Origin of the sequence: Streptomyces sp. NPDC008092 (assembly GCF_042957285.1) — a bacterium.
Lineage (GTDB): Bacteria > Actinomycetota > Actinomycetes > Streptomycetales > Streptomycetaceae > Streptomyces.
The window spans coordinates 113174-224866 of sequence record NZ_JBIBHY010000011.1 but is presented as its reverse complement, the minus strand read 5'-3'; the positions used below and the strand labels follow the sequence as shown (position 1 = coordinate 224866).

Below are 111693 nucleotides of genomic sequence, written 5' to 3'. Positions count from 1 at the left end.
CGGCTGGTAAGGCCACCGGTTCTCTCCGGCGGCGCGGCTGCCCGACAACACCACCCAGCGTAGACACCCCGACCCGATCGGGCCTCGGTGCTTCGCCGACAGTCGGCCTGCGGCAGGATGGATGCCACCTGGTACGTACGCGTCACTCACGCTCGTACTGAAGACAACCGCTGGAGACGCCCGGTGAGTTCCCCAGATCCGCAGGTTCGCGCAGCGCGAAACCACTCAACCCCTCCCGCCGTGCGCGGGCCCGTCGTCGCCGTGACCGGCGCCGCGACCGGGGTCGGCGCGCTGCTCACCGAGCGGCTGGCCGCGTCCGGGGAGATCAAGCAGGTCATCGCCATCGACGAGCGGCGCGGGGAGTGCGCGGACGCCCAGTGGCACATCCTCGACGTTCGGGATCCGGCCATCGCGGACAAGCTGCGCGGGGCCGACGTGGTGGTGCACCTCGCGCTCGACCTGGATCTGGAGACCGATTCGGCCGCCCGTACGGCCTACAACGTGCGGGGGACGCAGACCGTGCTGACCGCGGCGGCCGCGGCCGGGGTGCACCGCGTGGTGCTGTGCACCTCCGCGATGGTCTACGGCGCGCTGCCGGACAACGAGCTGCCGTTGTCGGAGGACGCGGAGTTGCGCGCCACCGCGGAGGCCACCGGCGTGGGCGACCTGCTGGAGATCGAGCGGCTCGCGCGCCGGGCGCCCCGCGCGCATCCGGGGCTCAACGTCACCGTCGTGCGCCCCGCGGTGCTCGTCGGTGGCACCGACACCGCGCTGACCAGGTATTTCGAGTCGCCTCGGCTGCTTGTCGTCGCGGGGTCGCGGCCTGCCTGGCAGTTCTGCCACGTCGAGGATCTGTGCAGTGCGCTGGAGTACGCCGTCCTGGAGAAGGTCGACGGGGAACTCGCCGTCGGGTGCGACGGGTGGCTGGAGCAGGAGGAGGTCGAAGAGCTCAGCGGGACGCGGCGGATGGAGCTGCCGTCGGCGGTGGCGCTGGGGGCGGCGGCCCGGCTGCACCGGATCGGGCTGACGCCGTCGCCGGCCGGGGATCTCGCGTACACGATGTATCCGTGGGTGGTGAGCGGGAGCCGGCTGCATGACGCCGGGTGGCGGCCGGGGTGGACGAACGAGGAGGTGCTGGCCGAGTTGCTGGAGGAGGTGGCCGGGCGGCACACGGTTGTGGGGCGGCGGCTGGGGCGCAAGGACGCGACGGCGGCGGGGGCCGCGGGGGCGACGGTGGCGTTGCTGGGAGCGGCGGCTGTGGTGCGGCGGGCGCGGAAGGCTCGGCGGCGGATCTGAGGGCGGGTTCTTCGCCCCCGCCGCCCCTGCCCGTCCCGTCCTTCCAGGGGGTGGGCCCCCTTCGACCGCCCGGAGCGGGGGCTGCCGCCCCGGTACCCCCGCTTCGGCCTGGACGGCCTCGTCCTCAAACGCCGGACGGGCTGGATCGTGGTGCCGTGGTGCCGTGGTGTCGGACGGGCTGGAGGGCGGGGGTGTGGGGTCGGACGGGCCGGAAGGACCGGCAGCACGCTGTAGGAGTCTCCAAAGCCGTACGCGCGTGTGCCTGGCGATAGCGGTATTCCGTGTGGTCGTGGGCTTGCGGCACGATGGGGGTATGACTGCTGTGAGTGATCATCCTGGGGAGCGGGGCGCTGACGATCCCGTGAAGCTGATCGGGATTCGGGAGAGTGCGCTCTCCGTGGACGAGGTCTTCGCGGCGGTGGGGGACGACGCGGCCGGCGGGATCGCGCTGTTCGTGGGGATGGTGCGGAACCACGACGGGGGCGCCGACGTGGACGCGCTCGGGTATTCGTGTCATCCCAGTGCCGAGGCCGAGATGCGGCGGATCGCCGAGAAGGTCGTCGCCGAGTACCCGGTGCGGGCGCTGGCCGCCGTGCATCGGGTGGGGGACCTGCGGGTGGGTGATCTCGCCGTGGTCGTCGGTGTGTCGTGTCCGCATCGGGGGGACGCCTTCGAAGCTTGTCGAAAGCTGATCGACGACCTCAAGCACGAGGTGCCCATCTGGAAGCACCAGAAGTTCTCGGATGGGACGGAGGAATGGGTCGGGGCCTGTTGAAGGGTGCCCGTCCGGCCTCCGCTTGCGTAACCGTACCCCTCGCGTGAGCGTTGTCAGTGCTGGTGACTAATCTGCTGATCAGTCAGTCGCGGACGCTCATGGGGTTGGGAGGTCAGCATGGCGGCGCTCGTCTGGTTGCTGATTCCGCTTGTGGCGGCGGTCGGTGCCGGTCTGTGGGGCAGCTGGGCCAACCGGACCAGGAGGGCGCGCAGCGACGGGCCGGAACTCGACGGGTACGCGCGCTTCCGCGAGGCCATGGAGAAGTCCCGCTCGGGCAGCTGAGGTCAGCCGGGGCCCCTGTGACGGGTGGCCCTGACGGTGCGCTGACAGACCCGTCCCGTACTGTCGTCGCATGCCACGCCGCACCGCGACGATGCTCGCCTCCACCCTGATGCTGATCGCACTCCTGTGCGCCGGAGTGCTCATCAACGTGCCGTACTCGGAGATGTCCCCCGGCCCGACCGTGAACACGCTCGGGGACCACGACGGCGAGCCGGTGCTGCAGATCTCCGGCCACAAGACCTACGCGACCTCCGGGCATCTGAACATGACCACGGTGAGGGTCACGAGTGCCGACTACAAGATGAACCTCGTCGAGGCCGTCTACGGGTGGCTCTCGCACGACAGCAAGGTCGTGCCGCACGACACGCTCTACCCGGACGGCAAGACGGAGCAGCAGTCCACCCAGGAGAACGCCGAGGAGTTCAGCCAGTCCCAGGAGAGCGCCAAGGTCGCCGCGCTGAAGGAACTGGGCGTCCCGGTGAAGTCCTGGGTGATCGTCTCCACGGTCCTCAAGGGCTCGCCGGCCGAGGGCAGGCTGCACGCCGGTGACGTGATCAAGGCGGTCGACGGCACGGCGGTCAAGCAGCCGGCCGATGTCGCCACGCTGGTGACCAAGCACAAGCCCGGCGAGGACGTGGTCTTCACCGTCGTGCCGGCCAAGGAGCAGGCCGCCGCCGAGAAGGCGAACAAGACGGCCACCACGACCGAGAAGGTCACCGTCACCACGACCACCTCCGACGACAGCGGCGAGAAGCGCGCGATCGTCGGGATCTCCGCCGGGACGGATCACACGTTCCCGTTCTCCATCGACATCAAGCTCGCCGACGTCGGCGGACCGAGCGCGGGGCTGATGTTCTCGCTCGGGATCTACGACAAGCTCACCCCGGGCAGCCTCACCGGAGGCAAGTTCGTCGCCGGCACCGGCACGATCGACGACGACGGCACGGTCGGCCCGATCGGCGGCATCTCGATGAAGACCATCGGCGCGCGCAGCAAGGGCGCCCAGTACTTCCTGACCCCGGCCGACAACTGCGCCGAGGCCGCCAAGGACACCCCGGGCGGGCTCACCCTCGTCAAGGTGAAGACCATCGAGGACGCCCTCGGCGCCCTCAAGGACATCCGCAGCGGGGACACCGGCGCCCTGCCGAAGTGCACCGCCAAGGGCTGAGAAGGCCTGCAGGCAGCCGGGGGCGCCCCTCCTGACGAGGGGCGCCCCCGGTGCCGTCCGGCGGACCGGCGACCGGCTCAGTCCTCGAACGTCGCCTTCAGCGCGTCCGCCAGGCCCGGGACCAGGTCGGGGCCGGTGAGCACCTCCGTCGGCGAGTCCTTCTCGCGCAGCCGTACCGCCGAGTCGCGGCTGCCGTCGCGCAGCACCGCGACCGTCATCCGGACCTCCTGGCGCTCGGGGTGGCTCGCCACCCACTTGGCCAGCTTCGCCTCGCTCAGCCCCTCGGGGACCTGGGACTCGGCGGACGGCGGCAGCATCAGCCGCTCCACGGTGAGCGCGCAGCCGACCACCGCGTCCGGCCAGGCGATGGTGCCCAGGAACTCGTCCAGCGCCTTGTCCGTTGGCACTTCGTCCTGCTCGATCGGGGTGAGACCGGTGGTCGTGGACTCGTCCTCCAGACCGAGCTGGGCGGCGAGAGCCGGTTCCTGGGCGCGCAGCCGTGCGGTGTCGACGAGGGCGAAGAGGCGAGCGGGCTGGTCCCAGCCGAGGCCGGAGGAGTACTCGTCGATCTCGAGTACGGCCCGGGTGAGCGGGTTCGCTGCCATGGGAGTGTTGGACATGGTCACAATCCTGCCTCGTTCATGGCCGGAATCGGGAACCGAGTAAGCCGTGAGTAAGTTGCATAGGTGTGGCGCCGCGATCACGGGGGGCCACGTCGGGCCCGTGAACAAGACGGCCTGACGCAACAACAACGGATCAACAGCGGATCAAACAGCGAACTTCGAGGTGCGCACCTTGGCTTTCCAGATGCCGGACCGCGGCGGAGGCCCGACGGGGCCACGGATCAGAGCGACCGGACGTCCGTCCAGGCGGGTCCGGACCCTGCTCCTGACACTGGGCGTCCTTGCCGTGCTCGGCATGGCGTTCACCATGTTCGCGGGCTTCTGGACGGACTGGCTCTGGTACCGGTCGGTGCACTACTCGTCGGTGTTCACCACCACCCTGTGGACCAAGATCGGGCTGTTCTCCGTCTTCGGTCTGCTGATGGCGGCCGCGGTGGGCTTCAACATCTGGCTGGCGCACCGGCTGCGCCCCCCGCTGAGCGCCATGTCCATGGAGCAGCAGAGCCTCGACCGCTACCGGATGGGCATCGCGCCGTACAAGAAGTGGCTGCTGCTCGCGGTCACCGCGCTGGTCGGGCTGATCGCCGGCGCGTCCGCGGCCGGACAGTGGCGCACCTGGCTGATGTGGGTCAACGGCGTGCCCTTCCACCAGAAGGACCCGCAGTTCCACCTCGACGTCTCCTTCTACGCCTTCGACCTGCCCTGGTACCGCTTCCTGCTGGGCTTCGGCTTCGCCACCGCGATCCTCTCGCTGGTCGCCGCGGCGCTCACCCACTACCTGTACGGCGGGCTGCGCGTCACCAGCCCGGGCGCGCGCGCCACCGGTGCGGCGACCGGCCACCTCTCGGTGCTGCTCGGCCTCTTCGTCGCCCTCAAGGCGGTCGCCTACTGGCTCGACCGGTACGGACTGGCCGTCAAGTCCAGCGACTTCAAGGCCACCGGCAACTGGACCGGCCTGAGATACGTCGACGCGAACGCGTATCTGCCCGCCAAGACGATCCTGTTCTGCATCGCCGTCATCTGCGCGCTGCTGTTCTTCGCCACCCTGTGGCGGCGCACCTGGCAGCTGCCCGTCATCGGCTTCGGCCTGATGGTCCTCTCGGCGATCCTCATCGGCGGCCTCTACCCGGCGATCGTCCAGAAGTTCCAGGTCCAGCCCAACGAGCAGGCGAAGGAAGCCCCGTACGTCCAGAAGAACCTCAAGGCGACCCGCGAGGCGTACGGCATCGACGACACCAAGGTGACCGAGTACAAGGGCACGAGCACGACCACGGACAAGACCAAGCTCCGGGCGGACGTCGACGCCACGGCGAGCATCCGGATCATGGACCCGAACATCGTCTCGCCCACGTTCCAGCAGCTCCAGCAGATGCGGAACTACTACGCGTTCCCGACCAATCTGGACGTGGACCGCTACAGCAAGGACGGCAAGGTCCAGGACACCGTCATCGGGCTGCGCGAGCTGAACCTGGCCGGCATCCCCAAGAACAACTGGATCAACGACCACTTCCGCTACACCCACGGCTACGGTGTGGTCGCCGCCAAGGGCACCGAGGCCGACGACCAGGGTCAGCCCGTCTTCACCGAGTCCGACCTGCCGTCCACGGGCGATCTGGGCACGTACCAGCAGCGCATCTACTACGGCGAGAAGACGAACACGTACTCGATCGTCGGCGGTCCCCAGCAGGAGATCGACTACTCCGACGACAACGGTGAGAAGCTCACCAGCTACGCGGGCAAGAGCGGGGTCAGTCTCTCCAGCCCGATCAACCGCGCCGCCTACGCGGTGGCGTTCAACGAGCCGCAGATCCTGTACTCGGGCGCGATCGGCAAGGGCTCGCGGATCCTCTACAACCGCACGCCCAAGGAGCGGGTCGAGGCGGTCGCCCCCTGGCTGACCATCGACGGCGACGCGTACCCGGCGGTCGTGAAGGGCCGGATCCAGTGGATCGTCGACGCCTACACGACGTCGAACGGCTATCCCTACGCATCCCGTACGACCCTCGGTGACACCACCGCCGACTCGCTGACCGCGACCAACAACTCGCGCGCGGTGGTGGCCCAGCAGAACCAGGTCAACTACATCCGCAACTCGGTGAAGGCGACCGTCGACGCGTACACCGGCGAGGTCAAGCTCTACCAGTGGGACACCGAGGACCCGGTGCTGAAGACCTGGATGAAGGCCTTCCCGGGCACGGTGCAGCCCAAGAGCGCCATCTCGCAGGACCTGATGGACCATCTCCGGTACCCGCAGGACCTGTTCAAGGTGCAGCGCGAACTGCTCACCCGCTACCACGTGACGGACGCCCAGACGTTCCTGACCGGCAGCGAGGTGTGGCAGGTGCCCGACGACCCGACCAACAAGTCGGGCGACGCGGTGCCGCCGTACTACCTGAGCATGAAGATGCCGGACCAGAGCGCGCAGACGTTCTCGCTGTCGACCACGTTCACGCCCAACGGCCGGGACAACCTCAGCGCGTTCATGTCGGTCGACTCCGAGGCCGGTTCGAAGGACTACGGCAAGATCAGAATCCTGAAACTGCCGACCAGTACGACCGTCGACGGGCCCAAACAGGTCCAGAGCAAGTTCAACTCCGAACAGGAGATCGCGGCCGCCATCAAGCTCCTCAAGGGCGGCGACTCCGAGGTGGAGTACGGCAATCTGCTGACCGTGCCACTGGACGGGGGCCTGCTGTACGCGGAGCCGGTCTACGTCCGCGGTGCCGGGGTCAAGTACCCACTGCTGCGCAAGGTGTTGGTCACCTACGAGGGCAAGACCGTCTTCGAGAACACCCTCGACGAAGCGCTCAACAAGGTGTTCGGCACGGAGGGTTCCGATACGGGGTCCTCGGACACCGGGACGACCTCGCCACCGACGTCGTCCGGCAACCCCACCGTCCAGGCGGCGCTGGACGACGCCCAGAAGGCCTTCGACGCGGGCCAGGAGGCCCTGAAGAAGGGCGACTGGACGGCGTACGGCAAGGCGCAGGACGAGCTGCAGGACGCGCTGAAGCGGGCCGAGGAGGCGCAGTCCAAGGCGGGCAAGACCGGCGGCGCGACGGCGAGCAGCAGCCCGAGTCCGAGCCCGAGCGCGACGGCGGGTTCGGGCGCCGGCAGCAGTCCGAGTCCCGGCGTGAGCGCCAGTCCGAGCGGCTGACCGCCGACCTGTGATCAAGCCCGGCCCGCGCCGTGATACGGTTTCCACACAACGGCGCGGGGTGGAGCAGCTCGGTAGCTCGCTGGGCTCATAACCCAGAGGTCGCAGGTTCAAATCCTGTCCCCGCTACTGAAGTCGAAGGCCCGGATCCTCATGGGATCCGGGCCTTCGCGCGTGCGCGCAGACGGCCCCCGGACGGCCGTCCGGACGGCTGCCGGTGTCCGGACGGGCGGCGAACGCATGTACCGATGGCCCGGGTCGCCGTGCCGCTGTGGGGAGTTGGCGGAGATGTGTTTGACTTGTCGTTCTGTGGGCATGTCGACAAAACGCTGAAGTGACCTCACGGTCTGCGGTATACGTGGTGTACCCAGGTTGCAGGTGGTGCGACGATGAACGTTATGGGGGACAAGGCAACTCTGTTCGAGACAGGGCGATTTGTGCAGCCTTCGGGCGAGGAGCCGACCCGCGACGAGGCCGCCGAGGCCGCTGAGGAGGCACGTCACCGGCTCCAGGCCGAGGCCGGTGACGTCGAGTCGATGAGTGTGCTCGGCGCCATGCTGCTGCGCCGTGGCGACCTCGACGGAGCCGAGCCGCGGCTGCGCGCGGCCACCGCCGCCGGCGACCGGGCCGCCGCCAACAACCTCGGCGTCCTGCTGCACCAGCGCGGCTACCCCGAGGAGGCCGCCGGCTGGTGGCGGATCGCCGCCGTAGCCGGGTCCGCGGCCGCCGCCCACGCGCTGGGCCGCCACCACCGCGAGCGCGGCGACGAACCCGCCGCCGAGTACTGGCTCCGCCAGTCCGCCGAACAGGGCCACGCGCTCGGCGCCTACGCGCTGGCCGACCTGCTGGAGCACCGGGGGGACGCGGACGCCGGCCCGTGGATGCGGGCCGCCGCCGAGCGCGGGCACCGGGAGGCGGCGTACCGGCTGGCGCGCGCGCTCGACCGCAGAGCGGCCGGGGGCGAGGGCGAGACCGGGGCCGACGACGGTGCCGACACGGAGAGCGGGACCGCGGAGACCGACGAGGCCGAGCAGTGGTACCGGCAGGCCGCCGCCCGCGGCCACCGGCGGGCCGCGCTGCACCTCGGCGCCATCCTGGAGCGCCGCGGCGAACTCAAGGAGGCCGGGCGCTGGTACCTGACCTCGGCCAAGGACGGCGAGGCCCGGGCCGCCTGCGCGCTCGGCTTCCTGCTGCGCGACGCCGGGGACACCGAGAGTGCCGCCGTGTGGTGGCTGCGGGCGGCCCAGGACGGTGACGGCAACGCGGCGAACGCGCTCGGCGCACTGCACGCCGAGCGGGGCGAGACGCAGACCGCCGAGCGCTGGTACCGGGCGGCGATGGACGCGGGCGACGACAACGGGGCGTACAACCTCGCGCTGCTCTGCGCCGAGCAGGGGCGGACCGCGCAGGCCGAGCAGTGGTACCGGCGGGCCGCGTACGCCGGGCACCGCGAGGCCGCGAACGCGCTCGCCGTCCTGCTGCTCCAGGTCGGCGACACGAGCGGCGCCGAGCCGTGGTTCTCCAAGGCCGCGGAGGCGGGCAGCGTGGACGCCGCGTTCAACCTCGGGATCCTCTACGCCGGGCGCGGCGAGGAGCGGGTCGCGCTGCGCTGCTACGAGCGGGCGGCCGCCGCCGGGCACACGGAGGCGGCCCTGCAGGTCGGCATCGCCCGGCTCCGCGAGGGCGACGAGGCGGCCGCCGAGCGCCATCTGCGGTGCGCGGCGGGCGGCGGCAGCGCCGAGGCCGCCTACCGGCTCGCCGCCGTCCTCGACGCGCGCCGGCCGGCGGTGTCCGAGCACGAACTCGGGGAGTCGTCCCTGAACGTGAAGACCGAGTGCGAGGAGTGGTACGAGCGGGCCGCCACGCAGGGGCACCGGCGGGCCCAGGTGCGGGTCGGGATGCTGGCCGCCGGGCGCGGGGACGTGGTGGAGGCGGCGCGCTGGTACCGCACGGCCGCCGAGGCCGGGTCGCGCAACGGCGCGTTCAACCTCGGGCTGCTGCTGGCCCGGGAGGGCAGCGAGCCGGAGGCGGCCGTGTGGTGGGAGCGGGCCGCGGACGCGGGGCACGGGCGGGCGGCGTTGCGGCTCGCCCTGGTCTACGCGCGTCGTGGCGAGCTGGCGGTGGGACAGCAGTGGGCCGACCGGGCGGTGGCGCTGGGTCCCGCGGAGGTGACCGAGCGGGCGGGGCGGCTCCGCGACGCCCTGCGGGAGGAGCTGTCGGCGTAGGCCGGAGCGTTTCCCCAGGTCAGGGCGGCTGAGGGGTATTGATTTGCCTCCGCCCGCGTCCCTCACGTAATGTTCTGTTCATCGACGCGGGGTGGAGCAGCTCGGTAGCTCGCTGGGCTCATAACCCAGAGGTCGCAGGTTCAAATCCTGTCCCCGCTACTGAAGGCCCAGGGCCGGAATCCGGAAACGGATTCCGGCCCTGGGTGTTTTGCCGGGCCGGTACCTGCACTTGCCGGGTCGGCGCACGACGAAGGCCCCGGCGCTCATCAAGAGTGCCGGGGCCTTCGGGAACGTTCGTCAGACGGCCGCCGCGCAGTCCGGGCACAGCCCGCGGTACGTCACCTCGACGTCGGAGATCGTGAAGCCGAACCGCTCCGAGGTGGGGAGGTCGGCCATCGGGTTGCCGGTCGGGTGGACGTCGCGGATCGAGCCGCAGCGGGCGCAGACCAGGTGATGGTGCGGCCGGTGCGCGTTCGGGTCGTACCGCTTGGCGCGCTTGTCGGTCGAGACCTCAAGGACCTCGCCGAGCGAGACCAGCTCACCCAGCGTGTTGTAGACGGTCGCCCGGGAGATCTCGGGCAGCTTGGTCACCGCCCTGGCGTGCACCTCGTCGGCCGTCAGATGGACGTGCTCGCCGTCGAGTACCTCGGCCACGACGCGTCGCTGCGCGGTCATCCGCCATCCGCGTCCACGCAGCCGTTCCAGAAGGTCACTCATGGCATTCAGCCTAACAGCAGGGCCCCCTTTTTCCGAACAGGTGTGACTTTGGAACCTTGCTTGACTTGGACTAAGTCCAATGTAGGATCGAGTTCGGGACTAGCAAAGCGATAGGAATGGTGCGAAATGGCGCAGGAGACGCAGGGCGCAGGACGGGACGCGGGTGTGACGCACGGGCCGCTGACCACGGAGGCGGGGGCGCCGGTGGCCGACAACCAGAACAGCGAGACCGCGGGCATCGGCGGTCCGGTCCTGGTCCAGGACCAGCTCCTGCTGGAGAAGCTCGCCCACTTCAACCGTGAGCGCATCCCGGAGCGTGTGGTGCACGCGCGCGGTGCCGGCGCCTACGGCACCTTCACGGTGACCGCCGACGTCACGCCGTACACGCGAGCCGCCTTCCTCTCCGAGGTCGGCAGGCGGACCGAGACCTTCCTGCGCTTCTCGACCGTGGCCGGCAACCTCGGGTCCGCCGACGCCGTACGCGACCCGCGCGGCTGGGCGCTGAAGTTCTACACCGAGGAGGGCAACTACGACCTCGTCGGCAACAACACCCCGGTGTTCTTCATCAAGGACGCCATCAAGTTCCCCGACTTCATCCACACCCAGAAGCGCGACCCGTACACGGGCAGCCAGGAGGCGGACAACGTCTGGGACTTCTGGGGGCTCAGCCCCGAGGCCACGCACCAGGTGACCTGGCTGTTCGGCGACCGCGGCATCCCGGCGTCGTACCGCCACATGAACGGCTACGGCTCGCACACCTACCAGTGGAACAACGCGGCCGGCGAGGTCTTCTGGGTCAAGTACCACTTCAAGACCGACCAGGGGATCAGGAACCTCACGCAGGCGGAGGCGGACCTGCTCGCCGGCGCGGACCCGGACTCGCACCAGCGCGACCTGCGCGAGGCCATCGAACGCGGGGACTTCCCCACCTGGACCGTGCAGGTGCAGATCATGCCGGCGGCGGACGCGGCGGCCTACCGCTTCAACCCGTTCGACCTCACCAAGGTGTGGCCGCACGCGGACTACCCGCCGATCGAGATCGGCCGGCTGGAGCTGAACCGCAACCCGCAGAACGTCTTCGCCGAGGTCGAGCAGTCGATCTTCTCCCCGGCGCACTTCGTGCCCGGCATCGGCCCGTCCCCCGACAAGATGCTGCAGGGCCGCCTCTTCGCCTACGGCGACGCGCACCGCTACCGCGTCGGCGTCAACGCCGACCACCTGCCGGTCAACCGCCCGCACGCCGCCGAGGCGCGCACCTACTCCCGTGACGGCTTCCTGTACGACGGCCGGCACGGCGGCGCCAAGAACTACGAGCCGAACAGCTTCGGCGGACCGGCGCAGACCGACCGCCCGCTGTGGCAGGCGTACGACGGTCTCGCCGGCGGCACCGGCAACCACCCCGCCCCCGTCCACGCCGAGGACGACGACTTCGTGCAGGCCGGGAATCTCTACCGCCTGATGTCCGCGGACGAGCAGGAGCGGCTGATCGAGAACCTGGCCGGCTTCATCGCCAGGGTGTCGCGCGACGACATCGCCGAGCGCGCGATCGGCAACTTCCGTCGGGCCGACGCAGACTTCGGCAAGCGGCTGGACGCCGCGGTACAGGCCCTGCGCCCCCTTCGCGCCTGAACCGGCGCCGCTCTCGCGGACGTGGCTGCTCGCCGTGGGGGTTCCTCGATCGACGGTTGCGGTCCGGGGCGGCACCTGCGCGGGTGTTGCCCGTGAGGCGCCGCCTCGATCATGCGGAGACGGGCTGCCGGGCCGGGGCCCAGCAGCGGATGATGTCGCGGACCGAGACGATGCCGGCCGGTTCGCCGCCGTCCAGGACGATCAGATGGCGGAAGCCGCCGTGGGCCATCGCCCGGGCCGCCTCCTCCAGCGTCCAGGTCGGGGTGGCGAACACGACGTCGTTGGTGGTGTGGGCGTGGATGGGCTCCGTGTCGGGGTTCTGGCCGAGGCCCACGGAGTTGAGGATGTCGCGTTCGGTGAGGATCCCGATACCGCCGGCGTCCGGATCGTGGACGATCGCCGCGCCCACGCGGCGCGCGGACATCAGGGCGGCTGCCTGGCGGAGCGTGTGGGCGGGGCCGACGGTGAGAACCACGGTGCTCATGGCGTCACGGACGAGCATGGAAGGTGCCACCTCCTAGGGAACCACCGGGATAGTTCGGCGATTCACAAATGCACAAGTGGGGGTGCTCTCAGGGTGGCAGGTAAAGCGGGGGTCAACAAGAGGGTGCGCGTAGCCAATTGAGGGCGCACGCGCTCATATGTGATGTGGGTCGTGCGTCCGTCTGGGCCCGTTGTGCCCCAGAGGACCGTTTCAGTAACGCTGGGTGAGGTACGACAGCAGCTCGTCGTGGAGGTGGCCGTTGGACGCCGCCGCGTTGCCGCTGTGCGGGCCCGGACGGCCGTCGAGGCCGGTGAAGGTGCCGCCGGCCTCCGTCACCACGATCGCGTTGGCCGCCATGTCCCACAGGGACAGCTCCGGCTCGGCGCAGATGTCGACGGATCCCTCGGCGACCATCATGTAGGGCCAGAAGTCGCCGTACGCGCGCGTGCGCCACACCTCGCGGGTGAGGTCCAGGAAACTGTTCAGCTGCCCGCGCTCCTCCCAGCCGCTGAGCGAGGAGTACGCGAAGGAGGCGTCGGCCAGCTTCGAGACCCGCGAGACGCGGAGGCGGCTGGCCGAGGACAGGCTGCGGCCGGTGAAGGCGCCGTGGCCCTTCGCGGCCCACCAGCGCCGGCCGAGCGCGGGGGCGGAGACCAGGCCGACGACCGGCTGGTAGCCGCCCTCGGCCGCCTCCGTCAGCGAGATCAGGGTCGCCCAGACCGGGACCCCGCGGACGTAGTTCTTGGTGCCGTCGATCGGGTCGATCACCCAGCGGCGCGGGCCGGTGCCCTCGATGCCGTACTCCTCGCCGAGGATCGCGTCCCGCGGCCGGGCGCGCTGCAGCTGGCCGCGGATCAGTTCCTCGGCGGCCTTGTCCGCCTCGCTCACCGGGGTCATGTCCGGCTTGGTCTCGACCTTGAGGTCGAGCGCCTTGAAGCGGTCCATGGTCACGGCGTCGGCCGCGTCCGCGAGCACATGGGCGAGACGCAGGTCATCAAGGTAGTCCGGCATGTGCGAACGGTATCCGCCGGGGTGGGCGCGGGGCTACCAGGGGAGGCCGGGTGATGCCGGCAAGTGATCGGGCGGTGACCTTCGTTGGCGTCCGGTACGCCGGCGGCGCGCCCGCGCGTGTTGGCCGAAGGGCGCCCCCCGGTGCCTTCGCGAACCCTTGACAGTCGATTCGTGCGCGTCAAATCTGGGCGCAGAGTCGCTCGCCCCAGGGAGGCGATGATGCCTGCAGCCCGGGAATCCCTTCTGGACGCCGCCTACGCGGCGCTCGCGCGCCGGCCGTGGGCTGCCGTGCGGATGGTCGACGTGGCGGCGGCGGCCGGGGTGTCCCGGCAGACGCTGTACAACGAGTTCGGCAGCAAGGAAGGCCTGGCGAGGGCGCTGGTGCGCAGGGAGGCCGACGGGTATCTCGCCGGGGTGGAACGGGCCTTGGGGAGCCATGCCGAGATGCGGGAGCGCCTGACGGCGACGGCCGAGTGGATGGCGGTGGCGGCCCGGGACAGCGTGCTGGTGCGGGCGATGCTCACGGGGTGCTGGAGCGAGCGGCTGCCGTCACCGACGCTGTCCGCGGTGCCGTCGTCCTCGGCGGTGCCGGCGCAGCGCAGGGCGGACGGGCCGCTGCCTTCTCCCGGGGACTTCGTGCAGATCGTGCGGGACCGGGCGGTGGCGGTGCTCTCCGGGGCGGGGGCCGGGAAGGGGAACGGTGAGCTGGCCCGGTCGTGCGAGCTGGTGGTGCGGCTCGCGCTGTCGTGCGTCGCGGCGCCACCCGGGGAGGGCGGGGTGGCCGAGCTGGTGCGCGGGGCGCTTCATCGGCAGCCGGTGTGAGGGCGGCCGGGGTGGTGCGGGTCGTGGGTCGGCCGCGGGTGGGTGGGGGGCTTGTCGCGCAGTTCCTCCCCCAGCCTTCGGCCGGGGGTACCTCCAGCGCCCCTCAAGGTGGGCTGTTGTGCCGTGGGCTGCGAAGTGCTGCTGGTCGCGCCCGCGCGGCGGAGCCGCATGTCGGATGCAGCCCCGCGCCCCTACGGGGCGCTTCAGTGAGCGGAGCCTGAAAGCTGGAGACCGATCACGCCCGCGATCACCAGGCTGATGGAGATGATCTTCAGGGTGGAGACCAGGTCGCCCAGGAAGACCATGCCGTAGATCGCCGTGCCCGCCGCGCCGATGCCGGTCCAGACCGCGTAGGCCGGGCCCACGTCCAGTTTCTTCAGGGACAGGGTCAGCAGGCCGAAGCTGCCCAGGGCGAAGGAGGCGAAGGCTATCGTCGGCCATAGTCGGGTGAAGCCGTGGGAGAGCTTGAGGCACACGGCGAAACCGGTCTCCAGGATCCCGGCCACGATCACCAGCAGCCACGCCATGTGCTGTCCTCCCGTATGTCCAGCTCGGTGCGATTATGCACTTACCGAACTCCGGTCATGACAAACACCCCGGTGGTCAGTCGCCTTCCTTGCGGTCCCGGGTGGCCAGCAGCCGGCGCAGCGAGTAGAGGCGCGCCGGGTCCGCGTGGCCCTCGGCGACCCACTCGTCCAGCGCGCAGTCCGGCTCGTCGTGGCTGCACGCGCGCGGGCAGTTCACGGTGCCGGGCTCCAGGTCGGGGAAGGCGTGGATCACCCGGGACGGGTCGATGTGCGCCAGGCCGAAGGAGCGGACGCCCGGCGTGTCGATGACCCAGCCCTCGTCGTCGGAGAGCGGGAGCGCCAGGGCCGACGTCGTGGTGTGGCGGCCGCGGCCGGTCACCGCGTTGACGTGACCGGTCGTACGGCGGCGGTCCTCCGGGACCAGCGCGTTCACCAGCGTGGTCTTGCCGACGCCCGAGTGGCCGACGAACGCCGTGATCTTGCCGTCGAGATGGTCCCTGACCCGGCCGGCGGCTTCCCCCGCCGCCAGCTCCTCGCGGCTCGTGACCACGTACGGGATCTCCAGGTCGCCGTACAGCTCCAGGAGCTTGTCCGGCGGGGCCAGGTCCGACTTGGTCAGGACCAGGAGGGGTGTGAGACCGCCGTCGTAGGCCGCCACCAGGCAGCGGTCGATCAGGCGGGGGCGGGGCTCGGGGTCGGCCAGGGCGGTGACGATCGCCAGCTGGTCGGCGTTGGCGACGACCACCCGCTCGAACGGGTCGTCGTCGTCCGCGGTACGGCGCAGCAGGGACGTACGCTCCTCGATGCGCACGATCCGGGCCAGGGTGTCCTTCTTGCCCGACAGATCGCCGACCAGGGCCACCCGGTCGCCGACCACCGCGGCCTTGCGGCCCAGCTCGCGGGCCTTCATCGCGAGGATCGTCCGGTCCTCGACCAGGCAGGTCAGCCGGCCCCGGTCGACGGTGAGGACCATCCCCTCGGCGGCGTCCTCGTGCTTGGGGCGGATGTTGGTCCGCGGCCGGTTGCCCTTGCGGTTGGGGCGGGCGCGGATGTCGTCCTCGTCGGTGTGCTTGCCGTAGCGGCGCATGTCGTACGCCCCTACGCCCCGTCGCTCCCGAGCATCCCGGTCCACAGGTCGGGGAAGTCCGGCAGGGTCTTCGCCGTCGTCGCCACGTTCTCGATCTGCACGTCGGCCACGGCCAGGCCGATGATCGCACCGGCTGTCGCCATGCGGTGGTCCTCGTATGTGTGGAAGACGCCGCCGCGCAGCCGGCGCGGGCGGATGCGCAGGCCGTCGGAGGTCTCGGTGACGTCGCCGCCGAGCCCGTTGATCTCCTTGGTGAGCGCGGCCAGCCGGTCCGTCTCGTGCAGCCGCAGGTGGGCGACCCCCCGCAGAGTGGAGGGGGTGTCCGCGAGGGCGGCGACCGCCGCGATGCCGGGGGTCAGCTCGCCGACGTCACCCAGGTCGACATCGATGCCGTGGATCCGGCCGGAGCCGGTGAACTCCAGGCCGTACTCGGTCAGTTCGCAGGAACCGCCCATCTCGGTGAAGATCTCGCGCAACCGGTCGCCCGGCTGGGTCGTCCGGGACGGCCAGTCCGGGATCACGACCCTGCCGCCCGTCACCAGGGCCGCGGCGAGGAAGGGCTGGGCGTTCGACAGGTCCGGCTCGACGGTCAGGTCGCGGCCCAGCAGGGCGCCGGGCGTGACCCGCCAGACGTTCGGCTCGCCGCCCGACTCGGGGGTGTCCACCTGGGCGCCGACCGCGCGCAGCATGTCGACGGTCATCCGGATGTGCGGGAGGGAGGGGAGGCTGCGGCCGGTGTGGCGGACCTCCACGCCCTGGTTGAAGCGCGGGCCGGAGAGCAGCAGGGCCGACACGAACTGGGAGGAGGACGAGGCGTCGATGGACACCGTGCCGCCGTCCAGGGCGCCGCTGCCGTGGACGGTGAGGGGGAGCGCGCCGCGGCCGTCGTCGTCGATGCGGGCGCCGAGGACGCGCAGGGCGTCGATCACGCCGTGCAGGGGGCGCTCGTACGAACGGGGGTCGCCGTCGAAGCGGATGTCGCCGGCGGCGAGGGTGGCGACGGGCGGGAGGAAGCGCATCACCGTGCCGGCGTTGCCGACGTCGACGGTGGCGGGGCCGCGGAGTCCTGCGGGGAGCACGCGCCAGGCCTCGCCGGAGCCGTCGGGGCCGACGCCCTCGTCGATGCCGACGCCCATCGCGCGCAGGGCGCCGGCCATCAGCAGGGTGTCGCGGGAGCGGAGGGGGCGGCGCAGCCAGCCGGGTTCGGAGGCGAGGGCGGCGAGGACGAGAGCGCGGTTGGTGACCGACTTGGACCCCGGCACGTGAACCGTCGCGTCGACGGCTCCGCGCGCGTGCGGGGCGGGCCAGAGGGCGGTTGGTGCGGTGGGGTTTGCGGCCATGGGGTCACTTTAGTGGCAGGGGGCGAGGACGGCCGGTGGGCGGGCGTCCGGGGGGTGGGTGCGGCGCCGCTTCGCGGTTGGGCCGGTGGTCTGGTGCGGCGCCGTGGGGGCTGGTCGCGCAGTTCCCCGCGCCCCTGGGTTGGCTGCCGTGCGGTCGGTCGGGAGGTGCTGCTCACATCCCCAGCAGCCAGCGACCCCCGCCGATCAGTGAGCACAGGGACACCGTGTGGAAGAGGAACAGCCATACGCCCGCCGGGAGATGGGTCAGCCTCGACAGCTGGTCGGCGTCCGAGTCGCCCGCGCCGCCGCGGGAGCGCTTCGCCTGGAGTTCGAAGGCCGGGCGGACTCCGCCGAGGAGGAGGAACCACACCACGGCGTAGGCGAACGCCGCCTGTACCTGGGGGCCCGCCAGCCAGGACACCAGCAGGAAGGCGCCGCCGGCCAGGAACACCGTCAGGACGCCGTACGCGTTGCGGATCATCACCAGCATCGCGACGAGCAGGGCCGTGGCGAGCCACAGCAGCAGGGTGATGCGGCCGGCGCCGAGGAGGGCCGCGCCGCCGAGGCCCAGCAGCGGGGGAGCGGTGTAGCCGGTCGCCGCCGTGAGGATCATGCCGATGCCGTGCGGCTTGCCCCGGCTGAGGGTGAGGCCGCTGGTGTCGGAGTGCAGCCGGATGCCGGTGAGCTGGCGGCCGGTGAGCAGGGCGGTCAGGCCGTGGCCGCCCTCGTGGGCGATCGTGATGGCGTTGCGGGATATCCGCCACAGGTTGTGCGGGACGACCACCGCGAGCGCGGCGGCCAGGGTCGCGAGCACCACCCACAGGTCGGGATCGGACTGGGTGCCCGTCAGACGGTCCCAGAGGTCGGGCAGCGCGAGGGCGGCGGTGCTGTCCATGGTGCGGTGATTACTCCCTCTGGTCAGGTGGAGTCTGGCAGTGTTGCACGTATGTGCGGACGGTATGCATCCAGTCGTGGGCCCGAGGATCTCGCAGGAGTCTTTGAAATAGAGAAGTGGGAGCCCGAGGAGACCCTGGAGCCCGACTACAACGTGGCTCCGACCAAGGAGGTCTACGCCGTCCTCGACCGTCCGGTGAAAGACGCCGACGACCGCCGTCCGGTTCGCCAGCTGCGCAAGCTGAAGTGGGGGCTGGTGCCCTCCTGGGCCAAGACGCCCGAGGGTGCTGCCCGGATGATCAACGCGCGCGCGGAGACCGTGCACGAGAAGCCGTCGTACCGCCGCGCCTTCGCCGCCCGCCGCTGCATCCTGCCCGCCGACGGCTACTACGAGTGGGTCACCGCCAAGGACGAACGGGACCTGGAGGTCGAGGGGAAGAAGAAGCGGCCGCGCAAGCAGCCGTACTTCGTGCTGCCCGCCGACGGCTCGGTGTTCGCGATGGCGGGGCTGTACGAGTTCTGGCGGGACCGGACGCTGCCCGACGAGCACCCGCTGGCCTGGTGGGTGACGTGCTCGGTGATCACCACGGAGGCGGAGACCTCGCCGCTGGCCGTGGGCCCCGCCGAAGGGCCGCGGTCGCTGCACGACATCCACCCCCGGATGCCGCTCATGCTCACCCCGGACCGCTGGGACGCCTGGCTCGACCCGGCCCGGACGGACGTCGAGGACCTGCGCTCGCTGCTCGCCCCGCCGCCCGAGGGCCTGATGCGGGCCTACCCGGTCTCCACGGCGGTCAGCAACGTCCGCAACAACAGCCCGGAGCTGCTGAAGGAGCTGGAGGGCCCCGAGGAGGGCACGCTCTTCTAGCCTTCTCCCGTGACCACAGCGAAGATCGTCGGTACGGACGCGGGGGACGCCCGCATCACCTGGCACGAGGCGGAGAAGGCGCGGCTGGTGCTCGCCGTGAGCCACGGGGCGGGCGGGGGCATCGAGGCGCGGGACCTGCGGGCGATCGCCGGGGTCCTGCCGGAGCACGGCGTGACCGTCGCGCTCGTCGAGCAGCCCTGGCGGGTCGCCGGGAAGAAGGTCGCGCCCGCGCCGAAGACGCTGGACGTGGGCTGGCGGGGGCTGTGGCCCGCGCTGGCGGCGCCGGGGCTGCCGGTGGTGTCCGGCGGGCGCAGCGCAGGGGCCCGGGTCGCCTGCCGTACGGCGACGGAGCTGGGCGCCGCCGCCGTGCTCGCGCTCAGCTTCCCGCTGCACCCGCCGGGGAAGCCGGAGAAGTCGCGGGCCGGGGAGCTGCTGGGGACCGGGGTGCCCACGCTCGTCGTGCAGGGCGGCAACGACCCGTTCGGGAGGCCGGCCGAGTTCCCGGAGGGGGAGTACCGACTCGTCGAGGTGCCGGGTGCCGATCACGGCTTCGCGGTGCCCAAACGGGCGGAGATCGGGCAGGAAAGGGCAGTGACCATCATCACGGACGCGGTCGTCGCATGGACCGCGTCCCTCGGGTGACGCCCGGGAATGTTGCGCGACGGACCACTGTTGAGGCGGACAGAAGTGCTGGGACACCAGCGCCGACGCCGAAGGAGAGGAAGTCCGCCGCATGGGTTCGACCATCTGCCCGAGCCGTGACAGCCGCGTTGACCTGGACTGGTCGGTGCTGCACGCGGCCAAGACCGCTCCTATTCGAGCGGCGGCAGGCACGGGTCGTGTTCTATCCTCCGAGACGAGTGGGATCGGTTTCGGTCCTGCCCGGCATCTTGAGGAGGTGGGTCCGGTCACCGGTACCGACGCAGGGACCGACAACGGCCAGGCGGAGCTGCCCGAGGGCCAGGGCGTCAGCGCGGAGTCGACGTCGGAGCGGACCGCGCGCTTCGAGCGGGACGCGCTCGAATACCTCGACCAGATGTATTCGGCCGCGCTGCGCATGACGCGCAACCCGGCCGACGCCGAGGACCTGGTGCAGGAGACCTACGCCAAGGCGTACGCGTCCTTCCACCAGTTCCGTGAGGGCACCAACCTCAAGGCCTGGCTGTATCGCATTCTCACGAACACCTTCATCAACTCGTACCGCAAGAAGCAGCGCGAGCCCCAGCGCTCCGCGGCCGAGGAGATCGAGGACTGGCAGCTCGCCCGCGCCGAGTCGCACATGTCGACGGGCTTGCGCTCCGCGGAGTCGCAGGCGCTCGACCACCTGCCCGACTCGGACGTGAAGGAAGCGCTGCAGGCGATCCCCGAGGAATTCCGCATCGCCGTCTACCTCGCCGACGTAGAGGGCTTTGCGTACAAGGAGATCGCGGACATCATGGGGACACCCATCGGTACGGTGATGTCCCGGCTGCACCGGGGCCGCCGCCAACTCCGCGGCATGCTGGAGGACTACGCGCGTGAGCGCGGGCTCGTCCCGGCCGGCGCCGGAGAGTCGAACGAAGCGAAAGGCTCGGGCTCATGAGCTGCGGAGAGCCGCACGAGACGGACTGCAGTGAGGTACTCGATCATCTGTACGAGTTCCTCGACAGTGAGATGCCGGACGTCGATCGCGTCAAGTTCAAGCAGCACTTCGACGAGTGCTCCCCCTGCCTGGAGAAGTACGGGCTGGAAGAGGCCGTGAAGAAGCTGGTCAAGCGGTGCTGCGGGCATGACGACGTGCCCACCGACCTGCGGGCCAAGGTGCTCGGGCGGCTGGACCTGATCCGCTCGGGACAGGCCGTCCCGGAACACGACGTCGCGGTTGCCCGGGCCGCTCAGCCCGCACCGGTCACACCGGAGAGCTGACCGCGCCGGCGCCGTCCGCCGGCGCCGCCGAACGGTTCCCGCCCCGGTGTCCCGTCACCCGAACGTGCTAATCCTCCGGTCATAAGCCCCCGGCCCCTCCGGCTCCCGCCCTAGGCTCCGGAGCCTGGACAGGCATGGTCGGGGGAGGGCGAGATGGAGGCGGTCCCGGTACGGGTACGCGCGTACGTGACGTGCGTCGCCCTCGCCGCCCTGCTCTGTCTGCTGCCACTGCCCGCCCTGCGTACGCCCTGGTGGGCCGTCGCGCTCCTCGCCGCGCTGTACGCGGTCTGCGAGCACGTCGTACGGCGCCGTCTCGGCGGCACCTTCTACCCGGTCCTGCTCGCCGGTGCCTTCCTGCTGCCACCGCCGGCCGCCGCGCTGGTACCGCTGCCGGGTGCGCTGCTCTCGCGCGCGGAGCAACGCCCGCAGGCGCTGCGCCGGACCTGGCGGGCCGCCGAGCTGGCACTCGCCGTGTGGGGCGCGGGACGGGTGCACTGGGCGCTGGGCGGGCGGGACTCGGTGGTGGGCTGCGACTTCCCGTACGCGCTGCTGCCCTGCGCCGCGGCCGTGCTGGCGTTCTGCGCGGTTCTCGCGCTGCTGGACGGCGGGATCCTCGCGGTCGCGGAGCGGGTACCGGTACGCCGGGCCTGGCGCGGTCTGCTCTCCCGCTCCCTCGCCCCGGTCGGGGTGCACGGGCTGGCCGGGCTGATGATGGCCGTGCTCTGGCGCAGCCCCTACGGTCCCGTCGCCGCGCTGCTCGTCCTGCTGCCGATGTGCGTGTCCTGGTGGGTGTTCGCCCAGTACCACCGGGAGCGCGCCGCCCACCAGGCCACCATCCGCGCACTCGTCCAGGCCGTCGACATCAAGGACGGGTACACCCGCGGCCACAGCGAGCGGGTCGGACAGGCCTCCGTGATGATCGCCCGCGAACTGGGCATGGACGACGACCGGGTGGAGGTGCTCCGCTTCGCCGGCATCCTCCACGACGTGGGGAAGCTCGGCGTCCCCACCCGGCTGCTCCGCAAGAACGGGCCGCTCACCCCGGAGGAACGGCGGATCATCGAACTGCACCCCGAGTACGGCCACGAGATGGTGCGCGGGATCTCCTTCCTCGGGGAGGCCCGCGCGGCGATCCTCCACCACCACGAGCGCATCGACGGCAGCGGCTACCCCTACGGACTGACGGGCGGCCAGATCCCGGAGTCCGCCCGGGTGGTGGCCGTCGCCGACGCCTTCGACGCGATGACGTCGACCCGCTCCTACAGCCGGGCCCGGCCGGTGGCGGCCGCCGTGGCGGAGTTACGGCGGTGCGCGGGACGGCACTTCGACGCGGGGATCGTCGACGCCCTGGCGCGAGCGCTGGCCAGACACGGCTGGCACCCGGCGGTCACCGCCGACGTCCACCCGACCGACCCCGCCGACCCCGCGGATCCGGGCGACCCCGCTGATCCGTCCGGCCGGGCCGTCGTCGGTCCGCCCGGCGGTGACCGCCAAAGCGTCGGGCGAGGTGCCCCGTGACGTCCGGGGCCCCGGCGTTCGCCCCGGGACCCGCGGGCAGTACCACCGGCAGCGGCGCCGGCACCGGTTTCGCCGGTCCGGCCGCGGCCGCTCGCTCCCGCCGCCCCGCCGCGCTCGGGTGCATCCGTCTCGCCGCCCTGCTCCTCGCCCTCGGCTGTCTCGCCGGCACCCTCTGGGAAGGCCTCGACGACCGCGGCATCGCCCTCGCCTTCGGCGTCCTCGTCGGCATCGGGGAGTGGGCCCGGTGGACCGGCGCCGAGGTGCGGGAGGCCGCCCCGCTGGGGGCCGCCGGCGGGCTCGCCTACGCCCTGCTCGGCGCCGACGCCGGGGCCGTCACCCACGACGGGGCGCTCCAGGTCGTCACCGTCGTCTGCGCGGCCTCGCTGCTCGGGAACGTCCCGCACATAGCCGGCGGGCGGCGGCCCACCCTCGACCACCTCACCCGCCGCGTCCTCACCGTCGGCTTCGCCGCCGTCTGCTTCCAACCCCTCTACAGCAGGGGCGCGTTGAAGCACTGGGACGGACCGGCGTACGCGCTGCTGCTCGTCGCGCTCCTCGTGCTCACCGCGCTGTGCGACGCCGTGCTCGCCGCCGCGCAGGCCCATGCGCGGACCGGCTGGCCGTTCGCACCGCTGCTGCGGGACGAGCTGCGCGGGCTGCTCGGCATCGGGTCCGCCGTCTGCGCCACCGGGGCGGTGATGGCACTGGCCGTCGCCGTCGTCGGGCTGTGGGCGCTGCCCGTGTTCTGCCTGCCCCTCCTCCTTACCCAGCTGTCCCTGCGCCGGTACGCGGCCGTCCGCGCCACCTACCGGCAGACCATCGCCTCCCTCGCCCGCGCCACCGAGATAGCGGGGTACACCCCGGCCGGGCACGCCCGCCGGGTCGCCACCCTGAGCCAGGCCGTCGGACGGGACCTGGGACTGTCCGGGGCGGAGCTCACCGTGCTGGAGTACGCGGCGCTCATGCACGACATCGGCCAGCTCAGCCTCGTCGACCCGGTGCCCGCCGGAGCCACCGCCGCGCTGCCCGCCGCGGAGCAGCGCCGGATAGCGCTGCTCGGCGGAGCCGTCGTACGGCAGACCGGGGTGGACGCGGCGGTCGCCGTGGTCGTGGAGCGGCAGGCCGACCCGTACCGGGAGCAGCCGGTCGCCGCGCGGATCGTGCGGGCCGTCAACGCGTACGAGGAGAAGGCCCGGGATTCCGGGCCCGGCGGGCCGCTGACGGCACTGGAGGAGTTACGGCTGGCGACCGCCGGGGACTACGCTCCGGAGGTTGTGGAGGCCCTGGCCCGCGTGCTCTCCAGAGACTGTCTGACCTTGCGCGCGGCTGGGTAACCCATGGGTAATGAGCGGCCCTCCCGTCGTACGTGGTTGGATGCGAGGGAGAGGGTGATGTCCGGGGGCACAAGCCAGCCCACTGTGCGGAACTGGAACTGGCAGGCGGGAATCGTGAGGATCTTCGGCAAGGGACGGCACCGGCCCTCCGCCTCCTGGCGGCAGGCCACCGACCGCGCGTTCACGCTGATCGGTGACGGCCGGTACGAGGACGCGGGCGAGCTGCTGACGCGCGCCGCCGACCTGGAACCCTGGCTGTCGGAGTCCTGGTTCAACCTCGCCCTGCTGCACAAGTTCCGGCACGACTGGGAGCAGGCCCGCGCGGCCGGGCTGCGGGCGGTGGCCCTGCTCGACCGGGAGACCGGGGCGCCCGACTGGTGGAACGTGGGCATCGCCGCGACCGCGCTGCAGGACTGGCCGCTGGCCCGGCGGGCCTGGCAGGCGTACGGGCTGCGGGTGCCGGGAGGCGCCACCGCGTCCGGTGAGCCGGACGGCATGGACCTGGGCAGCGCCGCCGTACGGCTGTCCCCGGAGGGGGAGGCCGAGGTGGTGTGGGGGCGGCGCCTTGACCCCGCCCGGATCGAGGTGCAGTCCATTCCGCTTCCCTCGTCCGGGCGGCGCTGGGGCGAGGTCGTCCTCCACGACGGGGTGCCGCACGGCGAGCGGACCACGGCGACCGGGCACGCGTACCCCGTCTTCGACGAGATCGAGCTGTGGGCGCCGTCGCCGGTGCCGACCTGGGTGGTGCTGCTGGAGGCGGCGACCGAGGCGGACCGGGACGCGCTGGAGCAGCTGGCGGGGGACGCCGGGTTCGCGGCGGAGGACTGGTCCTCCTCCGTGCGGTTGCTGTGCCGGATGTGTTCCGAGTCGCGGATGCCGTCGGACGAGGGCGACGGGGTGCACCTGGATCCCCACGACCACAGTGAGCCGGGGCATCCGGGGCCGCTCGGGCACCGGACGGACGGGCAGCTGTGGGTGCCGGAGCGGGAGTGCGGGATCGCCGCGCCGGCCTCGCTGGTGAGGGGGCTGCTGGACGGGTGGGTCGCGGACAGCCCTGACTCCCGGGATTGGCGGGATCTGGAAGAGGTCTGCTGAGGCCGGTGGATCACTGCGGGTGCGTCGTGGTTGCTCGCGCAGTTCCCCGCGCCCCTGAAAGACAGGTCGGTCCCCGTACCCTGTATCAGCAACATCACCCTTGTTTTACCTAGGAAGGCTTACGTCGGTCATGGCCCAGCAGGACACCGATCAGCAGCACGCGGGCGTGCTCCCCGTGGACGACGAGGGGTTCGTCGTCGACACCGAGGGGACCGAGGAGCGCGAGAACGCCTGGCGTGAGCGGGGGACCTCGCGGCCCATCACCGTCGTAGGGAACCCGGTGCTGCACAAGGAGTGCAAGGACGTCACCGAGTTCGGGGCGGAGCTGGACCAGCTCGTCGCCGACATGTTCGCGAGCCAGCGGACCGCCGAGGGCGTCGGCCTCGCCGCCAACCAGATCGGCGTCGACCTGAAGGTCTTCGTCTACGACTGCCAGGACGACGAGGGCGCCCGGCACGTCGGTGTGGTGTGCAACCCGAAGCTGGTCGACCTGCCTGCCGACAAGCGGCGGCTGGACGACAGCAACGAGGGCTGCCTGTCGGTGCCGACCGCCTACGCCCCGCTCGCCCGGCCCGACTACGCCGAGGTCACCGGGCAGGACGAGAAGGGCAACCCGGTCAAGGTGCGCGGCACCGGCTACTTCGCTCGGTGTTTGCAGCACGAGACGGACCACCTGTACGGCTACCTCTACATCGACCGGCTCTCCAAGCGCGAGCGCAAGGACGCGCTGCGGCAGATGGCCGAGAACGAGCCTCGCTACCCCGTGGTCGCCAACGACTGATACCCAGGGAACGCTGCAGGACAGTTGTGACGCCTGGTCGGCCTGCTCCGACCAGGCGTTCGTCATGTTCGGTCAGACTCGCTCGCCTGTGCGTCGTACATTCGATCCTTTGTGCACCCCTAGCGAACCTTAATCAGTCACACAAGGGGAGATTCTCGGCACTGTGGGGTAGTGAGTGAAGCAAATCCGTTCCCAGACCGGTCAGTTGTGGTGCTGAATGGGAACTGCGGGGATACGCAACGGCGCACGCCCGGCACAGCGGGAGGGGCGTGCGCACCTGGCTCGGCTGAGAGGGGTTTGTTCGTGCACGCTTTCCCACGCAGCACCACATCGACGCCGACGGCGGTCGCGGTTCCACCGCAACTCGCCCTCCCGGTGATCGAGGCCGAGTTTCCCCGGCAACTGCATCCGTATTGGCCACAGCTACAGGAGAAGACCCGCCTCTGGCTGCTGGAAAAGCGGCTGATGCCGGCGGACAAGGTGCAGGAATATGCCGACGGTCTTTGCTACACCGACCTCATGGCGGGGTACTACCTGGGCGCGTCCGACGAGGTCATCCAGGCGATATGCGACTACAGCGCCTGGTTCTTCGTCTGGGACGACCGGCACGACCGCGACGTCGTGCACCGCAGGTCGGCCGACTGGCGACGGCTGCGGTTCCGGCTGCACGCGGCCCTCGACGCGCCCCTGCACCATCTGCACCATCCGGACACCCTGGTCGCGGGGTTCGCGGACAGCATCGCGCGGCTGTACACGTTCCTGCCGGGGACCTGGAACCACCGGTTCGCCCGGCACTTCCACGAGGTGATCGAGGCGTACGACCGCGAGTTCCGCAACCGCACCTCGGGACAGGTTCCCGGGGTCGAGGAATACCTGGCCCTGCGGCGCCTCACCTTCGCCCACTGGATATGGACGGACCTGCTGGAGCCGAGCGCCGGGACCGAACTCCCGGACGCCGTACGGAAAAACCCGGCGTACCGCCGGCCGGCGCTGCTCAGCCAGGAATTCGCCGCCTGGTACAACGACCTCTGCTCGCTGCCGAAGGAAATAGCGGGCGACGAGGTGCACAATCTCGGAATCAGTCTCGTCACCCACGAGGGAATGAGCCTGGAGCAGGCGGTCGAAGAAGTCAGGCGGCGCGTCGAGGAATGCATCAGCGAATTCCTGGTCGCCGAACGGGACGCACTGCGGTTCGCCGACCGGCTCGACGACGGCACCGTACGCGGAAAGGAAATCGGCGCGGCCGTCACGGCCTGCGTCGGCAATATGCGGAACTGGTTCAGTTCCGTCTACTGGTTCCACCACGAATCCGGCCGTTACATGGTCGACAGCTGGGACGACCGGTCCACGCCCCCGTACGTCAACAACGAAGCGGCAGGTGAGAAATGACCGTCGAGTCCGTGAAGCCCGCGACCGCGGAGGCTTCCGAACACGCTGAACTGCGCGAACCGCCCCTGGCCGGCGGCGGTGTGCCGGTGCTCGGGCACGGCTGGCGGCTGGTCCGCGACCCGCTGGCCTTCATGGCGCGGCTGCGCGCCCACGGCGACGTGGTCCGCCTCAGGCTCGGCCCCAAGGAGGTGTACGCCGTCACCACCCCGGCGCTCACCGGCGCCCTCGCCCTGAACCCCGACTTCGTCATCGCGGGGCCGCTGTGGGAGTCCCTGGAGGGACTGCTCGGCAAGGAGGGCGTCGCCACCGCCAACGGCCCCCGCCACCGGCGCCAGCGCCGCACCATCCAGCCCGCGTTCAGCCTCTCCGCGATCCCCGCCTACGGGCCGGTCATGGAGGAGGAGGCGCATGCGCTGACCGAGCGCTGGCAGCCCGGCTCGACCGTCGACTGCACCTCGGAGTCCTTCCGGGTCGCCGTCCGCATCGCCGCCCGCTGCCTGCTGCGCGGCGAGTACATGGACGAGCGGGCCGAGCGGCTCAGCGTCGACCTCGCGAGCGTCTTCCGCGGTATGTACCGGCGGATGGTCGTACCACTCGGCCCGCTGTACCGGCTGCCGCTGCCGGCCAACCGCGAATTCAACCGGGCGCTGGCCGATTTGCATCTCCTGGTCGACGAGATCGTCGCCGAGCGCCGGGCATCTGGTCAAAAGCCGGACGATTTGCTGACGGCATTGCTGGCGGCGAAGGACGAGAATGGCGAGCCCATCGGGGAACAGGAGATCCACGACCAGGTGGTCGCGATACTCACCCCCGGCAGCGAAACGGTCGCCTCCACGATCATGTGGCTGCTCCAGGTCCTCGCCGAACACCCGGAACACGCCGAGAAGGTGCGGACCGAGGTCGAATCCGTGACGGGCGGTCAGCCGGTCGGTTTTGAGCACGTGCGCCGTCTCACGCACACCAACAATGTCGTCGTCGAGGCGATGCGTTTGCGGCCGGCCGTATGGATATTGACGCGGCGGGCCAAGGCCGACACCGAGCTCGGCGGCTATCGCATTCCGGCCGGGGCCGACATCGTCTACAGCCCGTACGCCGTCCAGCGCGACCCGCACTCGTACCCCGGGCACCTCGACTTCGACCCGGACCGCTGGCTGCCGGAGCGGGCCGGGGACGTGCCCAAGTACGCCATGAGCCCCTTCAGCGTCGGCAACCGCAAGTGCCCCAGCGACCACTTCTCCATGACCCAGCTCAGCCTGATCACGGCGGCGCTGTGCGCCAGGTACCGCTTCGAACAGGCCGCCGGGTCGAACGACACCACCCGGGTGGGCATCACCCTGCGCCCGCACCGGCTGCTGCTCACACCCGTGCCCTGGTGACCTGCCGACCGGCGGGCCACGCCTGATACCGGCGCGCGCTCAGGCGGCCTCCGGGCCCCGGAACGCGCGCCGGTAGGCGTTCGGCGTCGTACCCAGCGACCTGACGAACTGGTGCCGCAGCGCGGCCGCCGTGCCGAAGCCGGTGCGGCCCGCGATGGCGTCCATCGTCTCGTCGGTCCCCTCCAGCAACTCCTGTGCCAGCAGCACCCGTTGCCGCAGGATCCAGCGGTACGGCGTGGTGCCGGTCTCCTGCTGGAAGCGGCGGGCGAAGGTGCGCGGGGCCATCAGGGCGCGGGCGGCCAGCTGCTCGACGGTGACCTCCTGGTCGAGGTGCTCCGTCATCCAGGCCAGCACCCCGCCGACCGTGTCGCAGGGGCCTTCCGGCAGCGGCCGCTCGATGTACTGGGCCTGGCCGCCGTCCCGGTGCGGGGGCACCACCATCCGCCGGGCGATCTTCGTGGCGACCTCCGGGCCCTGCTCCTTGCGCACGATGTGCAGACAGGCGTCGATGCCGGCCGCGGTGCCCGCCGAGGTGAACACCGGGTCCTCGTCGACGTAGAGCACGTCCGGCTCGACCCGGGTGCGCGGGTACCGGCGGGCCAGCAGGTCCGCGTGCCGCCAGTGCACGGCACAGCGGCGCCCGTCCAGCAGTCCGGCCGCGCCGAGCACGAAGACGCCGGAGCAGACGCTGAGCACCCTGGCCCCCCGGTCCACCGCCCGGCGAAGGGCGGCGAGCAACTCGGGGGGATACTCCCGGGCGACGTTGGCGTCCGAGGCCGGCACCGCGATCAGATCGGCCTCGTCGAGGCGGTCCAGGCCGTACGGGGTGGAGACCGTGAGGCCGGGCACATGGGTGGCGAGCGCCGGCCCCTCCGCCGAGACCACCGCGAAGTCGTACACCGGCAGCCCCTCGTCGGAGCGGTCGAGGCCGAAGACCTCGCAGACGACTCCGAGCTCGAAGGGGTGCACACCGTCGAGGAGCACCGCGGCCACGTTCTTCAGCATGCTGCCAGTGTGCCTCGCCGCTGGCAGTAATTCGAGGGTGTGTGGCAGTGCTGCCACTCACGGTAAGGAGTCTGCGGCGAGACAGTAGTGTCCATGAACGGAAACCAGCTCGAAGGTCTCGTCGGAATGGTCCTGGTCCTCGGCATCCTGGTCCTCATGGCCCTCCCGTCCGTGCTCGGCGTCCTGCGCGACAGGCGCATCGACCGGCAGATCAGGGAGGCCCACGAGGACCGCGGGGAGCGGCAGGCTCAGAAGTCCTCGTCCAGGTCGACGGTGCCCTCCACCGCCACCTGGTACGCGGACGGGCGCCGCTCGAAGAAGTTCGTCAGCTCCTGAACGCCCTGCAGCTCCATGAAGGAGAACGGGTTCTCCGAGCCGTACACCGGGGCGAAGCCCAGGCGGCCGAGCCGCTGGTCGGCGACGCACTCCAGGTACTGGCGCATCGAGTCGGTGTTCATGCCCGGCAGGCCGTCACCGCACAGGTCCCGGGCGAACTGCAGCTCGGCCTCGACGGCCTCCCGCAGCATGTCGGTGACCTGCTGCCGCAGCTCGTCGTCGAAGAGCTCCGGCTCCTCCTTGCGGACGGTGTCGACCACGTCGAACGCGAAGCTCATGTGCATCGTCTCGTCACGGAACACCCAGTTGGTGCCGGTGGCGAGACCGTGCAGCAGACCCCGGCTGCGGAACCAGTAGACGTACGCGAAGGCGCCGTAGAAGAACAGGCCCTCGATGCACGCGGCGAAGCAGACGAGGTTGAGCAGGAAGCGGCGGCGGTCGGCCTTGGACTCCAGCCGGTCCAGGTTCTCCACCGAGTCCATCCACTTGAAGCAGAACTCGGCCTTCTCGCGGATGGAGGGGATGTTCTCGACCGCCGCGAAGGCGGCCGCGCGGTCCTCCGGGTCGGGGAGGTAGGTGTCCAGCAGCGTCAGGTAGAACTGGACGTGCACGGCCTCCTCGAACAGCTGCCGGCTCAGGTAGAGGCGCGCCTCCGGGGAGTTGATGTGCTTGTACAGCGTCAGCACCAGGTTGTTCGCCACGATCGAGTCGCCGGTCGCGAAGAACGCGACCAGCCGGCCGATCAGGTGCTGCTCCATCGGGGACAGCTTCGCGAGGTCGGCGACGTCCGAGTGGAGGTCGACCTCCTCCACGGTCCAGGTGTTCTTGATGGCGTCCCGGTAGCGCTCGTAGAAGTCCGGGTAGCGCATCGGGCGGAGGGTGAGCTCGAAGCCGGGGTCGAGAAGGTTCTTGCTGGACATCACTGGCAGGCCTCGCAGGACTCGGGGTTTTCCAGGGAGCAGGCGACGGCGTCTTCGGGGGCCGCCTGCTGGACGGGGATGGTGGCTGTGGTCCGGGCCTGGGCGGCGCGGGCGATCCGGGTCGCCGGGCGCGAGCGCAGGTAGTACGTCGTCTTCAGGCCCGACTTCCAGGCGTACGCGTACATCGAGGAGAGCTTGCCGATGGTCGGCGTCTCCAGGAAGAGGTTCAGGGACTGGGCCTGGTCCAGGTACGGGGTGCGGGCGGCGGCCATGTCGATCAGGCCGCGCTGCGGGATCTCCCAGGCGGTGCGGTAGAGGTCGCGCACCTCCTCGGGGATCCAGACGAATTCCTGCACCGAGCCGTTGGCCTCGCGCAGCGCCTCGCGGGTGCGGGCGTCCCAGACGCCGAGGTCCTTGAGGTCCTGCACCAGGTAGGAGTTGACCTGGAGGAACTCACCGGACAGCGTCTCGCGCTTGAACAGGTTCGAGACCTGCGGCTCGATGCACTCGTAGACGCCCGCGATCGAGGCGATGGTGGCGGTGGGCGCGATGGCGAGCAGCAGGCTGTTGCGCAGGCCCGTGCTCGCGATCCGCGCGCGCAGCGCCGCCCAGCGCTCCGGCCAGGTGAACTCGACGCCGTAGTGGTCGGGGTGCAGCACGCCCTGCGCGGTCCGGGTCTTCTCCCAGGCCGGCAGCGGGCCGCTGCGCTCGGCGAGGTCGGCGGAGGCCTCGTAGGCGGCGAGCATGATCCGCTCGGCGATCCGGGTGGACAGCGCCTTCGCCTCGGCGGAGTCGAAGGGCAGCCGCAGCTTGAAGAAGACGTCCTGCAGCCCCATCGCGCCCAGCCCCACCGGCCGCCACCGGGAGTTGGACCGGCCCGCCTGCTCGGTCGGGTAGAAGTTGATGTCGACGACCCGGTCGAGGAAGGTGACGGCGGTGCGGACGGTGGCGTCCAGCCGCTCCCAGTCGATGTCGCCGGCCGCCGTGTCGACGAACGCACCGAGGCTCACGGACCCCAGGTTGCAGACCGCCGTCTCGCCGTCGTCCGTGACCTCCAGGATCTCCGTGCAGAGGTTCGAGGAGTGGACGACGTGTCCGGGCAGGGCCGTCTGGTTGGCGGTGCGGTTGGCCGCGTCCTTGAAGGTCATCCAGCCGTTGCCGGTCTGCGCGAGGGTCCGCATCATCCGGCCGTACAGGTCGCGGGCCGGGATGGTCCGGCGCGCCAGCCCCGCCGCCTCGGCCTTGCGGTAGGCGGCGTCGAACTCCGCGCCCCACAGATCCACCAGCTCCGGCACATCGGCGGGGGAGAACAGCGACCACGGCTCGTCGGCGTTCACCCGGCGCATGAACTCGTCCGGGATCCAGTGCGCCAGGTTGAGGTTGTGGGTGCGGCGGGCGTCCTCACCGGTGTTGTCGCGCAGCTCCAGGAACTCCTCGATGTCGGAGTGCCAGGTCTCCAGGTAGACCGCGGCCGCGCCCTTGCGCCGGCCGCCCTGGTTCACGGCGGCGACGGAGGCGTCCAGCGTCTTCAGGAACGGCACGATGCCGTTGGAGTGCCCGTTGGTGCCGCGGATGAGCGACCCGCGGGAACGGATGCGGCTGTACGACAGGCCGATGCCGCCGGCGTGCTTGGAGAGCCGGGCGACCTGGTGGTAGCGGTCGTAGATCGAGTCCAGCTCGTCCTTCGGGGAGTCGAGGAGGTAGCAGGACGACATCTGGGGGTGCCGGGTGCCGGAGTTGAAGAGGGTGGGGGAGGACGGGAGGTAGTCGAGGCGGCTCATGAGCCGGTAGAGCGCGGCGACTTCGTCCGCCGACCTGACGGTGTCGTCCTCGGCGAGACCGGCGGCGACCCGGAGCATGAAGTGCTGGGGCGTCTCGATCACGTGGCGGGTGATCGGGTGCCGGAGCAGGTAGCGGCTGTGCAGCGTACGCAGGCCGAAGTAGCCGAAGCGGTCGTCGGCGGCCGGGTCGACGAGCGCGTCGAGGCGGGCCGCGTGCAGCCGGGCGAACTCGGCGGTCCGGTCGGCGATCAGGCCCTCGCGGTGCCCCACCGCCACGGACTCGGTGAAGGACGTCACGCCCTGCGAGGCGGCCTCGGCGCGGATGGATACGGTGAGCAGACGTGCGGCCAGCCGCGAGTAGGCGGGGTCCTCCGAGATCAGGCCGGCGGCGGCCTCCGTGGCCAGCTCGCGCAACTCCGTCGCGTCGGCCCGCGCGGACCGGCCGCGCAACGCGGCGGCGGCGACCCGGCCGGGGTCGGCGTCGGGGAGGTCGGCGGTCAGCTCGGTCAGGGTCCGCAGCAACGCGGTACCGGGACCGTCCTCTTCCACGGATGCCACGGAGATGGTCGCTGAAGCCGGGTCGGCTGGCGCGATGGTCACGTGGGGCTCTCCCTCGCTGGGCACGGGGCCTGGCGGAGGGCAGCGGGCAGCACGAGCGCGCACGGGCACGCGTCGAGACCCCGGCCCACTCCACGAGGCCCGGACGTCAGAACGCCCGAACCGGGTGGCCGGGCGTGCTGTCGACAGGTCCTCGGACTGACTCCTGTGCACGAACGCGCACAAGTACACCGTTGCGGGACAGTTCCGGATTCGCACCGGATTCCCCTGCGGCGACAGCGAGCATGAGCATACATCTAGTGCCGGGCTGTCACGTCACCCCCAGATGTTGTGTCGTGGAGGTGCCGGAGCGTCAGCGCGTAGGCGAGGAGAGTGATGTCCGTCAGCTCGGGCAGGGGATTCCAGTCCCGCTCGGGTGTACGGACGAAGCCCAGGCGTTCGTAGATCCGGTGGGCGGTGCGCATGGTCCGCTGGGTGGACAGCACGACGGCCGTGCAGCCCGTCGACGCCCGTGCGCGGTCGACGCAGGCCTGTACGAGGGCCTCGCCGGCGCCGCGGCCGCGGGCGGCCCGGGCGACGGCGAGCATCCTGATCTCGGCCTCCGAGGGGGCGGCGAGGTCGGCCATCGGGCCGGGGCCGGAGGCGAAGGTGACACCGCCGAGGAGGGTGTCGCCGTCCACGGCGACGAGGACGGTGGCCGCGGCTGCCCGTTTTGCGACGTTCTTGAGTTCGGTGAGATACGAGTCGCTCTCGCCGAAGTCGAGGAGGCCGTCCTGGAGGTAGGCCTGGGCGGTGATGTCGCCGAGAGCGTCGTACTCGGTGGGACGCGCTTCGCGGATCACGATCGTCATGCGGGTGAGTGTGTACGACAGCGGGCCGCCGAGGGTGGAATTTCTCGGCGGCCCGCTGCGGGTTGTGTGTGGTTGCTCGCGCAGTTCCTACCCCCGGCCTCCGGCCGGGGGTAGGAACTGCGCCCCTAGAGGGGCGCTACAGCCGGCGGCAGTTCCACCTCCACGTCCGGGTCGCCCGCGTCCGCCGTGTAGTCCTGGGGGTTGGTCTCGTCGATGCCCTCGGGGGCCTTGAGGGCCTTCAGGGCGAAGGTCAGGACCACCGTGACGACCACGTTCATCACGAAGGCCGTCAGGCCGATGTAGCCGATCTCGCCGAGGCCGGGGATCTCCTTGGAGGAGCCGCCGAAGTGCGCCTGGGTCGGGGAGGCCACGCCGTACGCGGCGACGGTGCCGTAGACCATGCCGACCGCCCAGCCCGCCAGCAGGGCCCAGCGGTGGAACCAGCGGGTGAACAGGCCGCCGACCAGGGACGGGAAGGTCTGCAGGATCCAGATGCCGCCGAGGAGCTGGAAGTTGATGGCGACCGTCTTGTCCATGGTGAGCACGAAGACCAGCGCGCCGACCTTCACCAGCAGGGAGACCAGCTTGGAGACCTGGGCCTCCTGCTTCGGCGTGGCGTCGGGCTTGATGAAGTCCCGGTAGATGTTGCGGGTGAAGAGGTTCGCGGCCGCGATGGACATGATGGCCGCGGGGACCAGGGCGCCGATGCCGATCGCGGCGAAGGCCACGCCCGCGAACCAGTCCGGGAACATGTTCTCGAACAGCTGGGGGATGGCCAGCTGGCCGTTGGTGACCTTGACGCCGGCCGCGATGGCCATGAAGCCCAGCAGGGCGAGCAGGCCCAGCATCAGGGAGTACAGCGGCAGGATCGTGGTGTTGCGGCGGATCACGTCACGGCTCTTCGAGGAGAGCGTCGCGGTGATCGAGTGCGGGTACATGAACAGGGCCAGCGCGGAGCCCAGCGCCAGCGTGGCGTACGTCCACTGGCCGGCCGGGGCCGGGACGAGGCCGCCCGCTCCCGCCGCCGTGAACTTGTCGCCCGCCTTGGCGAAGATGTCGTCGAAGCCGCCCAGCTTGATCGGGATGTAGATGATCGCCACCGCGATGACGATGTAGATCAGCGCGTCCTTCACGAACGCGATCAGGGCGGGGGCGCGCAGGCCCGAGGAGTAGGTGTAGGCCGCCAGCACGGCGAAGGCGATGAGGAGCGGGAGGTCCTTGACGAACCAGTTGGTGCCGTCGCTGCCGCCGATGCCCATCACGTCCAGCACCGCCTGGATGCCCACGAGCTGCAGCGCGATGTACGGCATCGTTGCCAGGATGCCGGTCACGGCGACGGCCAGCGAGAGGCCCTTGGAGCCGAAGCGGCCGCGCACGAAGTCCGAGGTCGTCACGTAGCCGTGCTTGTGCGAGACCGACCACAGGCGCGGCAGGAACGTGAAGATCAGCGGGTAGACCAGGATCGTGTACGGCACCGCGAAGAAGCCGGCCGCGCCCGCCGCGTAGATCGCCGCCGGGACGGCGACGAAGGTGTAGGCCGTGTACAGGTCGCCGCCGAGCAGGAACCAGGTGACCCAGGTGCCGAACGACCGGCCGCCGAGCCCCCATTCGTCGAGCGAGTGCTCGTTCTCGGCCTTGCGCCAGCGCGCGGCCAGGAAGCCCATGACCGTGACGGCCAGGAAGAAGAAGACGAAGACGCCGAGCGCGACGCCGTTCACGCCGTCCTTCACTCCGACGCACCCCCGTCCGCGCTCGTGGCGGCCTTGCGGGCACGCCGGTCGCGCTCCCACAGCTGGTACGCGGTCATGGTGAGCGCGGTGGAGAGCAGCACCCACAGCATCTGGTACCAGTAGAAGAACGGGATCCCGATGAACACCGGGTCCGTCTTGGCGTACGAGCCCACCCAGAGCATCGCCACGAAGGGCGCTATCAGGCAGAGGGCGATGGCGACGCGCACTGGCGTCACCACCGCCGCTTTGGTCACATCGGACGCATCTGACATCTCGCGGCTCCGTCCCCTCACAGACCGTCAGGCGATCACCGTTGTTCACCTGTGTAATGCGCAGGCAATCATGGCGAACGCGAAAGGTCAGCGGAAGACCTCATCCGCGTATCGGTATGTCGATTCGGTGGAGATGGGTGACGTTCCGTCAGGAGGGCCCGGGGCCCACGGCCTCAGTCCTGGGGCCGCTTGAGCCGGGCGACGAACTTGTAGCGGTCGCCGCGGTACACCGAGCGCACCCATTCCACCGGCTGGCCGTCGCGGTCCAGGGAGTGCCGGGAGAGCATCAGCATCGGCAGGCCCACGTCGGTGCCGAGCAGGCCGGCCTCGCGGGGGGTCGCCAGCGAGGTCTCGATGGTCTCCTCGGCCTCGGCGAGATGGACGTCGTACACCTCTGCGAGGGCGGTGTACAGGGACGTGTACTTGACGAGGGAGCGGCGCAGGGCCGGGAAGCGCTTCGCGCTCAGGTGCGTGGTCTCGATCGCCATCGGCTCGCCGTTGGCCATGCGCAGCCGCTCGATGCGCAGCACGCGCCCGCCTGCCGTTATGTCGAGGAGGCCGGCGAGCCGGTCGTCGGCGGTGATGTAGCCGATGTCCAGCAGCTGCGAGGTCGGCTCCAGGCCCTGGGCCCGCATGTCCTCCGTGTAGGAGGTGAGCTGGAGGGCCTGGGAGACCTTGGGCTTGGCGACGAAGGTGCCCTTGCCCTGGATGCGCTCCAGCCGGCCCTCGACGACGAGTTCCTGCAGGGCCTGGCGGACGGTGGTGCGGGAGGTGTCGAACTCGGCGGCCAGGGTGCGCTCGGGCGGGACCGGGGTGCCCGGTGCCTGGGTCTCGGTCATTTCGAGCAGGTGCTTCTTCAGGCGGTAGTACTTGGGCACGCGCGCGGTACGGACGGCTGTCCCGCTCTCGTTCTCCGCACTGCTGACGTCGGTGCTCATGCTCCGCCTTCCCGGCTTATTGACGCGGCTCGCCTCGTGGCACGGCAGCGTACGGGATTCGCCCTGCACGCTGCGTGATCCCCTCTGTATACCGTCGCGGGCGCTGTTGGTCTAGTCCACCGAGCGAGTGGTCTACCGGAATTGTCTCGTCCGCGCCCCGGGTTTTCGAGGGTTTCTTACTTAAAGGTTCCTGCATATGTAGGTCCCATAACGGCTGGTCGGAGCCTATTCGGCCACCCTTGACAGGCCTGGTGGTCTGGGCCAAGCTTCCCGCACTGGTCTACACCATTGGTCCAGGTCCCGGCCCAACGCTCGTGCGGGGAGGCAGGGGGGTTTGTGGCATCCCTGAGGAGGGTGGCGTGAAGCGCAAGCTGATAGCCGCGATTGGTATCGCGGGCATGGTCTTCTCGGTCGCGGCGTGTGGCAGTGACAACAAGGACGACAACAAGTCCCAGGGCTCGGACGCCAAGTCGCTGACCGTGTGGCTCACGGTCGACGCGCAGAACAACTGGCCCGATCTGGTCAAGGCCGCCGACGCCGCCGTGCAGAAGAAGCACCCCGGCATCAAGATCAAGCACGAGTACTACGGCTGGCCGGACAAGAACACCAAGCTGGACGCCGTCCTCGCCACGGACAAGGCCCCCGACGTGGTCGAGATGGGCAACACCGAGATGCTGAGCTACATGGTCAAGGGCGCCTTCGCGCCCGTCGACGCCTCCCAGTTCAGCAGCTCCGACCAGTGGCTCGACGGCCTGAAGGCCTCCGTCACCTACCAGGGCAAGACCTACGGCGTGCCGTACTACGCCGGTGGCCGCGTCGCCAACTGGCGCAAGGACATCGCCGCCTCGGCCGGCATCAAGACCACGCCGAAGACCTACACCGAGCTGACCGCCGACCTGGACAAGATCCAGAAGAAGGAAGGCGACAAGTTCAGCGCCTGGTACCAGCCCACCCGTGACTGGTACGCGGCCATGTCCTTCGTCTACGACGCCGGCGGCTCCATCGCGGTCGAGAACGGCGGCAAGTGGCAGGGCAACCTCGAGTCGGCCGAGTCCATCAAGGGCCTCACCGAGTTCAAGAACGTCATCGACAAGTACATGCACGGTGACAAGACCAAGGACGAGTCCGACCGCTACATCGTCTACGGCCAGGGCAAGTCGGCCATGATCTTCGGTGCCGCCTGGGAGGGCGCGACCGCGGCCGACCCGAAGAACGACAAGACCGGCGGCAAGCTGAAGGACAACCTCGTCAACTTCGTGATGCCCGGCCCGTCCGGCAAGAACATGCCGGTCTTCCTGGGCGGCTCCGACCTCGCCGTCCCGGTGAAGTCCAAGGCGCAGGCCGTCGCCGCCGAGTGGATCAACGCGTTCACCGGCCCGTCCGGCCAGAAGGGCCTGATGGCCAAGGGCAACCTGCCGAACAACAAGACCGACCTCGCCACGCTGAAGAACGACCCGGCGACCGCGGTGCCGGCCGAGGCGGCCGAGTCCAACTGGTTCGTGCCGATGGCGCCGGGCTGGGGCCAGGTCGAGAAGGCCCAGGTGCTCCAGACGATGCTGCAGAACATCGGCACCGGCAAGGAGAGCGTCGAGGCGGCGGCCAAGGAGGCCGACGCGGCGATCAACAAGGTCATCAACACCCCGTAACGGTCTGCGGCCGGGCCTGGCCGACGGGGGGTCAGGTCCGGCCGGGGGTGATGTCAGAAGGTGCCGCGATGGGTTGGTGGGTTGGTGCCGGTTCGTCGTGGCTGGTCGCGCGGTTCCCCGCGCCCCTGACGGGGCGCGGGGCTGCTGGCGGCCTCTCTCGATCTGCTTGAGGAGCGCACGATGAGTGCCGTTGATACGACCACACCGCCCAAGGTGCCGGCACCTCCACCGGACTCCCCGCAAAGACCACGCGCGAACCGGCGCTCGGGCGGCCCCGCCGTCCCCTGGCTGCTGCTCGCCCCCTGCCTGCTGATCCTGGCGCTCGTCCTCGGCTACCCGCTCTACCGGCTGGTCACCCTCTCCTTCCAGCAGTTCGGGCAGACCCAGCTCTGGGGGTTCAAGCCGGCCGAGTGGGTCGGGTTCGGGAACTTCTCCAAGGTGCTGGGCGACAGCGAGTTCTGGCAGGTCGTGCTGCGCACGATCTTCTTCGCGGCCGGCTGCGTCATCTTCACCATGGTCGTCGGCATGCTCGTCGCCCTGCTGCTGCAGCGCGTCTCCGGCTGGGTGAAGACGCTGGTCAACATCGCGCTGGTGGCCAGCTGGGGCATGCCGGTCATCGTCGCCACCACGGTCTTCAAGTGGCTCTTCGACTCCGACTACGGCATCCTCAACGCCCTGCTCAGCAAGCTCCCCGGGGTCGAGATGGTCGGCCACAACTGGTTCGCCAGCGGGCCCGAGGGACTCGCGGTGATCATGCTCCTGGTGGTCTGGGGAGCGGTCCCCTTCGTGGTCATCACCCTCAGCGCCGGACTCACCCAGGTCCCCAAGGAACTGGAGGAGGCCGCCCGCCTGGACGGCGCCGGCCCCTGGGGCGTCTTCCGCTACGTCACGCTGCCCATCCTCAAGCCGGTCATCGTGATGCTCACGACGCTCTCGGTCATCTGGGACATGGGCGTCTTCCCGCAGGTCTTCGTGATGCGCGGCGGCCACCCCGAGGCCGAGTTCCAGCTGCTGACCACCTGGTCCTACGACCGCGCCTTCGTCGTCAACGACTACGGGCAGGGCTCCGCGATCGCCCTGCTCACCGTGCTCCTCCTGCTCGGCGTCGTCGCCGTGTACATGCGCCAGATGCTGAAGATCGGAGAGGTCGAATGAGCACCGTCGCCACCCCCGGCCGCAGGAAGGCCAAGGCCGGCTGGAACCTCCTCGGCCTCCTCGTCTTCCTGATCTCGGGCTTCCCCGTCTACTGGATGCTGAACACGGCGTTCAAGCCGGCCAAGGACGCCATCGACCCGGACCCGAGCCTGCTGCCCACCGGCATCACCCTGTCCAACTTCAGCCGCGCGCTGGACATCGCCGACTTCTGGGGCCCGGTCGGCCGCAGCCTGATCGTGTCCCTCTCCGTCGTGGTGATCGGCATGGCCGTCGGCCTGCTGGCCGCCCTGGCCATCTCCCGGTTCGCCTTCCGCGGCCGGAAGATCGTGATCGTCGGCATCCTCGCGGTCCAGATGATCCCGCTGGTCGCCATGATCATCCCGGTCTTCCTGCTCCTGAACGACCTGGACCAGTACGACAAGCTCAGCGGCCTGATCATCACCTACCTGACGTTCATCCTGCCGTTCACGGTGTGGACCCTGCGCGGCTTCATCGTCAACATCCCGAAGGAGCTGGAGGAGGCCGCCATGGTCGACGGCTGCTCCCGCACCGGCGCCTTCGTCCGGGTGGTCTTCCCGCTGCTCGCCCCCGGCCTCGTCGCCACCTCGGTCTACGGCTTCATCCAGGCCTGGAACGAGTACCTCTACGCCCTGATGCTGCTCAGCCAGGACCACCAGACGGCGACCGTCTGGCTGGCCAACTTCACCACGCAGCACGGCACCGAATACGCCCCGATGATGGCCGGCGCCACCATGCTCGCCGTGCCGATCGTCGTCCTGTTCCTCCTCGTCCAGCGCAAGATGGCCGCGGGTCTCACCGCGGGCGCCGTGAAGGGATAACCCCATCCGATGACGACATTCGCCAGCGGTACGGACACACTCACGCGCGACGCGCTGACGGTCCTCCAGCCGGGCTTCACCGGCACCACCGCCCCCGACTGGGTACTGCGCCGACTCGGCGAGGGCCTCGCCTCGGTGGGCGTGTTCGGCCGCAACATCATCTCGGCCGAGCAGCTCTCGGCCCTCACCGCCCAGCTGCGCGCCGAGCGGGACGACGTCCTGGTGGCGATCGACGAGGAGGGCGGTGACGTCACCCGTCTGGAGGTGCGCACCGGATCCTCCTTCCCCGGCAACCACGCCCTCGGCGCCGTCGACGACCCGGAGCTGACCCGGCAGGTCGCCCTCGAACTGGGCCGCCGCCTCGCCGCGTGCGGTGTCAACTTCAGCTGGGCCCCGGTCGCCGACGTGAACTCCAACTCCGCCAACCCGGTCATCGGGGTCCGCTCCTTCGGCGCCGACCAGGACCTGGTCGCCCGCCACACGGCGGCCTACGTCACCGGCCTCCAGGCGGCCGGGGTGGCGGCCTGCACCAAGCACTTCCCGGGCCACGGCGACACCGCGGTCGACTCCCACCTCGCCATGCCCCGCATCGACGCGACCGCCGAGGTCCTGCACGCCCGCGAGCTGGCGCCCTTCCGCGCGGCCATCGCCGCCGGCACCCGCGCCGTGATGAGCGCGCACATCCTGGTCCCCGCCCTGGACCCGACCCGTCCCGGGACGCTCTCCCACCGCGTGCTCACCGGGCTCCTGCGCGGCGAACTCGGCTACGACGGCCTGATCGTCACCGACGGCATAGAGATGCAGGCCATCGCCGGCACCTACGGCATCGAACACGGCACCGTCCTGGCGCTCGCCGCCGGCGCCGACGCGATCTGCGTGGGCGGCGGCCTCTCGGACGAGGAGACGGTACGACGGCTGTGCGACGCCCTGGTCGCCGCGGTCCGCTCCGGCGAACTCCCCGAGGAGCGCCTGGCGGACGCGGCACGGCGGGTGCGGGCCCTGGCGACCTGGACGGCCACGACGGAGGTGGCCAAGCCGGACCCGGCCCTCACCGACATCGGCCTCGTCGCCGCCCGCCGCGCGCTTCATGTGACGCGCGTCGACCCCTACACGCCCCCGGCCGAGCCGCTCTTCGTCGCCTCCCTCACGCCCGAGACCAACATCGCCGTGGGCACGGAGACCCCGTGGGGCGTGTCCGCCGAACTGACCCGCCTCGTGCCCGGCACCGAGACCGGCAGCTTCGCGGGCGAGGACGCGGGCCACGCGGCGATCGTGGCGGCGGGGGAGCGCCGTATCGTCGCGGTGGTCCGGGACGAACACCGGCACCCCTGGATGACCGGGGCCCTGGACATCCTGCTCAAGGCCCGCCCCGACACGATCGTGGTGGAGATGGGCATACCGCAGGCCGCGCCCCGGGGCGCCCTGTACCTCGCGACGCACGGCGCGGCCCGGGTCTGCGGAGTCGCGGCGGCGGAGGTCATCGCGGGCGTGAGCGGCTAGCACACCCCGCACCCAGTTCCCCGCGCCCGAAGGGGCGCGGGGAACTGCGCGAGCAACCCCCACCCACGGTCAGCCCGAACCGAACCGGGCCCGGCAGGCGGATCCGCTAGATCCCCTGCCACTCCGGCTTGTTCACGAAGGTGTACCGGAAGTAGTCCGCGAACTTCAGCTTGGACGCGGCGGCCTCGTCGACCACCACCGTCGCGTGCCGGTGCAGCTGCAGCGCCGAGGCCGGGCACACCGCGGCGACCGGCCCCTCCACCGTCGCCGCGACCGCGTCGGCCTTCCCCTCACCCGTGGCCAGCAGCACCAGGTGCCGTGCCTCCAGGATCGTCCCGATCCCCTGGGTGATGACGTGGTGCGGGACCTGCGCGATGTCCCCGTCGAAGAACCGCGCGTTGTCGACCCGGGTCTGCTCGGTCAGCGTCTTGATCCGGGTCCGCGAGGCCAGCGAGGAACACGGCTCGTTGAACCCGATGTGCCCGTCGGTCCCGATCCCGAGCAGCTGCAGGTCCACACCGCCCGCCATCGCCAGCTCCGCGTCGTACGCCTCGCAGGCGGCCTGTACGTCCTCGGCCGCGCCGTCGGGGCCGAGGAACGCGTCCATCCCGATCCCGAGCGGCTCCAGCACCTCGCGCCGCAGCACCGACCGGTACGACTCCGGATGGTCGGCCGGCAGCCCCACGTACTCGTCGAGCTGGGCTATGCGCGCCCGCGAGGCGTCCACCGCACCGGCGCGGACCTTCGCGGTGAGCGCCTGGTAGATGGGGAGCGGGGTCGAGCCGGTGGCCACCCCGAGCAGCGCGGCCGGCTTGTGCCGGAGCAGCTGAGCCATGGCCTCGGCGATCAGCTCGCCACCCGCGGCGGCGTCCGGAACGATGACAACTTCCACGCTGGGCCTGCCGTTCTGAAGAGGGCTGGAGGGTCTGGAAGGTCTATGTGGTTTAGACCAATCTGATGGGACCAATCTAACAGAACCGACCCCTGTCACCACGGGCCGGACGCAGGAAAAGGGGATAAGTGCGAGGTTACGTGAATGCGTCAGATAGGGTGAATTGAGGAAAATTTCCGCGGCGGGGGGCCGTCCGCCGCCGGGCCGCGGAAAATTGCCCCGGACATCCGGCCCCACGGCCGTCCCCGGCGGGCTACGCTGCGATCGCATCAACTGTGAACAGTCTCCAACGCATGGACACACACCGTGGTCTAGTCCACAATTGCGTACGAGGGCTGAACGAGTACGGCATCAGCCGTACGGCACAGTCACACTCTTCCGTCTTCCCCGCACAGGAAGGCGGACCGAGGAACCGGAGCTCTCTGCCCTGACTGCCCCGGATCCTCACCTTCGGCCGACCGGGACCGCACACCCCGCGGCCGTTGCTGCTCCGGGCTGCGGTGCCGGGAGGGTTGAGGGTCCCTCTCAGGCGCCGCGGCCCGCGGGTGTTTCCGGCCCCGCCCTGCTCCGCCTTCCCGCCGATTTTCGGCCATCCACATACCGCCAGGTACGCTCACAGACGTGCCCTCCATGAACGAACTGGTCCGCCAGCACACCGCCCTCGACGACTCCGACCTCGAGTGGCTCCATCTGCTGGTCTCGGAGTGGCAGCTGCTCTCCGACCTCTCCTTCGCCGACCTGGTCCTGTGGGTCCCCACCCGGGACGGCACCCGGTACGTCTCGGTGGCGCAGATGCGCCCCAACACCGGCCCCACCTCCTACCAGGACGACATGGTCGGCCACCTGGTCCCGCGCGGCCGCCGGCCCATGCTGGACATCGCCCTGGACGAGGGCCGGATCGTCCGCGAGGGCGACCCGGAGTGGCGCGAAGAGGTCCCCGTACGGGTCGAGTCCATCCCGGTGCGGCGCGAGGGCCGGGTCCTCGGGGTCATCGCCCGCAACACCAACCTGCTGACTGTGCGCACCCCGAGCCGCCTGGAGCTCACCTACCTCCAGAGCGCCTCCGACCTCGCGCAGATGATCGCTGCCGGATCGTTTCCCTTCCCGAACCAGCAGGTCGACATGGACGCCTCGCCGCGCGTCGGCGACGGCCTCATCCGGGTCGACGGCGACGGCATCGTCCAGTACGCCTCCCCGAACGCCCTCTCCGCCTACCACCGCCTCGGGCTCGCCGCCGACCTGCTCGGCCACCACCTGGGACAGACCACCGCCGAACTCGCCCCGTCCAAGGGGCCGGTGGACGAGGCGCTCGCCAAGCTCGCCAGCGGCTGGGCGCCGCGCGAGTTCGAGATCGAGTCCGAGGACGGCGTCATCCAGTTCCGGGCGATCCCGCTCAAGCCCAAGGGCACCCGCATCGGCTCCCTGGTACTGCTCCGGGACGTCACCGAACTGCGCCGCCGCGAGCGGGAGTTGATCACCAAGGACGCGACCATCCGGGAGATCCACCACCGGGTCAAGAACAACCTCCAGACGGTCGCGGCGCTGCTGCGCCTGCAGGCCCGGCGCATCGAGTCGGAGCGCGGCCGGGAGGCCCTGGAGGAGGCCGTACGGCGGGTCGGCTCGATCGCGATCGTGCATGAGACGCTGTCTCAGAACCTGGACGAGCGCGTCGAGTTCGACGAGATCGCCGACCGGGTCCTCGCGATGGTCGCCGAGATCTCGCCGGGCAAGGTCAGGGGCCGGCGCACCGGCCGCTTCGGGATACTCGACGCCGAGGTGGCCACCCCGCTGTCGATGGTGCTCACCGAAGTCCTGCAGAACGCCCTGGAACACGGCTTCCGCGAGGGCGACACCGGCACCGTCGAGGTCACGGCGGTCCGCGGCGGCACCACCAAGGAGGCCCGGCTGCTCGTCACCGTCCAGGACGACGGCGTCGGTCTGCCCGAGGGCTTCGACCCGCACCGCTCCGGAAACCTCGGGCTGCAGATCGTACGGACGCTGGTGGAGGGCGAGTTGGGCGGCACGTTCGACATGGTGCCGGCGCCGGAGCGGGGGACCCGGGTGATCCTGGACGTGCCGGTGCGCCCGCAGAAGTAGTCCGGTTCGGGGCGCGCACAGCAAAGAGCCCCGGACCTGGTGGGTCCGGGGCTGCTCGCTCGTTGCTGCTCTTACTGCTAAGCGCATCGGGGGTACTGCGCGCTGCGGCTCGGGGGCGGGAGATGCGTACTCGCTGTACGCGCCGCCAAGCTCAGGCTGTCACCAGGGGTGGGACTTGTCAGGCGGTGGCCTGACGGGCCCGGTTGCGGGCGGCACGGCGCTTCATCGCGCGACGCTCGTCCTCGCTGAGACCACCCCAGACGCCGGAGTCCTGGCCGGACTCAAGCGCCCACTGCAGACACTGATCCATAACGGGGCAGCGCCGGCAGACGGCCTTGGCTTCCTCGATCTGCAGCAGCGCAGGACCGGTGTTGCCGATGGGGAAGAAGAGCTCGGGGTCTTCCTCGCGGCAAACGGCGTTGTGACGCCAGTCCATGGCTGCTACCTCTCCTTGGTATTACATGCACGTTGCTTGTGAATGTGAACGCTTTCACGAATCCCTCAACAAGTGAAGGGCCGACCGCCAGGTTCCCTGGCAGGGGTCCTGTGAGTTGAAGGGGGATTCCGGTGATCAGCGGACGCCGGTGTTGCGGGCTGTCCCGACCGCCACGTAGAGCCTCGCAAACCTCAGCGACGGATACAACCCCTTCCGGAAAGTTTTTTTTGATTCCTCGGTGTCGACTGGGTCACAGCCGTACTTCCATGGGGTGGATCCTGGCCTAAACGTTCGAGTGAAAGGACTTTAGCCCGTTCCGCTCACACAATCACACGCAGTGCGCGGCGTACGCCTGTGAACGTCACGCTCGTACGCAGTCCTAGGTGGTCGCCGTCCATCTGAAGGGGGAGGGGGACCTTCGAATGCAAGGTGAACTGGTCCAGATCGTGCAGGGACACCGCGTGCTTGCCGTGGGGTCCCTTCTCGGGGGACGAAGTGAGCAACTGCGTCCCATACCGGGCAGCCGCGGCCGTCGACAGGCGGCTGAGACCGAGTACGTCGATGCCTTTATCGAACGAGGCCTTAGGCGACGTGTACATCGGACGATTGCCGAGATACGTCCAGGGCGAGGTGTTGCAGACTATCGCCACGACAAGATCATTGATCGGGTCGGCGCCGGCCCGCTCCAGTGTGATCGTTCCGTGCCGGCGGTGCTGCTCGCCGAGGAATTGCCGGACGACCTGACGAACGTACAGCGCGTGTGTGGATTTCTTACCGAGTTCGCGTTGCTGCTCGACCCGGCCGACCACGCCCGCGTCGAAGCCGAGCCCCGCGTTGAAGGTGAACCAGCGGGCCGGCACCGCCTCGTCCTCGGTGCCGGGCGTGCCGGCGGTCAGGCCCAGGCCGACGAGGCGCTGGCGTTTCTCGCGCAGCGCGTCCAGCAGGTCGCCGGTCGCCTCGACCGGGTCGTTGGGCAGGCCGAGGGCGCGGGCGAAGACGTTGGTGGAGCCGCCGGGGACCACGGCGAGGCCGGGCAGCCGGTCCGGGTCGGGGCCGTTGTGGAGGAGGCCGTTGACCACCTCGTTGACCGTGCCGTCGCCGCCGAGCGCCACGACGAGGTCGATGTCGTCGCTCTCCGCCGCGAGCCGGGCCAGGTCGCGGGCGTGGCCGCGGTACTCGGTGGTGACCGCCTCCAGCTTCACCTCGCTCGCGAGCGCGTGGATGAGGACGTCGCGCCTACGTGCGCTTGTGGTGGTAGCCGCCGGATTGACCACGAGAAGTGCACGCATGGATTGCAGCGTACCTACTGGAAAGTACCGATCCCAGACCGAGTTAGGGATCCGGTAAGAGATAGGGGCGTGAGCCTCGACACTTGTGCGTGCCGGCCGAGGGCTACCCTTCTGGGGTGAGTGAAGCACCTACGGCTGAGAAGACCGACGGAATCGAGGCGCCCCGTCCGCTGCGGCTGACGTACGCCGCCGCGCTGGTCGGGCTGGAAGGGCTCGCGCTGCTGGCCGGCGGGGTGTGGCTGGCCGTGCTCGGGGTCACCGGGGATCCGGACGACCGGGGGCAGGCGATCACCGGGGGCGTCACCGTGGTCGTGCTGGCGCTGCTGCCGCTGCTCGCGGCGCGCGGGCTGCTGCTGCGGAAGAGCTGGAGCCGGGGGCCGGCGGTGATCACGCAGATCATGGCGCTGCCGGTGGCGTACAACCTGCTGCAGGCCGACAGCATGGCGATTCCGGTGGGGATCGTGCTGGCGGTGGTTGCGGTGGCTTCGCTGGTGCTGCTGGCGAACTCCGCTACCACCCAGGCCCTCGGGATCAAGGGACCCGGGCGTAGTAGCTGATCTGCGGGGCGCTGGGAACTACTCCTCCACCAGCAGCTTCTCCCGCAGCTGAGCCAGTGTCCTCGCCAGCAGCCGGGAGACGTGCATCTGGCTGATGCCCACCTCCTGGGCGATCTGGGACTGGGTCATGTTGCCGAAGAAGCGGAGGAGAAGGATCCGCTTCTCGCGGGGCGGGAGGTCCTCCAGGAGGGGCTTGAGGGACTCGCGGTACTCGACGCCCTCCAGGGCCTCGTCCTCCGCGCCGAGGGTGTCGGCGACCGCCGGGGACTCGTCGTCGGTGTCGGGGACGTCCAGCGACAGCGTGGAGTAGGCGTTGGCCGACTCCAGGCCCTCCAGGACCTCCTCCTCCGAGATCGCGAGCTTCTCGGCCAGTTCGTGGACCGTGGGGGAGCGGCCGTGCTGCTGGGACAGCTCCGCCGTGGCGGTGGTGAGCGCGAGCCGCAGCTCCTGGAGCCGGCGCGGGACGCGGACCGCCCAGCCCTTGTCGCGGAAGTGGCGCTTGATCTCGCCGACCACGGTCGGGGTGGCGTACGTCGAGAACTCCACGCCCCGGTCCGGGTCGAACCGGTCGACCGACTTGATCAGGCCGATGGTGGCGACCTGGGTCAGGTCGTCCAGCGGCTCGCCGCGGTTGCGGAACCGGCGCGCGAGGTGCTCCACGAGCGGCAGATGCATCCGGACCAGCCGATTGCGCAGCTCCGCGTACTCGGCACTGCCCTCCTTGAGCCCGCGCAGCTCGACGAACAGGGCGCGCGCACCGCTGCGGTCCTGGGGTTCGCTGCGGTCCCGAGGCTCGTGCTGGGTCGCCTGCACCACCTCCGCGGCCAGCGCCTGGTCCTCGGCGTATCGCTCGTGCTCGCTCATCGTCCCGCCCGTCGCCCTTCCACGAGCCTTCGCCCCGGCTCGGTGCGGGGCCGCGACCCCGTTCCGCCCTTCCGGGGGCGCGCTCTGCACGGCACCCTCCAGACCGGCCGGCACGGAGGGGTCCTCCGGATGCGGCCTGGCCTGTTCCGGGATGCCGTCGATGCCGTCAGCCATGCGGCGGGAGCCGGCCCCGGGGCCTTCGCCCCCGGTCGGCAGCTCCCGTGTGCCGCGCTCTTCGTCCCGCACCGGCCCGTCCCCGTTCCTCACGCCGGCCCGGGTCCCGCGCCGCGCTGTTTGTAGAGGCTGATCGACACGGTCTTGTCCTCGTCGACGGCCGACGAGACCTTGCCCGCCAGGGCCGAGAGCACGGTCCAGGCGAAAGTGTCGCGCGAGGGGGCGTGGCCGTCCGTGGTCGGAGCGGAGACCGTGACCTCCAGCGAGTCGTCGACGAGGCGGAAGACACAGCTGAGCACCGAGCCGGGAACGGCCTGCTGGAGCAGGATCGCGCACGCCTCGTCGACAGCGATGCGCAGATCCTCGATCTCGTCCAGGGTGAAGTCCAAGCGGGCGGCGAGACCGGCCGTGGCCGTGCGCAGCACCGACAGGTAGGCACCCGCAGCCGGCAGCCGGACTTCCACGAAGTCCTGGGTCGCGGGCTCGCCTGCGATCTGGGACACCCTCACCTCCATGGTGGTACAAGCTTTTCGGGGCCGAGGGTCGCCCCCCGGGGTAACGCACTACGTGGTTCAGCGGTGACGCTACCGCGCTCCGAACTTTTCTGTCCCCGGGACCCCAACCCCCTGGCGTCACTCACAGTAAACCTGTGGATACGCTCCGTGTCTAGAGGTCTGCCTTGCCCAATTGGGAAGAGCGCGCGCCGGGTTGACGTACCCCGGCGTCGAACCGTCGAACCGTCGGTGCCGTGGTCTTCGGCAGCCGAAGTGCAGTGTCACACGAGCACGTGGTCGACGAAGCACCAGCGCCAGTCCTCGCCCGGCTCGAACGTCCGCATTATCGGGTGGCCGGACGTCTCGTGGTGGCCTGTCGCGTGTCTTCCGGGCGACGAGTCGCAGCAGGCGACGTGGCCACAGGTCAGACAGAGCCGCAGCTGTACCGGGTGCCAGCCCTTGACGAGACACTCCGGGCAGGTCTCGTTCTGTGGCTCGGGTTCCGGGAGCGGCAGCGCGTCGCGGTGCGTGCACTGTTTCATGATTGCCAGATTACGACGGGTGTGCGGGTGGCCGCGCGAAAAACGAGGGCGGGCGAGGACCATGGACGTGATGCCACTGCTGTTGCTGGTGGCGGGGAGCGCCGCGATCGCGGGTGCGGCGCGGCGCACCCCGGTGCCGGCGCCGCTGCTGCTGGTCGCGGTAGGCCTGATGGTGTCGTACGTGCCGGGGGTCCCCGACTACACCCTCGACCCGGAGATCGTGCTGCCCCTGGTGCTGCCCCCGCTGCTCTACAAGGAGGGCACCGAGAGCTCGTACCTCGACCTGCGGGCGAACATCCGGCCGGTGGCACTGCTCTCGGTGGGGTACGTGCTCTTCGCGACCTTCGTCGTCGGCTGGGCCGCCTACCTGATCGTGCCCGGGCTGCCGCTGCCCGCGGCGCTCGCGCTGGGCGCGGTGGTGGCGCCCACGGACGCGGTCGCGGCCGCCGCGATCGCCCGCCGGGTCGGGCTGCCGTCCCGGCTCACCACGATCCTGCAGGGCGAGTCCCTGCTGAACGACGCCACGGCGATCACCGCCTACCGCGTCGCCGTCGCCGCCGCGGTCGGCGAGGGCGCCTCCTGGGCCCACGGAATCGGGGAGTTCCTGCTGGCCGCGATCGGCGGTGTGATCGTCGGCGTGGTGCTGATGGTGCCGATCCACTGGCTGCGCACGCATCTGAAGGAGCCGCTGCTCCAGAACACGCTGTCGCTGCTGATCCCGTTCGTCGCGTACAGCGTCGCCGAGCAGTTCCACGCCTCCGGCGTGCTGGCCGTCGTCGTGGTCGCCCTCTACCTGGGCCACCGCGCCTGGGAGGTCGACTTCGCCACCCGCCTCCAGGAGGAGGCCGTGTGGCGCATGGTCGCGTTCCTGCTGGAGTCGGCGGTCTTCGCGCTGATCGGACTGCAGCTGCCGGTCGTCCTCAAGGGCCTCGGCGCGTACCAGGGCATCGACGCCGCCTGGTACGCGTTCGCCGTCTTCGTGGTCGTGGTGGCGGCCCGGTTCGTCTGGATATACCCGGCGGCCTTCCTGCCGCGGATCCTGTCCCGGCGGATCCGCGAACGCGAGGACAACCCCACCTGGAGAAGCCCGGCGGTCACCGCCTGGGCGGCCATGCGGGGCGTGGTCTCGCTGGCCATCGCCTTCTCGATCCCGCTCACGGTGCACGGCGGCGGCCCCTTCCCGCAGCGCAACCTGATCCTGTTCCTGACCTTCACCACGGTCATCGGCACCCTCGTGGTGCAGGGCTTCAGCCTGGCCCCGCTGATCCGCCTGATGAAGTTCCCGGCCCGGGACGCCCAGGCCGAGACCCTCGCCGAGGCGAACGCCCAGGCCCAGGCCTCCCGCGCGGCCGAGGCCCGCCTCGACGAACTCCTCTCGGACGACCGCAACGACCTCCCCCCGCCGCTCGCCGACCGCCTCCGCACGGTCCTGGAGCGCCGCCGCAACGCCGTCTGGGAGCGCCTCGGCCAGACCAACCCGGTCACCGGGGAGTCGGTCGACGACACCTACCGCCGCCTCTCCCGGGAGATGATCAGCGCCGAGCGCACGGTCTTCGTCCGGCTCCGCGACCACCGCTACATCGACGACGAGATGCTGCGCACCCTGCTGCGCCGGCTGGACCTGGAGGAGGCGGCCGCGTACCGGGAGGCCGAGTGACATCCGGGACGCGGTCCGCAGGCGACCGGGACGCGATCTGCCGGCAACCGGAACGCGGTCCGCGAGCCCTCCCGCCCGCCGGTCAGGCCGTCAGCACCGCCGCCACGCCCACGTCCCGCCCCAGGCCGCCCTCCCGGGCCAGCTCGACAAGTCCGTACAGCAACTTGGCGACATACAGCCGCTCCACCCGCACCCCGTGCCGCTCCTCGAAGTCCTCGGCGAAGGCATCGAGTTCGGGTGTCGTACGCCCGTACCCGCCGAAGTGGAACCGCTCGTCGAGCGACCACCGCCCGCGCCGCTCCCCGAACGCCGCCGTCTGCAACCGCCGTATCTCGCCCTCCAGGAATCCGCCCCGCAGCACCGGCACCCCCAGCGCCCGCTGCTCCGCCCCCAGCCCGTCGGCCAGCCCGGCCAGCGTGCCTCCGGTCCCGCAGGCGACGGCCACCACGTCGGCCCGCCCCCGCAGCTCCGTGCCGAGGGCGCGGCAGCCGCGTACCGCGGCCGCGTTGCTGCCGCCCTCGGGCACCACGTAGGCGTCCTCGGCCCCCGCCGCCCGCAGCAGGCCGGCCAGCACCTCCGGCTCGGCCTTGCGCCGATACGTCGACCTGTCGACGAAGTGCAGCCGCATCCCGTCGGCCGCGCACCGCGCCAGCGACGGGTTCAGCGGCCGGGCGGCCAGTTCCTCGCCCCGCACCACCCCGACCGTCCGGAAGCCCAGGAGGCGGCCCGCGGCGGCCGTCGCGCGCAGGTGGTTGGAGTACGCGCCGCCGAAGGTGAGGACCGGACGGCCGCCCGCCGCCTCGATGTTCGGGACCAGCTTGCGCCACTTGTTGCCGATCAGCTCCGGGTGGATCAGGTCGTCCCGCTTGAGGAGGAGACGGACGCCGTAGCGGGTGAAACGGTCGTCGGTCACCTCCTGGAGCGGGGAGGGGAGCCGCGGGGTGAGTATGTCGGCGCTGGTCACGTCGTCATTGTCGCCCGGGACACCGGCGCGGGCTCACTTCAGCCGGTCCCGGACGCGCCCGCGCAGCCAGGCCATCGGGAAGCCGCGCGGGTCCACCTTTCCCGGCTGCCACTCCAGGTGCCCGATCACCGACCGCTCCGACCAGCCGTGCCGCCGGCACACCGCCGCGGCCACCTTCTCGATCGCCTCCAGCTGGGCCTCGGGCCAGGGGTCCGCGCCGTCGCCCAGGTTCTCGCACTCGAAGCCGTAGAAGTGCCGGTTGCCGTCGGTGTTCGCCTCGTTGTCCGGGGGCAGCGCCTTCTCGGCGATCACCGCGCGCAGCACGTCGTCGTCGCCCGGTCCCGCGTGGTTGGCGCGGCCGTAGCCGACGAGGTGGACCGTGCCGTCCTTGGTGACGACGCCGTGGCACAGCGGGCCGGGGAGGCCGGGGCGGCCGTCGCGGCAGATCCGGACCGTGGGTTCGGTGCCCTGCGTCACCGTGTGGTGGATCATCACGCCGTGGACGGGGCCCCAGGGGCCCTTGTGGTTCCGGTTGTGGTCCCTCCAGTCGCCGACCTCGACCACCGTGACGCCCTCGTCCCGCAGCGCGTCGAGGAAAGCGTCCGCGGACATGGGTGGGGCCATGACCGCCTCCTTCGCATCTGAACCATCCGGATCTTCCAGATCTTCTTCGCTTTCTACAGAAGTCGGGCTTACCGGGCCAGCCTCGTTCGAACTTGTTCGGATCCTGTGCGAGTCAATCCAGACAAGTCGGCATATCGAGGGGCGAGGGATGAGGTGATATGTCGGCATGCCCAGTAGTGCGATGATCTATTCCCGCTCTTTCGGGTAATGGTCCCGGCACGTTCCGTGATGACAGGGTGGCCCGTGAGACCGATGCGTGGGCAGTTCGGCGCCCGCGCAGGTATGGGAGGGCATTTCCTTATGTCGGTAGGCGAAGAGGTCCGCACGGATCAGGGCAAGCCGCAGCAGTCCCTGGACACGGCGGCAGCGCGGAACCTGGCCACCACGACCAAGTCCGCGCCCCAGATGCAGGAGATCAGCTCCCGCTGGCTGCTGCGGACCCTGCCCTGGGTCGATGTCCAGGGCGGCACGTACCGGGTGAACCGACGGCTCACCTACACGGTCGGCGACGGCCGTATCACGTTCCTGAAGACCGGCGACCGTGTCGAGGTCATCCCCGCGGAGCTGGGCGAGCTGCCCGTCCTGCGGTCGTACGAGGACGAGGAGGTGCTGGCCGAGCTGGCCCAGCGCTGCCGGCAGCGCGACTTCGCCGCGGGCGAGGTCATCGCCTCGTTCGGCAACGGGACGGACGAGGTCCACCTGCTGGCCCACGGCCGCGTCGAGAAGATCGGCACCGGCCCCTACGGCGACGACGCGGTCCTCGGCGTCCTCGCCGACGGCTCGTACTTCGGCGAGCAGGGCCTGATCGACCCGGACGCCATCTGGGAGTACACCGCCCGCGCGGACACGGCCTGCACCGTGCTGACCCTGTCCCGGCAGGACTTCGAGCAGGTCGCCGAGCGCGCCGACTCCCTGCGCGAACACCTTCAGCAGCTGCGCGCGATCCCCGAGCAGCGCACCAACAAGTACGGCGAGAAGGAGGTCGCCCTCGCGGCCGGCCACAGCGGCGAGCCCGACATCCCGCACACCTTCGTCGACTACGAGGCCCGGCCGCGCGAGTACGAGCTGAGCATCGCCCAGACCGTGCTGCGCATCCACACCCGCGTCGCCGACCTCTACAACCAGCCGATGAACCAGACCGAGCACCAGCTGCGGCTCACCGTCGAGGCGTTGAAGGAGCGCCAGGAGCACGAGCTCATCAACAACCGGGAGTTCGGACTGCTCAGCAACTGCCAGTACGACCAGCGGCTGCAGCCGCACGACGGCGTGCCCAGCCCGGACGACATGGACGAGCTGCTCAGCCGCCGGCGCGGCACCAAGCTCTTCCTCGCCCACCCGCGTGCGATCGCCGCCTTCGGGCGCGAGCTCAACAAGCGCGGACTGGTCCCGGAGACCGTAGAGATCGGCGGCAACCGCATCCCGACCTGGCGCGGAGTCCCGATCTACCCCTGCAACAAGATCCCCGTCACCGAGGCCCGGACCACCTCGATCATCGCCATGCGTACCGGCGAGGACAACCAGGGCGTCGTCGGACTGCGGCAGTCCGGTCTGCCCGACGAGATCGAGCCGAGCCTCTCGGTCCGCTTCATGGGCATCAACGAGCAGGCCATCATCAGTTACCTGGTCACGGCCTACTACTCGGCCGCCGTGCTGGTCCCGGACGCCCTCGGAGTGCTGGAGAACGTCGAGATCGGCCGCTGGAGGTGACGTTTCCGCACTTGGTGGCCGTGTCCCCGTCCTCCGGGGCGGGTACACCCTCGGGGTACGTGCCGAGGCGGGGCGGAGACGCCACCGTACGCGCACTCCGCGAAGGGGAGGCCATGGCCGAGTTCGTGACGGAGCGGCAGCAGCGTGCCACGCAGCTGCCGTCGGGGAGGCCGGAGTCGCCCGACGGGTCCGAGGCCACCGCCATACTGGAGCGCGTCCGGGCGTCCGTCGACCCCGAACTGCGCACCGCCGTGGCGTCGTTGCCCGGTTCGATGCGGCGGATCGCGCGCTACCACTTCGGCTGGGAGCACGCGGACGGCACCCCGGCGGACGGCGACGCGGGCAAGGCCATCCGGCCCGCGCTGGTCCTCGCCGCCGCCGACGCGCTCGGCGGACCGGCGGCCCGCGCGGCCGCCGTACGGGCCGCGGCCGCCGTGGAGCTGGTGCACAACTTCACCCTGCTGCACGACGACGTCATGGACCGGGACACCTCCCGCAGGCACCGGCCCACCGCATGGACCGTGTTCGGCGACGCGGACGCGATCCTCGCCGGGGACGCCCTCCAGGCGCTGGCCCTCCGGCTGCTCGCCGAGGACCCGCACCCGGCGTCCGCGGCGGCCGCCGCCCGGCTCGCGGACTGCGTCCTCGAACTGTGCGCGGGACAACACGCGGACACGGCCATGGAGGACCGGGCACCCGACGAGGTCACCCTCGACGAGGTGCTCGCCATGGCCGAGGCCAAGACCGGGGCGCTGCTCGGCTGCGCCTGCGCCCTGGGCGCGCTGTACGCGGGAGCGGGCGCGGCCGAGGTGACCGCGCTCGACGGCTTCGGCCGCCAGGCCGGGCTGGCCTTCCAGCTGATCGACGACGTCATCGGGATATGGGGTGACCCCGTCCGCACCGGCAAGCCGGCCGGCGCGGACCTGGCGGCCCGCAAGAAGTCCCTGCCGGTCGTCGCGGCCCTCACCTCCGGCACCCCGGCCGCCGCCGACCTCGCCGAGCTGTACGCCAGGCCGCATCCGCGGGCCGACGCCGACGAGATCGCGCGGACCGCACTGGCGGTGGAGCGGGCGGGCGGCCGGGACTGGGCGCAGTCCGAGGCGGCCGACCGGATGGCCCGGGCGATGCAGGAGCTCGCCCGTGCCGTGCCCGGCCCGGAGGCGGCCGACGGCCTGCTCGCGCTCGCCGAGTTCGTGACCCGGCGCAGCAGGTGAAGACCCCGGAGCCCCCGGGACCGCGCGGCTCCTGACCCCGCACGGTTCTCCGGGGGCTCCGGCCCGACGGGTCCCGCGCATCCCCACGGTGCGCGGGGCCCGCCGCATCCCGCCGTCGTATCGCCTCCCGCCGGGCAGGGGGGCGGGCGACGTATGGACGGCGGTCAACGGTCAGAGGGCGACCGGCGACCGGCGGCGGCCAAGGGGCGACCGGCGAAAGGCGACGGGCGCGGCTCCCGGGCCCGGCCTACGCTGGGGGCATGGACAGCCAGAACCAGGTCTGTCCGGTCTGCGGACAGCCCGTCGAACGTGTGGTGCGGCGGCACAAGACGCTGGGTGCCTGGGTTCCGGTCTGGGGACCCGGTCCCTGCCGCAACCCCCACTGCGGCGAGCGCACCGGCCCGCCGGGCCCGCAGGAGGCGTCGCCGCCCCGGCCCCCGCCGCCCGGATCCGCCGGGCGGAGACCGTAGCGTGTCCGCATGACCGGACTCCCGAACATCCTGCACATCACCGAACGCTCCCTGTGGGAAGAGGCCCGCGCCCGGGGCGGCTACGCGATGTCCACCCGCGGCCGCACCCTCCAGGAGGAGGGCTTCATCCACTGCTCCACCCGCGACCAGCTCCCGCGCGTGGCGGCCTTCGTCTACGGCGCCTACGACGGCCCGGACGAACTGGTGGTGCTGGTCGTGGACCCGGCCCGGATCGGCGCCCCGGTGAAGTGGGAGGCGCCGGAGCCGGGCGGTGAGGAGTTCCCGCACGTGTACGGACCGATACCGGTCGCGGCCGTGGTGGACGTGGAGCCCTGGAGCCGGCCCTAGCCGGCCCGCGGCGCCTCGGCGCCTCGGTTCTCAGCCGCGGTGCGGGAGGCCGCCGGTCTCCGGGTCGCGGCCGGTGAGGCAGTAGACGCCGCCCGCCGGGTCGCGCATCACCGTCCAGTGGCGGCCGTCGGCCACGTGCGCGGCGCCGAGTTCCTCGTGCCGGGCGCGGGTCGCCGGGATGTCCGCGCAGGCCAGGTCGAGGTGGGCGGCGGCGGGCTGTTCGTCGTCCAGCCGCTGGAGCAGGATCCGCACGGGCAGCCCGGCCGGCGGCCTGAGCACCCGGAACTCCGGCAGCGCGCCGGTCAGCAGCTCCCAGCCGGTCAGCCGCGCCCAGAACGCGGTCTCCGCCTCGTACGCGGACGGCGGGATGTCGAGGCTGACCTGGTCGAGCCGGCTGCCCGCCACGACCGGCGGCCGTACCGACTCCCCTTGCCAGGGCGCCGCGCACCACGACTGCCCGCCGGGCGAGCGCAGCACGGCCCACGATTCGTGCTCGGTGACCGTCTCGGCGCCGAGTTCCCGGGCCCGCTTCACCAGGCCCGGCACGTCCTCGACGCAGAGGTCCAGGTGGGCTCCGCCGGGGCCCGCCCCGACGCCCTGGAGCTTGACGCAGGCGTCGACGCCGGAGGCCGGCAGCAGCGTCACGAACTCGTCGTCCTCGCCACGCGGCGCGGAGAGGAAGGTGCCGGTGACGGCGGTCCAGAACGCCTGGGCGGCGGCGAGGTGCGCGGCGGGGCGGTCGGCGAAGGCGTACGTCCAGCGGATGGTCATGCGGTGATCGTAAGTGCGCTAATCGGCCGCCGGGCGCTCCGTGAAGCGCAGCAGGTTCCCCGCCGGATCCCGGAACGCGCAGTCCCGCACGCCCCAGTGCTGGTCCGTGGGCTCCTGGATCACGTCACCGCCGTGCTCCCGCACCCGCTCGTACAGCGCGTCGCAGTCGGTGGTGGAGAAGATCACCCCGCGCAGCATGCCCTTGGCGAGCAGCTCGGCCATGGCCTGCCGGTCGGCGGGCGACGCGTCCGGGTTGGCGCCCGGCGGCTCCAGCACGATCTCCACGCCCGGCTGCTGCGGCGACCCGACGGTCACCCAGCGCATCCCCTCGAACTCCACGTCGTTGTGGACCTCCAGGCCGAGGACGTCACGGTAGAAGGCCAGCGCCTTGTCATGGTCGTCGACGGCGATGAAACACTGCGCGAGTTTTACGTCCATGGGGCCAGGCTAGGAGGAAACGTCCGCAGCCGCGTGCGGTCGGCCTCGCGCGGTCAGTACGGCCGGCGGCGCGGGCGTGTGAACGTACGGGCCACGCAGGACGGGATGACCGTGCTCTCCTCGTGGTCCCGCGCCCGGTACGCGCTCGGCGTCTCCCCGACCAGCTCGGTGAACCGCGAGCTGAAGGACCCCAGCGACGTACAGCCGACCGCCATGCACACCTCGGTCACCGTGAGGTCGCCGCGGCGCAGCAGCGCCTTGGCCCGCTCGACCCGCCGGGTCATGAGATAGCTGTACGGCGTCTCCCCGAAGGCCTTGCGGAAGCTGCGCTGGAAGTGGCCGGGGGACATGAGGGCGGTACGGGCGAGCTCGGTCATGTCGAGCGGCTCGGCGTACTCGCGGTCCATGCGGTCGCGCGCCCGGCGCAGCCGCCTCAGGTCCTCCAGGGGGGTCACCCGCCCAGCATGGCATGCACATCGCACACACGACGGGGGTTTGTTTTTGGACGCGCGTTTGCCTCTGGTTCTCGCGTAATTGGCCCGCGCTTGTTTGCATAAAGGAATGGACCACATCACGTTCCTCGTGGCGGTCGTGATCGTCACTGCGCTTGCGTTCGACTTCACCAACGGGTTTCACGACACGGCGAACGCGATGGCCACGTCCATCGCGACCGGCGCGCTCAAACCGAAGACAGCGGTTCTGATCAGCGGCGTACTCAACCTGGTCGGAGCCTTCCTCTCCACGGAGGTCGCCAAGACGATCTCCGGCGGCATTGTGAACGACGCCAAGGTGACCCCTGCGATGATCTTCGCGGGCCTCGTGGGGGCGATCCTGTGGAATCTGATGACCTGGCTGGTCGGGCTGCCGTCCAGCTCCTCGCACGCTCTGTTCGGCGGCCTGATCGGGGCCGTGTGGGTCGGCGCGGGCTCCGGCGCGGTCAACTTCGACAAGGTTCTCGAAAAGATCATCATCCCGGCGTTCGCGTCGCCGGTGGTGGCGGGCGTCGCCGCGCTGATCGCGACGTACTGCGCCTACAAGATCACCGCCCGCGGCCGCGCGGACTCCGTGAGCAAGGGCTTCCGGCTCGGGCAGATCGGCTCGGCCTCGCTGGTCTCGCTCGCGCACGGCACCAACGACGCCCAGAAGACCATGGGCATCATCACCCTGACCCTGATCTCCGTCGGCGCGCTCCCGGGTGACGCCGGCCCGCCGGTCTGGGTGATCTTCAGCGCCGGTCTCGCCATCGCCCTCGGCACCTACATCGGCGGCTGGCGGATCATCCGCACCATGGGCAAGGGCCTGACCGAGATCCAGTCCCCGCAGGGCTTCGCGGCGGAGACCGCCTCCACGGCCGTCATCCTGACCTCCGCCCACATGGGCTTCGCGCTGTCCACCACGCAGGTCGCCTCCGGTTCCATCCTCGGCGCGGGCGTCGGCCGGCGGCTCGCGGAGGTCCGCTGGGGCGTCGCCGGCCGCATGGTGGCCGCCTGGGTGATCACGCTGCCCTCCGCCGCGCTGGTCGGCGGCATCTCCGCGTACGCGGTCAAGCACGGCGGCAACTTCGGCACCGTCGTGGTCGCGCTGGTCGGCGCCGCGCTCGCGGCCGGCATCGTCGTGCTGTCGCGCCGCAACCCGATCGACGCGAAGAACGTCAACGACGGCCACGAGGTCGCCGTCCGCGCCACGCCCCCGTCCAACGTCGGCACCGCCGCCTGAGTGAGGGAGTTCCCATGAACATCGACTGGACCGCACTCGGCCAGGTCACCGCGGTGAGCATCGGAGTTACATTCGCAGTGGTGGTTGTCTTCGCCCTCGGCGTCCTCGGGCTCGCCCGTTACGAGGGGGCCAAGGAGCAGGGCGGCACCAGCGCCGTCGGCGTCGCCCAGGCAGGGCTGTGCTTCCTCGCCTGCGTGGCGGTGGTGGCGTACAGCATCTACCTGATCGTGCCGCAGTTCCACTGACCCGCGAGACGACCCGCAGATGTCCCACCAAGCCGCTGAGGAGGACTGGATGACGACGCCGGACCTGCTGTCCGACCTGGCCGACCTGAAGGTCGACTACAGCGACCCGGACGACCCCGTACTCATCCGCCCGGACGGATCACCGATCGACACCTGGCGGGAGAACTACCCGTACCCGCAGCGCATGGAGCGCAAGGAGTACGAGTGGCACAAGCGGCTCCAGCAGATCGAGCTGCTGAAGCTGCAGACCTGGATCAAGGAGACGGGACGCCGGATCGTCATCGTCTTCGAGGGCCGGGACGCGGCCGGCAAGGGCGGCACCATCAAGCGCTTCACGGAGCACCTGAACCCCCGTGGCGCGCGGGTGGTGGCCCTGGAGAAGCCCACGGAGCGCGAGAGCGGTCAGTGGTACTTCCAGCGCTACGTCGAGCACCTGCCGACCGCCGGCGAGATCGTGATGTTCGACCGCTCCTGGTACAACCGGGCCGGCGTCGAGCGGGTCATGGGCTTCTGCTCGGACGACCAGTACCGGCGCTTCATGCGCCAGGCCCCGCTGTTCGAGCGGATGCTGGTGGACGACGGGGTGGACCTGGTGAAGTTCTGGTTCTCGGTCTCGCAGGGCGAGCAGCGGACCCGCTTCACCATCCGCCAGGTCGACCCGGTACGGCAGTGGAAGCTCAGCCCGATGGACCTGGCCTCGCTGGACCGCTGGGACGACTACACGGCGGCGAAGGTCGCGATGTTCCGCGAGACGGACACCGAGTACGCGCCCTGGACCGTGGTGAAGAGCAACGACAAGAAGCGGGCCCGGGTCGAGGCCATGCGCAGCGTGCTGGCCCGCTTCGACTACGCCGACAAGGACGAGGAGGTCGTCGGCAGCCCGGACCCGCGGATCGTGGGTGCGGCGGCCGGCCTGCTGGAGGCGGGCGAGGACGACCACGGCGGACACTGAGCGCTCCGCCGGCACCGCAGCGGCCCGCCCCCGCTCGGCGTCCGTCACCCGACAGGGGCCGGCCGGACATCCGGCCGGCCCTTCCTCGTGCCCCGGCCCGCAACCCCCGCGCGTGCCCGCCGACTTGGCGGCTGCCCGGCCCGCCGGGGCGGCCTGCGCACCCGTGACCGGCTTCGTGATCGGGATTGCGCGTGTGAACGACCGTATGGACACGGCTCGGCCGGGTGGCCGATGATCCCTTGCATGATCCGCGCCGCCACCGAGAACGACGTCCCCGAGATCCGCGCCATGATCCGCGAACTCGCCGCCTACGAACGGGCCGTGGAGCAGGCCCGGGCCACCGAGGAACAGCTCCGCGAGGCCCTGTTCGGCGCCCACCCCGCGGCCCACGCGCTGGTCGCCGAGGACGAGAGCACGGGCGGACTCGTGGGCTACGCCCTGTGGTTCCCGCGCTTCTCGACCTGGACCGGAACCCGGGGCATGCACCTGGAGGACCTCTACGTACGCCCCGACGCCCGCGGCGGCGGCCACGGCCGGGCCCTGCTCGCCGCCCTCGCCGCGTTCTGCCTGAGCAATGGCTTCGAGCGCTTCGAGTGGTGGGTACTGGCCTGGAACGAGCGGGTGGTCGACTTCTACCGGTCACTCGGGGTGGAGTTCCTGGACGACTGGCGGATCTGCCGGCTGACCGGCGAGGGGCTCAAGGAACTGGCCGAAGCGTCATAGGCCGTCCCCCGGAAGCACGTCGCAGACCGCACCCCGGAAAAAAAGACCGCACCCGAACCCTCCGGAACACCGTGAACGGCGGTCCTTCGGGCCGGGTGCGGCCGACAAGGCCCTGGCAACCGGTAAAGGGTGCGGGTCAGGCCTTCTTGGTCTCCCAGAAGATCGTGTCGATCTCGGCGATGAGCTCAAGGGCCTTCTCGCCGGTCTTCGGGTCCGTGGACGCCTTGGCGGCGGACAGGGCCTTCAGGGTGTCGTTGACCAGCTGGTGCAGCTGGGGGTACTTCTCGAAGTGCGGGGGCTTGAAGTAGTCGCTCCAGAGCACCGAGACGTGGTGCTTGGCGAGCTCGGCGCGCTGCTCCTTGATGACGGTGGCGCGCGCCTGGAAGTGCGGGTCGTCGTTGGCGGCCATCTTCTCCTGCACGGCCTTAACCGACTCCGCCTCGATGCGGGCCTGGGCCGGGTCGTACACACCGCAGGGCAGGTCGCAGTGCGCGCTGACCTTGACCTTGGGGGCAAACAGGCGGGAAAGCATGGAGCATTCCTTCCTCGTGATCGTCTTCTCAGGTGGGACATTACTCCCTGGGAAGCCTGATTTCGCGGGTGCCCCCATGGGCTTAGGACAAAAGTCCAGGGTCAGACTGAGACTGGTGGAGGAACGGACCGGGGAGGTGCCGGGGATGCCGGAGCTGTCGCAGGAGACCGAGCGGGGGAGGGGCGCCGCGCTCTTCGGACTGGCCGAGGTGACCGGCCCGTCCATGGTGCCCACGCTGTACCAGGGGGATCAGCTCCTGGTGCGGTACGGGGCCCGGGTACGGGCCGGTGACGTCGTCGTCCTGCGCCATCCGTTCCAGCAGGACCTGCTGGTCGTCAAGCGGGCCGTGGAGCTGCGCGAGGGCGGCTGGTGGGTGCTCGGGGACAACGCGTACGCGGGCGGGGACAGCACGGACTACGGGACCGTGCCGGAGGAGCTGGTCCTCGGCCGGGCCCTGTTCCGCTGGCGGCCCCGCAGGGCGGGTCAGCGTTCGCCGCTCGCGCTGGTGCGCTGGGCGCTCTCGGCCGCCAGGCCGGTGCTGGCCGATCGCTCCGGCAGGCCGGGGCGCTCCGCCTCCAGGCGTTTGCGGGCCCGGTAGGCGGCCACGTTGGCGCGGGTCGCGCAGCGGTCCGAGCAGTAGCGCCGGGAGCGGTTGGTCGAGGTGTCGAGGTAGGCGTTGCGGCACGGCGCCGCCTCGCACAGGCCGAGCCGGTCGACGCCGTACTCGGTGAGGTGGAAGGCCAGGCCCATCGCCGCGATCGCGGTGTAGCCGGCGGTGGCGTTGGAGGGATGGTCGGCCAGGTGCATGTGCCACAGCGGGCGGCCGTCCTCGTCCCGGAAGTCGTGCCCGGAGATCTGCGGGCTGACCGGGAACTCCAGCAGCAGTGAGTTCAGCAGGTCGACCGCGAGGGTCTCCTCGCCCTTGTCGGCCGCCTCGAAGACCGCGCGCAGCCGGGCCCGGACCGAGCGGAACCGGGTGAGGTCGGCCTCGGTGGCGCGCCGGGCGGCCTGCTGGTTGCCGCCGAACAGATCACGGACGGCCTCGACCGAGGTCAGGGAGTCCTTGCCCCGGGCCGGTTCCTCGCTGTTGACGAGCCGGACGGCGTAATCCGAGTAATAGGCCAGTTCCACTTGTAGTCCTTACGCGGGCACTCTATGGTCGGTCGTGCGGTCGGGTAACAGCCGGTCGTGCTTCCAGGGTATTACGAGCCTTGTGCGGTGGAGGGTTGCCATGACGGACGCGCCGACGACCACGACGACGAGCACGACCGGGGCCGACTGGGGTGCCTGGCAGGAGAGCTGGGACCGGCAGCAGGAGTGGTACATGCCGGACCGCGAGGAACGGTTCCGGATCATGCTCGACATGGTGGAGGAACTCGTCGGTACGGCCCCCAGGGTCCTCGACCTCGCGTGCGGCACCGGCAGCATCACCGCCCGGCTGCTCGCCCGCTTCCCGGCCGCGGTGAGCACCGGGGTCGACCTCGACCCGGCCCTCCTCGCCATCGCCGAGGGCACCTTCGCGGGCGACGACCGGGTCGCCTTCGTCAGCGCCGACCTCAAGGACCCGCAGTGGACCGCACGGCTGCCGTACGACGCGTACGACGCCGTCCTGACCGCCACTGCCCTGCACTGGCTGCACAGCGAACCCCTCGCGGCCCTCTACGGTCAGGTCGCGGAACTCGTCCGCGACGGCGGTGTCTTCATGAACGCGGACCACATGATCGACGACAGCACGCCCCGGATCAACGCCGCGGAACGGGCGCGGCGGCACCGGGGTATGGATCAGGCCAAGGCGGCGGGGGCGCTGGACTGGACCGAGTGGTGGCAGCTGGCGGCGCAGGATCCGGTGCTCGCCGGGCCCACCGCCCGCCGTTTCGAGATCTACGGCGAGCACGCGGACGGCGACATGCCCTCGGCGGCCTGGCACGCGCGCGTGCTGCGCGAGAAGGGGTTCGGGGAGGCCCGGGCGGTGTGGTGCTCGCCGTCGGACACGCTGCTGCTCGCCCTCAAGTAGCAGGCCGGACGGCCGAAGGGGCGGTACGAGGATGCTCGTACCGCCCCTTTTCACGCCGTGACGCTCCCCGGGTCTACAGGACCTTGGAGAGGAACGACTTCGTCCGGTCGTGCTGGGGGTTGGTCAGGACGTCGCGCGGGTGGCCGGACTCGACCACCACGCCGTCGTCCATGAAGACCAGGCTGTCGCCGACCTCGCGGGCGAAGCCCATCTCGTGCGTGACGACGATCATCGTCATGCCGTCCTCGGCCAGGTCCCGCATCACGTCCAGGACCTCGCCGACCAGTTCCGGGTCGAGCGCGGAGGTCGGCTCGTCGAAGAGCATCAGCTTCGGCTGCATGGCGAGCGCGCGGGCGATCGCGACGCGCTGCTGCTGGCCGCCGGAGAGCTGCGCCGGGTAGTGGCCGGTGCGGTCGCCGAGGCCGACCCGGTCCAGCAGACGCTGCGCCCGCTCACGGGCCGACGCCTTCGACTCGCGCTTGACCTGGACCGGCGCCTCCATGACGTTCTCCAGGGCCGTCATGTGCGGGAAGAGGTTGAAGCGCTGGAACACCATGCCGATGTCCCGCCGCTGCGCCGCGACCTCCTTCTCCTTCAGCTCGTAGAGCTTGTCGCCGTGCTGGCGGTAGCCCACCAGGCGGCCGTCGACGTACAGGCGGCCGGCGCTGATCTTCTCCAGATGGTTGATGCACCGCAGGAACGTGCTCTTGCCGGAACCGGACGGGCCGATCAGGCAGAACACCTCGCGCGGCAGCACCTCCAGGTCGATGCCCTTGAGGATGTGCGACAGGCCGAACGACTTGTGCACGCCCTCGGCCTTGACCATCGGGGCGCCGCTGCTCGGCGGGGTGATGTCCTTCGCGAGAGAGCTCATCGGGCCACCTCCGGGCGACGGAACGAACCCCACCGGGCCAGATTCTTCCGCAGCCGCTGCAGCGGGGTGGGCGGGAGGTTGCGCGAGGAGCCGCGGGCGTAACGGCGTTCGATGTAGTACTGGACGATGCTGAAGATCGTGGTCAGGAACAGGTACCAGATGCAGGCGACGAAGTACATCTCGACGACCGCCAGCGAGGTGCTGGAGATGTCCGTGGCCTTCTTGATCAGCTCGGGCAGCTGGACCGCGTAGGCCAGCGACGAGGTCTTCAGCATGTTGATGAACTCGTTGCCGGTCGGCGGGATGATGACCCGCATCGCCTGCGGCAGGATCACCCGGCGCAGCGTCTGGCCCTGGGTCATGCCGAGCGCGTGCGACGCCTCGGTCTGCCCCTCGTCGACCGACTGGATGCCGGCGCGGACGATCTCCGACATGTACGCGGCCTCGTTCAGGCCGAGCCCCAGCAGGGCGGTGAGGACCGGGGTCATCACCTGGTTCATCTCGTCCTTGTAGAACCCCAGGTTCAGGATGGGGAAGACGAGCGCGATGTTGTACCAGAGCAGCAGCTGGACCAGGACCGGGGTGCCGCGGAAGAACCAGATGTAGAACCAGGACACCGTGCTGGTGACCGGGTTCGACGACAGCCGCATCACGGCGAGGATCACGCCGAGCGCGACGCCGAGCACCATGGCCAGCACCGAGATGTAGAGCGTGGTCCAGGCGCCGGAGACGATGCCCTGGTCGAAGAGGTAGTCGGGGATGACGCTGTAGTTGATCTTCGCGTTGGAGAAGGCGATCCCGATCAGCACCACGAGGGCGACGACCACGACGCCGGACACCCAGCGCCCGTAGTGGCGCACCGGGATGGCCTTGATCTGCTCCGGCGGCACGGACGGCGCCGGAGTCTTGTCGACCGTGTCAGTCACAGTGACGGCCCTTCAGTCGTGCCCGGGCTTTCAGGAGCCGCCGTTGATCTTCGACTCGGTCACCGCGCCCTGCGTGACGTTCCACTTCTCTAGGATCTTCTGGTAGTCGCCGCTCTTGATGATGGCGGCCATGGCGGCCTGGATCGCGTCGCGCAGCTGGGTGTTCGTCTTGCTGACCGCGATGCCGTACGGGCCGGCCTCGATCTGCTCGCCGACGACCTCGAAGTCCTTGCCGCTGCCGGACGTCTTGGCGTTGTAGGCGGCCACCGGGAAGTCGTTCAGGTCGGCGACGGAGGCGCCCTGCTTCAGGCGGAGCAGCGCCTCCGGGTCGGTGTCGAAGGTCTGCAGGTCGATGGCCTTCTTGCCGTCCTTCGTACACTTCTCGCTCTGCGCCTTGGCGATGCCCTCGGACGTGGTGCCCTTCTGCAGGGCCACGACCTTGCCGCACAGGTCGTCCAGGGACTGGATGCCCTTCGGGTTGCCCTTCTGGACCAGGATCGAGGTGCCGGCGGTGAAGTAGTCGACGAAGTCGACGCCGCTGCCGACCTTCTTGCCAGTGTCGGAGTCGATGCCGTCCTGGCGGGCCTTGGTGTCGTTCATCGCCGACATGATCACGTTGAAGCGGTTGGCCTGCAGGCCCACGATCAGGTTGTCGAACTTGCCGTTCTGGAACTCGAACTTCACGCCCAGCTGCTTGCCCAGCGCGTCCGCGATGTCCGGGTCGACACCGACGGCCTTGCCGTTCTCCATGTACTCGACCGGCGGGTAGGCGATGTCCGAGCCCACCTTGATCACGCCGGCCTTGCGGACGTCGTCCGGGAGCTTGCTCGCCAGCGGGGCAGAGGACGTCGAGGAGGAGCCGCTGTCGCCGCCCTTGTCCGTCTGGTCACCGCAACCGGTGAGAATCAGGGTGCCTGCGACCGCGATCGCACCGAACGCGGCAATCCGGGAGCGCGAGGCGGTGGTACGACGGGTGGAGCCTGCGGTCATGGTGGGTTCCTCCGGCAGTGGGTAGGACAAGCCGATATACCGATTTGTCTGATATGTCGATATGCCGATGGGTCGACGGAAACACACACCTTCGGGTGTCGCGACCTCGTGGGTTTACGGCATCCTGCCATTGGGATTGCTCCAAGCAGACGTGTCACCATGTCAAAATCGGATAACGGGTGACCCCCGTGACGCGTCAGGCCGGTCCCTCCTCGACCCGCCGCCCCGCACATCTGCGGGAATCCGACCTTCTGGCCGGAAGATCTACGGTTCACCGCCGGTTCACCTCGGGCTGTGCCCCGCGATCTTCTGCTGGTCACTCGGCCGCTCATCTGTCGGCTCTCCACGACATCCGTGATGTGACCTTGCGCCTATTCGACTCGTCGTGAGCGCTGTCCGTCCGGTAAGAAGGTTCTTTACACCCCTCATCCGGGGCTCAGGGCGCGTGTGCGGCGCGCCCGTCGCGCAGGTGCCCGTACGTGCCACTCGTACGTATCAGTGATCGGGCCCTGCGCGGTGCCCGCCCACTCCCTCACCGGGAGTGGCCGACCCTCAAACCATGCATACCTAAGGGGTAAGACAAGTGGCAGCGGAGATCGTCAATCCTCGCAGCGACAGCGCGTCGGGCAATGCGGACCAGGACGGCGGGGCGGAGCCCCTCGATTCCTTCGATCCGGCGTTCGCGCTGCACCGCGGCGGCAAGATGGCCGTGCAGGCCACCGTGCCGCTCCGTGACAAGGACGACCTTTCCCTCGCGTACACGCCCGGAGTCGCGCGCGTGTGCACCGCGATCGCGGAACAGCCCGAGCTGGTGAACGACTACACATGGAAGTCGTCCGTCGTCGCCGTCGTCACCGACGGCACGGCCGTGCTCGGCCTCGGGGACATCGGCCCCGAGGCCTCCCTCCCGGTGATGGAGGGCAAGGCGATCCTCTTCAAGCAGTTCGGCGGTGTGGACGCGGTCCCCATCGCCCTCGCCTGCACCGACGTCGACGAGATCGTGGAGACCGTCGTCCGGCTCGCGCCGTCCTTCGGCGGGATCAACCTGGAGGACATCTCGGCGCCGCGGTGCTTCGAGATCGAGCGCAAGCTCCAGGAGCGGGTCGACATCCCGGTCTTCCACGACGACCAGCACGGTACGGCCGTCGTCACGCTGGCGGCGCTCAGGAACGCGGCGCGGCTCAGCCGACGGGAGATCGGGCAGCTCCGGGCGGTCATCTCGGGCGCCGGCGCGGCCGGGGTCGCCATCGCGAAGATGCTGGTCGAGGCCGGCATCGGAGACGTCGCCCTCGCCGACCGCAAGGGCATCATCTCGGCCGACCGCGACGACCTCACGGACGTCAAGCGCCAGGTCGCCGGGTTCACCAACAAGGCCGGGCTCAAGGGCACCCTGGAGGACGCGCTGGCCGGCGCCGACGTCTTCATCGGCGTCTCCGGCGGTACGGTCCCGGAGGAGGCCGTCGCCTCGATGGCCGAGGGTGCGTTCGTGTTCGCCATGGCCAACCCGAACCCCGAGGTGCACCCCGACGTCGCCCACAAGTACGCGGCGGTCGTGGCGACCGGACGGTCGGACTTCCCGAACCAGATCAACAACGTGCTGGCGTTCCCCGGCATCTTCGCGGGTGCGCTGCAGGTGCGGGCCTCGCGGATCACGGAGGGGATGAAGATCGCGGCGGCGGAGGCGCTGGCGGCGGTCGTCGGTGACGATCTCGCCGCCGACTACGTCATTCCGTCTCCCTTCGACGAGCGGGTTGCTCCTGCGGTGACCGCGGCGGTGGCGGCGGCGGCGCGGGCCGAGGGGGTTGCCCGGCGCTGACGTTGCGCTGAATGGCCTCGCTCGCTTCGGGCGGGGCCATTTTTGCCCACCGGCCCATCCGTTCGGGTGCCTACCAGGTGACCGTTGTGCTGGGGGCTGCCGCCCCCAGGCCCCCGCATGGGGGTGGGTACGGCCGTCGGTGGGTGCCGGCGGGTGGGGGCTGGGCGCGCAGTTCCCCGCGCCCCTGACGGGGCGCTGTGCGTGCCCCCTTGCGGGGCGCTGTGCGCAAGAGGGTATGTGTCACAGCGGTCCCCGGTTTCGTCCGCGGCTCCGGGAACCTATCGTCGGCCCTATGTTCGCCGTCTACGCCGCCCGAATCGACCGCGACCAGCCGCTCTCCGGCCTTGAGTTGGGGGAGCGCCCCGCCCCTGTGGCCCGGCCCGGCTGGAGTACCGTCGATGTGCGGGCCGCCTCCCTCAACCATCACGACCTCTGGTCCCTGCGCGGCGTCGGTCTCCCCGAGGGCCGGCTGCCGATGATCCTCGGGTGTGACGCCGCCGGCGTCGACGAGGACGGCAACGAGGTCGTCCTGCACTCCGTGATCGGGCAGAGCGGGCACGGGGTCGGACCGGACGAGCCCCGGTCCATCCTCACCGAGCGCTACCAGGGCACCTTCGCCGAGCAGGTCGCCGTGCCCACCTGGAACATCCTGCCCAAGCCCAAGGAGCTGTCGTTCGCCGAGGCCGCGTGCCTGCCGACCGCCTGGCTGACGGCCTACCGGATGCTCTTCACCAACGCGGGCGTGCGCCCCGGCGACTCGGTTCTCGTACAGGGTGCGGGCGGCGGGGTCGCCACGGCCGCGATCGTGCTCGGCAGGGCCGCGGGGCTGCGGGTCTTCGCCACCAGCCGCGACGAGGCCAAGCGGAAGCGGGCCCTGGAACTCGGCGCCGTCGAGGCGGTGGAGCCGGGGGCCCGGCTGCCGCAGCGCGTGGACGCCGTCATCGAGACCGTCGGCGCCGCCACCTGGTCCCACTCGGTGAAGTCGCTGCGGCCCGGCGGCACCATCGTCATCTCCGGCGCCACCAGCGGCGACCGCCCCTCGCACGCCGAGCTGACCCGGATCTTCTTCCTGGAGCTGAAGGTCGTGGGCTCGACCATGGGCACCAAGGACGAACTGGAGGACCTGCTCGCCTTCTGCGCCGCCACCGGAGTGCGTCCCGTCATCGACGAGCTGCTCCCGCTCGACCGCGCCCGCGAGGGCTTCGAACGGCTGGAGTCCGGCGACCAGTTCGGGAAGATCGTGCTGACCAATTCCTGAGGGCGGGGCCCGGGTCCGTGGGGCCGGGTCTCAGGGCTTCGGGGTGCGCAGCAGCGCTCCTATGCGGGCCGCCGCCGTCGAGAGGTGGCGGCGGGCCTCGCTGAGCTGGTCCGCGGTGACTCCGTGGTCGCGGGCCGCGTCACGGATGTCGTCGCGGAAGCGGTCCAGGAGCCGGTCGAGGTCGCGGGCCGCGTCGCCGGTGTCGGACTCGTCGCCGTGCGCCCACGCCGGGACGTACTGCGCCGGGAAGTCCTCCGGGGTCTGTGTGTACTCCGGGGCCTGCGGCGGCTTCCGCAGGTTCGGGCCGGTGCCGGTGCCGGTGCCGGTGCCGGGGTCCGGCTCGGTGCGGACGCCGAAGTTCTTGCCGAACTCCTTCCCGAACTCCTTGCCGTAGTCCTTTCCGAAGTCGCCGAACTCCTTGGCGAGTTCGGTGAGGCCCTCGCGGACTCCCGTCGGCCAGTCGCCGCGCGCGAAGTGGTCCTGGACGTGGTCCTGCACCCGGCGGGCGATGCGCTGCACCTCCTCCTGTGCCTGGGCCCGCGCCCGGGCCTGGGCCTCCTGGGCCTGCCGGCGGGCCCGCTGCGCCTCGTCACGGGCCCGGCGGCTCTCGTCCTTGGCGCGGCGGGCCTGCTCCTTCCACTCCTGCTTGACCCGGCGCATCTCCTCCTTGGCGGCCCGCCACGACTCCTTGTCGCCGAGGTCGCCGTACTCACCGGTCCCGGTGCCCGCGCCGTGCCGGGCCTCGGAGGCGGCCTCGCGCACCTCGCGGCGCAGGTCACCGGCCGCACCGCGCACGTCGGCCCTTATCTCGGCGGCCAGTTCCGCCACCGACTCCCGGATCTCCAGCTCCAGGTCGGCCAGCTCGCCGCTGCGGTCGGCGAGTTCGGCGCGGCCGGCGTCCGTGATGGCGTAGACCTTGCGGCCGCCCTCGGTGGTGTGCGTGACCAGTCCCTCGGCCTCCAGCTTGGCGAGGCGGGGGTAGACGGTGCCCGCCGACGGGGCGTAGAGGCCCTGGAAGCGCTCCTCCAGCAGCCTGATCACCTCGTAGCCGTGGCGCGGGGCCTCGTCCAGCAGCTTGAGGAGGTAGAGGCGGAGACGGCCGTGGGCGAAGACGGGAGGCATGTCAGAGCACCTTCTTGTCGGTCGTGCCGCCGGTTGTGGCGTCGGTGGTGCCGTCGGCCGGTGTCTCGGGCGGCTCGGCCGCCCAGGCCGCCCGCTCGTCGTCGTCCTCCTTGGGCGGGCGGCGCAGCAGGGCGATGGAGCCGGAGACCGTGGTGGCGCGGAGCTTGCCGGTGCCCGCGCCGAGGCGGCCGGTGATCTTGTGGGCGCCCCACTGGCCGTGCACCCGCAGTCCGTCGAAGGCGTTGGAGATCGTGCCGCTCGCGGTGTTGGCCTCGACCTCGGCGTCGGCCGGGTGCGGCAGCCGGATGGCGATCTCGCCGGAGACACTGGTCAGCCGGACGTCGGTCGGGCCGTCCGGGTCCAGGTCGATGATCATGGAGCCGCTGACCGAGTCCGCGCGCACGGCGGAGCCCGAGCCCTCGACGACGGTCAGGTCGCCGGAGACGGAGTTGAACCGCAGGTTGCCGGTGACCGCCTGGGCCTCCAGGTTCCCGGACACCGTGTCCGCGCGGACCTCGCCGGAGAGGCCGACCAGGGTGGTGTCGCCGGTGACGCCCTTGACCACCGAGGTGCCGGTGATCCCGGAGACGACGGCCGCCGCGCCCACCACGCCGACCTCGACGCGGGTGTCCGCCGGGACGGCCAGGGAGACCACCGCGCTGCGCCGCCAGCCCTTGCGGTCGAGCCACTTGAGGAAGCCCTTCCAGGGCAGGTCCTCGTAGGCCACCGTGAGGGTGCCGTCCTCGTGCGTGACGATCAGGGGCGGGCCCTCGATCCGGGAGACCTCCAGGCGGGTGGAACCCTCGTCGGTGCCCACGACGTTGACTGTTCCGTTGACGATGCGGACGTGCAGGTCGCTGACGGGGGTGTCGAAGTCGAGCTTCTCGGGCTCGGCGACGGACCACTCGGACTTGGACATGGTGCGGACCTCCTCGGGCCGGACGCGAACGCGATCGCACGGCTCGCGCCATATCGCGTCTTCCATGAAACACGATATATCGCGGGCTCGGGAAGTCAAGACACCCGTGGGGGTGGCCGGTTGGGTGCGATGTTGACGTCGACGGGGTCCGAGTGGGTCGCATATCGGGCGGTAGGCGGATGAATTGCTTACCGTGTGGGCATGTCGACGGATGAATCCAGGGCTGTCTCCCGGCCGCCGGAAGCCGAGAGCGCGGAATGCGTGCCGAGGGCCCACCGGCTGGCCCTGGCCGAGGTGGCGGTGGGGCTGCCGGCCGCCGCGTGGGGGATGCGGCGGCACAGCGTGGGGTGGGCGGCCGTGGGGGTGGTGCTGATGGTGCACGGGGTGCTGGAACTGTCGTACGAGACGGTGTTTCCGCGGGACTGAGTGGTGGTTCCCAGGGGCCTCGGCCTCGGGACCGTACTTCGGCTGCGGGCCGGTGGGGGCTGGTCGCGCAGTTCCCCGCGCCCCTGACGGGGCGCCTCCCCCGGGGCCGCCTACTCCTCGTCCTCGTCGTCCAGCCGGGCCAGCCACGTCGCCAGGCGCTCCACCGGGACCTCGAAGTCGGGGTTCAGGTCGACGAAGGTGCGGAGCTGTTCCGCGAGCCACTCGAAGGTGACCTCCTCCTCGCCGCGCCGCTTCTCCAGTTCCTCGATGCCCCGGTCGGTGAAGTACATGGGTCGCTCTCCTGCTGCCTGCCTGTGTGGGTGCCCGGTGGTGGGCGTCTACCAGCCTAGGCGGACGGCAGCGGCGGCCGGGGCCGTGGGGACCGTACGCCGAAGGGCCCGGCCCCCGCACACGGGAACCGGACCCTTCTTCGCGATGCTCCGGAGGGCTACGCCTCGAAGACCTCACGCACCAGCTGCTCCTGCTCGGCCTGGTGACGCTTGGCCGAACCCACCGCCGGGGACGAGGAGTGCGGACGCGAGATGCGGCGCAGGCGCTCGCCGGCCGGGACGTCGGCGCCGACCGCCAGGTCCAGGTGGTCGATCAGGTTGAGCGCGATGAACGGCCAGGCACCCTGGTTCGCCGGCTCCTCCTGGGTCCACAGGTACTTCGCGGCGTTCGGGTACTTGTTGACCTCGGCCTGGAGCTCCGCACCCGGCAGCGGGTACAGGCGCTCAAGGCGGATGATCGCGGTGTCCGTGACGCCGCGCTTCTGCCGCTCGGCCTCCAGGTCGTAGTAGACCTTGCCGGTGCAGAAGACGACCTTGCGGACCGCGTTCGGGTCCACCGAGTCGTCGCCGATGACCGGGCGGAACTGCCCGCTCGTGAACTCCTCCGCCTTCGAGGCCGCCGCCTTGAGGCGCAGCATCGACTTCGGGGTGAAGACGACCAGCGGCTTGTGGTGCGGGTTGTGCACCTGCCACCGCAGGAGGTGGAAGTAGTTCGACGGGAGGGTGGGCATGGCCACCGTCATGTTGTTCTGCGCGCACAGCTGCAGGAAGCGCTCGATGCGGGCCGAGGAGTGGTCCGGGCCCTGGCCCTCGTAGCCGTGCGGGAGCAGCAGCGTGACGCCGGAGGTCTGGCCCCACTTCTGCTCGGCCGCCGAGATGTACTCGTCGATGACCGACTGGGCGCCGTTGGTGAAGTCGCCGAACTGCGCCTCCCACATCACCAGCGCGTCCGGACGGGCCAGCGAGTAGCCGTACTCGAAGCCCATCACCGCGTATTCGGAGAGCAGCGAGTTGTAGACGTTGTAGCGGGCCTGGTCCTCCGACAGGTAGAGGAGCGGGGTGTAGTCCGCGCCCGTCTCCCGGTCGATGAGGACCGCGTGCCGCTGGCCGAAGGTGCCGCGCTGCGAGTCCTGGCCGGACAGGCGCACCGGGGTGCCCTCCATCAGCAGCGAGCCGATGGCGAGGGTCTCGCCCATGCCCCAGTCGATCGTGCCGTCCTCGATCATCGCCGCCCGGCGCTGCAGCTGCGGGAGCAGCCGCGGGTGGACGGTGAAGTAGTCCGGGATGTTGACCTGGGACTCGGCGATGCGCTTGACGGCCTCCGTGGAGATCGCGGTCGGCACGGCGACCGGGAAGCCGTCCTGCGGCTCCTGGGCGGGCGCGGCGGCCGGCTGCGCGGTGGCCTCGCGGACCTCCGTGAAGACCTTCTCCAGCTGGCCCTGGTAGTCCTGCAGGGCCTGCTCGGCCTCTTCCAGGGTGATGTCGCCGCGACCGATCAGGGACTCGGTGTAGAGCTTGCGCACCGAGCGCTTCTTGTCGATCAGGTCGTACATCAGCGGCTGGGTGAAGGCCGGGTTGTCCGACTCGTTGTGACCGCGGCGGCGGTAGCAGATGAGGTCGATCACCACGTCCTTGTTGAACGCCTGGCGGAACTCGAAGGCCAGGCGTGCGACGCGCACGACCGCCTCCGGGTCGTCGCCGTTCACGTGGAAGATCGGGGCCTCGATCATGCGGGCCACGTCGGTGGCGTACATGGAGGAGCGCGAGGACTCGGGCGCCGCCGTGAAGCCGACCTGGTTGTTGATGACGATGTGGACCGTGCCGCCGGTGCGGTAGCCGCGCAGCTGCGACATGTTCAGGGTCTCGGCCACCACGCCCTGGCCCGCGAAGGCCGCGTCGCCGTGCAGCGCGACCGGCAGGACCGTGAAGTCCGTGCCGCCCTTGTTGATGATGTCCTGCTTGGCGCGGCTGATGCCCTCGATGATCGGGTCGACCGTCTCCAGGTGGGACGGGTTGGCGGCCAGCGAGACCTTGATCTGCTCGCCGTCCAGGCCGGTGAAGGTGCCCTCGGCGCCCAGGTGGTACTTCACGTCGCCGGAGCCGTGCATCGACTTCGGGTCGAGGTTGCCCTCGAACTCGCGGAAGATCTGCGCGTACGACTTGCCGACGATGTTGGCGAGGACGTTCAGCCGGCCGCGGTGGGCCATGCCGATGACGACCTCGTCCAGGCGGGACTCGGCGGCCGAGTCCAGGACCGCGTCGAGCAGCGGGATGACGGACTCGCCGCCCTCCAGGGAGAAGCGCTTCTGGCCGACGTACTTCGTCTGCAGGAAGGTCTCGAAGGCCTCCGCCGCGTTCAGCCGGCGCAGGATCCGCAGCTGCTCCTCGCGCTCCATCTTGGAGTGCGGGCGCTCCACGCGGTCCTGGATCCACTTGCGCTGCTTGGGGTCCTGGATGTGCATGAACTCGATGCCGGTGGTGCGGCAGTACGAGTCGCGCAGCACGCCGAGGATGTCGCGCAGCTTCATCATCGCCTTGCCGGCGAAGCCGCCGACCGCGAAGTCGCGCTCCAGGTCCCACAGGGTGAGGCCGTGCTCGGTGATGTCCAGGTCGGGGTGCTTGCGCTGCTTGTACTCCAGCGGGTCGGTGTCGGCCATGACGTGGCCGCGGACCCGGTAGGAGTGGATCAGCTCGAAGACCCGGGCGGCCTTGGTGACGTCGTCGTCGTGCGAGGCGTCGATGTCCCGGAGCCAGCGGACCGGCTCGTACGGGATGCGCAGGGCCTCGAAGATGTCGTCGTAGAAGCCGCTCTCGCCGAGCAGGAGGTTCGCGACCTGGCGGAGGAACTCGCCGGAGGCGGCGCCCTGGATGACCCGGTGGTCGTAGGTCGACGTGAGCGTCATGACCTTCGAGATGCCGAGCTTGTTCAGGGTGTCCTGGCTGGTGCCCTGGAACTCCGCCGGGTAGTCCATGGAGCCGACGCCCATGATGACCGACTGGCCGGGCATCAGGCGCGGGACCGAGTGGACGGTGCCGAGGCCGCCGGGGTTGGTCAGGGAGACCGTGACGCCGGTGAAGTCGTCCATCGTCAGCTTGTTGTCGCGGGCGCGACGGACGATGTCCTCGTAGGCCTGCCAGAACTCGAAGAAGTTCAGCGTCTCGGCCTTCTTGATGCCGGCCACGACGAGCTGGCGGTCGCCGTTGGGCTTCACCAGGTCGATGGCCAGGCCGAAGTTCACGTGCGGCGGCTTGACCAGGGTCGGCTTGCCGTCCTTCTCCGCGAACGAGTAGTTCATCGACGGCATGGCCTTGAGGGCCTGCACCATCGCGAAGCCGATCAGGTGCGTGAAGGAGATCTTCCCGCCCCGGGCGCGCTTGAGGTGGTTGTTGATGACGATGCGGTTGTCGAACAGCAGCTTCACCGGGACCGCGCGGACCGAGGTGGCGGTCGGCACCTCCAGCGAGGCGCTCATGTTCTTCGCGACGGCGGCGGCCGGACCACGCAGGGTGACCAGATCGGGACCCTCGGGCGCGGCGGCGGCGGGCGCGGCCTTCGCGGCGGCGGCCGGTGCCGGCTTCGCGGCGGCCGGAGCCGGGGCGGCGGCGGGCTTCGCGGGCGCCGGGGCGGGCGCTGCGGCCCTGGGGGCGGCAGGCGCGGCCGGAGCGGGCGCGGCAGGCGCCTGGGCGGCGGGAGCGGCCGCGACGGGCGCCGGAGCCGCCGGCTGGACCGGCGCGGGTGTCGTGGAGGTGGTGCCCGCGGCCCCCGCGGCCGCGGTACCCGCCGGAGCCGAGGCGGCAGGCGCGCCCGGCTTGTAGTCGGCGAAGAAGTCCCACCAGGCTCGGTCTACCGAATTCGGGTCCTGGAGGTACTGCTGATAGATCTCGTCGACGAGCCACTCGTTCGGTCCGAACGCGGCTGCGGGGTTCTTGCCCGCTTGGTCTGCGTCGGTGGAGATGCTCGAGTTACTGGGGGACTGTGGCGACACGGCGGCAACCGCCCTCTTCCGCTTCACAAGGTTATGGACAGCGGGAATAAAGGCTACGCCTCCAAGACCGCGAAGGTCAGGTCGGGCCGGTTCATCGTCGCGTAAGTCACATCGAAAACTGTGTTTCGGGGCTTGATATGGCGGGAAACAAACGCGGTTGCGCTCTGGGAGGACGGAACCGGACATGACTCGGCAGCGCCGGTGATCACCTCGCTCCGGCACCCGGCCCGACATGCGCGGGTGCCGCACCTGATCACACGTGTCCGGCGGCGCGGACGACCGTGCCGACCACAGGTGGATCTTGAGGCTCCGGATCGAACTTTACGTCAACTTGGCACGGATGAAAGCCCTGGGAGAGTGACGATGATCCTGCAGCCCCGGTCGGATTCGGCCACGCCGATCCGGCCGCCGTGCAGATCCACCGCCCACCGGGCGATCGCCAGGCCCAGCCCGGTGCCGCCGTCGCTGCCCGGACCGTGCGGCCGCCGTACGGAGCCGCGGTTGAAGCGTTCGAAGACGCGGTGCCACTCCGAGCGCGGAATGCCGGGACCCTCGTCCAGGACCTCCAGCTCCAGCGACTCCGGCTGCGGCCCGCGCCGCGCCTTCACGGTCACCCGGCCGTGCGCCGGGCTGTGCTTGACCGCGTTGTCGATGAGGTTCGCCACGACCTGGTGGATGCGCTCCGGGTCGGCGTGCGCGGTCAGCTCGGGCGGCGACACGTCGAGGTGCAGATGGACGTCCGTACGCGTGTGGTTCCCGGAGCCCGAGGCCAGGCTCGCGCGGGCCCCGGTGACCATGTTGGCCTCCTTGAGCACGCCCGAGAGGTACGGCCACACCTCGAACCGGCGCTGGCGCAGCGGTACGACGCCGTTGTCGAGCCGGGACAGGTCGAGGAGGGTCTCCACGAGCCGTCCGAGGCGCTCGGTCTGCTTCAGGGCCGTGCGCATCGTCTCGGTGTCCGGCTCGGCGATCCCGTCCACGACGTTCTCCAGGACGGCCCGCAGCCCGGCGATCGGCGTGCGCAGCTCGTGCGAGACGTTCGCGACCAGCTCCTTGCGCTGCCGGTCCTGGGCCTCCAGCTCGTCGGCCATGACGTTGATCGTCTCGGCCAGGTCGCCCAGTTCGTCCCGGCGGTTCTCGCGCACCCGGCGCGTGTAGTCGCCCTGCGATATCGACCGGGCCACCGCGTTCATGTCGTCCAGCGGCGCGGTGAGCGAATGGGCCACGAACTGCGTTATCAGCAGTGTGGCGATCATCGAGAAGACCGTGATGAAGCGGAGCTCCGTCTTGGTGTGCACCGCGACGATCGACAGCCCGGTGGTGATCAGCACCGAGACGACGACCAGCGCACCCAACTTGGTCTTGATCGAGAACGGGCGTACCCCGCCCCAGGGCTCCTCCCCGGAGCCCCCCGGGCCCCCGGGACCCCCGGGACCTCTTGGTCCGGCCGGCCCGGCGCTCATGGCGTCGGTGTCTCCAGCGCGTAGCCGACACCGTGCACGGTGCGGATCCGCTCGGCGCCGATCTTCCGGCGCAGCGCCTTGATGTGGCTGTCGACCGTGCGGGTGCCGGAGGCGTCCGCCCAGTCCCACACCTCGGCGAGCAGCTGCTCACGGGAGAGCACCGCGCGCGGGGTGTTCGCCAGGCACACCAGGAGGTCGAACTCGGTGGGGGTCAGGTGCACGTCCTCGCTGCGCACCCGGACCCGGCGCTGTGCGTGGTCGATCTCCAGCTCGCCGAGGCGCAGGATGCCGGAGCGGGGCGTGGAGGCCGCGATGGCCGCCCGCTCCACCCGCCGCAGCAGCACGTGCACGCGTGCCGCCAGTTCCCGCATGGAGAACGGCTTGGTCATGTAGTCGTCGGCGCCGACCCCGAGGCCGACCAGCATGTCGGTCTCGTCGTCCCGCGCGGTGAGCATCAGCACCGGCACCGGCCGGGCCGCCTGCACGCGCCGGCAGACCTCCAGACCGTCGAAGCCGGGCAGCATGATGTCGAGGATCAGCAGGTCGGGCTGCCAGGCCTCGGCGGTGTCGACGGCCGCCGGACCGTCGCCCGCCGTTTGCACGAGGAACCCCTCGGCGCGCAGGCGGACCGCGATGGCGTCGACGATCGTGGGGTCGTCCTCGACGACCAGAACCCGGCGCTGGGCGCCCTGGGTGGCCGTCGCCGTGCCGTTGTGGGAGGTGTGTGTCTGCTCCATCGCCCGCCCCTGTGTGCTTTCCGGAACCAGTGGGGTGATCCCATGACTGCGATTGACGCTTGAATGATCCGCGTCAGGGGTGCACATTACGGGGACAGGAGGCGCACCCGCTATCCAGGGCGGACGGCAAGGTGGACGACGTCGGGAACGCCCCGGGCAACCGGCATCTCTTCGGTACGCACCCGTTGGAAACCGGCATTCCACAAGGTTCCCTCGAATTCCGCAGAGGGCTGCGCCGACCATACGGCGAGTACCCCGCCGGGCCTCAACACCCTTGCGCAGCTTGCGAGTCCGGCCGGTGAGTAGAGCCCCTCGTTGCCCTCGTCGACGGTCCAGCCGGGGCCGTTGTCGATGTCCAGGCACAGCGCGTCGAACGTGTCCGATGTCTCATTGACGTAAGTAACGAGATCGCTCTCGACGACCACCGTGCGCGGATCGGCGAACGCGCGGGCGGAGAGCGCGCCGAGCGGGCCGTCCCGGTGCCAGTCGACGACCGCCGGCTCCCGCTCCACGACCGTGATCCGCCCCCAGCGGGGGTCCTGCGCGGCACGGGCCAGCGAGAACCCGACGCCCAGCCCGCCGATCAGCACCGCGGGCTCGCTCCGTCCGTCCAGCGCCCGGTACGCGGCGTCCACCAGCAAACGTTCCGAGCGGCCGTCCGAGGTGTCCATCAGGAAGCAGCCGTTGGCGATGATCTGCAGGAGTTCGCCGTGTCTGCGCAGCACCACCTCGCCGTACGGCCCGTCCCGCCGGTCCAGGACCACGGGGAGGCTGTCGGGCGTGGAGGCCGAGGTCGTCATAGCGGCCATCCTGCCCCAACAGGGCTTTGCGGCCACCCGAATTACGGGTGTCGGGCAGCCGCACGGGTGTCACCCGTTCGAGGGGCCGCCCGGCGCTTCGCGCCCGCGGGTGACGGGAAGCGGCTCGTATGGTTCCTCCTGACCCCTCTTGGTTCTTCAGAAAATCCTTTGAATCGTCCCCCGGGTGGCCTCGGTCATAGACAGCGGCTCCCGGGACGGCGAAGGGTGGGGTGAAACGGAAGGAGCGCCTCACCGTGGAACGGACCGCGAGGGCCGCATCGACGCCCACGCCCGAGCCCCTTCCCGCCGGGGACGTCGCGGCCCTTCCGGCCGGGGACGTCGCCGCCCTCCTCGACGGCGTGCCCCGCCAGCGCGGCCCGCTCGCGGCGCCTGTCCCGGGAGTCCTGAGCCCCGCCCGCCACCTGCGCTTCAGGCCTCCGCCCGCCTGGAGTCCGGCGTCCTGGCGCGTGCTGCCCTGGCGGCTCCTCCCCACCCCCACCGGCACCCCGGTCACCTTCGCCTACACGGCGATCCTGGCCCTCACCTCGCTCTTCGCGAGCTGGGCCGGCCCCGGCCTGCGGTACGCGGTCTACCAGGACTCCAGCACCGACGTCGCCCACCTGCTGCGCACCCCGGTCTTCGTGCTGCTGGCCAGCGCGCTGTGGATCGCGGGCGGGCTGCTGTCGCCGTACGCGCTGGCATTCGTGCTCGTCCTGACCGCGCTGGAGCGGCGGATAGGCGGTGCCCGCGCGATCCTCGTCTTCCTGACCGGCCATGTCCTGGCCACCCTCGCGACCGAGGTCCCGGTCGGCATCGCGGTCCTGGTCGGCCACCTTCCCGACACCTCGCTGCACCGCCTCGACTACGGCATCAGCTTCGGCGTGGCCGCCAGCATCGGCGCGCTCTCCGGTCTCCTCGCCCCCTGGCTGCGCTGGTCGCTGCTCGCCCTGGTCGGCTACAGCCTCGTCACCGACCTCGTCGCCTTCCAGGACCCGATGACCAACTGGGGGCACCTGATCTCGCTGGGCATCGGCACCGGGCTCTGGCCGCTGGTGCGGCGCTGGCGGCGGGAGCGGGTCCAGGCCCTCGCCGCCGTCCCTGTCGCTCCCTGAGCGGTCAGGCGCGCCGCGCCGCGGCCAGTCCCCTCGCCAGTTCCGGTACGCCGAGGGCCGCTTCCTGCTCGGCCGTGGCGCCGTGCAGACGGTTGGTGAGCTGGTAGGGGTCGGCGGCCAGGTCGTAGAACTCGCGGAAGAGGACGGCGCCGTCGCCCTGCGTGGGCCGGCCCTGCCGGTCGAGTCGCGTGCGGTAGTACTCGGTGTACTGGGTGGACCTGCCGACGTGGGTGGCCCAGGTGTGGATCGGCTCCTGGTCCTGCCGGTTCCACCACCACTCGGCGAGGAGGCGGTCGCGGTCGTTGCGGGTGTCCAGGAGCGAGTGGCCGTCGTGCGGGGTGTCCGGGGTGATGCCGGCCGCGTCCAGGAGGGTCGGGGCGATGTCGACATGGCCGGTGAGCCGGTCGTCGACGGTGCCCTTGTCCAGCCCCCGCGCCGGCCAGGACAGCCAGAACGGCACCTCCAGGCTGGGCCGGTAGGGCACCGACTTGCGCAGCCAGCCGTGGTCCGCCCAGCACAGCCCGTGGTCGCTGGTGAACAGCACGAGCGTGTTCTCCAGCTGACCCAGTGCGCGCAGCCGGTCCCGGAAGTCGCGCATCGCGTCGTCCACCGACAGCAGGGTGCGCAACTGGCGGCCGCGCAGCGCCTTTCCCTGGTCGTACGTGTGCTTCGCCGTGCGCAGGAACGGCGGCTTGTCGCTCTTGTCGCCCTCGTACACGGAGGGCCGGCCGGGCCACTCCGGCACGCGCGCGTGCGCGTACCTGCGCTCCGGGATGTTGAGTTCGTGCGCGCTGCGGGTGGCGACGTACGCGAACCAGGGCCGGGTGTCGGTCCGGGACCTGTCGATGAAGGCGAGGGCGCGGTCCCTGATGACGTGGGTGTTGTAGCCGGGGATGTTCCGGACCGTGCCGTTGTCGTTGTAGTGGCCGTCGTAGTACGCCACCGGCTCCTGGAGGAGCCACTCGTCGAAGTGTGGCGGGTTGTCGCCGGTGTGCCAGTAGTTGAGGTACTTGCCGAACAGACCGGTGCGGTAGCCGGCCTCGTGCAACTGGCGCTGCATGGTCGTGTGCTGGTCGAGGTGGTAGGGGTGGACGGTGTCCAGGACGCCGTGGTGGTGCGCGTACCGCCCCGACATGATCGAGGCCCGGGAGGGCGCGCAGAGCGGGGTGTTGGCATGCGCCCGGGCGAAGGTCACGCCCTGCCCGCCCAGCCAGTCGGCGGTACGCCGGACCGCCCAGTCCGTCTCCTTGGGCTGGTCGTCGGTGAGGACCAGGAGGATGTTCGGGCGCGGGTCGGTGCGGGGGAGGGGGGAGGCCGACGACGCCGGGCGGCTCGCGACGGGGGCCGCGGGGGCGGTGCGGGCGGGGGCCGGGGCGCCGGCGCCGTCGTCGCCGAGGGCGCGCAGGGCCGGCGGGAGGGCGGCGCCGGCCGCGACGACGGCTGCGCCGGTGAGCACGGTGCGCCGTGCCGGCCGCTTGGGCGTCGGCTGCTTCTCACCCATGTGTCCCTCCCCGGGCCCCGTCGTGTGCCGCCATTTGCTGTGCCTCCGCTGGCAGTTTCGGGGCTTTTCCTGTGGGTTGTGTTGCGGTGGTGTAGCGGCGGCCTTGCGGGGTCGTGGCGGTGAGCACTCTCTTTTCCCGCCGCAACGGTGCTCAGCCCCGACGGTGTTGTCCGGCGGTGCCGGAGCTGCGGGTGCCGCTCGCCGTAAGGGGTGCGGTCGATTGCCGGGTGCGGGCGCGTCGTGGTTGCTCGCGCAGTTCCCCGCGCCCCTTTGGGGGCGCGTTTCAGTGGGCCGGGCTCCAGACGTACGGCGTCGTGGTCGTGATCGCCGTGAAGCCCAGGCGCTTGAGGATCGGGGCGCTGTCGGACGAGGCCTCCACGAGGAGGTGGGGGGCGTTGCGGGCCGCCGCGCGGGTCGCTCGCAGGGCGACCAGGGCGCGGTAGACGCCCTGGCCGCGCCACTCGGCCAGGGTGGAGCCGCCCAGCAGCATGGCGAAGTCCGTGCCCGGCCGGAAGGACACCCAGGCCGCCGAGACGACCTCTCCGGCAGCCTCGGCGACGAAGATCTCGGTGCCGTCCGGGGCCACCGCGAGCAGGCCCCGCAGGTAACCGGCGAGCCACGCCATGTCCACGCCCCACACCGCCGTCTCCAGCGCGGCGATCCGGTCCAGGTCCGCGTCGGCGGTGACCCGGCGCAGTGTCACGGCCGGCGGCAGGGCGGGTGCCGCCACGGCCAGTTCGCCGACCGGGGCGGTCAGGACCGTCTCCGGCGGCTCGGGCACGAAGCCCGCCGCCCGCAGCCGGTCGGGGAGGTCCGCCGGGTCGTCGTGCCCGCGCGTCTTCCACTCCATCGCCTCGCCGCGCGCCGCGAAGTAGTCCCGCTGCCGGGCGATCAGCACGTCCAGCTCGTGGCCGCGCACCCCGCCCCAGTCGCGCGGCCCGGTCACGAAGCCGCGGTGCTGGCCCACCACCCGGAGGACCGGACCGTCGTGCTCGTAGGTGATCCCGGGCGCGGGGACGGGCTGGACGGCGCGCATCTGGGCGTCGTAGGCGGCCAGCAGGGCCGCGGTGCTGTCGGTGTCGGTCACCGGCCGACCGTAGGGGAATGCGCCCGGGGCGATCAGCTGTTTTTCCGGTCGTGCACCGGAAACATGCCAGGTCACCACCCGATCGCCCAGAGCGAACATATGCATGGGAACATTTCTGGACCCCCAAGCATTGAGTCGGCATAACTCAAGTTGACTGCCGAAGGGGAGATCATGGCTTCGACGTCCGCATCACTCACCCTCCCTGTGCTGCCTCTCGACGACGAGGTCGTGCTGCCCGGGATGGTGGTCCCGCTGGACCTGAAGGACCCTGATGTACGCGCCGCCGTCGAGGCCGCGCAGGCTGCCGCCCGTACCGAGCCCGGCAAGCCGAAGGTGCTGCTGGTGCCCCGTGTCGACGGCACCTACCCGGGCACCGGTGTGCTCGGCACCGTGGAACAGGTCGGCCGCCTGGCCGACGGCGACCCGGGCGCGCTGATCCGCGGCCGCTACCGGGTGCGCATCGGCGCCGGTACCACCGGCCCGGGTGCCGCCCTGTGGGTGGAGGGCACCCGCATCGACGAGAACGTCCCGGACCCGGTGCCCGGTCATGTCACCGAACTGGTCAAGGAGTACAAGGCCCTCGCCACCGCCTGGCTGCGCAAGCGCGGCGCCTGGCAGGTCGTGGACCGGGTGCAGGCCATCGACGACGTCTCCCAGCTCGCCGACAACTCCGGTTACTCGCCCTTCCTGACCACCGAGCAGAAGATCGAGCTGCTGGAGACCGTCGACGCGGTCGCCCGCCTCAAGCTGGCCACCCAGCAGCTGCGCGACCACCTCGCCGAGCAGGACGTGGCCGAGACCATCGCCAAGGACGTCCAGGAGGGCGTCGACAAGCAGCAGCGCGAGTTCCTGCTCCGCCGCCAGCTGGAGGCGGTCCGCAAGGAGCTGCGCGAGCTGAACGGCGACGCCGCGAAGGACGGCGAGGAGTCCGACGACTACCGCGCCCGCGTGGAGGCCGCCGACCTGCCGGAGAAGGTCCGCGAGGCCGCCCTCAAGGAGGTCGACAAGCTGGAGCGGTCCAGCGACCAGTCGCCCGAGGGCTCCTGGATCCGCACCTGGCTGGACACCGTCCTCGAACTGCCGTGGAACGAGCGGACCGAGGACCAGTACGACATCCAGGGCGCCAAGGCGGTCCTGGACGCCGAGCACGCCGGCCTGGAGGACGTGAAGGAGCGGATCACCGAGTACCTGGCGGTGCGCAAGCGCCGTAACGACCGGGGCCTCGGCGTCATCGGCGGGCGCCGTGGCGGTGCCGTGCTGGCCCTCGTCGGCCCGCCCGGTGTCGGCAAGACCTCGCTCGGCGAGTCGGTCGCCCACGCGATGGGGCGGAAGTTCGTCCGGGTCGCCCTCGGCGGCGTCCGGGACGAGGCCGAGATCCGCGGCCACCGCCGTACGTACGTCGGCGCGCTGCCCGGCCGGATCGTGCGGGCCATCAAGGAGGCCGGTTCGATGAACCCGGTCGTCCTGCTCGACGAGATCGACAAGGTGGGCTCCGACTTCCGCGGCGACCCGGCCGCGGCCCTGCTCGAAGTCCTGGACCCGGCGCAGAACCACACCTTCCGCGACCACTACCTGGAGGTCGAGCTCGACCTGAGCGACGTGGTGTTCCTCGCCACGGCCAACGTGCTCGAAGCCATCCCGGAGGCCCTGCTCGACCGCATGGAGCTGGTCCGTCTGGACGGCTACACCGAGGACGAGAAGGTCGTCATCGCCCGTGACCACCTGCTCCCGCGCCAGCTGGAGCGGGCCGGCATCGACAAGGACGAGGTCGTCCTCGACGAGAGCGCGCTGCGCAAGCTGGCCGGCGAGTACACGCGTGAGGCGGGCGTCCGCACCCTGGAGCGCTCGATCGCGCGGCTGCTCCGCAAGGTGGCGGCGCAGCACGAACTGGGCGAGCGGGAGCTGCCGTTCACGATCAGGGACGAGGACCTGCGGGCCCTGATCGGCCGGCCGCACCACGTGCCCGAGTCCGCGCAGGACCCGGCCGAGCGCCGCACGGCGGTCCCGGGCGTGGCAACGGGTCTCGCGGTCACCGGCGCCGGCGGCGACGTCCTCTTCGTCGAGGCGTCGCTGGCCGACCCGGAGACGGGCGCGGCCGGCCTGACCCTCACCGGTCAGCTGGGCGACGTGATGAAGGAGAGCGCGCAGATCGCCCTGTCCTTCCTCCGCTCGCACGGCGCCGAACTGGAGCTCCCGGTCGGCGACCTGAAGGACCGGGGCGTGCACATCCACTTCCCGGCGGGCGCGGTCCCGAAGGACGGCCCGAGCGCCGGCGTCACGATGACGACGGCCCTCGCGTCGCTGCTCTCCGGGCGGCTGGTCCGCACGGACGTGGCGATGACCGGCGAGGTCTCGCTGACCGGCCGGGTGCTGCCCATCGGCGGCCTGAAGCAGAAGCTGCTCGCCGCCCAGCGCGCCGGGGTGAAGACCGTCGTCATCCCGAAGCGCAACGAGGCCGACCTGGACGACGTCCCGGCCGAGGTGCTGGACAAGCTCGACGTCCACGCCGTGACCGACGTCCGCCAGGTCCTGGAGCTGGCGCTCGCGCCCGCCACGAACGGCGCGGCGCCGGAGTTTCCGGTAGCGGCGTGACGGACGCTGCCGGATGCAGAAGGCCCGGGTTCCCGCGAGGGGCCCGGGCCTTCGCCCTGTGCGCCGTCATCCGTCCGCGGCGCCGCGGCACCGCCTACCCGTTGGCGAGTGCCACCACCCGGTCCAGGGCCCCGTTGAACTTGTCGTGGTCCCCGACCGTCGGCCCGGTCGACGTGTACTGCCACATCGTGTAGGCCGACCAGCCGGCCGGCAGGGTGCCCACCTCCGAGGCGTACCGGGCGATCCACAGCGGGTTGGCGGAGGCGAAGCCGCTGTGGTTGCCGGTGCAGTCGCTCCACCAGCTGGTCGCCGTGTAGATCACCGCGGCACGGCCGGTGCGGGCCTTGTACCGGTTCAGGAAGTCGGTGATCCAGGTGACCATCCCGCTCTTGGACTTGCCGTAGCACGCTGCGCCGTACGGGTTCCACTCGATGTCGAGGACGCCGGGAAGGGTCCGGCCGTCCTTCGACCAGCCGCCGCCGTGGTCGACGAAGTAGTCGGCCTGGGCGGCGCCGCCGGCGGTGTCCGGGGTCGCGAAGTGGTAGGCGCCGCGGATCATGCCGACGTCGTAGGAGCCGTTGTACTGCTGGGTGAAGGAGGGGTTCGTGTAGTACGTGCCTTCCGTCGCCTTGGTGTACGCCCATCGGACCCCGCTGCCCAGCAGGGTCGACCAGGAGACGTCGCCCTGGTAGCTGGCGACGTCGACACCTTCCGCCTGGGTGGCCAGGCCGGTCTTGGGCGTGCCGCTCTGGCCGTCGTGGGCCAGGACGCCGATGCCCATGTACGCCGAGCCGCGGGCCGGGACGGCCGGGCGGGACGCGTCGGCGTGGGCGGGGACCGGGGCGAGCGCCGCGAGCAGCAGCACCAGCAGGCCGGTCAGGAGTGTGGGGGCGGGTCTGTGCACACGCATGACGTGCCTCCGTGGGGTGAGGTCGAAGTCCCAGATATGCCAGAGGCGGCCGGTTCGCGCGGTGCGACACGACGCAGTGTCACACGGCACGACGCCTCCGAATGGCGCGGGCGGGCCGGCCATGGCCCTGGTCCGGACGCCACGCACGGGCCGGACCCGGGGAAGGGGGTCCGGAGGCTGCCGCTGGTCTACGCCTGCGGAATACTTGGCGAGCTGCGGCGATGACGGGGCTTGACGGAAACTTTCAGGACTGTGAAACCGATCAGGGGTGCTGACGTGCACGAGGACGAGAAGAGCGACGAACGGCGCGCCGCCACCGGGTTGACGCCGAGCGGTGCGGACCAGGAGTTCCTGGCCCTGGAACGCGAGTTGACGGTGCTGCTGCGCCGCGCCCGGGCCAGCCAGGGCGAGATGGCCCGGGAGGTCCACCCCGACCTGGAGTCCGCCGCGTACGGACTGCTCGTACGGCTCGACGAGTGCGGCGGCCAGCGCGCCACCGAGCTGGCCGCCTACATCGGCGTCGGCAAGGCCACCATGTCCCGCCAGCTGCGCGCCCTGGAGGAGCTCGGCCTGATCGCCCGCGAGCCCGACCCGGCCGACGGACGGGCCTGGCTGGTCGCCCTCACCGAGGAGGGCCGGCGCCGGGTCGGCACGGTCCGCGAGGCCCGCCGCGGCCGCTACGTCCGCCAGCTCGCCCACTGGGAGCGTACCGAGGTCGCGGAACTGGCCCGGCTGCTGAACCAGTTGAACGGCGTCATGGAGAAGTAGCCGTCACCTGGCCGGCACCGCCGGCTTCACAGCTCGACGTACACCACCGTCGCGTCGTCGTGCGTCTTGCTCCGCCGCAGGAACACCCGCTCCTCCCGGTCGGCCGCCTCCAGCTCCCGCACCCGGCCGACCAGCGCCCGCGCTCCCTCCTTGCGCACGGTGTCCAGCAGGGCCGTCCAGTCGCCCTCGCGGAACTTCTCCGTCCAGCGGGTCGCCCCGTCCGTGAGGGCGGCCAGCGCGCGCACCTCCGCGCGGGGCACGGACCCGGTGACCGCGCGGGCCGCCACCGAGGGGTCGGCGGCAGCCGTGAAGAAGCCGCCCTCCTTGTTGCGGACCGTGGCGTCGGCGATCGCGTCCGACGCCAGCGAGGCGCGCGGCACCCGGTCGAGCCGGTCGTCGAGGACCGGGGTGACCGTGCCCTCGGCCGACCTCAGGAGCAGCACGGAGTCCGACAGGACCAGGAACTCCACGGTCTCCGCGGACCACCGGCTCAGCACCACCGTCGCCTGCGGGGTGCGCGGGTGAGAAAGGTCACAGGTGTCACCATGTGCCGCGGCTGTGCGAGCGATCGCCTGTTCGAGGATCTCCCGCAGCGTCAGATCTCCTCGCGAAACGGTCAGTTCGGTCAGCGCGCCGCCCAGCCGCGCGGTGAACCAGTGGACGGAATGCAGACAGCCGGTGCCGTCCCGGGGCGGGGTGACCCCGTCCAGGACGATCACGCAACCCCCCTGCCCGGAGGCGGGAAGCCCGACACCGGCGAAGTCCTCGTTGGGACGGTCGGGGGTGCCGGGTTCCGAAACGACCTCAGTACGCATTCGGCCAGTCTGCACGACCCCTTCACGGGCTTCACCAAAGGCTGGCAACAACCCGGGAATTGATACGGTCCCGCAGGTCAGCCGCCTGTTTTGGGGTGGAATGGCGCACTCCGGGAAGGTGCGGTGGCGAATCCTGTCAAAGCCTGCCGTCCGCGTCCAACCGGCCAGCCGGAAAAGGCACCCGCACGGCCCGCCGGAACTTGCCCGCCAACTCCCCTCCGATGTTCACTCCTTCGGGTGGCGGGTCGGGTGATGTGAGCCCACTGCCCACCGGCGCTGGGAGGGTCGGGGACCGTACAAGACGGGTGCACGCACCACTTGGCACCGAAATGCCGGGGATTATGACGGGGTGCCACCCAACCCCTTGGGTACACGAGTTCAGGAATGCGAGCACCGGTGCAGAAGACGCGGCCTCGGCGCACAGGCAAGAAGACGGCCTCCGAAACGGGCGCCGCGGCCCCCGTCGGCACCGGCCGCTCCAAGCACGTCCGCACCCGGCTGATCGTGGCCGTGGCCGTGGTCGCCGCGGCGATCGCGGGCGCCGGAGCACCCGCCCTGCTCACCGCCTCCGGGCAGCTGAGCGACTCCCAGGACCTGGTGACGCTGTCCGGCCGCACCGAGGACGCGCTGGCCCTCGCCAACTCGCTCGCCGACGAGCGCGACGAGGTCACCTCCTACATCGCGGCCGGCCGCCCCAAGTCCAAGGCGCCCGCCGAGGACCGCAGCGCCCGTGTCGACCGCCAGGTCGAGGACCTGCGCGCGGACACCGACGCCCCCGGCTGGCTGCTCACCGACCTCGACGGCATCGCCACCGTCCGCCGCTCCGCCCTCACCGGCAGGAGCACGGCCCTCGAAGCGCACCAGGCGTACTCGGAGACCATCACCCAACTGCACCGGCTCGCCGAGCAGCTGGCCGAGCAGATGCCCCCCAGGGCCGGCTCCGGCGCCTACGCCCTCGCCGAACTGGACTCCGCCGTCCAGCAGTCCGCGGCGGCCCGGGGCCTCCTGCTGGCCGCCCTGAACATCCCCAGCACCACCCGGACCACGATCGACCCGCTCACCGGTCTGCCCGTCACCAGCACCACCACCTCCGACGCGGACCGCAAGCAGCGCGACGCGCTCACCGCCGCCGCCCAGCAGGCCAGGCTGCGCGCCGACGCGGCCCTCGCCGACTTCCGGGACACCGCGCCCAAGGCGGCCGTCGACTCGTACGACTCCACGGTCACCGGCGGCGACGTCAACGACGCCGACAAGTACCTGGCCGCCCTCACCGACCAGCCGACCCTCTCCGACGACGACCTCGGCACCGGCACCAAGAAGCTGGACGCGGCGCTGACCGGCCGGGTCGACCTGATGCGGGGCGCGGAGTCCGCTCTCTACGACCACCGCACCAAGGACCTCGAAGCGCTTCGCGACGACGACGTCACCGCGCTGGAGATCCGCGTCGCGGTGGTCGGCGCCCTGATGCTGGTCGCGGTCGGCATCGCCACGGCCATGGCCCGCACCCTCACCCGCCCGCTCTCCGTGCTCCGCCGGGGCTCGGCCCGCCTCGCCGGCGCCGAGGACCCGCGCACCGCGGAACCGATCGCCTTCACCGGCCGCAACGACGAGTTCGCCCAGGTCGTCCGCTCCGTCAACGCCCTGCACGCGCACGCCGCCGAACTCTACGACCGCATCGCCACCCTGGAGACCGACCGCAAGCACCTGGTCGGCCAGCGCCAGAAGATGGCCGACGCCCGCGAGGAGCTGCGCGCCGAGGTCACCGACGCGGCCACCCAGCTGGAACGGCTGCGCACCAGCATCGGCGGGACGTTCGTCAACCTCGCGCTGCGCACGCTCGGCCTGGTGGAGCGCCAGCTCGCGGTGATCGAGACCCTGGAGGAGCGCGAACAGGACCCCGAGCGCCTGTCGACCCTCTTCAAGCTCGACCACTTCGCCACGGTCATGCGCCGCCACAGCGAGAACCTCCTGGTCCTCGCCGGCACCGAACACGTCCAGCAGCACGCGGGCCCGATCCCGCTGGTCGACGTCGTCCGGGCGGCGGTCAGCGAGATCGAGCGCTACGAGCGGGTCCGGATCGCGTCCCTCCCCCCGCACGCGCACGTGGCCGGGTTCGCCGCCGACGACCTCTCCCACCTGCTCGCCGAACTCATGGAGAACGCCACCGCGTCCTCCCCGCCGGACGTCCCCGTCGAGATCTCCGGCTGGCTGCTGGAGAGCGGCGAGGTCATGCTCTCCGTCCAGGACGAGGGCATCGGCATGACCGCCGACCGCATGGTCCGCCTCAACGGCCGCCTCGCCGAGTTCGACCCCGAGTCGCCCTACGACCAGGAGGGCGCGGACGGTCTCGGCCTCGGCCTCTACGTGGTCGCCCGCCTCGCCCACCGGCACGGCGTCCGCGTCCAGCTGCGCGAGCAGAAGCAGGGCGGGGTGGCGGCGGTCGTGGTCCTGCCCCAGCCGCTGCTGGCCCAGGCCCCGCGGACCGCGGCCCCCGCGCCCGCGACGACCTCGGCCGGCGCCCACGCCTTCTCCCTCCCCGGCGCGGACGCGGAGGTCAACTCCAACGTCCTGTACGGCCGCTCGGCGTCCGGCGACCCGCTGGTGACACTGGCGGAGAGGGCGGTTCGGGAGGCGGACGGGCACGGCGCGGCCGACGAACAGGCCGTGGCGGTACGGCGGTCCGACGAGGACGCCGTACACGAACAGGCCGCCCCGCCGCAGGCGGCGGCCCCCGAGCCGACGGCCCGCCCGAAGGCCCCGGCGGAGACCTTCGCCGAGACGACGATGGAACTGCTGGTCCCGCTGGACCCGGCGACGGGCGCGGCCGCGGCAGCGGGAGCGGGAGCGTCCGGGGAGCGAGCACACCCCGCCGACGCCGAGCTGCGGACCGGCCCGCGGTCCACCGACGCCGAGCCGCGGACCGGCCTGCAGTCTGCGGATGCCGAGCCGTGGACCGGCCCGCAGTCCGCCGACGTCGAGCCGCGGACCCGCCTGCAGTCTGCGGATGCCGAGCCGTGGACCGGCCCGCAGTCTGCGGACGCCGAGCCGTGGACCGGCCTGCAGTCTGCCGATGCCGAGACGCGGACGCCCTCGCAGCCCGCCGACGTCGAGGACCACGCGCGACCGCTGCCCGCGGCCGCCGACGGCGAGCACGCCCCACTGGGGCCACCGGCACTTGACCACGAAAGCCGCACGGGTGGTGCGGGTGGGAACGAAACCGCCGAAGGCGAAGCCGAGGCGGACGAGGACGAGCTCACCAGCAAGGGCCTCCCCAAGCGCACCCCCAGGATCACCGCTCCCGCCCCATCGCCCCGCCAGCGCAGCACCGGTGTCGACGCGGACGCCCTCCGCCGCAGGCTCGGCGGCTTCCGCAGGGGCGCCGACGCCGGACGGCGTGACGTCGAGGCGGAGATCGCCGAGCAGACCGGCCAGAACCAGGTGCCGAGCGGCGCCCGAGCCGTACCCGGAACAGCCGTATCCGAAGAAGTCACGGGGGGCACAGTCGAGGAGGCAAGCAGTTGACCGCGCCCAGTACCTTCGGACTGAGCAGTGAAGCCCGCAATCTGCACTGGCTGCTGAGCAACCTCATCGAGGAGGTGCCCGGGATCCAGTCGGTCGCCGTGGTCTCCTCCGACGGGCTGCTCCTGCTCTCCTCGGACCCCGGCCAGAACGAGGCGGCCCGCGAGGCCAGGAACGAGAAGCGGACGGGCCCGCGCGGCTCCGCCGCCGACCTCGCCACCATCGTCTCCGGCATCGGCAGCCTCACCGTCGGCGCCGCCCGGCTGATGGACTTCGGCCCGGTGAAGCACACGATGGTCGCGATGGACGAGGGCAGCCTCTTCGTGATGTCGATCAGCGACGGCTCGCTGCTGGGCGTGCACGGCAGCGCGGAGTGCGACATGAGCGTGGTGGCATATCACATGGCACTGTTCGTCGGCCGCGCCGGTCACGTCCTCACCCCCGAACTCCGCACCGAGCTACGCAAGTCCCTAGAGGCCGACGCGACGAGGAGCGGCCGATGAGCAACGCGCCGAAGAACCGCAGGCAGAACCTCCCGGTACGCGGCGGCGACCGCAAACCCGCCCGCGTCCGCCCCTACTCGCTCACCGGCGGCCGTACCCGCTTCGGCCACGTCCTCCTCGTGGAGACCTTCGTGGCGGCCCTCGAGGCCCCGGAGGAGCGCAAGGAACTGACGAATGGTTCCCTCAGCACCCGGGTGATGCCGGAGATGCAGGCCATCGTCGAACTGTGCCGCCGCATGCGTACGGTGGCCGAGATCGCCGCGTTGCTGAAGATGCCGCTCGGCGTGGTCCGGGTCCTGCTCAGCGACCTCGCGGACCAGGGAAAGATCCGTGTGTACGGAACCGGTACCGGACACGGCGTCGGCCGCCCGGACCGCGCTCTGCTGGAAAGGGTGCTGAGTGGACTACGCCGTCTCTGACGCCACCGGCGTCAACCCGCTCCTCGACGGGGAGGAGCAAGAGCGGTCCTGGCAGACGGACCGCAGCCGGGCCCCCGTCGCCACGAAGATCGTCGTGGCCGGCGGCTTCGGCGTCGGCAAGACCACGCTGGTCACCGCCGTCTCGGAGATCACGCCCCTGCAGACCGAGGCGCTGATGACCGAGGCGAGCGAGGAGACCGACGACCTCACCGCCACGCCCGGCAAGACGACCACCACCGTGGCCATGGACTTCGGCCGCATCACGCTCGACGACGACCTGGTGCTCTACCTGTTCGGCACGCCGGGCCAGCAGCGGTTCTGGTTCATGTGGGACGACCTGGTGCGCGGCGCGATCGGCGCGGTCGTCCTCGCGGACACCCGGCGCCTGAAGGACTGCTTCCCGGCGCTGGACTACTTCGAGAGCTGCGGGCTGCCGTACGTCGTCGCGGTCAACCACTTCGACGGCAGCGAGCGCTTCGAACCGGAGGACGTGCGCGAGGCATTGACGATCCCGCCGCGCATCCCTGTAATGATCATGGACGCCCGCCGCCGGATCTCGGCCATCGAGACGCTGCTGTCCCTGGTCGCCCACGCGCTGGACGAAACCCCCGAGTAGCGCCCCGAGCAGCACCCGAGTAGTTCTTCTGAACCCCTAGGAGTCACCACCGCATGCGGAAGATACTCGTCGTGGGGGCCGGCCAGGCCGGTCTCCAGCTCGCCCTCGGCCTCCAGTCGCACGGCTACGAGGTCACCCTGATGTCGAACCGGACCGCGGACGAGATCCGCTCCGGCCGGGTCATGTCGACGCAGTGCATGTTCGACACGGCACTGCAGCACGAGCGCGATCTCCAGCTGAACTTCTGGGAGTCCCAGGCCCCGAAGATCGAAGGACTCGGCGTCTCGGTCGCCGCCCCCGGCTCCTGGGGCGAGGGCCCCGCGGCCCGTGCCATCGACTGGGTGGGCAGGCTCGACGGGTACGCGCAGTCGGTCGACCAGCGGGTGAAGATGGCCGGCTGGATGGAGACCTTCGCCCAGCGCGGCGGCCAGCTGGTCATCCACGGCGCGGCCGTCGGTGACCTGGACTACTTCGCCCGTACCTACGACCTGGTGCTGGTCTCGGCCGGCAAGGGCGAACTGGTCCAGATGTTCGGCCGCGACGCCGCCCGCTCCCCCTACACGGAGCCGCAGCGCGCCCTGGCCGTCTCCTACGTCCACGGTCTCGGCCCGCGCCCCGAGCACCCGGACTACCACGCGGTCCGCTGCAACCTGGTCCCCGGCGTCGGCGAGCTCTTCGTCATGCCGACCCTGACCACCTCCGGACCCGCCGACATCCTCTTCTGGGAGGGCATACCCGGCGGCCCGCTGGACGTCTTCAACGGCGTCAAGGACCCCTCGGAGCACCTCTCCCTGACCCTGGAACTCATGGAGCGGTACACGCCCTGGGAGCACGCGCGGGCCACCAAGGTCGAACTGACCGACGCCGGCGGCACCCTCGCCGGCCGTTACGCCCCCACCGTCCGCAACCCGATCGGCCGCCTCCCCGGCGGCGGCCTGGTCCTCGGGGTCGCCGACGTCGTCGTCGCCAACGACCCGATCACCGGCCAGGGTTCCAACTCCGCCGCCAAGTGCGCCGCCTCCTACCTCGCCTCGATCCTCGAACGGGGCGAGAAGGAGTTCGACGGGACCTGGATGCAGGAGACGTTCGACCGCTACTGGGACACGGCCCAGCACGTCACCAAGTGGACGAACGCCATGCTGGCGCCCCCGCCGGAGCACATCCTCAACCTCATCGGCGCGGCAGGCCAGCTCCCGCCGGTGGCCAACCGTTTCGCCAACGGCTTCGACAACCCCGCCGACTTCGAGAACTTCTTCTACGAGCCGGCGAAGACGGAGGCGTACCTGGCCTCGGTGACCGGCGGCGCCTGATCCGGCAGGTCGGATTTCGGCCGCGGGTGCGTGGGGGTTGCTCGCGCAGTTCCCCGCGCCCCTGAAGGGGCGCTTGCGCAGCCCCCTGCTTCTAGGGGCGCGGGGAACTGCGCGACCAGCCACGACGGCGCCGCACCCGGTCGACGGCCCGTCGCGGCCCCCCACGCGGACCGCATACGCTGATCGCATGACCCCGCAGGCCGCCACCCCCGCATACCGCAGGCTGTCCGTCGAGGAGCGGCGCAGCCAGCTCCTCGACGCGGCCCTCTCCCTCTTCGCGCACCGCGCGCCGGAGGAGGTGTCGCTCGACGACGTGGCGGAGGCGGCCGGGGTCTCGCGTCCGCTGGTGTACCGGTACTTCCCCGGCGGCAAGCAGCAGCTCTACGAGGCCGCCCTCAGGTCGGCCGCCGAGGAACTCGAACACTGCTTCGACGAACCTCGCGAGGGCCCCCTGCTGCCCCGGCTCGCCCGCGCCCTCGACCGCTACCTCGCCTTCGTCGACCAGCACGACGCCGGCTTCAGCGCCCTGCTCCAGGGCGGCAGCGTGGTGGAGACCTCGCGGACGACGGCGATCGTGGACGGCGTACGGCGGGCCGCCGCGCAGCACATTCTCAGCCACCTGCAGGTCGCCGACCCCGGTCCCCGGCTGCGGATGACCGTCCGGATGTGGATCACCGCCGTCGAGGCGGCCTCCCTCATCTGGCTCGACGAGGAGAAGCAGCCGCCCGTGGAGGAGTTGCGGGACTGGCTGGTGGACCAGTTCGTCGCCGTGCTCAGCGTGACCGCGCGCCGCGACCCGCAGACCGCGGCCCTCGTCGACGCCCTCGCGGCGGATGGCTGAAACTGGTGCCGTGAAGAGTCAGGACATCCCCTTCGAGGGCGGCCCCATGGACGGGCGGGTGCTGCCGGTGCTGCTCGGCATGACCGGCCACCCCCCGAAGACCTACCGCATCCCGGTCCCGGACCCGGCGGGCGGCCCGCCCACCGTCCTGGTCTACCGCCGTGTGTCCCGGGGGCAGAGCAGGCGCCTGGGGCTGTCCCAGGGGTGGAAGTACGAGTACGACGCGACGGGCAAGGGGGCCGGCGGCGGGCCGAGGTGGCCGTGGTCGAAGCAGGACCCGGGCCGCGGGCCGGACGACACCGACGGGTGACAGGGGTCCGCCGACCGGCGCACACGTGCCGCGCGGACCACGCATACACATCCGATAATCACGTGATCATCGCGATACGGAACGGAGAGCCCGTCCCGCATCGGAGGTGATGACGTGTCAGGAAGGTTCCTGCGGCTGGCCTGTACGGCCGCGGTGGCGGCGGCCCAGGCCGTCCTCGCGCCGCTGCCCGCACTCGCCGCACCCGACCCCGCGCAACCGGTCGCCGAGCTGCTGACGGACCTCCAGCAGGCGTACCGGCAGACCGAGCAGGCCACCGAGACCTACAACGCGACGGCGGAACGGCTGCAGCGGCAGCGCGCCGAGGTGACCCGCCTGGACGACGAGCTGGCCGTCGCCCGGCGCTCCCTGCACATCAGCCGCACCGAGGCGGGCCGGCTGGCCCGGCAGCAGTACCAGAACGCCGGCTCGTTCTCCCCGTACCTGCGGCTGCTGCTCGCCCGTGACCCGCAGCACGCGCTCGACGAGGGCCATGTCATCGGCGAGCTGGCGCGCGAGCGGGCGAAGGCGGTGGGCCGGCTGGCCGACGACGAGCGGAACCAGGCCGGCCTGGCCCGCCGGGCCCGTGCGGCGCTCGACACCCGACTCGCCCTGGCCGAGCAGCAGAGGAAGCAGCGCGACGAGGTCCGCGCCCGCCTCTCCGACGTGGAGCGCATGCTGGTGGCCCTCACCCCCGACCAGCTCACGGCACTCGCCGACCTGGAGAAGGTGAAGACGGCGGACGCCCAGCGCAAGCTCGCCACGTCCGGCGCCCTGGGCACCGTCACGCCGCCGCCCTCCCCGGCGGGCGACCGCGCGGTGCGCTACGCGGTGCGGCAGCTGGGCAAGCCGTACCAGTGGGGCGCGGCGGGCCCGGTGTCGTACGACTGCTCGGGCCTGACCTCGCAGGCCTGGGACCACGCCGGCACCCCCATCCCGCGCACCAGCCAGGAGCAGTGGACCGCCCTGCCCCACGTCCCGCTGAACCGCCTGCGCCCCGGCGACCTGGTCGTCTACTTCCCGGAGGCCACCCACGTGGCCCTCTACCTCGGCGACGGCAAGGTGGTCCAGGCCCCCCGCCCCGGCGCGAAGATCAAGGTCTCCCCGATCGCCGCCAACCCGATCCTGGGCGCGGTCCGCCCGGACCCGAGGGCCGGGTCCCTGGCCCGCTACACGCCCCCGGCCATCCCGAAGGCGGCGGCGGAGGGCTCGGACGAAGCCTTCGGAACTCCACAGCCGACAGCCCCGACATCCACCTAGGAGAGATGCGGGGCCGTATCGACATGCGGTGCGGACGCCTGCCCAGGGGGCGCTGGGGGTACCCCCGGCCGAAGGCTGGGGGAGGAACTGCGCGACAAGCCCCCACCGGCCCGGACCCAACCCTCAAGCCAGCAGCCCCGAGCTCTTCCACAGCCGCCGCCCGGCCCCCCGAAGCACCCCGATGTCGTCCAGGAAGTCCGTCAGCCGCTTCGCGCCCGTCTGCATGACCTCCCGCCGGTGCCCGCTCGCCCGCACCTGCGCCACCGCCTCCCGGCGGTCAAGGCCCACGTTCGTGTAGACCTCCGGATTCACGAAGGCGACCGAGAACACCCGCGCGAACTCACCGGAGGTGACCCGCGTGAACTCCTGCGACCACCGCGGCGCCGTCACCATCTGCCGGCGCAGCTCCTCGCGGGCGTACCGCACGTGCCGGGCCTCCTCGACCACGTGGATCCGGGTGACCCCGCGCACCAGCGGCTGGACCCGCTCGTCCGGGAAGGTCAGCCGCTGCATCCAGTCGAGGACCTCCTCGCCGAGCAGGGTGGCGGTGAAGGAACCGGGGGTGGTGGAGATCGTCTTGAACAGGCGCCCGAGGTTCCGGTGGGCCCGGCTCACCGGGTACCAGGGCGCGTCACCGCGCTCTATCAGCCGCGCGAACATCTTCGAGTGCCGGCACTCGTCCTCGATCTCGGTCAGCGCGTAGCGCACGTGCGCGCTCGTCGCCGCCTTGTCGTAGATGTGCCGGACCAGCAGCTGCATCAGGATCAGCTCGAACCAGATGCCCAGCGAGGCCAGCGCGGCGGCCTCGTGCTGGGAGAGCAGGATCCGCTGCTCCTCGCTCATCCGCTGCCACATCGGCGTGCCGTACAGCGACACCAGCTCCGGCGGCCAGAACCACTTGCCCTCCTCGAAGGGCGCGTCCCAGTCCAGCTCCCTGTCCGGGTCGAAGGAGTGCTTCGCGGAGGAGGCCAGCAGCCGTTCGGCCACCTGCTCGCGGTCCTTGAGCAGGCCGAGCGCGTCGCGCAGTCCGTCGACCGCGTCGGCTTCCGTCAGGGTCGTCATGGCTCCCTCACCTCGTTACCCGGGGGTACGTCGTCGTCCGCTCTTATGAGACCGCGTGTCAGCAAGCCGGTCAATCCCCCGCGCGCGACTTGCTGACTCCGCGTCTCAGAACCCGAGCACCGCGCGCATCACCGACCGGGCGATCGGCGCCGCGTCCCCGCCGCCGCTGATCTCCCCGCGGTCGGCCGCCGCGTCCTCCACCACCACCGCCACCGCGACCTTCGGCTCCAGGTCGTCGTCCGCCTGCGCCCAGGACACGAACCAGGCGTACGGCACCCCGGAGTTGCCGACGCCGTGCTGCGCGGTGCCGGTCTTGCCGCCGACCGTGGCGCCGCGGATCGCCGCGTTCGTGCCGGTGCCCTCCTCGACCACGTCGACCATGAGTTCCTTCATCCGCACGGCCGTCGCGGCATTCATCACCTGCCGTACCGGCCCCGCACCGCCCGTACCGACCGTCTCGCCGGTCCGCCGCACGGTCCGCTCCACCAGGTACGGCGGCCGCGCCAGCCCGCCGTCCGCCACCGCCGCCGCGACCATCGCCATCTGCAGCGGCGTGGCCCGGGTGTTGTACTGCCCGATCGAGGACAGGGCCAGCTGCGCCTTGTCCACGCTCGTGTCGAAGGTGCTCGGCGCGGCGGTGAACGGGATGCGCACCCGGGTGTCGTTGAAGCCGAACGCCTGGGCCGTCGCCGTCATGGCCGCCGCCCCCACGTCCACGCCCAGCTTCGCGAAGACCGTGTTGCAGGACCACTCGAAGGCGGCCCGCAGCGAGGCGTCCGCGCAGCCGTCGCCCTCGTTGGTGAGCCGGGTCGTGGTGCCCGGCAGCCGGTAGGGGTCGGGGGAGTCGGTCGGCGCGTCCAGGTCGGTGACCACCCCGGCGTCGAGGGCGGCCGCCGCCGTCACCACCTTGAAGGTGGAGCCCGGCGGATACGTCTGCCGTACCGCCCGGTTGAGCATCGGCTTCTCGGGGTCGCCGTTCAGCCGCGCCCAGGCCGAGGTCACCGCCCCGCCGTTGCCGGACAGCTCGGAGGGGTCGTACGACGGGGTGGAGACCAGGGCGAGGATCCGGCCGGTCGACGGTTCGATCGCGGCGACCGCGCCCTTGCGCGAGCCGAGCCCCCGGAAGGCGGCCTCCTGGGCGTACCGGTTCAGGGTCGTGACGACGTTCCCGCCCGGGCTCACCGCCCGGCCCGTGTCGTTCCACAGCGGGAGGGGCGACAGCAGCGGGTCGGTCCCGGAAAGCACCCCGTCCTCGGCGTGCTCCAGGAACGTGGTGCCGTACAGCTGGGAGGCGAAGCCGGTGACCGGGGCGTACAACGGGCCCTGCGGATAGGTGCGTTCGTAGCGCAGCTGCTCCCCGCTGTCCCGGGAGCCGGTGACCGGCTCGCCGCCGACCAGGATGTCGCCGCGGGGGAGGCCGTAACGGGCGATCGAGTTGCGGCGGTTGGCGGGGTTGTCGTCGTACTGCCGCGCCAGGACGACCTGGATGCGGGCGGCGTTGAGGAGGAGGGCGAACAGCAGCAGGGCGCAGAGGGCGCGGGCCCGCCGGACGTACCTGGCCGTGCCGGCCCGCCGGCGGCCGTACCCGGTGGTCATGGGGCCACCTGCCCGTCGTAGTGGCGGCGGGCCGAGTCGCTCACCCGGATCAGCAGGGCCACGATCGCCCAGTTGGTGACGACCGAGGAGCCGCCCTGGGCGAGGAACGGCATCGCCATGCCGGTCAGCGGGATCAGCCCGGTCACCCCGCCCGCGATCACGAACACCTGGAGCGCGACGATCGAGGCGAGTCCGACCGCGAGGAGCCGGCCGAAGGGGTCGCGCAGGGCGAGAGCGGCCCGGTAGCCGCGCTCCACGAGCAGGCCGTAGAGGAGGAAGATCGCGGAGAGTCCGGCGAGGCCCAGTTCCTCGCCCGCCGTGGCCAGGATGAAGTCCGACTTGGCGGCGAAGCCGATGAGGACGGAGTGGCCGAGGCCCAGCCCGGTGCCGAGGATCCCGCCGGCCGCGAACGCGAAGAGGGACTGGGCGAGTTGGTTCGGCCCCTGGCCCGCGTCGATCGAGGCGAACGGGTGCAGCCAGTCCTCGATCCGGCCGTGCACGTGCGGTTCCAGCCGGCCGACGGCGACCGCGCCGAACACGGCGAGCAGCAGGCCGACGGCGATCCAGCCGGTGCGCCCGGTGGCGACGTACAGCATGACGACGAAGAGCCCGAAGAAGAGCAGCGAGGTGCCGAGGTCGCGTTCGAGGATCAGGACGCCGACGCTCACCAGCCAGATGGTGACGATCGGGCCGAGCACCCGGCCGGTCGGGAACTGCATGAACCACAGCCGGCGGCCCGCGTACGCGAGCGCGTTGCGGTTGGCCGCCAGGTACGCGGCGAAGAACACCGCGAGCAGCACCTTCGCGAACTCGCTGGGCTGGATGGAGAATCCGGCCAGCCGGATCCAGATCCGGGCCCCGTTGACGGCCGGGAAGAGGATCGGCAGGAGCAGCAGGACGAGCGCGGCGGCGACGCAGACGTACGCGTAGCGCTGGAGCACGCGGTGGTCGCGGAGCATCAGCACGACCAGGATGAAGAAGCCGACGCCCAGGGTGGACCAGACGAGTTGGGCGGGGGCCGCCCGGTCGCCCGGGGTCTGCAGGTCCAGCCGGTAGATCAGGACCAGGCCGAGTCCGTTGAGCAGCACGCCGATCGGGAGCGGCAGCGGGTCGGCGTACGGGGCGCGCAGACGTACGGCGAGATGGGCGACGAGCGCGAGCACCCCGAGGCCGGCGCCGTAACCGGCGGCGCCGGGCGGGACGGTGCCGGTCTTTGCCAGGCCGACCGCGCAGTAGCCGTAGACGGAGAGCAGGACGGCCAGCACGATCAGGGCGAGTTCGATGCCACGGCGCCGGGGGAGGCGTACGGCGGAGGTGGGGGTCGCGGTCGCCGCCAGGGTGGTTCCGGCCTTGGTCATGTCCGGAACTTACCCAAATAGTGGGAGTTGCGGGTCGTTGGCCGACGCCAGCGTGGCGTGCGGCCGAGGACGTCGTCGATGGGGGAGCGGTGCGGGTGCCGGCCGGTGGGGGCGGGCCGCGCGGTTCCCCGCGCCCCTGAAGGGGCGCATTGCGGCGCCGCCTCCTTTCAGGGGCGCCCGCCCCCCTACGGGAGCGTCAACGTCGCCACCGCCCCGCCGTCGATCGCATTCGCGAAACACAGCCGCGCGCCCAGCACCTCCGCCTGCCCCACCGCGATCGTCAGCCCCAGCCCGTGCCCCTTGGTCCCGCCCTCCGTCCGGAACCGCTGCGGGCCGTGTGCCGTCAGGTACTCGGGATAGCCGTCCCCGTGATCCCGCACGGTGACCTCCTTCCCCTCCACCGTCAGCACCACGGGCCCCCGCCCGTGCCGGTGCGCGTTGGCGACCAGGTTCCCCAGCACCCGCTCCAGCCGCCGCCGGTCCGTCTCCACCCACACGTCCCGCACGACCTTCACCTCGGTCTCCGTCCCGGACGCCCGCACCACCCGCTCGGCCAGCGTGCCCAGCGCCTCCGCGTCGGTCTCCAGCCGCTCCCGGCCCGCGTCGAGGCGGGAGATCTCCAGCAGGTCCTCGGTGAGCGTGCGCAGCGCGGCCACCCGGTCCCGCACCAGTTCCGTCGGCCGCCCCGGAGGCAGCAGTTCCGCCGCCGCGTGCAGCCCCGTCAGCGGCGTCCGCAGCTCGTGCGCCACGTCGGCCGTGAACCGCTGCTCGCTCAGCAGCTTGCTCTGCAGCGACGCGGCCATGCCGTCCAGCGCGGCGGCGACCGCGGCCACCTCGTCCTGCGGGCGGGTCGGATCCTTGGTACGGGGGTCGTGCACGCGGGCGTCCAGGTCGCCGGCGCTGATCCGCCGGGCCACCTGTGCCGTGCCGTGCAGCCGCCGGGTCACCCGGGTCACCGCGAACGCGCCGACCAGCAGCGTCGCCCCGATGGCCAGCGCCGACGACCAGAGGATGGAGCTGTCCAGGCCGGCGATGGTGCGGGCCTGCTGGGAGTAGTCGACGCCCACCGCGAGCGACCGGTTCCGGTCGGCCGGGCCAGCCGCCCACATCACGGGGTGACCGTCGCGCTCGTCCCTGGCGACCATCGTGCCGCGCTCCCCGGACAGCGCCAGCGCCCGCAGCCGCGGCGGCAGCCCCCGCGGGTCGACGTGCGCGCCCCGCGGCAGCGCGTCCCCCGCCTCGTACGCGGCCGTCGCCTCCGTGAGCCGGGTCAGCGCCTGGTCACGGGCCTGCGCGACGGTCTGGTCGGTGACCGCCACATGCACCAGGACGCCCAGCAGCGCGGCCAGCGCACAGCACATCACCGTGATGAACGCGGCCGACTTCGCCGCCAGCGTCCCGGCCCAGCGCGGCAGCCTCATCGCGCGGCCGCCGAGGCCGACGGCATCGCCGTGCGGGTGTGATGCCCCTTGCCGGTGCGCAGGAACTCGTCCCGGGAGAAGACCATCGCCTTCCGCTCCGGGTCCCAGGCCCACGTCGTCCGGTACTCGTACCCGCTGATCCCGGCCGGCGACCGCGCGATCACCGTCCGCCCGGCCAGCTCGACGCCGATGATCGCGTCGTCGTCGTCGAGGACCTGTTCGAGCCGGTGCTTCTCGACGGTGTACACGCGCAGCGCGGTCTGGTTCGTCGGATACAGCCGGAACCCGAGCGTCAGCTCGTCCCGCCCGTCCCCGGTGAGGTCCCGGTAGTACGGCTTCAGCAGCGGACAGCGCGCCCCGCCGCCGCCCGCCGTGCACTCCTGCATCCGCTCCGCCGTCTCGTGGTACGCCCCCTTGGACCCGTAGTCCGCCGGGTCCGCGGCGATCTCCGCCCGTACGACGGCCACCGGGTCCACCCGGCGGATGTCGTCGCCCGGAACCGTGATCCCCTTCACGGTCTCCGTGCTGCCCTCGTCGTAGGGCCAGGCCGGGCTGGACGCCGGCCGCAGGTCGGGCCAGAGCTTCGCGGGGCTGACCGCGGTCGGCGCCGCCCCGGCCCCGCGCAGCCCGCCGGAGTCGCCGCAGCCGGCCGCGGTCACCGCCAGCAGGGCGACGGCGACCGCGGCCACGGCGGTACGGACGGGACGACGGGCTGGCACGCTGCTCCTGGCTCTGGATCTGGATCTGGCGGGGCGGTGAGAGGGGTCGACAGGTGGGGAGGCCCCGTACACCTTATTCGCAGATTTGTAGGGAAGTCCTTTTTGCGCCTGGGGGCCGCCGGTGCACGGGAGAGGCTACTCGGCGAGGTCCTCCAGCAGCCGGGCGGTGGACAGGCCGGCCCGCAGGTAGGCCACGAACAGCTCGTTGTGCAGCGCCCAGGGCGAGCGCCGGGCCCGCACCAGCCGGATCGCCTCCTCGGCCGTACGCCCCTGGTGCACCAGCGCCTGCGCGACCACGAGCCCCGACCGGTTGTACCCGCTGTAGCAGCGCACCAGCACCGACCGCCCCGCGTCCATCGCGTCGCTGGCCGCCCGCGCGAGCCGCATCACCCCCGCCAGCTGGGTGCCGTCCAGCGGTCCGTCCGGTATCGGCCACACGTGGTGCTCGACCCCGGCCGCCGGACCGTGCCCGGGCAGCCGCAGCAGACTCTGCACCAGATCGAACTCGTCCCGCACCACGGCAGCCTCCAGCCGCCCCGAACGGGCCCGGAACTCGTGGCCGCCCATCCACAACCCGGGCAGCACCTCGCTCCACGGACTGTCCGGAGCCGGCACGTCGTACTGCTCCCCACGGATCCGCACCCGGCGCCTCCCCGCTGCGCGCGCCAACCCCTGTCAAAGGTAGCGGGGTTCTTGCCCCTGGAGCACCCCGCCTGTTCCCATGGTCGAGGGGTGATGACGCAATGAGCGGACTGCGCGTCGTGCCGGCCTGGCGGCACGGCCAGGAGCGACTGTACGTATGCCTCACGGACGGAAGGAACATCGCCTGGTACGACCGGGAGGCGGGCAGGGTCAACCTGCTCAGCGAGGAGCGGCGGGACGATGTGCTGGAGACCCTGCGACCGTTCCTGACCGGCCCGGTCACGATCGGCCCGCCGCCCGTGCCCACCCCCGTCGAACTGGCGCGGCTGACCCTCCATCCCGACGACGACCTGGCGCCCAACCGCCCCGGCGAGGCGCTGCTGGTCGCCCTCGACCGGGACCCCGGTCCGGCCCACCGGCTGCGCCCCGACCCGCGCCGCCACGCCCTGGCCGCGGAACAGACCGTCGGCGACGCCCTCGACCGCCTGGACGGGGCCGGCTGGCACGTCCTGCACTCCGTCCCGCTGCCCGGCGGCGACCGCCTGCACCACCTGCTGATCGGGCCGGGCGGCCTGTTCTGCGTGCACTCCCTCTACGCCCGCAAGCAGAAGGTCCTGGTCGCCGATCCGATGATCACGCTGGGCCGCCGTGACCCCCAGCCGCTGCTGCGCCGCCTGCGGGCGGACGCCGACCGGGCCTCGTACGCCCTCACCGCCGAGGTCCGTCCGGTGCTGGCCCTGACCGAACCGGCGGACGTCAGGCTGACCGCCCCGCCGCGCGAGGTCCACATCCTCCGCGACCGGGACCTGGACACCCTGTCCCGTCTGGGCGGCGTCCTCAAGCCGGCGGACGTGGAGGCCCTGCACGCGATGGCCCGGGACCGCAAGACGTGGGGGAGGGTGTAAGCCCTTCGGGAGCTTCGGGGGCTTTCAGCGGACTTCAGGGGAGCGTTGCCGCGCGCCCCGCGTCCAGCAGCGGAGCCAGCAGGTCCCCGTGGTCCTGGACGCGCGGCGCGATGTCCCCCGCCCGGAACACCAGCCGGCTTGCCGCCCGGCACTCCGCGACCTCCTCCCAGGTGACCGGCGCCGACACCGTCGGCTCCCGCCGCGCCCGCACCGTGTACGGCGTGGCCGTCGTCTTCCGCCCCGCGTTCTGGCTCCAGTCCACGAACACCTTCCCGGGCCGCAGACTCCGCGTCATCCGGTGCACCACCAGCCGCGGCAGCGCCCGCTCCGCCTCCACCGCCAGCCCCTTCGCGTACTCGCTCACCCGCTCGCTGGACGCCCCCCGCACCGCCGCCAGCAGATGCAGCCCCTTCGACCCGGCCGTCTTGACGTACGCCTCGATCCCGTCCGCCGCCAGCCGCTCCCGCAGCCACAGCGCGACCTCGCAGCACTGCACCACGGTCGCCGGCGCGCCGGGGTCCAGGTCGAGGACGATCCGGTCGGCCTCGTCCGGCGTCCCCACCAGCCACTGGTGCGTGTGGAACTCGGCGACCAGGTTCGCCGCCCACATCAGGCTCGCCAGGTCCTGCACCAGCACCATCCGCGCCGCCCCCTCCGACCGGCGCACCTCGGCGGTCGTGACCCACTCGGGCGTACCCGGCGGCACGTTCTTGGTGAAGAACACCTGGCCGTCGGGGCCGTCCGGATACCGGAGGAAGGAGACCGGCCGGTCCCGCAGATGCGGCAGCAGGACCCCGGACGCCGTCGCGTAGTAGTGCAGCAGCTCGCCCTTGGTGAACCCGGTCGCCGGATACAGCACCTTCTCCAGATTGCTGAGCGCGACCCTCCGCCCGTCCACCTCTGTGATCGGCGTCATACGATGACAATCTCATACAAATCCTGGTATTCGGACGGAGGGAAGCCGCACGTGCGATCCATCTGGAACGGCGCGATCTCCTTCGGGCTCGTCAGCATCCCGATCAAGCTGGTGAACGCCACGGAGAGCCACTCGATCTCCTTCCGCCAGGTCCACACCGAGGACAACGGCCGCATCCGGTACCGCAAGTTCTGCGAACTGGAGGACCGCGAGGTCGCCCAGTCGGAGATCGGCAAGGGGTACGAGGACGCCGACGGCACCATCGTCCCGATCACCGACGAGGACCTGTCCCACCTGCCCATCCCCACCGCCCGCACGATCGAGATCGTCGCGTTCGTCCCCGCCGACCGCATCGACCCGCTCCAGATGGACGCGGCGTACTACCTGGCGGCCTCGGGCGCCCCCGCCGCGAAGCCGTACATCCTCCTGCGGGAGGCGCTGAAGCGCAGCCACAAGGTGGCCATCGCGAAGTACGCCCTGCGCGGCCGCGAACGCCTCGGCATGCTCCGGGTGGTCGGCGACGCCATCGCCATGCACGGCCTGCTCTGGCCGGACGAGGTCCGCGCGCCCGAGGGGGTCGCCCCCGACGCCGACGTCACCGTCCGCGACAAGGAACTTGACCTCGCGGACGCCCTGATGGACACCCTCGGCGAGGTCGACCTGGCGGACCTGCACGACGAGTACCGGGAGGCCCTGGAGGAGGTCATCGCCGCGAAGGCCTCCGGCGAGGCCCCGCCGGAGGCTCCCGAACCAGCGGCCGGCGGCAAGGTCCTCGACCTGATGGCGGCCCTGGAGAAGAGCGTGCGGGCGGCGAAGGAGTCGAGAGGGGAGGGGGCCGAGGCGGCTACCGGGGCCGAGGCGGCGGAGGTCACGCCGCTGTCGGGCAAGAAGGCCGCGTCCGGGACGAGGAAGACGGCGGCGAGACAGCCGACGGCCGGGAAGTCGACGGCGCAACAGCCCGCGGCCGGGAAGGCGGCCGCGAAGAAGACGGCGGCCAGGAAGGTCGTGGCGAAGAGGGCGGCTGCGAAGAAGACAGCTGGGGCGGACGCGGCCGGGACGGGAACGGCCGGGGCGGGCGCGGGTGCGAAGAAGGCGGCCGGGGCGAACTCGGCCGCGAAGAAGGCGGCCGCCAAGAAGACGGCGTCGGCGCGCAGGCGTTCCGCATGAAGGTGCCCGTTCCGCATGAAGGTGCCGCATCCGGTGGAGCGGGTCGGCCGCCCGCCCGCGTCCGGCGGCCTGCACCCAGGGCTTGTCTGACGGACCGTCACCGCGCCTTCCGGCGGCGCGCCGTTCGGATCCCCGTAGGGCCTGTTATCGCCGTTCGAAATAGTGCATATTTCAACATACCGGTGGATACGGTGCGGGAACCGCGCGATGCTGGATGACGGGGGAGGCCCGCTGCCCGGCGGGCAGACAGCTTGTCCCCACCCCTGAAGGCATTGTCATGCGTGCACTGCATTTCCACCCCTCCGGCAGAACCCACGCCCTGTCACTGACCCAGGTACGCGCCCCCGCCGCGGAGAACCGCAGGCCCGCCGATACGGCACCCGGGACCACCTCGGGCCCGCCGGGCGAGCGGCAGGCCGCCGGTAGGTTTCCCGGGCTGTCCGCCGCGGAGTGCGGACTGCTGCTGATCAGGCTGACCTTCGGACTGCTGCTGGCCGGTCACGGCGCGCAGAAAGTCTTCGGCATCTTCGGAGGACCGGGCCTGGCGGCCACCGGCAGGAGCTTCGACACCCTCGGCTACCACCCGGGCAAGCTCTTCGCCGCGATCGGCGGCCTCTCCGAACTCTGCGGGGGCCTCGGACTGGCGGTCGGTCTGCTCACCCCGCTGGCGGCCGCGGCCGTCATCGGCGTGATGATCAACGCCATGGTGACCGTGAGCGGTGCGCACGGCCTGTGGATCCAGAACGGCGGAGTCGAGTACAGCGTCGCCATCTGCGTCGTCGCCCTCGCCCTCACCGCCATCGGCCCGGGCCGGCTGTCCCTCGACCGGTTCTTCCCCTGGCGCTCGGGCGGCTGGCTCCCGGCCGCCGTGGCGCTCGGCGCGGGCGGGATCGGTGCCGCGATCGCCCTGAGCATCTGACATCCGGTGAGCGGAGCCGCTGCCGCCATCCGTGTGGAAGCCCCGCGGCCCGGAGTGACTTTGTCGAGGCCCCGTGCGCGTGGCACGCCGGGCGGCGGAGTCCCCCCTCCTACATTCCTCCTACATTCCGGCAGAGCTCGGTTTCCCTGGGAGAGACGTGACCCGGTCCCGCATCCGTTCCGCGCTGGCCCTGCCGGTCGCCGGCCTGCTCCTCGCCACCGGCTGGCTGGCCGGCTGCGGGGACCGGACACCGGCCGGGGACCCCTCCGGCACCCGGCAGCCCGCCCCCGAGGCCGGCCACGACCCGCCGGCCGGACCGCGGCTGCAGGACCCGCCGGAACTGGTCAGCCGTAACGGTCTCCTGAAGGCGGCCATCGTCGTGGAACGGCGGAAGGTGCAGGTCGGCGACCGCCGGCTGTACGCCACCACCTACAACGGGGCGTACATGCCGCCCACGCTGCGGGTACGGCCCGGCGACCGCATCGACCTCACGATGACCAACCGCGTCGACGCCGACACCAACGTGCACACGCACGGCCTGCACGTCTCGCCGCACAGCCCCTCCGACGACGTCTTCATCGCCATCAAGTACAACCAGTCGTACCACTACAGGTACCAGCTGCCGTTCAACCATCCGACCGGCACGTTCTGGTACCACTCGCACGCGGACATGACGTCCGCGCCGCAGGTCGCCGGCGGCGAGTCGGGCGTCATCGTCGTCGAGGGCCTCCAGCAGCACCTGCCCCCGGCCCTGCGCGGCATCACCGAGCACACGATCGCGTTCAAGGACTTCCAGGTCGAGGGCGATGCGATCAAGACGCACCACCTCAAGATCGGGGCGCCCACGAACCGTACGGTCAACGGCCAGCAGAACCCGGTGATCGGCATCCGCCCGGGGGAGACCCAGCTCTGGCGGCTCGCCAACATCGGGGCCAACATCTACTACAAGCTCCACCTCCAGGGTTCCCGCTTCCGCGTGATCGCCCAGGACGGCATCCCGGTCCGCAGGGCGTACGACCAGGACACGATCGTGATCGCGGCCGGAGCGCGCTTCGACGTCCTGGTCCAGGGCGGCCAACCCGGCGTCACACGGCTGGAGACCCTGCGGTACGACACCGGTCCGGCCGGAAACAAGTTCCCCCGGACCGACCTCGCCACCGTCGTCACCGGCGGCCCGCCGGTACGCCGCGCCACCCTGCCGACCGGCATCGCCCCGCACGAGGACCTGGGCGACGCGACGATCGCGGCCCACAGGACCGTCGTCCTCACGGAGAACAAGGCGGGCACGAAGTTCTACATCAACGGCCGGATGTACGACCCGCACCGGACCGACTTCACCGGCACGCTCGACACCGTCGAGGAGTGGACCGTCCGCAACGACTCGGACGAGACCCACTCCTTCCACATCCACACCAACGACTTCCAGCTCATGAGCATCAACGGAAAGGCCCACGACCCGTCGCACGGCTGGTACGACACCATCGACGTGCCCGTGCGCGGCAAGGCGGTCATCCGCATCCACTACACCGACTTCACGGGGAGGACCGTGGTGCACTGCCACATCCTCAACCACGAGGACATGGGCATGATGGCCGTCCTGGACATCGTCGCGCCCCGCGGGGACTCGCCCGGCAAGTGACCGGCGGCCGCGCCCGCCCGGCTGGGCGACCGGCCGGGGCGAGCGGCCGGGGCGAGATGCTGGGTGACGGGCCGAGGCGACCGGCTGGGGACGCCCGGGCGGCGGTCGTACGCTGGACGGGAACAACCCTGGCTCGCAGCTGGGAGGGCCGGCACGGTGCTCAGCACGCATGTTCCCGACCTGGCCGCGCTGGAACTGCTGCTCGGCGTCGCCCGGGAGGGCAGCCTGAACGGCGTCGCCCGGAAGGCCGGCGTGAGCCAGCAGGCCGTCTCCGCGCGGATCCGCGCGATGGAGAAGCAGACCGGGGTCACCCTCGTGCACCGGACCCCGCGCGGGTCCACGCTCACCGTCGAGGGCGTCATGATCGCGGAGTGGGCCGCCCGGCTGCTGGACGCCGCGGCCGACATGGACGCCGGGATCACGGCCCTGCGGACCGGCCAGCGCACCCGGCTCCGGGTGAGCGCCAGCTCGACCATCTCCGAGATGCTCCTGCCGGGCTGGCTGGCGTCCTTCCGCGCGGCGGCCCCCGAGGGCGGCGACGCCCCGGAGATCGTCCTGACCTCGGCCAACACCGCCATGGTCATCACGCACGTCACCGAGGGCATCGCGGACATCGGCTTCACCGAGGGCCCGCAGCAGCCGGCCGGGCTGCACGGCAGGGCCGTCGGCCACGACCGCCTCGCCGTCGTCGTCGCCCCGGGGCATCCGTGGGCCCGCCCGCGGCCCGTCGGCGCCGCCGAACTGGCCGGCACCCCGCTGGTGAGCCGGGAGGCCGGCTCCGGGACCCGGGACACCTTCGCGGCCGCGCTGACCGCCGTGCTCGGCCCCGGGGCCGAGCAGGCACCGGCGGCGCTGTCGCTGTCCACCACCGCGGCGATCCGGGCGGCGGCGCTGACCGGCGCCGCGCCGGCCGTCATCAGCGAACTCGCCGTCGCCGACGACCTGGCCGACGGCCGGCTCGTCGCCGTACGGACACCGGAACTCGACCTGCGTCGCACCCTGCGCGCCGTCTGGGACGGCGCCACCAGCCCGCCCAGCGGCCCCGCCCGCGACCTGATCGCCCACATCCTCAACCGCCGGCACCAGGAACGCCGCGGCACCCGAACCGGCCGACCGGGGGCGGGCAGCAGCGGGTCGTAGCCGATCATCGCCGGCGTTCGCGCCGTTCCCGCTGTCCCTGTCGTTTCCGCGGTTCCGGCTGTGCCTGTGCCCGTCATTGCGGGCATCACGATCGTCGCCGTCATCAGAGCCGGCGCGCCCCCCATGGCGTCGCGGTACAAGCCCGGCTTGTATCCCGGCAACCCCGAGGCCCCTACCAGCGGCGTTCCGCGGCTGCGACCGTCGAATCACCAGCCTCCGTCACCGAGGCCCACCCCGTATCGGACGGACGATCACGGTGACGGTCGGCGGCACCACTCCGGAAGGAACGCCATGAGCACCGACCTCCCCGCACGACGGCACACCGCATCCGACCACGCAGCCCGCCCCGCCGCCCGCCCCGCCCCTCGCCCGGCCCCTCGCCCCGAGGTGGCGGCGACGCCGCCGATCGCGTTTCTGGGCACCGGGCGGATGGGCAGCCCGATGGCCGCCAACCTGGTCCGTGCCGGCTTCGACGTCTGCGTGTGGAACCGCACCGCGGACCGGGCCGCACCCCTCGCCGCCGCGGGTGCCGCCGTGGCACCCAGCCCGGCGGATGCCGTCCGGGGCGCCGGGATCCTCATCACGATGCTCGCCGACGGCCCCGCCACCGAACAGGCGGCCACCGGACCGGACGGATTCCTGGCCGCCGCCCCCGGGATGCTCTGGGTACAGATGGCGACCATCGGGGCCGACTGGACGGCCCGGCTGGCGCGCACCGCCGCCCGCCACGGGGTGACGTTCGTCGACGCCCCGGTCTCCGGCAGCGAGGGCCCGGCCAGGGCCGCGCAGCTCGTCGTACTCGCCAGCGGCCCGGACCGGAGGCGGGCCCAGCTCGCCCCGGTGTTCGGCGCGCTCGGCAGGGCCACCGTCTGGCTGGGCCCGGCCGGCAACGGCACCAGCGCCAAGCTCGTCCTCAACAACTGGCTCGTGGACCTCGCCGAGACCACCGCGGAGACCCTCTCCTTCGCCCGCAGGCTCGGCCTGGACCCCGGCGCGATCGTGGACCTGCTGCAGTCGACGCCGCTCGGCTCGCCGTACGCCATGCAGAAGGCCGCCACCATGCTGACCGGTGACTTCACCCCCGCCTTCGCACTCAGGCACGCACTCAAGGACGCCGAGCTCGCGGTGCAGGCCGCGCAGGCCAGCGGTACCGAACTCGCCCTCACACAGGCGCTGTTGCCGCGCTGGCGGCACGCCGCGGAACAGCACGCCGACGACGATCTGGCCGCGGTGTACACCACCGCCTGACCAGGTCCCCGTACTCGAGAGGACCCAGCGATGACCGCACAAGCCGCCCCGCCGGTCACCCGAGCCGACCTCCGGCAGGGCCCGGCACCGTTCGGTGACACGGCCGTGGACCCCACCACCGAGCACACCGAACACCACAGGCTGGGACTCGCGCTGATTCTCGTCGCGGCCTTCATGGTGGTGCTCGACTTCAGCATCGTGAACGTCGCGCTCTCGTCGATCCAGCACGAACTCGGCATC

At 71.3% G+C, this 111693-nt stretch carries 106 protein-coding genes, 2 tRNA genes and 1 riboswitch (1 of these 109 running past the window's edge); of the genes, 59 read left to right on the top strand and 49 right to left on the bottom strand.

All coding sequences use genetic code 11. The features are described 5' to 3' along the window. Positions 1 to 183 precede the first annotated feature (183 nt). The 4 genes from ACFZB3_RS33045 (at position 184) to ACFZB3_RS33030 (ending at position 3521) form a co-directional block, all read left to right on the top strand. Positions 184 to 1296: an NAD-dependent epimerase/dehydratase family protein gene (locus tag ACFZB3_RS33045; RefSeq protein ID WP_391381886.1), complete on the top strand. Its 1113-nt coding sequence runs from the start codon at positions 184 to 186 to the stop codon at positions 1294 to 1296. Between the two features lie 313 nt (positions 1297 to 1609). Further along, a complete protein-coding gene (locus tag ACFZB3_RS33040) occupies positions 1610 to 2071 on the top strand; it encodes a molybdenum cofactor biosynthesis protein MoaE (protein ID WP_391381884.1) in 462 nt (153 codons plus the stop codon). A 117-nt stretch (positions 2072 to 2188) separates the two neighbouring features. Next, positions 2189 to 2353, top strand: coding sequence for a hypothetical protein (locus tag ACFZB3_RS33035; protein WP_294008764.1), 165 nt, complete (start codon positions 2189 to 2191; stop codon positions 2351 to 2353). A 70-nt stretch (positions 2354 to 2423) separates the two neighbouring features. Further along, the gene (locus ACFZB3_RS33030) at positions 2424 to 3521 is read left to right on the top strand and encodes a PDZ domain-containing protein (protein ID WP_391381881.1); all 1098 of its coding nucleotides are present in this window, start codon (positions 2424 to 2426) and stop codon (positions 3519 to 3521) included. 77 nt (positions 3522 to 3598) lie between these two features. Here the strand turns inward: ACFZB3_RS33030 and ACFZB3_RS33025 are convergent, their stop codons facing one another. Next, the gene (locus ACFZB3_RS33025; RefSeq protein ID WP_391381879.1) at positions 3599 to 4141 is read right to left on the bottom strand and encodes a PPA1309 family protein; all 543 of its coding nucleotides are present in this window, start codon (positions 4139 to 4141) and stop codon (positions 3599 to 3601) included. Positions 4142 to 4328: 187 nt separating this feature from the next. Here ACFZB3_RS33025 and ACFZB3_RS33020 point away from each other — a divergent pair, with 187 nt between their 5' ends. From ACFZB3_RS33020 to ACFZB3_RS33005, 4 genes are all read left to right on the top strand, one after another. Continuing rightward, positions 4329 to 7301, top strand: a complete 2973-nt coding sequence (locus ACFZB3_RS33020; RefSeq protein ID WP_391382170.1) for a UPF0182 family protein — start codon at positions 4329 to 4331, stop codon at positions 7299 to 7301. Between the two features lie 55 nt (positions 7302 to 7356). Next, positions 7357 to 7430: transfer RNA gene (locus ACFZB3_RS33015), tRNA-Met, on the top strand. Between the two features lie 260 nt (positions 7431 to 7690). Beyond that, entirely contained in the window at positions 7691 to 9526 is a 1836-nt protein-coding gene (locus ACFZB3_RS33010) for a sel1 repeat family protein (RefSeq protein ID WP_391381876.1), read from the top strand. Between the two features lie 85 nt (positions 9527 to 9611). Then, positions 9612 to 9685: transfer RNA gene (locus ACFZB3_RS33005), tRNA-Met, on the top strand. A 138-nt stretch (positions 9686 to 9823) separates the two neighbouring features. Here ACFZB3_RS33005 and ACFZB3_RS33000 read toward each other — a convergent pair. Then, positions 9824 to 10243: a transcriptional repressor gene (locus ACFZB3_RS33000; protein WP_391381874.1), complete on the bottom strand. Its 420-nt coding sequence runs from the start codon at positions 10241 to 10243 to the stop codon at positions 9824 to 9826. Between the two features lie 126 nt (positions 10244 to 10369). Here ACFZB3_RS33000 and ACFZB3_RS32995 point away from each other — a divergent pair, with 126 nt between their 5' ends. Further along, positions 10370 to 11872 carry a catalase gene (locus tag ACFZB3_RS32995; RefSeq protein ID WP_391381872.1) on the top strand — a complete coding sequence of 501 codons (1503 nt, stop codon included), beginning with the start codon at positions 10370 to 10372 and terminating at the stop codon, positions 11870 to 11872. 109 nt (positions 11873 to 11981) lie between these two features. On the opposite strand, the gene ACFZB3_RS32990 is transcribed toward ACFZB3_RS32995, so the two are convergent. Then, on the bottom strand, positions 11982 to 12374 hold the full coding sequence (locus ACFZB3_RS32990; RefSeq protein ID WP_093499189.1) for a cyclic nucleotide-binding/CBS domain-containing protein: 393 nt from the start codon (positions 12372 to 12374) through the stop codon (positions 11982 to 11984). Between the two features lie 192 nt (positions 12375 to 12566). Beyond that, entirely contained in the window at positions 12567 to 13367 is an 801-nt protein-coding gene (hisN, locus tag ACFZB3_RS32985; RefSeq protein WP_391381870.1) for a histidinol-phosphatase, read from the bottom strand. Positions 13368 to 13583: 216 nt separating this feature from the next. Between hisN and ACFZB3_RS32980 the strand changes: the two genes are divergently transcribed. Continuing rightward, positions 13584 to 14189, top strand: a complete 606-nt coding sequence (locus tag ACFZB3_RS32980; protein ID WP_391381867.1) for a TetR family transcriptional regulator — start codon at positions 13584 to 13586, stop codon at positions 14187 to 14189. Positions 14190 to 14392: 203 nt separating this feature from the next. Here ACFZB3_RS32980 and ACFZB3_RS32975 read toward each other — a convergent pair whose 3' ends face one another. The 4 genes from ACFZB3_RS32975 to ACFZB3_RS32960 form a co-directional block, all read right to left on the bottom strand. Next, positions 14393 to 14716, bottom strand: coding sequence for a multidrug efflux SMR transporter (locus ACFZB3_RS32975; RefSeq protein ID WP_093499187.1), 324 nt, complete (start codon positions 14714 to 14716; stop codon positions 14393 to 14395). A 76-nt stretch (positions 14717 to 14792) separates the two neighbouring features. Next, the gene (gene rsgA, locus ACFZB3_RS32970) at positions 14793 to 15803 is read right to left on the bottom strand and encodes a ribosome small subunit-dependent GTPase A (protein ID WP_391381864.1); all 1011 of its coding nucleotides are present in this window, start codon (positions 15801 to 15803) and stop codon (positions 14793 to 14795) included. Between the two features lie 11 nt (positions 15804 to 15814). Further along, positions 15815 to 17143 (bottom strand): 3-phosphoshikimate 1-carboxyvinyltransferase, encoded by a 1329-nt coding sequence (gene aroA, locus ACFZB3_RS32965; RefSeq protein ID WP_391381861.1) that lies wholly within the window; start codon positions 17141 to 17143, stop codon positions 15815 to 15817. Between the two features lie 172 nt (positions 17144 to 17315). After that, positions 17316 to 18038: a M50 family metallopeptidase gene (locus ACFZB3_RS32960; RefSeq protein ID WP_391381859.1), complete on the bottom strand. Its 723-nt coding sequence runs from the start codon at positions 18036 to 18038 to the stop codon at positions 17316 to 17318. Positions 18039 to 18089: 51 nt separating this feature from the next. Here ACFZB3_RS32960 and ACFZB3_RS32955 point away from each other — a divergent pair, with 51 nt between their 5' ends. The 10 genes from ACFZB3_RS32955 (at position 18090) to ACFZB3_RS32910 (ending at position 28303) form a co-directional block, all read left to right on the top strand. Then, a complete protein-coding gene (locus tag ACFZB3_RS32955) occupies positions 18090 to 18905 on the top strand; it encodes an SOS response-associated peptidase family protein (RefSeq protein ID WP_391381857.1) in 816 nt (271 codons plus the stop codon). A gap of 9 nt (positions 18906 to 18914) precedes the next feature. Beyond that, the gene (locus ACFZB3_RS32950; protein WP_391381854.1) at positions 18915 to 19547 is read left to right on the top strand and encodes an alpha/beta family hydrolase; all 633 of its coding nucleotides are present in this window, start codon (positions 18915 to 18917) and stop codon (positions 19545 to 19547) included. Positions 19548 to 19803: 256 nt separating this feature from the next. Next, positions 19804 to 20487 (top strand): RNA polymerase sigma factor SigR, encoded by a 684-nt coding sequence (gene sigR, locus ACFZB3_RS32945; protein WP_391382168.1) that lies wholly within the window; start codon positions 19804 to 19806, stop codon positions 20485 to 20487. Continuing rightward, positions 20484 to 20810: a mycothiol system anti-sigma-R factor gene (rsrA, locus tag ACFZB3_RS32940; RefSeq protein ID WP_391381852.1), complete on the top strand. Its 327-nt coding sequence runs from the start codon at positions 20484 to 20486 to the stop codon at positions 20808 to 20810. Before sigR ends, rsrA begins: the two co-directional genes overlap by 4 nt. 153 nt (positions 20811 to 20963) lie before the next feature. Beyond that, on the top strand, positions 20964 to 22328 hold the full coding sequence (locus tag ACFZB3_RS32935) for an HD domain-containing phosphohydrolase (RefSeq protein ID WP_391381850.1): 1365 nt from the start codon (positions 20964 to 20966) through the stop codon (positions 22326 to 22328). 122 nt (positions 22329 to 22450) lie between these two features. Then, complete coding sequence (locus ACFZB3_RS32930) at positions 22451 to 23662, top strand: HD domain-containing protein (RefSeq protein ID WP_391382166.1); 1212 nt, start codon at positions 22451 to 22453, stop codon at positions 23660 to 23662. Between the two features lie 114 nt (positions 23663 to 23776). After that, positions 23777 to 24757 carry a hypothetical protein gene (locus ACFZB3_RS32925; protein WP_093508044.1) on the top strand — a complete coding sequence of 327 codons (981 nt, stop codon included), beginning with the start codon at positions 23777 to 23779 and terminating at the stop codon, positions 24755 to 24757. A 130-nt stretch (positions 24758 to 24887) separates the two neighbouring features. Next, positions 24888 to 25538 carry a peptide deformylase gene (gene def, locus ACFZB3_RS32920; RefSeq protein WP_391381847.1) on the top strand — a complete coding sequence of 217 codons (651 nt, stop codon included), beginning with the start codon at positions 24888 to 24890 and terminating at the stop codon, positions 25536 to 25538. Between the two features lie 303 nt (positions 25539 to 25841). Then, positions 25842 to 26927 carry an epi-isozizaene synthase gene (gene cyc1, locus ACFZB3_RS32915; protein WP_391381845.1) on the top strand — a complete coding sequence of 362 codons (1086 nt, stop codon included), beginning with the start codon at positions 25842 to 25844 and terminating at the stop codon, positions 26925 to 26927. After that, on the top strand, positions 26924 to 28303 hold the full coding sequence (locus ACFZB3_RS32910) for a cytochrome P450 (RefSeq protein WP_391381843.1): 1380 nt from the start codon (positions 26924 to 26926) through the stop codon (positions 28301 to 28303). Before cyc1 ends, ACFZB3_RS32910 begins: the two co-directional genes overlap by 4 nt. A 39-nt stretch (positions 28304 to 28342) precedes the next feature. Here ACFZB3_RS32910 and ACFZB3_RS32905 read toward each other — a convergent pair whose 3' ends face one another. Next, positions 28343 to 29308 carry a helix-turn-helix domain-containing protein gene (locus ACFZB3_RS32905; RefSeq protein WP_391381839.1) on the bottom strand — a complete coding sequence of 322 codons (966 nt, stop codon included), beginning with the start codon at positions 29306 to 29308 and terminating at the stop codon, positions 28343 to 28345. Between the two features lie 93 nt (positions 29309 to 29401). On the opposite strand from ACFZB3_RS32905, the gene ACFZB3_RS32900 reads away from it, so the two are divergent. Further along, positions 29402 to 29644 carry a hypothetical protein gene (locus ACFZB3_RS32900; RefSeq protein WP_391381837.1) on the top strand — a complete coding sequence of 81 codons (243 nt, stop codon included), beginning with the start codon at positions 29402 to 29404 and terminating at the stop codon, positions 29642 to 29644. Here ACFZB3_RS32900 and ACFZB3_RS32895 read toward each other — a convergent pair. The 6 genes from ACFZB3_RS32895 to ACFZB3_RS32870 form a co-directional block, all read right to left on the bottom strand. Then, complete coding sequence (locus tag ACFZB3_RS32895) at positions 29557 to 30564, bottom strand: ribonucleotide-diphosphate reductase subunit beta (protein ID WP_391381835.1); 1008 nt, start codon at positions 30562 to 30564, stop codon at positions 29557 to 29559. The two genes, ACFZB3_RS32900 and ACFZB3_RS32895, sit on opposite strands and share 88 nt — an antisense overlap. After that, the gene (locus ACFZB3_RS32890; RefSeq protein ID WP_391381832.1) at positions 30564 to 32945 is read right to left on the bottom strand and encodes a ribonucleoside-diphosphate reductase subunit alpha; all 2382 of its coding nucleotides are present in this window, start codon (positions 32943 to 32945) and stop codon (positions 30564 to 30566) included. The genes ACFZB3_RS32895 and ACFZB3_RS32890 overlap by 1 nt, the downstream gene beginning before the upstream one ends. 146 nt (positions 32946 to 33091) lie before the next feature. Next, a riboswitch (cobalamin riboswitch) is annotated at positions 33092 to 33170 on the bottom strand. A gap of 29 nt (positions 33171 to 33199) precedes the next feature. Continuing rightward, the gene (locus tag ACFZB3_RS32885) at positions 33200 to 33754 is read right to left on the bottom strand and encodes a GNAT family N-acetyltransferase (protein ID WP_391381830.1); all 555 of its coding nucleotides are present in this window, start codon (positions 33752 to 33754) and stop codon (positions 33200 to 33202) included. Between the two features lie 125 nt (positions 33755 to 33879). Further along, complete coding sequence (gene mctP / locus ACFZB3_RS32880; RefSeq protein WP_391381828.1) at positions 33880 to 35484, bottom strand: monocarboxylate uptake permease MctP; 1605 nt, start codon at positions 35482 to 35484, stop codon at positions 33880 to 33882. Next, the gene (locus ACFZB3_RS32875; protein WP_391381826.1) at positions 35481 to 35756 is read right to left on the bottom strand and encodes a DUF3311 domain-containing protein; all 276 of its coding nucleotides are present in this window, start codon (positions 35754 to 35756) and stop codon (positions 35481 to 35483) included. Before ACFZB3_RS32875 ends, mctP begins: the two co-directional genes overlap by 4 nt. A gap of 173 nt (positions 35757 to 35929) precedes the next feature. Then, a complete protein-coding gene (locus ACFZB3_RS32870; protein WP_093499171.1) occupies positions 35930 to 36694 on the bottom strand; it encodes a GntR family transcriptional regulator in 765 nt (254 codons plus the stop codon). 359 nt (positions 36695 to 37053) lie between these two features. On the opposite strand from ACFZB3_RS32870, the gene ACFZB3_RS32865 reads away from it, so the two are divergent. The 4 genes from ACFZB3_RS32865 to ACFZB3_RS32850 all read left to right on the top strand — a co-directional run bounded on the left by ACFZB3_RS32865 (position 37054) and on the right by ACFZB3_RS32850 (position 41834). Then, complete coding sequence (locus ACFZB3_RS32865) at positions 37054 to 38340, top strand: extracellular solute-binding protein (RefSeq protein ID WP_391381823.1); 1287 nt, start codon at positions 37054 to 37056, stop codon at positions 38338 to 38340. A 180-nt stretch (positions 38341 to 38520) separates the two neighbouring features. After that, positions 38521 to 39495 (top strand): ABC transporter permease subunit, encoded by a 975-nt coding sequence (locus ACFZB3_RS32860; protein ID WP_391381821.1) that lies wholly within the window; start codon positions 38521 to 38523, stop codon positions 39493 to 39495. Beyond that, positions 39492 to 40334, top strand: coding sequence for an ABC transporter permease subunit (locus ACFZB3_RS32855; RefSeq protein WP_391381818.1), 843 nt, complete (start codon positions 39492 to 39494; stop codon positions 40332 to 40334). The genes ACFZB3_RS32860 and ACFZB3_RS32855 overlap by 4 nt, the downstream gene beginning before the upstream one ends. A gap of 9 nt (positions 40335 to 40343) precedes the next feature. Next, entirely contained in the window at positions 40344 to 41834 is a 1491-nt protein-coding gene (locus ACFZB3_RS32850; protein WP_391381816.1) for a glycoside hydrolase family 3 N-terminal domain-containing protein, read from the top strand. Between the two features lie 106 nt (positions 41835 to 41940). Here the strand turns inward: ACFZB3_RS32850 and nagB are convergent, their stop codons facing one another. Then, complete coding sequence (gene nagB, locus ACFZB3_RS32845) at positions 41941 to 42726, bottom strand: glucosamine-6-phosphate deaminase (RefSeq protein WP_391381814.1); 786 nt, start codon at positions 42724 to 42726, stop codon at positions 41941 to 41943. 630 nt (positions 42727 to 43356) lie between these two features. Here nagB and ACFZB3_RS32840 point away from each other — a divergent pair. Then, positions 43357 to 44823, top strand: a complete 1467-nt coding sequence (locus ACFZB3_RS32840; RefSeq protein ID WP_391382164.1) for a histidine kinase N-terminal domain-containing protein — start codon at positions 43357 to 43359, stop codon at positions 44821 to 44823. A gap of 178 nt (positions 44824 to 45001) precedes the next feature. Here the strand turns inward: ACFZB3_RS32840 and ACFZB3_RS32835 are convergent, their stop codons facing one another. Together ACFZB3_RS32835 and ACFZB3_RS32830 are read right to left on the bottom strand one after the other, a co-directional pair. Then, positions 45002 to 45259 carry a WhiB family transcriptional regulator gene (locus tag ACFZB3_RS32835; RefSeq protein WP_010353616.1) on the bottom strand — a complete coding sequence of 86 codons (258 nt, stop codon included), beginning with the start codon at positions 45257 to 45259 and terminating at the stop codon, positions 45002 to 45004. A 320-nt stretch (positions 45260 to 45579) separates the two neighbouring features. Then, positions 45580 to 46548 carry a diacylglycerol kinase family protein gene (locus ACFZB3_RS32830; protein ID WP_391381812.1) on the bottom strand — a complete coding sequence of 323 codons (969 nt, stop codon included), beginning with the start codon at positions 46546 to 46548 and terminating at the stop codon, positions 45580 to 45582. A gap of 116 nt (positions 46549 to 46664) precedes the next feature. On the opposite strand from ACFZB3_RS32830, the gene ACFZB3_RS32825 reads away from it, so the two are divergent. Continuing rightward, on the top strand, positions 46665 to 47105 hold the full coding sequence (locus ACFZB3_RS32825; RefSeq protein WP_391381810.1) for a hypothetical protein: 441 nt from the start codon (positions 46665 to 46667) through the stop codon (positions 47103 to 47105). A gap of 18 nt (positions 47106 to 47123) precedes the next feature. On the opposite strand, the gene ACFZB3_RS32820 is transcribed toward ACFZB3_RS32825, so the two are convergent. The 3 genes from ACFZB3_RS32820 to ACFZB3_RS32810 all read right to left on the bottom strand — a co-directional run bounded on the left by ACFZB3_RS32820 (position 47124) and on the right by ACFZB3_RS32810 (position 49179). After that, positions 47124 to 48236: a SigB/SigF/SigG family RNA polymerase sigma factor gene (locus tag ACFZB3_RS32820; protein WP_391381808.1), complete on the bottom strand. Its 1113-nt coding sequence runs from the start codon at positions 48234 to 48236 to the stop codon at positions 47124 to 47126. Then, entirely contained in the window at positions 48233 to 48646 is a 414-nt protein-coding gene (locus tag ACFZB3_RS32815; protein WP_004925829.1) for an anti-sigma regulatory factor, read from the bottom strand. The genes ACFZB3_RS32820 and ACFZB3_RS32815 overlap by 4 nt, the downstream gene beginning before the upstream one ends. 272 nt (positions 48647 to 48918) lie before the next feature. After that, positions 48919 to 49179 (bottom strand): UBP-type zinc finger domain-containing protein, encoded by a 261-nt coding sequence (locus ACFZB3_RS32810; protein ID WP_391381806.1) that lies wholly within the window; start codon positions 49177 to 49179, stop codon positions 48919 to 48921. A 61-nt stretch (positions 49180 to 49240) separates the two neighbouring features. On the opposite strand from ACFZB3_RS32810, the gene ACFZB3_RS32805 reads away from it, so the two are divergent. After that, positions 49241 to 50836 carry a Na+/H+ antiporter gene (locus ACFZB3_RS32805; RefSeq protein ID WP_391381804.1) on the top strand — a complete coding sequence of 532 codons (1596 nt, stop codon included), beginning with the start codon at positions 49241 to 49243 and terminating at the stop codon, positions 50834 to 50836. A gap of 82 nt (positions 50837 to 50918) precedes the next feature. Here ACFZB3_RS32805 and ACFZB3_RS32800 read toward each other — a convergent pair whose 3' ends face one another. Beyond that, positions 50919 to 51800, bottom strand: coding sequence for a pyridoxal-phosphate dependent enzyme (locus ACFZB3_RS32800; RefSeq protein WP_391381802.1), 882 nt, complete (start codon positions 51798 to 51800; stop codon positions 50919 to 50921). Between the two features lie 33 nt (positions 51801 to 51833). Next, the gene (locus ACFZB3_RS32795) at positions 51834 to 52424 is read right to left on the bottom strand and encodes an N-acetylmuramoyl-L-alanine amidase (RefSeq protein WP_391381800.1); all 591 of its coding nucleotides are present in this window, start codon (positions 52422 to 52424) and stop codon (positions 51834 to 51836) included. Positions 52425 to 52724: 300 nt separating this feature from the next. On the opposite strand from ACFZB3_RS32795, the gene ACFZB3_RS32790 reads away from it, so the two are divergent. The 4 genes from ACFZB3_RS32790 to ACFZB3_RS32775 all read left to right on the top strand — a co-directional run bounded on the left by ACFZB3_RS32790 (position 52725) and on the right by ACFZB3_RS32775 (position 56163). After that, positions 52725 to 54131, top strand: a complete 1407-nt coding sequence (locus ACFZB3_RS32790; RefSeq protein WP_391381797.1) for a family 2B encapsulin nanocompartment shell protein — start codon at positions 52725 to 52727, stop codon at positions 54129 to 54131. A 113-nt stretch (positions 54132 to 54244) separates the two neighbouring features. Further along, positions 54245 to 55345, top strand: a complete 1101-nt coding sequence (locus tag ACFZB3_RS32785; RefSeq protein WP_391381795.1) for a family 2 encapsulin nanocompartment cargo protein polyprenyl transferase — start codon at positions 54245 to 54247, stop codon at positions 55343 to 55345. A gap of 260 nt (positions 55346 to 55605) precedes the next feature. Beyond that, complete coding sequence (locus ACFZB3_RS32780) at positions 55606 to 55815, top strand: hypothetical protein (RefSeq protein ID WP_391381793.1); 210 nt, start codon at positions 55606 to 55608, stop codon at positions 55813 to 55815. Between the two features lie 9 nt (positions 55816 to 55824). Next, positions 55825 to 56163 carry a DUF952 domain-containing protein gene (locus ACFZB3_RS32775; protein WP_391381790.1) on the top strand — a complete coding sequence of 113 codons (339 nt, stop codon included), beginning with the start codon at positions 55825 to 55827 and terminating at the stop codon, positions 56161 to 56163. A 30-nt stretch (positions 56164 to 56193) separates the two neighbouring features. Here the strand turns inward: ACFZB3_RS32775 and ACFZB3_RS32770 are convergent, their stop codons facing one another. The 3 genes from ACFZB3_RS32770 to ACFZB3_RS32760 are packed head-to-tail and all read right to left on the bottom strand — an operon-like array spanning position 56194 to position 57779. Continuing rightward, positions 56194 to 56934 (bottom strand): VOC family protein, encoded by a 741-nt coding sequence (locus ACFZB3_RS32770; RefSeq protein WP_391381788.1) that lies wholly within the window; start codon positions 56932 to 56934, stop codon positions 56194 to 56196. Between the two features lie 18 nt (positions 56935 to 56952). Further along, on the bottom strand, positions 56953 to 57372 hold the full coding sequence (locus ACFZB3_RS32765; protein ID WP_391381786.1) for a VOC family protein: 420 nt from the start codon (positions 57370 to 57372) through the stop codon (positions 56953 to 56955). A 53-nt stretch (positions 57373 to 57425) separates the two neighbouring features. Then, the gene (locus ACFZB3_RS32760; RefSeq protein ID WP_366358687.1) at positions 57426 to 57779 is read right to left on the bottom strand and encodes a helix-turn-helix transcriptional regulator; all 354 of its coding nucleotides are present in this window, start codon (positions 57777 to 57779) and stop codon (positions 57426 to 57428) included. 154 nt (positions 57780 to 57933) lie between these two features. On the opposite strand from ACFZB3_RS32760, the gene ACFZB3_RS32755 reads away from it, so the two are divergent. The 4 genes from ACFZB3_RS32755 (at position 57934) to ACFZB3_RS32740 (ending at position 61008) form a co-directional block, all read left to right on the top strand. Further along, positions 57934 to 59088: an inorganic phosphate transporter gene (locus ACFZB3_RS32755; protein WP_391381785.1), complete on the top strand. Its 1155-nt coding sequence runs from the start codon at positions 57934 to 57936 to the stop codon at positions 59086 to 59088. A gap of 14 nt (positions 59089 to 59102) precedes the next feature. Next, positions 59103 to 59333 (top strand): hypothetical protein, encoded by a 231-nt coding sequence (locus ACFZB3_RS32750; protein WP_351500691.1) that lies wholly within the window; start codon positions 59103 to 59105, stop codon positions 59331 to 59333. Between the two features lie 49 nt (positions 59334 to 59382). Further along, positions 59383 to 60285: a polyphosphate kinase 2 gene (ppk2, locus tag ACFZB3_RS32745; protein ID WP_391381783.1), complete on the top strand. Its 903-nt coding sequence runs from the start codon at positions 59383 to 59385 to the stop codon at positions 60283 to 60285. A 243-nt stretch (positions 60286 to 60528) separates the two neighbouring features. After that, a complete protein-coding gene (locus ACFZB3_RS32740; protein WP_391381780.1) occupies positions 60529 to 61008 on the top strand; it encodes a GNAT family N-acetyltransferase in 480 nt (159 codons plus the stop codon). A gap of 136 nt (positions 61009 to 61144) precedes the next feature. On the opposite strand, the gene sodN is transcribed toward ACFZB3_RS32740, so the two are convergent. After that, positions 61145 to 61540, bottom strand: coding sequence for a superoxide dismutase, Ni (sodN, locus tag ACFZB3_RS32735; RefSeq protein WP_351719271.1), 396 nt, complete (start codon positions 61538 to 61540; stop codon positions 61145 to 61147). Positions 61541 to 61685: 145 nt separating this feature from the next. Between sodN and sodX the strand changes: the two genes are divergently transcribed. Beyond that, entirely contained in the window at positions 61686 to 62138 is a 453-nt protein-coding gene (gene sodX / locus ACFZB3_RS32730; RefSeq protein ID WP_391382160.1) for a nickel-type superoxide dismutase maturation protease, read from the top strand. Here the strand turns inward: sodX and ACFZB3_RS32725 are convergent. Beyond that, positions 62024 to 62671, bottom strand: coding sequence for an ABATE domain-containing protein (locus ACFZB3_RS32725; protein WP_391381778.1), 648 nt, complete (start codon positions 62669 to 62671; stop codon positions 62024 to 62026). The genes sodX and ACFZB3_RS32725 overlap by 115 nt on opposite strands. Before the next feature lie 100 nt (positions 62672 to 62771). Between ACFZB3_RS32725 and ACFZB3_RS32720 the strand changes: the two genes are divergently transcribed. Continuing rightward, a complete protein-coding gene (locus ACFZB3_RS32720; RefSeq protein WP_391381775.1) occupies positions 62772 to 63554 on the top strand; it encodes a methyltransferase domain-containing protein in 783 nt (260 codons plus the stop codon). A 73-nt stretch (positions 63555 to 63627) separates the two neighbouring features. Here the strand turns inward: ACFZB3_RS32720 and ACFZB3_RS32715 are convergent, their stop codons facing one another. Genes ACFZB3_RS32715 through ACFZB3_RS32705 form a run of 3 tightly spaced genes read right to left on the bottom strand, consistent with a single transcriptional unit; the run spans position 63628 to position 66344 of the window. Then, complete coding sequence (locus ACFZB3_RS32715) at positions 63628 to 64428, bottom strand: ATP-binding cassette domain-containing protein (protein WP_391381773.1); 801 nt, start codon at positions 64426 to 64428, stop codon at positions 63628 to 63630. Next, complete coding sequence (locus ACFZB3_RS32710) at positions 64425 to 65354, bottom strand: ABC transporter permease subunit (RefSeq protein WP_391381771.1); 930 nt, start codon at positions 65352 to 65354, stop codon at positions 64425 to 64427. Before ACFZB3_RS32710 ends, ACFZB3_RS32715 begins: the two co-directional genes overlap by 4 nt. A 30-nt stretch (positions 65355 to 65384) precedes the next feature. Continuing rightward, the gene (locus ACFZB3_RS32705; protein WP_391381768.1) at positions 65385 to 66344 is read right to left on the bottom strand and encodes a transporter substrate-binding domain-containing protein; all 960 of its coding nucleotides are present in this window, start codon (positions 66342 to 66344) and stop codon (positions 65385 to 65387) included. 583 nt (positions 66345 to 66927) lie between these two features. Between ACFZB3_RS32705 and ACFZB3_RS32700 the strand changes: the two genes are divergently transcribed. Both ACFZB3_RS32700 and ACFZB3_RS32695 read left to right on the top strand, forming a co-directional pair. Next, positions 66928 to 68160 (top strand): malic enzyme-like NAD(P)-binding protein, encoded by a 1233-nt coding sequence (locus tag ACFZB3_RS32700; protein ID WP_391381766.1) that lies wholly within the window; start codon positions 66928 to 66930, stop codon positions 68158 to 68160. Between the two features lie 292 nt (positions 68161 to 68452). Beyond that, the gene (locus tag ACFZB3_RS32695) at positions 68453 to 69418 is read left to right on the top strand and encodes a zinc-binding dehydrogenase (protein WP_391381764.1); all 966 of its coding nucleotides are present in this window, start codon (positions 68453 to 68455) and stop codon (positions 69416 to 69418) included. A 30-nt stretch (positions 69419 to 69448) separates the two neighbouring features. Here ACFZB3_RS32695 and ACFZB3_RS32690 read toward each other — a convergent pair whose 3' ends face one another. Continuing rightward, entirely contained in the window at positions 69449 to 70540 is a 1092-nt protein-coding gene (locus ACFZB3_RS32690; protein ID WP_391381762.1) for a helix-turn-helix transcriptional regulator, read from the bottom strand. 1 nt (position 70541) lies between these two features. After that, a complete protein-coding gene (locus ACFZB3_RS32685) occupies positions 70542 to 71459 on the bottom strand; it encodes a DUF4097 domain-containing protein (protein ID WP_391381760.1) in 918 nt (305 codons plus the stop codon). 201 nt (positions 71460 to 71660) lie between these two features. Here ACFZB3_RS32685 and ACFZB3_RS32680 point away from each other — a divergent pair, with 201 nt between their 5' ends. Further along, a complete protein-coding gene (locus ACFZB3_RS32680) occupies positions 71661 to 71885 on the top strand; it encodes a hypothetical protein (RefSeq protein WP_391381758.1) in 225 nt (74 codons plus the stop codon). A gap of 110 nt (positions 71886 to 71995) precedes the next feature. Here the strand turns inward: ACFZB3_RS32680 and ACFZB3_RS32675 are convergent, their stop codons facing one another. The 5 genes from ACFZB3_RS32675 to ACFZB3_RS32655 form a co-directional block, all read right to left on the bottom strand. Then, complete coding sequence (locus ACFZB3_RS32675) at positions 71996 to 72175, bottom strand: DUF6104 family protein (RefSeq protein ID WP_023586593.1); 180 nt, start codon at positions 72173 to 72175, stop codon at positions 71996 to 71998. A 158-nt stretch (positions 72176 to 72333) separates the two neighbouring features. Further along, positions 72334 to 76161: a multifunctional oxoglutarate decarboxylase/oxoglutarate dehydrogenase thiamine pyrophosphate-binding subunit/dihydrolipoyllysine-residue succinyltransferase subunit gene (locus ACFZB3_RS32670; RefSeq protein WP_391381756.1), complete on the bottom strand. Its 3828-nt coding sequence runs from the start codon at positions 76159 to 76161 to the stop codon at positions 72334 to 72336. A 326-nt stretch (positions 76162 to 76487) separates the two neighbouring features. Beyond that, positions 76488 to 77624, bottom strand: a complete 1137-nt coding sequence (locus tag ACFZB3_RS32665; RefSeq protein WP_391381753.1) for an ATP-binding protein — start codon at positions 77622 to 77624, stop codon at positions 76488 to 76490. Further along, entirely contained in the window at positions 77621 to 78361 is a 741-nt protein-coding gene (locus ACFZB3_RS32660; RefSeq protein WP_391381751.1) for a response regulator, read from the bottom strand. The genes ACFZB3_RS32665 and ACFZB3_RS32660 overlap by 4 nt, the downstream gene beginning before the upstream one ends. 110 nt (positions 78362 to 78471) lie before the next feature. Next, positions 78472 to 79161 (bottom strand): spermidine synthase, encoded by a 690-nt coding sequence (locus ACFZB3_RS32655; protein ID WP_391381749.1) that lies wholly within the window; start codon positions 79159 to 79161, stop codon positions 78472 to 78474. A 254-nt stretch (positions 79162 to 79415) separates the two neighbouring features. On the opposite strand from ACFZB3_RS32655, the gene ACFZB3_RS32650 reads away from it, so the two are divergent. Continuing rightward, positions 79416 to 80273, top strand: coding sequence for a rhomboid-like protein (locus ACFZB3_RS32650; protein ID WP_391381747.1), 858 nt, complete (start codon positions 79416 to 79418; stop codon positions 80271 to 80273). Positions 80274 to 80277: 4 nt separating this feature from the next. Here ACFZB3_RS32650 and ACFZB3_RS32645 read toward each other — a convergent pair whose 3' ends face one another. Next, on the bottom strand, positions 80278 to 81774 hold the full coding sequence (locus ACFZB3_RS32645) for a sulfatase-like hydrolase/transferase (RefSeq protein WP_391381745.1): 1497 nt from the start codon (positions 81772 to 81774) through the stop codon (positions 80278 to 80280). Between the two features lie 283 nt (positions 81775 to 82057). After that, complete coding sequence (locus tag ACFZB3_RS32640; protein ID WP_391382158.1) at positions 82058 to 82810, bottom strand: GNAT family N-acetyltransferase; 753 nt, start codon at positions 82808 to 82810, stop codon at positions 82058 to 82060. Positions 82811 to 83032: 222 nt separating this feature from the next. Between ACFZB3_RS32640 and lon the strand changes: the two genes are divergently transcribed. Continuing rightward, positions 83033 to 85453, top strand: a complete 2421-nt coding sequence (gene lon, locus ACFZB3_RS32635) for an endopeptidase La (RefSeq protein ID WP_391381743.1) — start codon at positions 83033 to 83035, stop codon at positions 85451 to 85453. A gap of 94 nt (positions 85454 to 85547) precedes the next feature. On the opposite strand, the gene ACFZB3_RS32630 is transcribed toward lon, so the two are convergent. Continuing rightward, the gene (locus ACFZB3_RS32630) at positions 85548 to 86363 is read right to left on the bottom strand and encodes a GH25 family lysozyme (RefSeq protein ID WP_391381740.1); all 816 of its coding nucleotides are present in this window, start codon (positions 86361 to 86363) and stop codon (positions 85548 to 85550) included. A 276-nt stretch (positions 86364 to 86639) separates the two neighbouring features. Here ACFZB3_RS32630 and ACFZB3_RS32625 point away from each other — a divergent pair, with 276 nt between their 5' ends. Then, positions 86640 to 87131: a MarR family transcriptional regulator gene (locus ACFZB3_RS32625; RefSeq protein WP_391381738.1), complete on the top strand. Its 492-nt coding sequence runs from the start codon at positions 86640 to 86642 to the stop codon at positions 87129 to 87131. A 26-nt stretch (positions 87132 to 87157) separates the two neighbouring features. Here ACFZB3_RS32625 and ACFZB3_RS32620 read toward each other — a convergent pair whose 3' ends face one another. Continuing rightward, on the bottom strand, positions 87158 to 87946 hold the full coding sequence (locus ACFZB3_RS32620; RefSeq protein ID WP_391381736.1) for a hypothetical protein: 789 nt from the start codon (positions 87944 to 87946) through the stop codon (positions 87158 to 87160). A 396-nt stretch (positions 87947 to 88342) separates the two neighbouring features. On the opposite strand from ACFZB3_RS32620, the gene ACFZB3_RS32615 reads away from it, so the two are divergent. From ACFZB3_RS32615 to ACFZB3_RS32580, 8 genes are all read left to right on the top strand, one after another. After that, a complete protein-coding gene (locus ACFZB3_RS32615; protein ID WP_391381734.1) occupies positions 88343 to 91468 on the top strand; it encodes a nitrate- and nitrite sensing domain-containing protein in 3126 nt (1041 codons plus the stop codon). After that, complete coding sequence (locus ACFZB3_RS32610; RefSeq protein ID WP_351720531.1) at positions 91465 to 91968, top strand: roadblock/LC7 domain-containing protein; 504 nt, start codon at positions 91465 to 91467, stop codon at positions 91966 to 91968. Before ACFZB3_RS32615 ends, ACFZB3_RS32610 begins: the two co-directional genes overlap by 4 nt. Then, on the top strand, positions 91965 to 92387 hold the full coding sequence (locus tag ACFZB3_RS32605; protein ID WP_391381730.1) for a DUF742 domain-containing protein: 423 nt from the start codon (positions 91965 to 91967) through the stop codon (positions 92385 to 92387). The genes ACFZB3_RS32610 and ACFZB3_RS32605 overlap by 4 nt, the downstream gene beginning before the upstream one ends. Next, entirely contained in the window at positions 92368 to 93003 is a 636-nt protein-coding gene (locus tag ACFZB3_RS32600; RefSeq protein WP_391381728.1) for an ATP/GTP-binding protein, read from the top strand. The genes ACFZB3_RS32605 and ACFZB3_RS32600 overlap by 20 nt, the downstream gene beginning before the upstream one ends. Before the next feature lie 53 nt (positions 93004 to 93056). After that, positions 93057 to 94313: a styrene monooxygenase/indole monooxygenase family protein gene (locus ACFZB3_RS32595; protein WP_391381726.1), complete on the top strand. Its 1257-nt coding sequence runs from the start codon at positions 93057 to 93059 to the stop codon at positions 94311 to 94313. Positions 94314 to 94500: 187 nt separating this feature from the next. Next, the gene (locus ACFZB3_RS32590; protein WP_391381724.1) at positions 94501 to 95154 is read left to right on the top strand and encodes a TetR family transcriptional regulator; all 654 of its coding nucleotides are present in this window, start codon (positions 94501 to 94503) and stop codon (positions 95152 to 95154) included. A gap of 10 nt (positions 95155 to 95164) precedes the next feature. After that, positions 95165 to 95464 carry a hypothetical protein gene (locus ACFZB3_RS32585; protein WP_391381721.1) on the top strand — a complete coding sequence of 100 codons (300 nt, stop codon included), beginning with the start codon at positions 95165 to 95167 and terminating at the stop codon, positions 95462 to 95464. A gap of 114 nt (positions 95465 to 95578) precedes the next feature. Then, positions 95579 to 96721, top strand: a complete 1143-nt coding sequence (locus tag ACFZB3_RS32580) for an NlpC/P60 family protein (protein ID WP_391381719.1) — start codon at positions 95579 to 95581, stop codon at positions 96719 to 96721. Between the two features lie 123 nt (positions 96722 to 96844). Here ACFZB3_RS32580 and ACFZB3_RS32575 read toward each other — a convergent pair whose 3' ends face one another. From ACFZB3_RS32575 to ACFZB3_RS32550, 6 genes are all read right to left on the bottom strand, one after another. Continuing rightward, on the bottom strand, positions 96845 to 97783 hold the full coding sequence (locus ACFZB3_RS32575) for a diiron oxygenase (RefSeq protein ID WP_391381717.1): 939 nt from the start codon (positions 97781 to 97783) through the stop codon (positions 96845 to 96847). A 105-nt stretch (positions 97784 to 97888) separates the two neighbouring features. After that, positions 97889 to 99379 carry a penicillin-binding transpeptidase domain-containing protein gene (locus ACFZB3_RS32570; RefSeq protein ID WP_391381715.1) on the bottom strand — a complete coding sequence of 497 codons (1491 nt, stop codon included), beginning with the start codon at positions 99377 to 99379 and terminating at the stop codon, positions 97889 to 97891. Next, on the bottom strand, positions 99376 to 100737 hold the full coding sequence (locus ACFZB3_RS32565) for an FtsW/RodA/SpoVE family cell cycle protein (RefSeq protein WP_391381713.1): 1362 nt from the start codon (positions 100735 to 100737) through the stop codon (positions 99376 to 99378). Before ACFZB3_RS32565 ends, ACFZB3_RS32570 begins: the two co-directional genes overlap by 4 nt. A 185-nt stretch (positions 100738 to 100922) precedes the next feature. Then, positions 100923 to 102158 carry an ATP-binding protein gene (locus ACFZB3_RS32560; protein WP_391381711.1) on the bottom strand — a complete coding sequence of 412 codons (1236 nt, stop codon included), beginning with the start codon at positions 102156 to 102158 and terminating at the stop codon, positions 100923 to 100925. Beyond that, a complete protein-coding gene (locus ACFZB3_RS32555; protein ID WP_391381709.1) occupies positions 102155 to 102877 on the bottom strand; it encodes a hypothetical protein in 723 nt (240 codons plus the stop codon). The genes ACFZB3_RS32560 and ACFZB3_RS32555 overlap by 4 nt, the downstream gene beginning before the upstream one ends. Before the next feature lie 135 nt (positions 102878 to 103012). Then, entirely contained in the window at positions 103013 to 103519 is a 507-nt protein-coding gene (locus tag ACFZB3_RS32550; protein WP_391381707.1) for a protein phosphatase, read from the bottom strand. A gap of 101 nt (positions 103520 to 103620) precedes the next feature. On the opposite strand from ACFZB3_RS32550, the gene ACFZB3_RS32545 reads away from it, so the two are divergent. After that, the gene (locus ACFZB3_RS32545) at positions 103621 to 104424 is read left to right on the top strand and encodes an NERD domain-containing protein (RefSeq protein WP_391381705.1); all 804 of its coding nucleotides are present in this window, start codon (positions 103621 to 103623) and stop codon (positions 104422 to 104424) included. Positions 104425 to 104458: 34 nt separating this feature from the next. On the opposite strand, the gene ligD is transcribed toward ACFZB3_RS32545, so the two are convergent. Beyond that, entirely contained in the window at positions 104459 to 105340 is an 882-nt protein-coding gene (ligD, locus tag ACFZB3_RS32540; protein ID WP_391381702.1) for a non-homologous end-joining DNA ligase, read from the bottom strand. A gap of 51 nt (positions 105341 to 105391) precedes the next feature. Here ligD and ACFZB3_RS32535 point away from each other — a divergent pair, with 51 nt between their 5' ends. From ACFZB3_RS32535 to ACFZB3_RS32510, 6 genes are all read left to right on the top strand, one after another. Then, positions 105392 to 106507, top strand: a complete 1116-nt coding sequence (locus ACFZB3_RS32535; RefSeq protein ID WP_391381700.1) for a Ku protein — start codon at positions 105392 to 105394, stop codon at positions 106505 to 106507. A gap of 436 nt (positions 106508 to 106943) precedes the next feature. After that, entirely contained in the window at positions 106944 to 107426 is a 483-nt protein-coding gene (locus ACFZB3_RS32530; protein WP_391382156.1) for a DoxX family membrane protein, read from the top strand. 157 nt (positions 107427 to 107583) lie between these two features. Further along, a complete protein-coding gene (locus ACFZB3_RS32525) occupies positions 107584 to 109065 on the top strand; it encodes a multicopper oxidase domain-containing protein (RefSeq protein ID WP_391381697.1) in 1482 nt (493 codons plus the stop codon). Positions 109066 to 109221: 156 nt separating this feature from the next. Next, entirely contained in the window at positions 109222 to 110205 is a 984-nt protein-coding gene (locus ACFZB3_RS32520; protein ID WP_391381695.1) for a LysR substrate-binding domain-containing protein, read from the top strand. 291 nt (positions 110206 to 110496) lie between these two features. Next, positions 110497 to 111453, top strand: coding sequence for an NAD(P)-binding domain-containing protein (locus ACFZB3_RS32515; RefSeq protein ID WP_391381693.1), 957 nt, complete (start codon positions 110497 to 110499; stop codon positions 111451 to 111453). A 30-nt stretch (positions 111454 to 111483) separates the two neighbouring features. Then, positions 111484 to 111693, top strand: the 5' portion of a protein-coding gene (locus ACFZB3_RS32510) for an MFS transporter (protein WP_391381691.1). It continues 1284 nt past the right edge of the window; 210 of the gene's 1494 nt are visible here — the first part of the coding sequence; it begins with the start codon at positions 111484 to 111486; the stop codon falls past the right edge of the window.

Excerpts from the sequence above, each read along its gene's own strand:
- ACFZB3_RS33040 (WP_391381884.1), top strand. The coding sequence starts at position 1,610 with ATGACTGCTGTGAGTGATCATCCTGGGGAGCGGGGCGCTGACGATCCC.
- ACFZB3_RS33035 (WP_294008764.1), top strand. The coding sequence starts at position 2,189 with ATGGCGGCGCTCGTCTGGTTGCTGATTCCGCTTGTGGCGGCGGTCGGT.
- ACFZB3_RS33030 (WP_391381881.1), top strand. The coding sequence starts at position 2,424 with ATGCCACGCCGCACCGCGACGATGCTCGCCTCCACCCTGATGCTGATC.
- ACFZB3_RS33025 (WP_391381879.1), bottom strand. The coding sequence starts at position 4,141 with ATGTCCAACACTCCCATGGCAGCGAACCCGCTCACCCGGGCCGTACTC.
- ACFZB3_RS33020 (WP_391382170.1), top strand. The coding sequence starts at position 4,329 with ATGCCGGACCGCGGCGGAGGCCCGACGGGGCCACGGATCAGAGCGACC.
- ACFZB3_RS33010 (WP_391381876.1), top strand. The coding sequence starts at position 7,691 with ATGAACGTTATGGGGGACAAGGCAACTCTGTTCGAGACAGGGCGATTT.
- ACFZB3_RS33000 (WP_391381874.1), bottom strand. The coding sequence starts at position 10,243 with ATGAGTGACCTTCTGGAACGGCTGCGTGGACGCGGATGGCGGATGACC.
- ACFZB3_RS32995 (WP_391381872.1), top strand. The coding sequence starts at position 10,370 with ATGGCGCAGGAGACGCAGGGCGCAGGACGGGACGCGGGTGTGACGCAC.
- ACFZB3_RS32990 (WP_093499189.1), bottom strand. The coding sequence starts at position 12,374 with ATGCTCGTCCGTGACGCCATGAGCACCGTGGTTCTCACCGTCGGCCCC.
- hisN (WP_391381870.1), bottom strand. The coding sequence starts at position 13,367 with ATGCCGGACTACCTTGATGACCTGCGTCTCGCCCATGTGCTCGCGGAC.
- ACFZB3_RS32980 (WP_391381867.1), top strand. The coding sequence starts at position 13,584 with ATGATGCCTGCAGCCCGGGAATCCCTTCTGGACGCCGCCTACGCGGCG.
- ACFZB3_RS32975 (WP_093499187.1), bottom strand. The coding sequence starts at position 14,716 with ATGGCGTGGCTGCTGGTGATCGTGGCCGGGATCCTGGAGACCGGTTTC.
- rsgA (WP_391381864.1), bottom strand. The coding sequence starts at position 15,803 with ATGCGCCGCTACGGCAAGCACACCGACGAGGACGACATCCGCGCCCGC.
- aroA (WP_391381861.1), bottom strand. The coding sequence starts at position 17,143 with ATGGCCGCAAACCCCACCGCACCAACCGCCCTCTGGCCCGCCCCGCAC.
- ACFZB3_RS32960 (WP_391381859.1), bottom strand. The coding sequence starts at position 18,038 with ATGGACAGCACCGCCGCCCTCGCGCTGCCCGACCTCTGGGACCGTCTG.
- ACFZB3_RS32955 (WP_391381857.1), top strand. The coding sequence starts at position 18,090 with ATGTGCGGACGGTATGCATCCAGTCGTGGGCCCGAGGATCTCGCAGGA.
- rsrA (WP_391381852.1), top strand. The coding sequence starts at position 20,484 with ATGAGCTGCGGAGAGCCGCACGAGACGGACTGCAGTGAGGTACTCGAT.
- ACFZB3_RS32935 (WP_391381850.1), top strand. The coding sequence starts at position 20,964 with ATGGAGGCGGTCCCGGTACGGGTACGCGCGTACGTGACGTGCGTCGCC.
- def (WP_391381847.1), top strand. The coding sequence starts at position 24,888 with ATGGCCCAGCAGGACACCGATCAGCAGCACGCGGGCGTGCTCCCCGTG.
- ACFZB3_RS32910 (WP_391381843.1), top strand. The coding sequence starts at position 26,924 with ATGACCGTCGAGTCCGTGAAGCCCGCGACCGCGGAGGCTTCCGAACAC.
- ACFZB3_RS32905 (WP_391381839.1), bottom strand. The coding sequence starts at position 29,308 with ATGCTGAAGAACGTGGCCGCGGTGCTCCTCGACGGTGTGCACCCCTTC.
- ACFZB3_RS32900 (WP_391381837.1), top strand. The coding sequence starts at position 29,402 with ATGAACGGAAACCAGCTCGAAGGTCTCGTCGGAATGGTCCTGGTCCTC.
- ACFZB3_RS32895 (WP_391381835.1), bottom strand. The coding sequence starts at position 30,564 with ATGTCCAGCAAGAACCTTCTCGACCCCGGCTTCGAGCTCACCCTCCGC.
- ACFZB3_RS32885 (WP_391381830.1), bottom strand. The coding sequence starts at position 33,754 with ATGACGATCGTGATCCGCGAAGCGCGTCCCACCGAGTACGACGCTCTC.
- ACFZB3_RS32875 (WP_391381826.1), bottom strand. The coding sequence starts at position 35,756 with ATGTCAGATGCGTCCGATGTGACCAAAGCGGCGGTGGTGACGCCAGTG.
- ACFZB3_RS32870 (WP_093499171.1), bottom strand. The coding sequence starts at position 36,694 with ATGAGCACCGACGTCAGCAGTGCGGAGAACGAGAGCGGGACAGCCGTC.
- ACFZB3_RS32860 (WP_391381821.1), top strand. The coding sequence starts at position 38,521 with ATGAGTGCCGTTGATACGACCACACCGCCCAAGGTGCCGGCACCTCCA.
- ACFZB3_RS32855 (WP_391381818.1), top strand. The coding sequence starts at position 39,492 with ATGAGCACCGTCGCCACCCCCGGCCGCAGGAAGGCCAAGGCCGGCTGG.
- ACFZB3_RS32850 (WP_391381816.1), top strand. The coding sequence starts at position 40,344 with ATGACGACATTCGCCAGCGGTACGGACACACTCACGCGCGACGCGCTG.
- ACFZB3_RS32840 (WP_391382164.1), top strand. The coding sequence starts at position 43,357 with ATGAACGAACTGGTCCGCCAGCACACCGCCCTCGACGACTCCGACCTC.
- ACFZB3_RS32835 (WP_010353616.1), bottom strand. The coding sequence starts at position 45,259 with ATGGACTGGCGTCACAACGCCGTTTGCCGCGAGGAAGACCCCGAGCTC.
- ACFZB3_RS32830 (WP_391381812.1), bottom strand. The coding sequence starts at position 46,548 with ATGCGTGCACTTCTCGTGGTCAATCCGGCGGCTACCACCACAAGCGCA.
- ACFZB3_RS32810 (WP_391381806.1), bottom strand. The coding sequence starts at position 49,179 with ATGAAACAGTGCACGCACCGCGACGCGCTGCCGCTCCCGGAACCCGAG.
- ACFZB3_RS32805 (WP_391381804.1), top strand. The coding sequence starts at position 49,241 with ATGGACGTGATGCCACTGCTGTTGCTGGTGGCGGGGAGCGCCGCGATC.
- ACFZB3_RS32795 (WP_391381800.1), bottom strand. The coding sequence starts at position 52,424 with ATGGCCCCACCCATGTCCGCGGACGCTTTCCTCGACGCGCTGCGGGAC.
- ACFZB3_RS32790 (WP_391381797.1), top strand. The coding sequence starts at position 52,725 with ATGTCGGTAGGCGAAGAGGTCCGCACGGATCAGGGCAAGCCGCAGCAG.
- ACFZB3_RS32785 (WP_391381795.1), top strand. The coding sequence starts at position 54,245 with ATGGCCGAGTTCGTGACGGAGCGGCAGCAGCGTGCCACGCAGCTGCCG.
- ACFZB3_RS32780 (WP_391381793.1), top strand. The coding sequence starts at position 55,606 with ATGGACAGCCAGAACCAGGTCTGTCCGGTCTGCGGACAGCCCGTCGAA.
- ACFZB3_RS32775 (WP_391381790.1), top strand. The coding sequence starts at position 55,825 with ATGACCGGACTCCCGAACATCCTGCACATCACCGAACGCTCCCTGTGG.
- ACFZB3_RS32770 (WP_391381788.1), bottom strand. The coding sequence starts at position 56,934 with ATGACCATCCGCTGGACGTACGCCTTCGCCGACCGCCCCGCCGCGCAC.
- ACFZB3_RS32765 (WP_391381786.1), bottom strand. The coding sequence starts at position 57,372 with ATGGACGTAAAACTCGCGCAGTGTTTCATCGCCGTCGACGACCATGAC.
- ACFZB3_RS32760 (WP_366358687.1), bottom strand. The coding sequence starts at position 57,779 with ATGGACCGCGAGTACGCCGAGCCGCTCGACATGACCGAGCTCGCCCGT.
- ACFZB3_RS32755 (WP_391381785.1), top strand. The coding sequence starts at position 57,934 with ATGGACCACATCACGTTCCTCGTGGCGGTCGTGATCGTCACTGCGCTT.
- ACFZB3_RS32750 (WP_351500691.1), top strand. The coding sequence starts at position 59,103 with ATGAACATCGACTGGACCGCACTCGGCCAGGTCACCGCGGTGAGCATC.
- ppk2 (WP_391381783.1), top strand. The coding sequence starts at position 59,383 with ATGACGACGCCGGACCTGCTGTCCGACCTGGCCGACCTGAAGGTCGAC.
- ACFZB3_RS32740 (WP_391381780.1), top strand. The coding sequence starts at position 60,529 with ATGATCCGCGCCGCCACCGAGAACGACGTCCCCGAGATCCGCGCCATG.
- sodN (WP_351719271.1), bottom strand. The coding sequence starts at position 61,540 with ATGCTTTCCCGCCTGTTTGCCCCCAAGGTCAAGGTCAGCGCGCACTGC.
- sodX (WP_391382160.1), top strand. The coding sequence starts at position 61,686 with ATGCCGGAGCTGTCGCAGGAGACCGAGCGGGGGAGGGGCGCCGCGCTC.
- ACFZB3_RS32720 (WP_391381775.1), top strand. The coding sequence starts at position 62,772 with ATGACGGACGCGCCGACGACCACGACGACGAGCACGACCGGGGCCGAC.
- ACFZB3_RS32715 (WP_391381773.1), bottom strand. The coding sequence starts at position 64,428 with ATGAGCTCTCTCGCGAAGGACATCACCCCGCCGAGCAGCGGCGCCCCG.
- ACFZB3_RS32705 (WP_391381768.1), bottom strand. The coding sequence starts at position 66,344 with ATGACCGCAGGCTCCACCCGTCGTACCACCGCCTCGCGCTCCCGGATT.
- ACFZB3_RS32695 (WP_391381764.1), top strand. The coding sequence starts at position 68,453 with ATGTTCGCCGTCTACGCCGCCCGAATCGACCGCGACCAGCCGCTCTCC.
- ACFZB3_RS32690 (WP_391381762.1), bottom strand. The coding sequence starts at position 70,540 with ATGCCTCCCGTCTTCGCCCACGGCCGTCTCCGCCTCTACCTCCTCAAG.
- ACFZB3_RS32685 (WP_391381760.1), bottom strand. The coding sequence starts at position 71,459 with ATGTCCAAGTCCGAGTGGTCCGTCGCCGAGCCCGAGAAGCTCGACTTC.
- ACFZB3_RS32680 (WP_391381758.1), top strand. The coding sequence starts at position 71,661 with ATGTCGACGGATGAATCCAGGGCTGTCTCCCGGCCGCCGGAAGCCGAG.
- ACFZB3_RS32675 (WP_023586593.1), bottom strand. The coding sequence starts at position 72,175 with ATGTACTTCACCGACCGGGGCATCGAGGAACTGGAGAAGCGGCGCGGC.
- ACFZB3_RS32665 (WP_391381753.1), bottom strand. The coding sequence starts at position 77,624 with ATGAGCGCCGGGCCGGCCGGACCAAGAGGTCCCGGGGGTCCCGGGGGC.
- ACFZB3_RS32660 (WP_391381751.1), bottom strand. The coding sequence starts at position 78,361 with ATGGAGCAGACACACACCTCCCACAACGGCACGGCGACGGCCACCCAG.
- ACFZB3_RS32655 (WP_391381749.1), bottom strand. The coding sequence starts at position 79,161 with ATGACGACCTCGGCCTCCACGCCCGACAGCCTCCCCGTGGTCCTGGAC.
- ACFZB3_RS32645 (WP_391381745.1), bottom strand. The coding sequence starts at position 81,774 with ATGGGTGAGAAGCAGCCGACGCCCAAGCGGCCGGCACGGCGCACCGTG.
- ACFZB3_RS32640 (WP_391382158.1), bottom strand. The coding sequence starts at position 82,810 with ATGCGCGCCGTCCAGCCCGTCCCCGCGCCCGGGATCACCTACGAGCAC.
- lon (WP_391381743.1), top strand. The coding sequence starts at position 83,033 with ATGGCTTCGACGTCCGCATCACTCACCCTCCCTGTGCTGCCTCTCGAC.
- ACFZB3_RS32630 (WP_391381740.1), bottom strand. The coding sequence starts at position 86,363 with ATGCGTGTGCACAGACCCGCCCCCACACTCCTGACCGGCCTGCTGGTG.
- ACFZB3_RS32620 (WP_391381736.1), bottom strand. The coding sequence starts at position 87,946 with ATGCGTACTGAGGTCGTTTCGGAACCCGGCACCCCCGACCGTCCCAAC.
- ACFZB3_RS32605 (WP_391381730.1), top strand. The coding sequence starts at position 91,965 with ATGAGCAACGCGCCGAAGAACCGCAGGCAGAACCTCCCGGTACGCGGC.
- ACFZB3_RS32595 (WP_391381726.1), top strand. The coding sequence starts at position 93,057 with ATGCGGAAGATACTCGTCGTGGGGGCCGGCCAGGCCGGTCTCCAGCTC.
- ACFZB3_RS32590 (WP_391381724.1), top strand. The coding sequence starts at position 94,501 with ATGACCCCGCAGGCCGCCACCCCCGCATACCGCAGGCTGTCCGTCGAG.
- ACFZB3_RS32575 (WP_391381717.1), bottom strand. The coding sequence starts at position 97,783 with ATGACGACCCTGACGGAAGCCGACGCGGTCGACGGACTGCGCGACGCG.
- ACFZB3_RS32570 (WP_391381715.1), bottom strand. The coding sequence starts at position 99,379 with ATGACCACCGGGTACGGCCGCCGGCGGGCCGGCACGGCCAGGTACGTC.
- ACFZB3_RS32565 (WP_391381713.1), bottom strand. The coding sequence starts at position 100,737 with ATGACCAAGGCCGGAACCACCCTGGCGGCGACCGCGACCCCCACCTCC.
- ACFZB3_RS32560 (WP_391381711.1), bottom strand. The coding sequence starts at position 102,158 with ATGAGGCTGCCGCGCTGGGCCGGGACGCTGGCGGCGAAGTCGGCCGCG.
- ACFZB3_RS32545 (WP_391381705.1), top strand. The coding sequence starts at position 103,621 with ATGAGCGGACTGCGCGTCGTGCCGGCCTGGCGGCACGGCCAGGAGCGA.
- ligD (WP_391381702.1), bottom strand. The coding sequence starts at position 105,340 with ATGACGCCGATCACAGAGGTGGACGGGCGGAGGGTCGCGCTCAGCAAT.
- ACFZB3_RS32515 (WP_391381693.1), top strand. The coding sequence starts at position 110,497 with ATGAGCACCGACCTCCCCGCACGACGGCACACCGCATCCGACCACGCA.